Source organism: Mycoplasmopsis glycophila, assembly GCF_900660605.1.
In the GTDB taxonomy this organism is placed as follows: domain Bacteria; phylum Bacillota_I; class Bacilli_A; order Mycoplasmatales; family Metamycoplasmataceae; genus Mycoplasmopsis; species Mycoplasmopsis glycophila.
In genome coordinates this window covers 576,714-692,056 of the sequence record NZ_LR215024.1, presented here as the reverse complement: position 1 = coordinate 692,056, position 115,343 = coordinate 576,714, and the positions used below count along the sequence as shown (strand labels likewise).

Annotated in this window: 79 protein-coding genes, 2 tRNA genes, 2 pseudogenes and 1 riboswitch (2 of these 84 cut by a window edge); of the genes and pseudogenes, 67 read left to right on the top strand and 16 right to left on the bottom strand. The window is 27.7% G+C overall.

What is annotated here, in order from left to right; translation table 4 throughout:
- From EXC46_RS02710 to pgsA, 9 genes are all read left to right on the top strand, one after another.
- A protein-coding gene (locus tag EXC46_RS02710) for a coiled-coil domain-containing protein (RefSeq protein ID WP_027333583.1) crosses the window boundary here: on the top strand, positions 1-2,100 show its 3' end. Its footprint begins 4,578 nt before the window's first position; only the last 2,100 of its 6,678 coding nucleotides appear in the window; its start codon lies off the left edge, out of view; it ends in the stop codon at positions 2,098-2,100.
- A 308-nt stretch (positions 2,101-2,408) separates the two neighbouring features.
- Entirely contained in the window at positions 2,409-3,548 is a 1,140-nt protein-coding gene (gene metK, locus EXC46_RS02705; protein ID WP_027333582.1) for a methionine adenosyltransferase, read from the top strand.
- Positions 3,549-3,553: 5 nt separating this feature from the next.
- Positions 3,554-3,979 carry an NUDIX domain-containing protein gene (locus EXC46_RS02700; RefSeq protein ID WP_027333581.1) on the top strand — a complete coding sequence of 142 codons (426 nt, stop codon included), beginning with the start codon at positions 3,554-3,556 and terminating at the stop codon, positions 3,977-3,979.
- Between the two features lie 108 nt (positions 3,980-4,087).
- Positions 4,088-4,318: a hypothetical protein gene (locus EXC46_RS02695; RefSeq protein WP_052353011.1), complete on the top strand. Its 231-nt coding sequence runs from the start codon at positions 4,088-4,090 to the stop codon at positions 4,316-4,318.
- A 13-nt stretch (positions 4,319-4,331) separates the two neighbouring features.
- A complete protein-coding gene (locus EXC46_RS02690) occupies positions 4,332-4,928 on the top strand; it encodes a diadenylate cyclase (protein WP_027333580.1) in 597 nt (198 codons plus the stop codon).
- A 6-nt stretch (positions 4,929-4,934) separates the two neighbouring features.
- Positions 4,935-6,416 (top strand): magnesium transporter, encoded by a 1,482-nt coding sequence (gene mgtE / locus EXC46_RS02685; protein WP_223211554.1) that lies wholly within the window; start codon positions 4,935-4,937, stop codon positions 6,414-6,416.
- Between the two features lie 27 nt (positions 6,417-6,443).
- A complete protein-coding gene (locus EXC46_RS02680; RefSeq protein ID WP_027333579.1) occupies positions 6,444-6,782 on the top strand; it encodes a hypothetical protein in 339 nt (112 codons plus the stop codon).
- A gap of 7 nt (positions 6,783-6,789) precedes the next feature.
- Positions 6,790-7,407, top strand: coding sequence for an MHJ_0274 family protein (locus EXC46_RS02675; RefSeq protein WP_027333578.1), 618 nt, complete (start codon positions 6,790-6,792; stop codon positions 7,405-7,407).
- Positions 7,394-8,035: a CDP-diacylglycerol--glycerol-3-phosphate 3-phosphatidyltransferase gene (gene pgsA / locus EXC46_RS02670; protein WP_044888881.1), complete on the top strand. Its 642-nt coding sequence runs from the start codon at positions 7,394-7,396 to the stop codon at positions 8,033-8,035. Before EXC46_RS02675 ends, pgsA begins: the two co-directional genes overlap by 14 nt.
- Positions 8,036-8,112: 77 nt before the next feature.
- Here pgsA and EXC46_RS02665 read toward each other — a convergent pair whose 3' ends face one another.
- Complete coding sequence (locus tag EXC46_RS02665) at positions 8,113-8,511, bottom strand: DUF4143 domain-containing protein (protein ID WP_084262944.1); 399 nt, start codon at positions 8,509-8,511, stop codon at positions 8,113-8,115.
- A gap of 95 nt (positions 8,512-8,606) precedes the next feature.
- On the opposite strand from EXC46_RS02665, the gene EXC46_RS02660 reads away from it, so the two are divergent.
- The 19 genes from EXC46_RS02660 to EXC46_RS02570 all read left to right on the top strand — a co-directional run bounded on the left by EXC46_RS02660 (position 8,607) and on the right by EXC46_RS02570 (position 28,713).
- A complete protein-coding gene (locus EXC46_RS02660; RefSeq protein ID WP_129622175.1) occupies positions 8,607-9,470 on the top strand; it encodes a hypothetical protein in 864 nt (287 codons plus the stop codon).
- A 174-nt stretch (positions 9,471-9,644) separates the two neighbouring features.
- Complete coding sequence (locus EXC46_RS02655) at positions 9,645-11,432, top strand: hypothetical protein (RefSeq protein ID WP_129622174.1); 1,788 nt, start codon at positions 9,645-9,647, stop codon at positions 11,430-11,432.
- A complete protein-coding gene (locus EXC46_RS02650; protein ID WP_129622173.1) occupies positions 11,410-13,518 on the top strand; it encodes a type IV secretory system conjugative DNA transfer family protein in 2,109 nt (702 codons plus the stop codon). Before EXC46_RS02655 ends, EXC46_RS02650 begins: the two co-directional genes overlap by 23 nt.
- Complete coding sequence (locus EXC46_RS02645) at positions 13,505-14,527, top strand: hypothetical protein (RefSeq protein ID WP_129622172.1); 1,023 nt, start codon at positions 13,505-13,507, stop codon at positions 14,525-14,527. The genes EXC46_RS02650 and EXC46_RS02645 overlap by 14 nt, the downstream gene beginning before the upstream one ends.
- Before the next feature lie 15 nt (positions 14,528-14,542).
- On the top strand, positions 14,543-15,184 hold the full coding sequence (locus tag EXC46_RS02640) for a hypothetical protein (protein WP_129622171.1): 642 nt from the start codon (positions 14,543-14,545) through the stop codon (positions 15,182-15,184).
- Positions 15,185-15,234: 50 nt separating this feature from the next.
- Positions 15,235-15,498 carry a hypothetical protein gene (locus EXC46_RS02635; protein WP_129622125.1) on the top strand — a complete coding sequence of 88 codons (264 nt, stop codon included), beginning with the start codon at positions 15,235-15,237 and terminating at the stop codon, positions 15,496-15,498.
- Between the two features lie 9 nt (positions 15,499-15,507).
- Positions 15,508-16,236 (top strand): class I SAM-dependent methyltransferase, encoded by a 729-nt coding sequence (locus EXC46_RS02630; RefSeq protein WP_129622170.1) that lies wholly within the window; start codon positions 15,508-15,510, stop codon positions 16,234-16,236.
- Between the two features lie 37 nt (positions 16,237-16,273).
- Positions 16,274-16,762, top strand: a complete 489-nt coding sequence (locus EXC46_RS02625; protein ID WP_027333924.1) for a hypothetical protein — start codon at positions 16,274-16,276, stop codon at positions 16,760-16,762.
- Positions 16,763-16,789: 27 nt separating this feature from the next.
- Entirely contained in the window at positions 16,790-17,311 is a 522-nt protein-coding gene (locus EXC46_RS02620; protein ID WP_129622169.1) for a hypothetical protein, read from the top strand.
- A gap of 24 nt (positions 17,312-17,335) precedes the next feature.
- Positions 17,336-17,821 (top strand): hypothetical protein, encoded by a 486-nt coding sequence (locus EXC46_RS02615; RefSeq protein ID WP_129622168.1) that lies wholly within the window; start codon positions 17,336-17,338, stop codon positions 17,819-17,821.
- A gap of 24 nt (positions 17,822-17,845) precedes the next feature.
- Positions 17,846-18,391 carry a hypothetical protein gene (locus tag EXC46_RS02610; RefSeq protein ID WP_129622167.1) on the top strand — a complete coding sequence of 182 codons (546 nt, stop codon included), beginning with the start codon at positions 17,846-17,848 and terminating at the stop codon, positions 18,389-18,391.
- Between the two features lie 10 nt (positions 18,392-18,401).
- Positions 18,402-18,899, top strand: coding sequence for a hypothetical protein (locus tag EXC46_RS02605; RefSeq protein WP_129622166.1), 498 nt, complete (start codon positions 18,402-18,404; stop codon positions 18,897-18,899).
- A 28-nt stretch (positions 18,900-18,927) separates the two neighbouring features.
- Positions 18,928-20,334, top strand: coding sequence for a coiled-coil domain-containing protein (locus EXC46_RS02600; protein WP_129622165.1), 1,407 nt, complete (start codon positions 18,928-18,930; stop codon positions 20,332-20,334).
- Between the two features lie 50 nt (positions 20,335-20,384).
- The gene (locus EXC46_RS02595; RefSeq protein WP_129622164.1) at positions 20,385-23,492 is read left to right on the top strand and encodes a coiled-coil domain-containing protein; all 3,108 of its coding nucleotides are present in this window, start codon (positions 20,385-20,387) and stop codon (positions 23,490-23,492) included.
- 80 nt (positions 23,493-23,572) lie between these two features.
- Complete coding sequence (locus tag EXC46_RS02590) at positions 23,573-25,072, top strand: hypothetical protein (RefSeq protein ID WP_129622163.1); 1,500 nt, start codon at positions 23,573-23,575, stop codon at positions 25,070-25,072.
- A gap of 611 nt (positions 25,073-25,683) precedes the next feature.
- The gene (locus EXC46_RS02585) at positions 25,684-27,051 is read left to right on the top strand and encodes a hypothetical protein (protein WP_129622162.1); all 1,368 of its coding nucleotides are present in this window, start codon (positions 25,684-25,686) and stop codon (positions 27,049-27,051) included.
- Between the two features lie 2 nt (positions 27,052-27,053).
- Positions 27,054-27,356 (top strand): hypothetical protein, encoded by a 303-nt coding sequence (locus EXC46_RS02580; RefSeq protein WP_129622137.1) that lies wholly within the window; start codon positions 27,054-27,056, stop codon positions 27,354-27,356.
- A gap of 8 nt (positions 27,357-27,364) precedes the next feature.
- Positions 27,365-27,973: an Mbov_0396 family ICE element transmembrane protein gene (locus EXC46_RS02575; protein ID WP_129622161.1), complete on the top strand. Its 609-nt coding sequence runs from the start codon at positions 27,365-27,367 to the stop codon at positions 27,971-27,973.
- 20 nt (positions 27,974-27,993) lie between these two features.
- Positions 27,994-28,713, top strand: a complete 720-nt coding sequence (locus EXC46_RS02570; RefSeq protein ID WP_129622160.1) for an Mbov_0396 family ICE element transmembrane protein — start codon at positions 27,994-27,996, stop codon at positions 28,711-28,713.
- On the opposite strand, the gene EXC46_RS03750 is transcribed toward EXC46_RS02570, so the two are convergent.
- Positions 28,710-28,919 carry a hypothetical protein gene (locus EXC46_RS03750; protein WP_129622139.1) on the bottom strand — a complete coding sequence of 70 codons (210 nt, stop codon included), beginning with the start codon at positions 28,917-28,919 and terminating at the stop codon, positions 28,710-28,712. The genes EXC46_RS02570 and EXC46_RS03750 overlap by 4 nt on opposite strands.
- Positions 28,920-28,950: 31 nt before the next feature.
- Between EXC46_RS03750 and EXC46_RS02565 the strand changes: the two genes are divergently transcribed.
- From EXC46_RS02565 to EXC46_RS02520, 10 genes are all read left to right on the top strand, one after another.
- Positions 28,951-31,674 carry a VirB4 family type IV secretion system protein gene (locus EXC46_RS02565; RefSeq protein WP_165005595.1) on the top strand — a complete coding sequence of 908 codons (2,724 nt, stop codon included), beginning with the start codon at positions 28,951-28,953 and terminating at the stop codon, positions 31,672-31,674.
- A 1-nt stretch (position 31,675) separates the two neighbouring features.
- Positions 31,676-32,239: an Mbov_0398 family ICE element protein gene (locus tag EXC46_RS02560; protein ID WP_129622144.1), complete on the top strand. Its 564-nt coding sequence runs from the start codon at positions 31,676-31,678 to the stop codon at positions 32,237-32,239.
- Between the two features lie 4 nt (positions 32,240-32,243).
- Positions 32,244-35,885: an Mbov_0399 family ICE element protein gene (locus EXC46_RS02555; RefSeq protein ID WP_129622158.1), complete on the top strand. Its 3,642-nt coding sequence runs from the start codon at positions 32,244-32,246 to the stop codon at positions 35,883-35,885.
- Positions 35,886-36,360: 475 nt separating this feature from the next.
- Complete coding sequence (locus tag EXC46_RS02550) at positions 36,361-37,224, top strand: Mbov_0401 family ICE element transposase-like protein (protein ID WP_129622157.1); 864 nt, start codon at positions 36,361-36,363, stop codon at positions 37,222-37,224.
- Positions 37,225-37,776: 552 nt separating this feature from the next.
- Positions 37,777-39,219, top strand: coding sequence for a proline--tRNA ligase (proS, locus tag EXC46_RS02545; protein WP_044888916.1), 1,443 nt, complete (start codon positions 37,777-37,779; stop codon positions 39,217-39,219).
- A gap of 133 nt (positions 39,220-39,352) precedes the next feature.
- Positions 39,353-39,760 carry an MG284/MPN403 family protein gene (locus tag EXC46_RS02540; protein ID WP_027333730.1) on the top strand — a complete coding sequence of 136 codons (408 nt, stop codon included), beginning with the start codon at positions 39,353-39,355 and terminating at the stop codon, positions 39,758-39,760.
- Positions 39,747-40,886 (top strand): hypothetical protein, encoded by a 1,140-nt coding sequence (locus EXC46_RS02535; protein ID WP_129622156.1) that lies wholly within the window; start codon positions 39,747-39,749, stop codon positions 40,884-40,886. The genes EXC46_RS02540 and EXC46_RS02535 overlap by 14 nt, the downstream gene beginning before the upstream one ends.
- A complete protein-coding gene (locus EXC46_RS02530; protein WP_027333732.1) occupies positions 40,877-41,308 on the top strand; it encodes an MHO_1590 family protein in 432 nt (143 codons plus the stop codon). The genes EXC46_RS02535 and EXC46_RS02530 overlap by 10 nt, the downstream gene beginning before the upstream one ends.
- 34 nt (positions 41,309-41,342) lie before the next feature.
- Positions 41,343-41,561, top strand: coding sequence for a phosphopantetheine-binding protein (locus tag EXC46_RS02525; protein ID WP_027333733.1), 219 nt, complete (start codon positions 41,343-41,345; stop codon positions 41,559-41,561).
- 20 nt (positions 41,562-41,581) lie between these two features.
- Positions 41,582-41,656, top strand: a tRNA-Trp gene (locus EXC46_RS02520).
- A 44-nt stretch (positions 41,657-41,700) separates the two neighbouring features.
- Here the strand turns inward: EXC46_RS02520 and EXC46_RS02515 are convergent.
- Entirely contained in the window at positions 41,701-43,308 is a 1,608-nt protein-coding gene (locus EXC46_RS02515) for a hypothetical protein (RefSeq protein ID WP_027333734.1), read from the bottom strand.
- A 241-nt stretch (positions 43,309-43,549) separates the two neighbouring features.
- Here EXC46_RS02515 and EXC46_RS02510 point away from each other — a divergent pair, with 241 nt between their 5' ends.
- The 12 genes and pseudogenes from EXC46_RS02510 to EXC46_RS02455 all read left to right on the top strand — a co-directional run bounded on the left by EXC46_RS02510 (position 43,550) and on the right by EXC46_RS02455 (position 57,930).
- Entirely contained in the window at positions 43,550-43,981 is a 432-nt protein-coding gene (locus EXC46_RS02510) for a ribosome assembly cofactor RimP (RefSeq protein ID WP_027333735.1), read from the top strand.
- Positions 43,982-44,000: 19 nt separating this feature from the next.
- A complete protein-coding gene (locus tag EXC46_RS02505) occupies positions 44,001-45,653 on the top strand; it encodes a NusA N-terminal domain-containing protein (RefSeq protein ID WP_027333736.1) in 1,653 nt (550 codons plus the stop codon).
- The gene (locus EXC46_RS02500) at positions 45,637-45,933 is read left to right on the top strand and encodes a YlxR family protein (protein ID WP_027333737.1); all 297 of its coding nucleotides are present in this window, start codon (positions 45,637-45,639) and stop codon (positions 45,931-45,933) included. Before EXC46_RS02505 ends, EXC46_RS02500 begins: the two co-directional genes overlap by 17 nt.
- Positions 45,914-47,719, top strand: a complete 1,806-nt coding sequence (gene infB, locus EXC46_RS02495) for a translation initiation factor IF-2 (RefSeq protein ID WP_027333738.1) — start codon at positions 45,914-45,916, stop codon at positions 47,717-47,719. Before EXC46_RS02500 ends, infB begins: the two co-directional genes overlap by 20 nt.
- Before the next feature lie 22 nt (positions 47,720-47,741).
- Positions 47,742-48,251 (top strand): adenine phosphoribosyltransferase, encoded by a 510-nt coding sequence (locus EXC46_RS02490; RefSeq protein ID WP_027333739.1) that lies wholly within the window; start codon positions 47,742-47,744, stop codon positions 48,249-48,251.
- A 66-nt stretch (positions 48,252-48,317) separates the two neighbouring features.
- Positions 48,318-49,679: an APC family permease gene (locus EXC46_RS02485; RefSeq protein WP_044888917.1), complete on the top strand. Its 1,362-nt coding sequence runs from the start codon at positions 48,318-48,320 to the stop codon at positions 49,677-49,679.
- Positions 49,680-49,721: 42 nt separating this feature from the next.
- A tRNA-Ser gene (locus EXC46_RS02480) sits at positions 49,722-49,812 on the top strand.
- A 227-nt stretch (positions 49,813-50,039) separates the two neighbouring features.
- A complete protein-coding gene (upp, locus tag EXC46_RS02475; protein ID WP_027333741.1) occupies positions 50,040-50,666 on the top strand; it encodes a uracil phosphoribosyltransferase in 627 nt (208 codons plus the stop codon).
- A complete protein-coding gene (locus EXC46_RS02470; protein WP_027333742.1) occupies positions 50,653-51,381 on the top strand; it encodes an MPN527 family putative ECF transporter permease subunit in 729 nt (242 codons plus the stop codon). The genes upp and EXC46_RS02470 overlap by 14 nt, the downstream gene beginning before the upstream one ends.
- A gap of 51 nt (positions 51,382-51,432) precedes the next feature.
- Positions 51,433-53,781, top strand: a complete 2,349-nt coding sequence (locus EXC46_RS02465) for a class I tRNA ligase family protein (protein WP_027333743.1) — start codon at positions 51,433-51,435, stop codon at positions 53,779-53,781.
- 808 nt (positions 53,782-54,589) lie between these two features.
- Positions 54,590-56,470 (top strand): annotated as a pseudogene (lon, locus tag EXC46_RS02460) (endopeptidase La); the annotation flags it as partial.
- Between the two features lie 2 nt (positions 56,471-56,472).
- Positions 56,473-57,930 (top strand): amino acid permease, encoded by a 1,458-nt coding sequence (locus EXC46_RS02455; RefSeq protein WP_044888919.1) that lies wholly within the window; start codon positions 56,473-56,475, stop codon positions 57,928-57,930.
- 46 nt (positions 57,931-57,976) lie between these two features.
- Here the strand turns inward: EXC46_RS02455 and EXC46_RS02450 are convergent, their stop codons facing one another.
- The 3 genes from EXC46_RS02450 to EXC46_RS02440 form a co-directional block, all read right to left on the bottom strand.
- Complete coding sequence (locus EXC46_RS02450) at positions 57,977-58,366, bottom strand: hypothetical protein (RefSeq protein WP_027333746.1); 390 nt, start codon at positions 58,364-58,366, stop codon at positions 57,977-57,979.
- 100 nt (positions 58,367-58,466) lie between these two features.
- A complete protein-coding gene (locus tag EXC46_RS02445) occupies positions 58,467-59,048 on the bottom strand; it encodes a dihydrofolate reductase (RefSeq protein WP_052353020.1) in 582 nt (193 codons plus the stop codon).
- 32 nt (positions 59,049-59,080) lie between these two features.
- On the bottom strand, positions 59,081-59,989 hold the full coding sequence (locus EXC46_RS02440) for an SPFH domain-containing protein (protein ID WP_044888920.1): 909 nt from the start codon (positions 59,987-59,989) through the stop codon (positions 59,081-59,083).
- Positions 59,990-60,345: 356 nt separating this feature from the next.
- Positions 60,346-60,512: riboswitch (Lysine riboswitch) on the top strand.
- 305 nt (positions 60,513-60,817) lie between these two features.
- Between EXC46_RS02440 and EXC46_RS02435 the strand changes: the two genes are divergently transcribed.
- The 6 genes from EXC46_RS02435 to EXC46_RS02410 all read left to right on the top strand — a co-directional run bounded on the left by EXC46_RS02435 (position 60,818) and on the right by EXC46_RS02410 (position 70,766).
- A complete protein-coding gene (locus EXC46_RS02435) occupies positions 60,818-63,655 on the top strand; it encodes an OppA family ABC transporter substrate-binding lipoprotein (protein WP_027333748.1) in 2,838 nt (945 codons plus the stop codon).
- A 70-nt stretch (positions 63,656-63,725) separates the two neighbouring features.
- On the top strand, positions 63,726-64,883 hold the full coding sequence (locus EXC46_RS02430) for an ABC transporter permease (protein ID WP_027333749.1): 1,158 nt from the start codon (positions 63,726-63,728) through the stop codon (positions 64,881-64,883).
- Entirely contained in the window at positions 64,883-66,307 is a 1,425-nt protein-coding gene (locus tag EXC46_RS02425) for an ABC transporter permease (protein WP_027333750.1), read from the top strand. The genes EXC46_RS02430 and EXC46_RS02425 overlap by 1 nt, the downstream gene beginning before the upstream one ends.
- Entirely contained in the window at positions 66,270-67,373 is a 1,104-nt protein-coding gene (locus tag EXC46_RS02420) for an ABC transporter ATP-binding protein (RefSeq protein WP_044888921.1), read from the top strand. The genes EXC46_RS02425 and EXC46_RS02420 overlap by 38 nt, the downstream gene beginning before the upstream one ends.
- Entirely contained in the window at positions 67,360-69,801 is a 2,442-nt protein-coding gene (locus EXC46_RS02415) for an ATP-binding cassette domain-containing protein (protein WP_027333752.1), read from the top strand. Before EXC46_RS02420 ends, EXC46_RS02415 begins: the two co-directional genes overlap by 14 nt.
- A 380-nt stretch (positions 69,802-70,181) precedes the next feature.
- Positions 70,182-70,766 (top strand): type III toxin-antitoxin system ToxN/AbiQ family toxin, encoded by a 585-nt coding sequence (locus tag EXC46_RS02410; RefSeq protein WP_129622155.1) that lies wholly within the window; start codon positions 70,182-70,184, stop codon positions 70,764-70,766.
- Between the two features lie 50 nt (positions 70,767-70,816).
- Here EXC46_RS02410 and EXC46_RS02405 read toward each other — a convergent pair whose 3' ends face one another.
- On the bottom strand, positions 70,817-72,190 hold the full coding sequence (locus EXC46_RS02405) for a dihydrolipoyl dehydrogenase family protein (RefSeq protein WP_129622154.1): 1,374 nt from the start codon (positions 72,188-72,190) through the stop codon (positions 70,817-70,819).
- 405 nt (positions 72,191-72,595) lie between these two features.
- Between EXC46_RS02405 and EXC46_RS02400 the strand changes: the two genes are divergently transcribed.
- The gene (locus EXC46_RS02400; RefSeq protein WP_027333762.1) at positions 72,596-77,680 is read left to right on the top strand and encodes a GA module-containing protein; all 5,085 of its coding nucleotides are present in this window, start codon (positions 72,596-72,598) and stop codon (positions 77,678-77,680) included.
- Positions 77,681-78,089: 409 nt separating this feature from the next.
- Here the strand turns inward: EXC46_RS02400 and EXC46_RS02395 are convergent, their stop codons facing one another.
- The 4 genes from EXC46_RS02395 to trpS all read right to left on the bottom strand — a co-directional run bounded on the left by EXC46_RS02395 (position 78,090) and on the right by trpS (position 81,786).
- Positions 78,090-78,467 carry a hypothetical protein gene (locus EXC46_RS02395; protein ID WP_027333761.1) on the bottom strand — a complete coding sequence of 126 codons (378 nt, stop codon included), beginning with the start codon at positions 78,465-78,467 and terminating at the stop codon, positions 78,090-78,092.
- Between the two features lie 91 nt (positions 78,468-78,558).
- A complete protein-coding gene (locus EXC46_RS02390) occupies positions 78,559-79,032 on the bottom strand; it encodes a hypothetical protein (protein WP_027333760.1) in 474 nt (157 codons plus the stop codon).
- Positions 79,025-80,770, bottom strand: coding sequence for a threonine--tRNA ligase (gene thrS / locus EXC46_RS02385; protein ID WP_165005593.1), 1,746 nt, complete (start codon positions 80,768-80,770; stop codon positions 79,025-79,027). The genes EXC46_RS02390 and thrS overlap by 8 nt, the downstream gene beginning before the upstream one ends.
- Before the next feature lie 20 nt (positions 80,771-80,790).
- Positions 80,791-81,786 carry a tryptophan--tRNA ligase gene (gene trpS / locus EXC46_RS02380; RefSeq protein WP_027333758.1) on the bottom strand — a complete coding sequence of 332 codons (996 nt, stop codon included), beginning with the start codon at positions 81,784-81,786 and terminating at the stop codon, positions 80,791-80,793.
- 156 nt (positions 81,787-81,942) lie between these two features.
- Here trpS and secA point away from each other — a divergent pair, with 156 nt between their 5' ends.
- From secA to EXC46_RS02335, 9 genes are all read left to right on the top strand, one after another.
- The gene (gene secA, locus EXC46_RS02375) at positions 81,943-85,119 is read left to right on the top strand and encodes a preprotein translocase subunit SecA (protein ID WP_084262961.1); all 3,177 of its coding nucleotides are present in this window, start codon (positions 81,943-81,945) and stop codon (positions 85,117-85,119) included.
- Positions 85,112-85,582 carry a hypothetical protein gene (locus EXC46_RS02370; RefSeq protein ID WP_027333757.1) on the top strand — a complete coding sequence of 157 codons (471 nt, stop codon included), beginning with the start codon at positions 85,112-85,114 and terminating at the stop codon, positions 85,580-85,582. The genes secA and EXC46_RS02370 overlap by 8 nt, the downstream gene beginning before the upstream one ends.
- 9 nt (positions 85,583-85,591) lie before the next feature.
- On the top strand, positions 85,592-86,053 hold the full coding sequence (locus EXC46_RS02365; RefSeq protein WP_027333756.1) for a YhcH/YjgK/YiaL family protein: 462 nt from the start codon (positions 85,592-85,594) through the stop codon (positions 86,051-86,053).
- 25 nt (positions 86,054-86,078) lie between these two features.
- Positions 86,079-87,434 (top strand): asparagine--tRNA ligase, encoded by a 1,356-nt coding sequence (gene asnS / locus EXC46_RS02360; protein WP_027333755.1) that lies wholly within the window; start codon positions 86,079-86,081, stop codon positions 87,432-87,434.
- Between the two features lie 181 nt (positions 87,435-87,615).
- Positions 87,616-90,198, top strand: a complete 2,583-nt coding sequence (locus tag EXC46_RS02355; RefSeq protein ID WP_052353021.1) for an MnuA family membrane nuclease — start codon at positions 87,616-87,618, stop codon at positions 90,196-90,198.
- A gap of 193 nt (positions 90,199-90,391) precedes the next feature.
- Positions 90,392-92,302, top strand: a complete 1,911-nt coding sequence (locus EXC46_RS02350) for a ribonuclease J (protein WP_027333754.1) — start codon at positions 90,392-90,394, stop codon at positions 92,300-92,302.
- A 195-nt stretch (positions 92,303-92,497) separates the two neighbouring features.
- Positions 92,498-92,683, top strand: coding sequence for a hypothetical protein (locus EXC46_RS02345; RefSeq protein WP_027333753.1), 186 nt, complete (start codon positions 92,498-92,500; stop codon positions 92,681-92,683).
- 401 nt (positions 92,684-93,084) lie between these two features.
- Positions 93,085-101,952 carry a lipoprotein 17-related variable surface protein gene (locus EXC46_RS02340; RefSeq protein WP_129622153.1) on the top strand — a complete coding sequence of 2,956 codons (8,868 nt, stop codon included), beginning with the start codon at positions 93,085-93,087 and terminating at the stop codon, positions 101,950-101,952.
- Positions 101,953-102,363: 411 nt separating this feature from the next.
- Positions 102,364-109,644 carry a lipoprotein 17-related variable surface protein gene (locus EXC46_RS02335; protein WP_129622152.1) on the top strand — a complete coding sequence of 2,427 codons (7,281 nt, stop codon included), beginning with the start codon at positions 102,364-102,366 and terminating at the stop codon, positions 109,642-109,644.
- A 1,176-nt stretch (positions 109,645-110,820) separates the two neighbouring features.
- Here EXC46_RS02335 and EXC46_RS02330 read toward each other — a convergent pair.
- Together EXC46_RS02330 and EXC46_RS02325 are read right to left on the bottom strand one after the other, a co-directional pair.
- Positions 110,821-112,306, bottom strand: a pseudogene (locus EXC46_RS02330) (C1 family peptidase); the annotation flags it as partial.
- Between the two features lie 198 nt (positions 112,307-112,504).
- Positions 112,505-113,353 (bottom strand): hypothetical protein, encoded by an 849-nt coding sequence (locus EXC46_RS02325; RefSeq protein WP_027333403.1) that lies wholly within the window; start codon positions 113,351-113,353, stop codon positions 112,505-112,507.
- 159 nt (positions 113,354-113,512) lie between these two features.
- Here EXC46_RS02325 and EXC46_RS02320 point away from each other — a divergent pair, with 159 nt between their 5' ends.
- Positions 113,513-113,719, top strand: coding sequence for a hypothetical protein (locus tag EXC46_RS02320; RefSeq protein ID WP_027333402.1), 207 nt, complete (start codon positions 113,513-113,515; stop codon positions 113,717-113,719).
- A 135-nt stretch (positions 113,720-113,854) separates the two neighbouring features.
- Here EXC46_RS02320 and EXC46_RS02315 read toward each other — a convergent pair whose 3' ends face one another.
- From EXC46_RS02315 to EXC46_RS02310, 3 genes are all read right to left on the bottom strand, one after another.
- Positions 113,855-114,580: an IS1634 family transposase gene (locus EXC46_RS02315; protein WP_027333401.1), complete on the bottom strand. Its 726-nt coding sequence runs from the start codon at positions 114,578-114,580 to the stop codon at positions 113,855-113,857.
- Positions 114,581-114,632: 52 nt separating this feature from the next.
- The gene (locus EXC46_RS03745) at positions 114,633-114,809 is read right to left on the bottom strand and encodes a hypothetical protein (protein ID WP_156932086.1); all 177 of its coding nucleotides are present in this window, start codon (positions 114,807-114,809) and stop codon (positions 114,633-114,635) included.
- A gap of 147 nt (positions 114,810-114,956) precedes the next feature.
- Positions 114,957-115,343, bottom strand: partial view of a MurR/RpiR family transcriptional regulator gene (locus tag EXC46_RS02310; RefSeq protein ID WP_044888836.1) — the 3' portion only. Its footprint extends 456 nt past the window's final position; 387 of the gene's 843 nt are visible here — the last part of the coding sequence; its start codon lies off the right edge, out of view; it ends in the stop codon at positions 114,957-114,959.

Below are 115,343 nucleotides of genomic sequence, written 5' to 3'. Positions count from 1 at the left end.
GTAGAAACATCTAAATTAACAGATGATACAGAAGCAGAAAAAGCTAAATTCGAAATCGGTTTATTATTAGACCAAAAAGTTGCTGTTCAAAACCTTATTCAACAAACTAAAGATCAATTAGATGCTTATAGAGAAGCTGCATTAGCTGCTGCTGATCAAAGAACAGCTGAAGAAGCATACAACAATGCTAAAGTTAAAGAATTAACATTTGCATTAGCTCAAAAGAAATATGAATTCTATGTAAAAAGATTCAATTCAATGAACAAACTTCTTGCTTCATTCACTAAAGCTAAAGAAGATGGAACTGGAAACGAATCATTTGAAACTATTTTTGCAAACGCTTTAAAACCAATTAATGAAGCATTAGCCGCAAAAATGAACAAAAATGCAGATGATACATATGCACAATCTGTAGATGAAAGAATTTCTGCTAATGAAACTGCAGCTAAAGGTTACTACGATGCATACATTAAAGTATCTAATGATATTATGACTTCTGTAAATCAATACATCAAAAATAACAATCTTGATGTTGAAAGATTTGCAAAAGACATTGAAAAATACTCAAATGGAAATCCTAACCAAGAAAAATTTGTTACAACAAGTGGAAAAACATTAACATTCACAAGTATTGATGAGTTCTTAAATGCTCTTAGAGATGCTAACTTATCTGTTTATGACAATACACTTCCAATGTTATTTATTTCAAATAATGTTGCAGTTGAAGATAATGCTGCAAAAGCTGATTACAATGACAAACCAGAAGTTAAAAAATTAATTGAAAAATACTCAAGTTTATACACAAAATCTATTGGTAAACCTGCTCAAGGTGAACAACACACTTGAACAATTGTTCAAAACAGAGATAGAAGACTTCAATTATTAAGTATTATCGAAGCAATTGAAAACTACTACATTAAAAATGATGCAACAAAAATAACAGATGAAGTAGAGGTTCAAAAACTTCAATCAGAACTTGATGAACTTAGAACAATGTTATTTACAGCTCAATATGATATGAATATGGTAAACTTCTCATACCCAGGCTCAAATGGTGAAATGAAAAATACCATGATTCCTAATGTTACAAGAAATGACGTTAAAGTTGTTAGAGAAAGACTTGAAAGACTTGCTGATATTCTTGAAAGAAAAGAAGATTACAATGCTGCCTTTTCTGCTCTTAAAGCTCAAGAACCATGAAGTCAAGAAACAAAAGATGAAGTTGAACAAATTAAAGCTAAAGTCGCTGCAGCTGATGAAAATCCAAATGTAGCAGAAGCTATTAAAGTTTACAACGAACAAATTAAAGCTCTTCAAGTTCTTGCTGCAAAAGAAGAAAATGCTAGAGCTAAAGAAGCTGCAAAACAAACAATTGGATTAATTAATGTTCTTACTTCAAGTAAGGTCGCAGTTGACAATGCTGATTCAGAAGTAGTAGAAGGTATTTATGCTGCGTATACTCCAACTGATAAGTCAGCAACTAACTTCTTAGCAAGATGAAATGCTTCAGAATCACAAAATGGTGCTAATAAACATGACATTGACTCTAGTCATCCAAAATATAATTCATCAACATCTAATAGAGCAGATAAAAACAAATTATCTAATGCTGAGGAAGTTGCTGCACTTCAAGAACTTGTAAATACAACTGCTACAACTAAAGAAGCTATTGCAAAACAAACTGCTCAAATTAAAAGTATTAATAAAACAGTTCAAGATGCAATGAAAGAATACAATGATTCAATTAAAACTCAAGTAGAAGCTCAAATCGAATCTGATAAACAACAAATCAAATCTTCAAAAGCTAAATTACAAGATCCAGCTGCACAATTACCAGAAAAAACTACTGCTGCAAAAACAATTGAAACAAATACAAAACACGTTGCTAAATTATCATTAGTTCTTGGATTTGTTTCTGAAGCAGAACAAAATAAAGTTAAAGAAGAAATTAATAAATTACCAGAAGCTAACCGTGGAGCTATGTTAGAAAAATACAATGAAGTTCTTACTACTCAATCAGACACAGCCAACGCAATGCTTAATAATTTAAAAGACTTTTTAACAGAACTTGACGCTGCTGTTAAAGCTGCACAAGCTTAATAATAAATAATTAAAAACATTTAAATAAATAGATCACCAGCTATTTATTTATCAAACAAAAAGACAATAAAATGAAAAACTAAAAATACCTAGTTCACCAGCTAGGTATTTTCTTTTTTTTGTTTTTTAAATTAAGTTTTTTGAATATAATAATAAAGCTTAATTGCATCAAGAGTATGGTAGCCCAACAGCGATGACCATTGCCAACCTGCGTTTGTAAGGTGGAAGTTAAGGATTAGTTTGTTTAAATTAATTAACATGCATTTTTATCCTAAAACTCTCCGATGTATAAGTAGAGAGGAATTATTATGAGAAAATTATTTACTAGTGAATCTGTAGGTAGAGGTCACCCCGATAAATTATGTGACCAATTATCAGATGCTATTTTAGATGAATATATGCGTTTAGATCCGCACGCGAAAGTTGCGATTGAAGCAATGGCAAGTGGACATAACATTTTCATTGGTGGAGAAGTTAGTTCCATTGTTGAAGTTGATGTTATTGAAATTGCCAAAAATATCTTAAAAGAGCTTGGTTATTATTCTACTCGCACAAGCTTTCAAACTGATATTAAAATTCAAAGTCCTGATATTGCGATGGGAGTAGATCGCGGTGAAGAAATTGGAGCAGGTGATCAAGGTTTAATGTTTGGTTATGCTACAAATGAAACACCAGAATATATGCCTCTTGCTATTACATTAGCTCATGAGCTTGTTAAATTAGCTGAGGAACTTCGTATTTCAAATCAATTTAAATGAGCAAAACCTGATATGAAAAGTCAAGTGACTTTAGACTATACAGATCCAAATAATGTTAGTGTCGATACAGTATTATTAAGTATTCAACATTCAGAGCAATTTGATGAAGCAATCTTTAAAAACTTTATTAAAGAACAGATTGTTAAACCTGTTTTGGAAAAATATAATTTAGCTATGCCAAATCGTATTTTGATTAACCCAACAGGAAAATTTGTTATAGGTGGACCAACAAGTGATACAGGTCTTACTGGTAGAAAAATTATTGTAGATACTTACGGTGGAGCAGCACGTCATGGTGGTGGTGCATTTAGCGGTAAAGATGCTACTAAAGTAGATCGTTCTGCTGCTTATGCTGCTAGATGAATTGCTAAAAACATAGTAGCCGCAAAGCTTGCTGATCGTTGTGAAATACAAATCGCTTACTCTATTGGTATTGCTGAGCCTGTTTCTGTCATGGTCGAAACTTTTGGAACAGAAAAAGTAGATAAAGAGCTTATCGAAAAAGCTGTAATGGATGTGTTTTGTTTAACCCCTAAAGGAATTATTGAATCACTTGATTTAAGAAAACCAATTTATTTTAATACCTCATACTATGGACATTTTGGAAGAAATGATCTTAAATTATCATGAGAAAAATTAGATAAAGTAGACGCTTTACAAAACGAAATTAAAAAGTACCTTGGAAATTAATTGTCATGGCACATGAAATTTCTTGTGGTGTAATTGTTTTTCGGCAATTTAAAAAACAACTCAAAGTTCTTTTGATTCATCAACTGAATAATCTTTGATCATTCCCAAAAGGACATTTAGAAAAAGGTGAAACATACAAAGAAGCTGCACTACGTGAAGTAAAAGAGGAAACAAATTTAAGTATGATAACACTTTTAGATTATCCTGCTTTTCAAGATAGTTATATTTTGCCTAACAAAAATACGAAAGATGTTTACTTTTATATTGGAATTTCTAAAGATAACAAATTACCAAAATATTTAGCTTCGGAACTTCATAGTGCAAAATTTTACCCAATTCAAAGAGCTATGAATATTTTGACATTTGAAAAACATAAGAAAATGCTCAAAGAAGCACATAAGGAATATTTGTTAAATCAGAAAAGAAAATAGAGAAAGCCAAAAATGGCTTTTTTCTTTATATTTATGATGTTTTTGCTTATTTTTTTTGAATAAAAAATTAAAATATTAATATATAAAAAAGCATAAAAAGGAGGGGTTATGAGTGAAATTAGTCAAAATAAAATTGATTTAATAGAATTGCGTAAACAAGAAATTAAACATGCTATTTTATTAGCTCAAAACGATCAAGAAAAGCAAGTTTACGAAGCTAAACAAAAAGAGTTAGTCTGATATAAAAAGGAGCTTTTTCTAAATATTTTAGGAGCATTAGGTGCTATTTTTTTAATTGTGATTTTATTTGTAGTATCTTTTGTTATTTCAAAAATATAGAAGAAAGATAAATATGCAACTAAACACAATTATTATAATCTTGCTTTTATCACTCAGTTTAATTCTTTTACTTTTATTTTTAGTTTTAGGAATTTTAATTTGACCTTACTTAAATAATTTTTTTAGTAATAAGTTTCGCAAAAGTAAATACGATCAATTGGGCAAAAGTAGTCAAGTAAGACTTATTAACCAACTTAGAGAAAGTGTTGAATATTTTTCAAAACACAGAATAGGTGCTTTAATCACAATTGAAAATAGTGAAAATCTTGATAATTTACGAACAGATGGGGTTATTTTAAATGCAAATATTTCGAGCGCATTACTTATAGCTATCTTTAATAAAAACTCTCCGTTACATGATGGGGCTGTGGTTATTCGTGATAACAAGATCTATTACGCTGCAACATTTTACAAAATTACAAAGAGAAGTATTGAAAACAACTACGGTTCACGTCACCGTGCTGCATTGGGTATTTCTGAACAATCAGATGCTACTACTATTGTTGTATCAGAGGAAAATGGATCAGTTAAAATCATCAAAGGTTCAAACATTCATAACGTTCGTATCGAAGAGTTCCAAGAACAATTAATTAAGTATTTGAAAGAGTAATATTATATGGAATTCATGGAAACAAAAATTGATTCTTTAGTTACTTTACTTAAAGAATCAGTTGAGAAAAAACAGGTTAAACCTGTTCGTGAACTTGAAGAAGATAATACTCATGCGGATTTCGCAGAAGCAATGGAACAACTTGATATTTCGGAACAACTTTATGTTTTAAGAGTGCTTAAAACAGCTGAAGCTGCAGAAATTTTTGCTTATTTGGATGATGAAACTAAAACAAGCTTGGCTCTATCTTTTAAAGAAGACTGAGGAATTAAGATTTTAAACGAGCTGCAAACGGATGAGCTTGCAGACGTTTTAGAAGAATTACCTGTTAATTTAATGCGTAAAATACTTTTAACAACTGACGAAGAAACTCGCAACAAGATTAATGCTATTTTACAATATAATGAAAATCAAATCGGAAGCATTATGACTGTTGATATTTCGATTATCAAATCCGAATGAACAGTTAAAAAAGCCTTAAGACAAATTAAAAAAGATTATAAAGATAATAAAAATGAATTTGGTCACAATTTTTACGTCACAAACGAACAAGGACAATTACTTGGTGATATCACACTTGAAGAGCTTGTCTTTTCTAATGATGATGAACTTGTAGAAGATTTATATAGCGTTGTAGCTTCTGTTAAACCTGAAGATGACAAAGAAGATGCTGCTATTGTTTTCTCGGAACAAGACCGTTCAACCTTACCTGTTGTCTCGAAAGAAAATTATTTAATCGGTATGATTACATCAGATGATGTAATTGATGTTCTTCAGGAACAAGCAACAGAAGATATGTATAAACTTGCCGGAATTAACCCAGAAGCAGCTGAAGAGTCATATTTAAAAACTAGTGTTATGCAAATTGTTAAATCAAGGGTTTTTTGACTTTTGATTTTAATGATTTCATCTACCTTAAGTCAATTTATTATTCAACAATTTACTTCTATTTCTGAAACTGTTATAAATAGCTTTTCAATTACTGTGTCATCAGCAATTATAGTTGGATTAATTCCAATTATCTCTGGTTCGGCAGGAAATGCAGGAAGCCAAAGTTCAACTACAATTACTAGAGCCTCTGCTTTAGGAGAGATTGACAACAATGATTTACGCAAAGTTATTGCTAAAGAACTTAAAGTAGGAAGTGTAATCGGTATAATAATGTTTGTAGCCAATGTCTTGCGGCTTTATCTTTATTTTTTAATTCCTGGCTTTAGAGAAGAAGCGGGATGACTTGAACTTTCGTTTATTATAATAGCAAGCTCAATGTCGCTCTTTTTGGTGGTTGTTTTTGCAAAGCTTTTAGGAACAATTATTCCGCTTGTAGCAATTAGATTTAAAAAAGATCCAGCAGTTATGTCTGCACCAATTTTAGCTACTTTAAGTGATGCTCTTTCTACTTTAATTTTCTTTGCGTTAAATTTACTTGTTTTATTTATTGCTTGAAAATGTGGAATTATCGGGAATCACGCAGTTATTGCGTCATAAAATTTACCAAAATTAAGGAGTTTAAACATGGATAAAAAAGAACTTACAGTAGCTGATCTTGAAAAACTAAAATTGCTTGCAGAAGAGCTTTTACGTTTAAAACAAGATGTTAAAGAATTGAATGCAATGATTAAAGATATAATTAAAGATACAGAAGTAGCTTTTAATGAACCGCTAGCTGAAGGTGGGAGAATTACTTATGAACTAATTGCTCCAAAACCAAGAATAGATTACCCTTCATATAGTCAATATTTGTTCACTTTACTTAATCGTGGTGAACAACTTACAAAAGAGGAAATGGAACTAGTGATTGAACAATTTGTAGTTCACAAAGATCCTAAATGAAAACTTACAATTAAGAAATAGGAGAATTATGATATTTAAAAATACTTTACTTTTAGATGATAACACAACTAGCTCTGCTAGTGGTCTTATGAGTCCAATTATTCTTTATGCAACACTTGGTGTACTTGTTTTAATCATTGTAATTTTCTTTCTTTATAGTTGAATTAAAGAAAAAAGAACCAAAAGTCAAATTCGTAAAGCAACATATGAATTGCAAAAAGAAACAGCTATTTATTTATTCGAACTTAGCCACAAGATGCTTGCTTTATTAGATGAAAATACTAAAGCACAAGACGAGTTTATTCCAAGTGTTGGAAAATATAAAATGCCACAACTCAACCAAGCAGCAAAAGAAATTATTGAAGAAGAAATTAAAAGTCCACGTTTTCAAGCGTGTTTTAAAGAAACCGAAAAACATAATTCTTATGTCCAAACAATTTTTGAAATTAAAGATACAAATAGTAACCTTTGAGATAAACATTTACCTCATTTAAGAGATTATTTTGCAAAAACAATTGAAGATGCAAATAACGAAATTAAATTTCTTGATGAGAAATCGCCATTAGAAACTAAAAATCCAGATCGAATTAAAGAAGATTTAATTATTGAATATAAGGAAAGATTAGAGCAAAATGCAAAAAACTAAATTGAATTTGCCAAATAAATTAACTCTTTTAAGATTAATTCTTGTCTTACCACTTTTGGTTTTAGTAACATTTAGTATTAATTTCTACCATTTGAATGGTTGAAGAGGTTATAATTCTACAATTATTGGAATCTTAAACTTGTTTATTTTAATTATTTTTATTGGAGCAATGATCACTGATTATTTTGATGGTAAAATAGCACGCGAACGCAACTTGGTAACTGATTTTGGCAAACTTTGAGATCCTATTGCTGACAAAGTTATTACCAACATCGTGTTAATTTATTTAGCTATTATTCACTTTGTACCGGTTCCTATTTTATTTATTTTCATTTTAAGAGATTTAATTGTTGCTGGTTTTAGAAACATTATGTCTAAACATAACGTAGGTGTTGAAGCTGATTTTACAGGAAAACTCAAAACTTTACTATTAAGTATCGGGATTGTAGTTACCCTTTTTTTAGGAACAATTTTAAAAATGACAATCAAAGCTTTTTCTGTTAATCTTTTTTATGATTATATAATTTCAATTTTAGTTTCATTCCCTATTACTATAGCTGCTTTTTTAAGTATTTATTCAGGTTATATTTACTACAAAAAAGCAAAACCGTTTATTCTTACAAAATAATTCGCCAAAATACAAAATTAATTTTAAAAATACGACATGCAAGGTTAATTGATTAATTAATCTCCATGCCGTATTTTTTATAATTCATCATTTAAAAGAAATTCAAAAAGACCCATGTATATTATTCCGTTTTGATCTATTCTGGTTTTTGAATAGTTTTTTACAATTACTATTTTTTTGAAAAAATCATTTAAAGCAAGTAAAGATTTAGTTTCTTGTTGTAATTTTGCTGGATCATCTAAATTTAAAGCGGATTGAATGTAGATTTTTTGATTATGTTTTTCAGCAACAAAATCAATTTCAAGTTGTTTATATTCTTGTTCAGTTCTATGTATTACTACACCTACATCAACATTGTAGCCTCTAATTCTTAATTCATTAAAAATTATATTTTCCATTAAGTGATTTTCTTCATTTTGTCTAAAATTTATTCTGACATTTCTAAGCCCAGCATCAACGAAATAATATTTTGATAAATTTCTAAGTGAGCGAACAGTTTAAGCCAACAAGACAAAAGCAAGTCCTAAAAGGGGCTTGCTTTTCATTTTCTACGAAAGGAGAATAATTCAAATTGAAATACTCCACAAGAGAGCTTTTGGAGTTTGGTTATTCGCAAGAAGAAACTTTTGAAACACAATCAAAAATTGATACTGCTCAAAAAATCAAAGAAAGCATAAAAAGTAAATTTACTTCTGTTGAAATTGAGCAATTATTAAAAGAATTCAAAGAAAGTCCAAACTTTTTAATAAATGAAGAAGCTTTGGTTAATTTAAAAAATAAACAATTGCTTATCGCTCTTTTGATTTTTCACCAGATTTCAAAAAACGGAAGCATTAATTGTTATGACTTTTACAAGAAATTCAATTTTACAAAAGACGAATTTTATAAAACTCTAAAAAAGATTGAAGCTCATTCGAAGCAAATCAAAATTATTAGAGAAAGAATTACAAACAAAAACAAAAAAGGAACTTTTAGAATTTCATTCAAAAAGACAAAAAGCAAATATACACCTACCACAAGAAAATTTATTAAATTTAATGAATTTAACCAAATTGCTTTATGTCTGCTTTTGAATGGTAAGAATTTTGTTTCTTTTTTGAGAATAATGAAAACAAAATACTGAAATAATAAAGATTTTGTTTTCAAGTGTGATAGAAATTTCTTAAACGAAGCTAAATTGAAAAAAGCTCATTCTAAACAAAGCTTTTTATCACGTGTAAGGAGTTTTACAAAAATTACAAATTCATTTATCAAAATGAAGCAATTTAGAGCTTGAAAGTTTTTTAAATTTATCAATTCATTAGTGCGTGATGCTGTTGATTTTTGAAAAATAGAGTACGACAAACTTTGTAAAACTCCAAAGACAACCAGATATGTAAATTTAAATTCATTGTTCTTCATTTATAAAAACAATTTTATTAAGCAATTTCTTTAAAGTGTGGGACTTATAGAATGTGTATTTTAAAAAATTGAGAAAAATTGTTTTCAAAAAACACCTAAAAACATACTTTTCTTCAATCATTTTTTATAAGTATAAAAATTCAAACACAAAGAATGTGTAAGGGACTATTAAGAATGTATATATTACTAAATATATATAAAGCAAGATATGAATAAAGCAATTAAGAGAGATAGTTTAGACGTCATAGCAATGTTTCACTCAATTGGTAAAAATGAAAAGATAACAATTAAGAAGCACGGTCTTGAAACCAAAGTTGGTTATCATTGATTTCGTTCTGGTCAAGCAATAGATTACATTGCTCGTGCAGATGCTGTATTGGTTCAACCTAACAACTTTAACCAAGACAAGCTCAATCACATTTTCCTTAAAAGCGGAAAGGAAGAAATTGAATTTATGAATACCTTTTTAAAGAAATATTCCAAAGACGAAAAACTTACTGGTATTTATGAATTCACAAAAGACGCTAATGATGTGAGCATTGAAGAAGCTAAACGAACACTACAAAGTTTAGACGATAAACAAAGAATATACAGTATGGTATTCTCACCTAAATCTTCTCTTGTAATTGAGAACAGATTATTTAGCAAAAAAGAGTGAGTGCGTATTTTACAAAAAGAGATAAAAACACTCTGTGCTAAAAATGGACTTGACCAAAACAAGATTAAAGGTTATATGGGAATTCACGTCAATACTAAAACACCACACGCTCATTTAATCTTTTTTGAGACTGAACCAGCATTTTCAAAAAAGAATAGCAAGGAAAAGATGTGGTTCGATAGAAACTATTTTCCATACAAAACAATTTTTGAATTTAAGGAAAACACACAAAGAGAAATTGACCATAAGCTTTATAAAGAATATCAAACAATGCTTGTTAAAAGTAAAGGTTCATTATATGACTTTAAAAGAAACTTTAAGCAGAATATTAATAAACTTAATTTAAACTTGGAACATTTAAAGCTTCAAAGCGAAATTGAAAAGGTTGCTCTTCACTGTTATAGCAACAAAATCAAAACCTTTAATCGTATTACTGACGACGATGTTAAAAAAAGCATTGTGAAGATACATAATGCTATTAAGAAAGATCATTCTTCATATCGTGATTTTGATTGAAGATATGAACAATTTTTAAATTCAATTTCAAATATTCAAGCTTACGATAAAAGAGCTTTGAAAGAGCTTGGTGATATCTTTGAAAAGGAAACAAAAGATAAGCAAACTAAACTTTATAACTTTGTTATTCAAACTTGCTTAAATCTTGATAGGAAATACAAAATGGAAAAATCACCTTACCAAAGATATCTTAGCAACTTTTATACAGAAAATAGAATTGATTGGACAAAAGAATTAGATTTACCAAAACTGAAAGATTTAAATAGCTTTCTTCAATACAAGAAAGTTGAGATAGTTGAGAAGCTTGAAATTTCATTTAAGAGTGAAATTGACGATTTTGTTCAACATAATCAAATTGACCTTGAAGATTTAAAAAGCTTTAAAGTTTCGTGAGCTAAATTAAAAAACAAAATCAAAACTGAAAAATGTTCATTAAATCAAATTGTTAAAACAAATGAAATGAATGAAATATTAAGCTACCTTTCAAAATACAACACTGAATTTCAAATTTTTGAAACCAAATATGACGAAATGCTAAATGCTTTTAATGAAAAGATTTCTAAATTAACTGATTATAAAGCTAAATCAAATGGTTATCAAATTCAAAGCGAGTTTGTTGAAGATATACAAAAAGCAAAAGCTCTTGTTGTTTTATCTAAAATGAACTCGAAAGGGGGTAAATATAGCTCAACAAATGAATACAATATGAATTTCTTATGAAAAGAAAAATATAAACAAACCAAAGCTATTCGAGAATTCTATAAACAATTCGATATTGATATGGAAGATGTAATTGATTATGTTATCGAAAACTCTTGATAAGATTTTTGATTTTAAAAATGATTTTAAGAAAGCATTAATCAAAACAATCTTAATTTTCTTTATTAGCTTACCAGTTTTATATTTTATGTTCTTTACATTGTTAAACATTAATAAACTGATTATTCAAAAAGAACCATTTTTTACTGCTTTCAAAACCTTTTTAGTAAGCAAGTGAAAACTATCATTAACTTTTGTTGCTTTATATCTTTTAGGTTATTCAATGCTTATCTTTGTTGCGAATATTGGCGACTTTGAAAAGAAATATACCAAAGATAAAAATGAGAATGATGTTTTCCTTTGAAACTCACGAACAGGAAAAGGGAATTGAAAAAGAGTTCAAGAAAAGTTTATTAAACCAAAACCGAAAGCAAACTGAGTTTTAGGTTATTACGAAAACAAAAAGAAAGAAAAAGTTTGATTGGTGAATAATCAAGACACTCACGCAAAAATCATTGGTGGAACTGGAAGCGGTAAAAGTCAATTTTTAGTTTTACCTAACATTACTTATAACGCTTCATTACCATTTGAAGAAAAACCTTGTATGTTCATTACTGACCCTAAAAAGGAACTATATGAAACAATGAGTAATTTCTTTAATGATAATGGTTATGAAATTAAGTTAATTGACTTAATTGATAGCACTGGTGAGACTTGAAACCCGCTCGTTTATTCTTTTGAGATTTTAAATAGCAAAACATTTGAAAGTGTTTTACCAAGCGACTATGAAAAAGCTATCTCTTCAATTAATGAAATTGTTGAAGATTTAGGGTGACCAGACGGTAAAAGTGATATTTGGTTAAGAGCAAGTAAAAACATTCTAACTGCTATTTACATTTATTTACTTTTAAAAACTCAAAATAACCCTTTATTTAAGGAACTTGGAATTCAAAGATTAAACGTTAAAGACTTTCATATTTTAAAAGCTGCTGATTATCTTAACCCGAAAACTTTCAAAAATGGAGCTTGAAGAACGGAGATTGAAAAAATGTCTCAAAACAATATTTATTGGGAAAGACTTTATAACATCTTCGCTACCTTACCAGATCAAGCTCAAAACACACTTGAAGGTTTTTTAAGTAATGCGCAAGATGTGATTAATGGTTATTCAAGAAACTATAAGCTTGCTGAAATTATCTCTTCTTGTTCATTAAGTCTTCAAAATCTTTTTGATAACATCAGCGAAAAACCATTTGTGATTTTTATTTGTTATCCTGACGAAGAAGAAAGTGTTAATAAATTTAACTCTTTATTTGTAAAGCAACTTTACAACTATGCTACCAAAGAAGCAAATAAAAATCCAAACAAACATTTAGCACGTAAATTTCAATTCTACCTTGAAGAGTTTGCTAATTTAGTAAGAATTGATAACTTTGATAAAGCAATCAGTATTGCGCGTTCAAGGTGAATATTCTTTCTCATTATCATTCAATCATATGCTCAGCTCAAAAAATATGATACAGGTAAAGGGGAAAGCACAACAATTATTGATAACACTGCGCTTACATACTTTATTTCAAGCTCGTCAGTTGAAACTATGGAAAGCGTTATTAAATCAATTGGTAAAAAGGAAATCATTAATCGTTCATATCAAGAAAAAGATAAAAATGGTGGTTTCTCTTCTTCAATACAAGAAAAATCAATTTTAGATATTAACAATCTTAAAGAAAAACCAAAAGAAGATGTTTTAATTGATATTCCAAATGAGAAACCTTTTATTTGAACTATGATACCTTTTTACAAAGGTTTTACTGAAATTATTAATGACCAAAGAAGCTTTGAGTATCAAGTGAGCGAAAGTTTGAAAAAAATTCACAAAGACAAAGAGAAATTGATTATTCAAGAAAGAAAGAAAACTAAAAAGCTTGTAAAAAACGAAAACTATCTAACAGATATTGAAGAAGCAATTATGTCGAATGAATTTTCAAACTCACAAGAATACAAAGAGCTTTTTGGAATTCATAATTTAAATTTATTTGAAAACGCTAATATCTACAAAAATCTTTCAAATGAAATCAATTTAAAAATTATCGAAAAGACAATTAAAGATTTCAAGAGAAAAAGAAAGAGTAAAAATGATGCTGAGTAAATTTAATGAACTATTAGACGAAAAATTAAAAAGTCTTAACGAAAAAGAAAATTCAGCTCAAATTATGTGAAGAGTTGAAAAGCTACCAGAAACATATGAAGATTTTGAAACATATTTTGAGAAGCTAATTAACATTTCACCTAATAGTCAAACCATTTTAAATAACTTAAATAGTGAATTAAATTTAACCTTTTCCAAACTTTGTGAAAGAACTATTCATTTTAGCACCAAAAACTTTTTAAACAGTTTATTTAATCAAATTAATGTTCCTGTTATTTTTGTTAAAGAAAATAGCGAAACAGCAAAAACCAAAAGAGAATATTTTTGCTATGAAATACCAAATTTATTCGAAGATTATAAATCCGTTTTAAAACAAAACATTTTAAAACAAAAAGAAGCAATATCTAATCTTAATAACAAATTCAGTTTCCTTACTTTTTTTAGAAACTCAATTCAAAAATTAGGCGATAAACAATTTTTGCTTGCTGCCGCTAATCTTGGTGATAAAAAGAGAGAACAAATCTTGATCGAAATTGATAAAACTAAATTTTGTCTCATAAACAATATTAATGAAACGTTGAAATTTAACTATGAAAGAGTATTTAAAAACATCTTTTATGAATGAGTAAGAAACTTATTTAGCGAACTTGAAATCGAAATTGATAATGTTAAAAAGCTAACTTTATTTTTGAGCTGGTGAGTAATCAATAAATACCTTAATTCTTACCTTTATCATTCAATGAATAAACAAAATGACATCAAGATCACAAAAGCAATGACTAATTTTAATAATTTAGACATTAACTTAAAAGTGAAAGTAATAACAAGAATTAATTTTATATTTCTTTCACTAATTAAATTTAATGAAAAACAATTTATTAATTCATTAATACAAGAAAACAAAGAAAAACCGTTAGAAGAATTTAAAGAACGTCAAAAACAACAGAAAAGTAGAGATATCAAGAACGTAAGAATAAGTCTTATAGAAGATATCAAGAATATTAAATAATTAAAGGAGTAATTTATGACTTACGAAAGAAAAAATCAAAACAAACAATTCCAAAATGAAATGTATGGAACATTTACATCTAATGTTGAGAAATATACATCTCAAAAAGACCCTAACCAAATTTACTACATCTTAACTCTTAAAATTCAAAAGGGAGAACAAGTTAAATACTACCCTTTTTGATATTTCCAACCAAAAGATTACCAAAAAGTCACTGGTCAATCAATGGACGCAACAATTCAATCATTAATTCATAATTTTTGTGCAGTTTCTTTTGAACAAGAACCAAGTTCAAGCGGAACAGTAATTAATGTTATTAAGAAAGTTTCTGCTTGAATGGTTAATGAAAATACAAATAAAAAAGAATATGTTCCTGTAATTGATAATTATGCTTATTATCAAGCAGCTAAACAATCTCAAATTCAAGCAAAAAGAGAAGATTTCTTATCAAATACAACTACTAAACCACAAAAACAAAACGAAGAAACAAAAGTAAAAGAATTTACAGAAGAAGATTACGTGATTAATTTTCCAAACATAGAACCACAAGATTTTAAAAGAACTTTTGTTTTAGAAGAAGATGTTAATCGCGGGTTAAAACCTAATAGCACAGATATTTCTAATGAAATAGAAAAAGATTTTTCATTTGAAAAATAATAGCAATCAAAAAAACTTAAACTTACCACAAACAAGCAAAGGAGCATTTTATGGAAGATAAATTATTAAAACTTAATCAATTACAACAAGACTTTATGGTTCTTTCGAATGAGATTTATTTTTTAAATAATTTAATTAAACTCAAACAGCAACAACTGAATTTAATTAAAAACTCCACACTTATTTCGAAAGACACAAAAGATAGTTTGGAAAATATAATTAAAGACTACTTTCAAAAAATTGAACAAATCTCTCAAAATTCAAAAAGTGCGTCAAAAGAACTATCAAAGCAAATTGTAAAATTAACCAAATAATTAAAAACAATGAAAAAGCTAGTTATATGGGGTCTTTTTGACGATGCGAACAGATGTTATTATCACAGTTTAAAAGATAAATATGAAATTCATAGCATTGGAATAAACAAAAAAAATGAAGAGAATTATCACCAACTTAATTTATCTATTTTAAATGACGATTTATTTAATGAACTTGATAAATTACCAAAACCAGACATCATTTTAGCTTCACCACCTTGTAATAGTTGGAGTAAAGCAGATACAAACACAATGTTTGTTGAAAAAATTGATGTTAGTGGTGATAAAGCAAATATTCAGTTAAAGACTTTTGAATTTTATGATAAACACAACATAGCAGCACCAAAAACCAAAATTAGAAACCCCGTTTCAAAAGCAAAGTTATTTTTAAATGGTTTTAGCACAGCACTTTCAACGATTGAAATTATTAAGCATTATAAACCAAAATATTTTGCTATTGAAAACCCTTACCAAAGTAATATTTGAAAAATATTAGAGATTTTCAATTTTAGTCCAAAACATATTCTTAATCGTACAATGTATAGTCATTATGACGAAGAATTTACAAATAAACCAACTATCTTTTTATCAAACATTAATTTAAATTTGAAATGAGATAAACCTGAAAAGAACGGAAAAAATCTCAATAGATTTTCAAGAAAAGATAGAAGTAATATACCTAAAAGTCTTATTCAAGAAATAATTATGAAATTTGAAAATGATAGCAAATTAAACTAACTATTTAAAAAAACTTAAACTTACCACAGGGGAATATATGAATTTTAATAAACAACAAGCATTAAATTTACTTGGAAAATGATACGAAGAAGATAAACCAGAAACTTTAAAATCAAGGACTTTTTACAATTCTTATATACCTGATTTAGATAGTGTTGCTTTTCAGGAAGCAATGTATGAGTATTTTGAGAATTTAGAAACATTAATAAAAGACAGGGGAACAAGTTCAATAAATGAAATTTTTGAAAAAATAGATAATGAACTTACAACCATAGCGAATAACAACGCTAATCTTTATGATTGTAGTTGAAACTGATATAACGATTTGGTTCGTAAAATTGACTATATGTTAGAAAATTATAAATATGTGATTACAAAAGATAATAACATTACAAATTCAAGGGACATACTTGGTATAGCAGATAATTATATTCTTACTGATTTTTTAAGAGAGTTCAGTAATGAATGTAAAAGTGAATTTGAAAAAGAACTTGAATTAGAAAACGATAAAGAAATGACTTTATAACCTAAACTTACCACAGGAGAAAATATAATGAATAAAGAAAACATTTTAAAATTGATAGAAACTTTTGATTTTGATGTAAAGGACATTAATGTTTATGAAACAGATTTAAGAACCAGCGAAACATTAAGAAACTCAGTTAATTTATTAGAAGCAATTCAAGATTTTCACAGTCAAATTGAAAATGCATCTTTTAAGCAAATAAGTAATTTAAAAGATTTAGACGAGTTCTTAACAAATGATATTATTCACGAAGTTGCACAGTGAAATATCAATATTTATGATTTTGAGTTAGGAAATAATGCGTTTTTCAAACTTGAATATTTAGAAGAAAATGGTTATTTTGACGATGCGCTTGAAACGGTTAATAATGATAAACAATTCCAAGAGCAAAAAACAATTGGTTTATTAAAAATTGCTGAATTCGAAATTCTTAAAGAGTGTTTATATAGCTATAAAGAAGAAATGCTGAAACATTTATTCGAAAATATCACACAAAATCAATTTGAAAAAGAGTATGAATTAGAAAACAATAAAGAAATGACTTTATAACCTAAACTTACCATAGGAGAATATATGAATTTTGATAAAGAAAAAATCTTAAATTGATTTAAAAATCAAGACAAAGATAGTTTAGCTCAGCACATATATGAAAAGGTGATGTTGTATGAAGATTGACCTTATATAAATGATGTTTTTTATGATTGTCCTTTATATGATTACATCGATGCTTTTGAAAAAACTATTCAAAAAGAAAATTTCAATTCGTTAGGTGAGTGTATTGACTATATTGAATGTGAAAAGCTACCAAGCATAGCGGAAACACACATAAACACAAAAGAAAATCAATTAGCAGAAAAAACAACAGAAAAAATCAAATTTTTAATTGATAAAGACCCTTGATATTTTGAATACATTAAAGAAAAAACAAGTATTTATGATGTTTTAAAAGCTGCTGAAAAAACCTTGATTAATTATTTTTTATATCACTCTAACAACACATTTGAAAATATTTTAGAAAATGAACTTGAATTAGAAGAAGATAATGAAATGACATTGTAATCTAAACTTACCACAGGAGAATATATGAATTTTGATAAAGAATGAGATTTTAAAGCGTGAGATTTAATTAAAAAATGAAGCAATGAATATAAAATTTATCAATTAGCAAAAAAAATTTCAACCAAAAATAATAAATTTGATTGATTAAATTTAAATAATCTAGACTTTACAGGGTGTAGAGATTACGAAATTGATTTAGTTGTTGAAGATTATTTTGAAAGATTTAGTGAAAAAGTTGAATATGATAAAGCAAATTCTTTAAATGATTTATTAGAACAAATGGAAAAACAAATACCATATATCGCTTATGATAACGCTAATATTTATGACGAAGATTTAGAATTTCAATCATTTGAAAAAATAAAATATTTAATCGATAATCACATAGAATATTTTGAAACGTTTGAACCAGAAAAAACATCAACTCATAATGTTTTAAGAGCAGCAGAGCGATATATTATTGAAGATTTCTTATATGAGTTTCACAATGAATTTAAAAAAGAATTCACAAAGGAACTTGAAAAAGAATTAAGTGTCGAAGAAGAAAAAGATTTAGGTATTGAAATGTAAAGCAGGGAAAATGATTTTAAATAAAAAAGAATTCAAAGAATTAATTGATAAATTCAAAGAAACAAATACCATAAATAAGCTGACTAATCAAATTCTTAATAACAATAAAGAAATTGCTGACTTTGAAAGTCTTTCATTTACAAACACAGCAAATGAATATCTTGATAGAGCAATAGAAAACTTGAAAGATAAACAAGTTTATACCTTTGAAGAAATTATGTTTCTAGCAAATCAAAATCTCAAAGAAATAGCAGAAAATAATGTTAATAGATATGAAGACGATTTAAGAAATGAACTTTCTAAAAAGTTTGAATATTTCATTGAAAATGAAAATGATTATTTCAATACCTTTGGGTGAAATAATAAAAACAAAATAAATATTAATGATATGCTCACAAAAGCAGAAACATTTGTTCTTTACAAATTTTTAATTAATTTTCATTCAAAGCTCGAAACAAAATTAAAGAAAGAGCTTGATAAAGAAAGTTATAACGAAATGACTTTCTAAACTTAAACTTACCACAGGAGATATAAAAATGGAAAAGAATAAAAAGAAAAATAGAAAGAAGCTAATTTTAGCTTCAATATTAGGTATGGGAGTAGCTGGTGCTATTATCATACCACCGCTCCTTATGAAACATTGTTCTCAAATTAAGCAAATTGAAAGTGATAAAAAGTATTTTGAGCTTAATAATAAAGCAGTTAATTTAGAAAATGCTATTTATAGACTTGAAGAAAAGCAAACAAATAAGGAAGAAGAAATCGCTTCTTTAAGAAATGAATTAGAAGCAGAAAAAAGCAAACTTAATAAAGCAAGAGCTAAATTGCGTATTTTAGTTGGAAGCGAAGACGAGAATTTTGACTTTGGTGAAAAAGGTATAAATTCATTACAGGGTTCGCTTGTTAAGGAATTAAGAAGAGACGTTGCTGAAAAAGAAGAAACTATTCGCCTATTAGAAATAGATTTGGAAGAATTAAAAGATGCTTATAGTGAATTAGAAAGAGAAATAGAAGAAAAAGAAAGCAAAGTTGCTTCAATTATTAAAATAAATATAGATAAAAACATTGCTATTGCTTCTTTATTAGAATACCGGAAAGCAATCAAGGAATTTGCTCTTTTAACAAACTCTATGAAAGAGAAAAATAGTGCTTTTGTTGATAATTTATTTCCTACTTTCACAAATGTAATGGGAATATATGAAAGTAATTCAAGTTTATATGTAGAACATCAAAACGATATAATAAAAGACATTTTGTGAATATCTCTTGACAGCGAACAATACACAAGACTTTTAAATGGTGAAACAATTGAGCGAGAAAAAGATTATTGAAGTAGCGGCGATTATTTTGTTGATATTGATTTTTTTTCAACAATTTCTTTACCTTATGCTTATGATAATTTTGATGGTGTTGTACCTAAATACAACATCTCTTATAATGAAATTTTGAATTTAAGCGACGAAGAATATATAGAATTTTTCTTTAATAATGAAAACTTAATTGACGAAAACTATAATGAACAAATTAAGCTTCTTAATTACATAAAAGATAAAGTAAATTTAAATGTAAAGTTACTTAATGATAGTTTAAAACTAGTTTTAGAAATATACAAAAAAAGAAATGAAGCATATGTTAAATATCTTTACTTGCTAATGAATTCATTATCATTTCTTACAGGTGCTTGATATCAAAATCCACCTATAATGAGAGAAGATATGGACAATGAAGCATATGAAAACAAAATTTCTGCTATCGAAAATGGGCCTTTATATAAACTTAAAAATCAAATTGCTAACTTGGAAGAAAGATTTAATAAAGCGAAAGAAAAAATCAATGAATTAACCGGAAGCGAAGACGAGAATTTTGAAACAGGTGAAAATGGTGAAAATGCTAAACCTGGTTCATTAATTTATAGATTAAGAAACAAAAATCAAGACAACTAGTTAATTTAAAAAAATATTCATAACTTAAACTTACCACAGGAGATATAAAAATGGAAAAAAATAAAAAGAAAAATAGAAAGAAGCTAATTTTAGCTTCAATATTAGGTATGGGAGTAGCTGGTGCTATTATCATACCACCGCTCCTTATGAAACATTGTTCTCAAATTAAGCAAATTGAAAGTGATAAAAAACAAATTCTAAATCTTAATATTGAAATAACTAATTTAGAAAATGCCGTTGATAATTTAAAAGCAAAGTTAAGAGATAAAGAAGAACAAATTGCTTCTTTAAAAGAGCAGTTAGAAGCTGAAAGAAACAAACTTATCAAAGCAAGAGCTAAATTACTTATTTTAGTTGGAAGCGAAGACGAAAACTTTGACTTTGGATCTAATGGTGAAAACGCATTAAACGGTTCGCTTGTTAATGAATTACGAAGAGATATTGCCGAAAAAGAAGAAACTATTCGCCTATTAGAAATAGATTTAGCAGAATTACGTGATGCTTATAGTGAATTAGAAAGAGAATTAGAAGAAAAGGAGAAGCAAAACCTTATGCTTCTTAATAAAATTGAAGACCTTATAGCAGAAAATAATCACAAGATTGCTATGCTAAATATGGAAATTTCATTTTTACAAGGTGAAAATGATAAAAAAGATCAAATTATTGCCGAAAAAGAGCAAGAGATTACTAATTTAAATAATCACATTGTTGATTTAAACAATACTATTACTGAAAGAGAAAATACAATCAAAGAAAACGAAAAGCAAATAAGTACTCTTACAGAACAAAGAGATATTGATAAAAAAGCTTTACTTAATTCTTTATTAGAATATCGAAAAGCAATCAAAGAGCTTGTTGCTTTAACAAATTCTATTAAAGAGAAAAATACAAACTTTGTCGATAATTTATTTACTGACTATAATGATTTATTAGAAGAAGAAAACAGTGATTTAGCAAAAATTATTAGTCTTAAAGTTAATCAAGGTGATTATACAAGACTTTTAAATGGTGAAACTCTTACTATTAATGATAATAAGCAAATTTCATTAAACTCTACTTATGATAACCTTGATACTCTTGAACCTAAATATGAAATTCCTTATGATAAGTTCTTAAATTTAAGCGACGAAGATTACAAAGAATTTTTCTTTAATGACGATAATCTAATTAAAGAAAACTATGACGACCAAATTAGATTGCTTAATCTTTTAAAAGATAAAGCAAATGCTAATGCTACTGTTCTTAATGATAGCTTATTCAAAATGTTAGAGCTCAACAAAGAAAGAAATGCTGAGCTTGTTAAATATCTTAACCAGCTAATTGACCAAATTGAAAAACTAACAGGTGAAAGAATTAGTCCATTAAAAGATTTTGGAACTAATGGTGAAAATGCTACTGGTGGAGTAATTCAAACACTTAAAAATAAAATTGCTAATTTAAAAGATAGATTTAACAAAGCAAAACAAAAACTTAATGAATATGTTGGAAGCGAAGACGAGAATTTTGAAGCAGGCGAAAATGGTGAAAACGCATTAGCTAACTCATTGGTTGAAAGATTAAGAAGAGAAATAAATGATAAACAAACTATCATTTCACAAAAAGAAACTGAAATTAGAGAAAAAGATGCTACTCTAAAACAAAAAGAGCAAGAAATTTCTAATTTACAAACTCAAAATCAAGGACTTAACCGTGATTTAGAAAACAAGAAACAAGAAATTTCAAGACTTGAAACAACTAAAACGCAAAATGAAGCAAGAATTAGCGAATTAGAAACTCAAAAAGCTAATTTAGAGCGTGAAAATGCTGAAAAAGACGAGAGCATAGCGACTTTAACAAGAGAAAAACAGGAAGCTCTTGCGTTAGCGGAAGAATATAAACAAAAATATGAACGTGAAAGGGGGAATTCTGCTTCTAGTTCAAGTGAATTAACTAACTATGAAGATAAGCTTTATGAATTAACAGGAAGCAGAAATTGGCGATTTGATGTTGGAACAAATGGCGAAAACGCTCTTGCTGGTTCGTTAATTTATAGACTAAATCAAGACATTAAAGAAAAAGATAAACAGATAAAAGACAAACGAGGTGATGTTGTGGTTACCGAAAATACCAACGACGAATATAAATTGAAATATGAAGCGTTGAATGTTAAGAGTGTTGGACAAATAACTAATACTTTTAACACAGATACTGTTTTCTTTAAAGCTGGTCACGAATGAGATACTGTTAAGTCACAATTCCAAAAATTTAATAGAACTAATGAAGAAAGTTATAAAAACAACGCGCTTGCTTTTGATATGTATTTTGAAAATGAACGTCATTTTAACTTTCAAGATATTTATGAAGCATATAGAAAAGAAAACAGAAAACAAGAAAAAGACACATACTTTCAATATTTTGTTTTAAACCCTAGGGACTTAGGTGGTTATTTAGGAGCAACAATAGGTATTGACCAGTGAGAAGCTTCAAGGTCTTACGCTTTGGACAATATTGATTATTCTTATGAAAGCTATCCAGGTGAAGCGAGAAGAAACATAGAAGATTATCACGACGAAAAAATCAACTCTATTATGTCTAAATCTCTTTTATTTAAATCAAGAATAAGTTTTAATCAAAGTTGAGAAAGTAGAAATTCAAATTTCTTATGTAATTTCAATAACGAAAAGAAAACACTAACTTATTCAAGTCTTCAATCAAAGGTTTATGATTACAATAGAACTGCTAATGAAATCACTAAAAAATATACAATAAGACAACTTATTAGAATTCCAAAATCAAACGATGACCACGCTTTTACTTTTAGAGAAAGCGTTATCGAAATTCAATGAAAACCTAAAATTGAAATTTCTCGAAGCGGTAATGATATTGTGTTTGAATTTTATGTTGTTCCATTAAGTATGACCACAAAATCAGGTGACGATAATTTAGTTAAGTTTGGTTTTTATCTTGCTGGTCAAAACGGTATTAGGAATTACCCTGTATATTCTTATACCGAAAGTTGAATGAGAGCAACAAATAAAAATATTGGAACAATTTCTTCTGCTGACGATGTTAGTTCATATTTAGGTAGTGTTTTCTTACACGATAAAATAGCCGTTCCAAATGAATTTATAGATTACGGAGAAGCAATTCCTAGTTCAATGACTTTACAACTTAATTAAAACTCACTATAAAACTTGACTTGTTATGTATAAATTGTTATAATTTTAATATATTAAAATTATAAAATAAGGAATGTATTATGAAAAAGTGAAAATGAATTTTACCCTTAACATCGTTAGTTTTAGTATCTTCTTTATCTACTGGAATATATTTTGCAGTAAAAAAACATCAAGAGCAAAAACAAAAAGAAGAAAAAGTAAGACAAGAAACTATTAAAGAGCGTGAAAAAATATTTTTGGCCGCTTTTAATAAATATCAAGAAATAAAAAATAAAGACATTATGAGCGAAATTAAAGCAAAAATCATAATTCCTTTTAATAGTAAAATTCAAGAAAAAGTTGAAAGCTTTTGAGAAGAAAATTATGCTAAACTCCAAAATAAAGATTTGAGAAATTTTTATTTAAAATGAAAGAATAAACTTTTAGAAGAATTTACTTTAAGAACAAATTATGAAAAAGAAACTTTATCATTTTCTTGAAATAACTATAACTTAAAGATGTTACAAAGTCTTTTTGAAAAGATAGATAACAGTTCTACAACTTTAAAAGAAAAATTAATACGTGAGAACGCAGAAAAATCTCTTATAAACCCTTACTTGATTAACTCTGCTATTCCTTTATTTATGGAAATAAATTTTAATTCTTATTTTTATAAACCTGGTCAAAATCATTTTATAGATTATTCAAATGATTTAAACTTAAAAAAACGCAATATATCTATTGAGACAAATAATCGAAGCGAATGAATTAGTCCTAAAAAACAAGAATTAACTATTTTATATCAAGAATTCAACAGTGCTTTTGAAGAGTTTAAGAAAGATGCTTGAATTGTTGCTAATCAAGAAGATTTAGTTGATACAAGTAATTGAACCTTGGAGCAAATTCCTGATTTTTGAGAACACGAATACTATTCTCGTTTAGATTATGCTTTCAAGAAATTAAGAGAATTGTCCTTAATAGAAATGAACAAAGAAATCATAATCGAAGATAATCAACTAACAGAAGAAGAAAGAAATATTCTTTATGCTAAAATAAACGCAAAGAAACAAAAATATTTATCTTTACTTAAAAACATTTTAGGAAGCATCGTTTCTAAAAAGTGAGATTTAGAAAAAACTGTTAAAGCAATTGCTAAATATTTAGTAATTAAAACCGACTATGTAAAAGGTAATAATAACATTTTTAATATGACCTTTTTAAGCTTAGAAAACGAAATAGCACATTTCAATTGCCAAGCTTATAGTGAATTTACTTATATGAGTTTAAATTTACTTGGTTATAGAAATCTTGGTTTTGAAAGTCGCTATTACGATAAAAAAACAAAAGAGTGAGTTCCGCACGTTAATGATACTTATTTAATTGACGGAAAAACTTTTATTATAGATGTTACATTCGCTGATAAATATTACACTAATGAACTAAATGAAGCTGTTTCATTAAGTACAATAGTATCAATTAATAACAAAATTAACGAAGAAATCAATAAAGCTGTTTTGGTTCCTGTTAATGACTATTTAAATAGATATTCAATATATATTGGTAAAGATACAAGTGATAACACTGAAATTCACATTTCATAACATATTTAACATTAAACATTTGTTTGAAGAAACATTAAAAACTTAAAATACCACAGCATAAGCATTTTGTTCAAAATATACCTTATTTTTGATAAGGTCTTTTGAACATATTAACTCTTATATATTAAGCTTAAAAATTAATACAAGCAAAGGAGTAAATATGGAAAAGAAAAAAGCAAGAGCATCACCCTTGCTTTAATGGTATGTTTGAAAATTAAAACTTAAACTTACCACAGCATAAGCATTTTGTTCAAAATATACCTTATTTATTATATAAGGTTTTTGAACACATTCCAAACAAAAACAACATTTATATCGTTCTTAATTTAGTAGAAAATGAAAAGAAAACCCTTAACTTATTTATAGCAAGTAAATAAGTTTTATTCTTTTGGTTTTCTATAATAATTCTTAACAAATTTTAATAACAATTAATAAAAGAAATTTTAGGGGGTAATCATTATTAAAAGAAAAAATAATAAGGTAATAATTACTTTTTCAACAAGTCCTAAAATTAGAGACGAAATATCTAAATATATCTTTGATAAAGCAGATATTTACTCTCGTTCTGAAATCATTAATCAAGCAATTATTAAATTCATTTCGAAAAAATAATGAAATGAAAATACTTAAAGTCAATTGCTTTCTTACCAGTTATTTTGCTTTCAAGCTCTTGTTCAACTAATTATCTTGTGAAAGATAATAATAAAGCCGTTAAAAACACACAAAAAATCAATTTTTATACAAATAACATAGACGATAAAGTAGCAACCTTTCATAATATTCAGTATCTTGATAACACTAACTTTATAAATGCTTTTGAAAAAGAAGAAACTAATAATGATTACTACTTTTATAATCAAAAGACATTAGACGATTTTAATCAGCAAAAACTTATCAGTCCTTTCAAACTTACAAAGAGCATTCGTGATTATTTTGATTTTGATAAGACGAACATTGACTTTGAGCTTTGAAAAGATAAGCTATGAGAATTTAAAGTTAAAACAACTGAATTTTTAAGTGTATGAAGAAACGAAGAGATTGATAGAAATTTACCGTTTGATAAAATAGGAAGATTATTTGGTCAAATGTTCTTCTGTATTGGTCCAGCAAAGTTAAAGTCTTTCAATTTTATTCTACTTGAACAAATCACTCATAATTACATTCAAAATTTAAACTCCTTTTATAAAACTAATTTTGTCTCATTAAATGATTTTCCTAAAAATACTCCTTATTTTCAAAGTGTCCTTTTTTATCTCTCCTTATTAAACGACCAACTTTTATATTTAGAAGAAGATAACCATACTTTCTTATTTTTATCAAATGAAACAGAAATTGATAGTTTTGAGTATATTAGCTACAATCAAATCGTTTTATACCTTAAAAGAATTTATTTTGAAATTGTCTATACATTTGATTATTTACACATCATAAACAAGCTTTTAACTAACTTTTATAGTCCAAACCTTGATACAGAACAAGATGTTATTAAAGCAAAAGAAATGTCGAGAGATTTAGGTATCTTTTTCCTAGTTCATAAACAACAAAAACAACTTGCTAATTTCTATGAAAATTGAAGAGAAAAACTTTATAAAGTGATTGACCCGAATTACTTTTTTGGTTATGTTTTCAATTTAGATAGTAAGGAAAAACTAATTAGCATTGATATTGATAAAAATGCTATCGGTATTGAAGATACTTACAATTCACTTGATTTTATCAATTGAATATACAAGCTTGAAAACAGCAATTTAACAAAAATCTTTGAAATGATTTTAGAACAAACAGATTATCAAAAAACGACTTTTTGAGAAAAGATTATTACTAATCACAATCGAAAATACGAGTTATTAAAACTATATTTAGAAATGAATTTTGAAGAAAATACTAACAATAATTCATTTTGAAAATTTAAACAAAAATTTATTGAAAGTCTTCAATTAGACTATCACTGACGACTTGAAGACGGAAAGGAATTATAAAAATGAATAATTCAGCCGCAGGGAGCAACACACTAACAAAAGCAGCGGAAATAATAAGTGGTCAAAGCAGCGACCTTAAAGGTGCGCTTAATATCTTATTTACATCTGTTGGTTTAATTGTGCTTGTTGGACTTGGTATATTCTTTATCATTATGTATTTTGTAAAGCAAGTAGGTTTAAAAGGTGATAATGCGGACCAACACAAAGTTGAAGCAGCGAAAAAGAACTTAAAAAATGGTTTATTATGTTTATTTTTAGCAATTTGTTGGGTTTCACTATTACAAATAATATTTAATTTAGCATAAGGAACAAAATGATTTTTGACGGTATATTTTATTTTATTTTTCAAGCATTTTGAACTCCGGTTCGCTTATGTCTTTTGTTTTTCCATTGAATACAAGAAATATTTATTGGTGTTTCTAATGAACTACCTTTTTATGTATTGTTTGGTGTTAAAAGCGAAAATTTATTAAGTGGTGGAGTTTCTGTTCCACCGCTTTTTCTTCGCTTTATCTTCACAAGCTTTATCTTGCTTTTTATCTTTTTAATATTTCAAGCAATTAAGGGTTATAAAAAAGAAAACCCTGAACCTTTTGTTAATATGTGAAAGAATGCTTTCAAACATTACTTATTCTTTCTTTTCTTTGTTTGAATATTAGCATTATTTATGTTTGGTCTAAAATGACTTATTTTAGTAATGTATGACGGTGATACGCTCGCAATTGACCAAGAGATATTTAAAGCAATCAAACCAGAAGAAATAGACGATAGCTACTGGGAAAATGTAATTGAAAATGGTTATTCGATCGATTTTGATACATATACATTAATTAAAAGTGGAACATCACTTTTCTGGTTTCTTATATTGGTGTTATTGTTCCAACTATTCTTTTTGCTTTTACTTTGCTTTCAGTTATCATAAAATGTTTTGAAATTCTTTATATGTTCATATTAAGTCCTTGAATTCACGCTTATTCTATTATTGATAATGGTAAAGTAATGAAAAAATGGTGAGCAATGTTCTTCTCGAAATTTATGACCATTATCTTATACCCTGTTGTAATACAAATTTATGTCTTTTTCATTAATAGGACTTTGTCTTATTGAGATACAAATGACGGCGGAACAATTTCACATACATTTATGAAAATCATAATTTTAATTGCTGCTACTTTATCAATCAATGGTGCTGGAATTATAACAACTGCTTTCTTTGGTGATAATCTTTCAGCACGCGAAGGAATTCAACAAATTTCTCAAATTAGACAATTAGGAGCAGCAACAATGGGAGCTGGAGCTCTTGCTTACGGAATAGCTAAAAAAACTGGTGTTGGTGTATTGAAAGCTAAAAGCGGAGTTGGAATGGCCGCGCGTGGTGGAGCAAATTTAGTGCGAAACTTTGGTTCTGTCTCGCAAGGAGTTAAAGGAGCATTTAGTAAATTTAGTGAAGCAAGTAAAAATATTCAATCATTAGATATGAATAAAAATATGGGAATGGCCGCAAGATTACATAAAGAAAGTGGAAGAAGATTATTTAAAGATTTAAAACAAACTTTCTCAACTCCATTTAAAGACGCTAACCAAAAATTCGCAAAAAGACAAGAAACATCAAGCAAACTACTCGACAAACTTAACCAAATGAAAGACAACTTAAAAAATTAAGGAGCATAAATGAAACATACAAATAAAGATTTAACAAAGATATCTACCGAAGTTAAGTTCGGTTTATCATTTAAAGAATTTTTCTGTTTTCTATTAGTTAGTTGCTTTATTTTCTTTTTTTGAAGCTTAACCTTAAAAAGTTTTTCACCTAAAATTAAGTTTGCTTTCATTTTTGGTTCAATAATTATTTCAACTTTCTTTTTCATACCATTTAATGGTATAAGAAGCTATAAATGATTGTATAAAGCGCTTGTCTTTCTCTTTTCGAAAAGAAAATACAAAAAGCAAGAGCTTAATCAATTAATTCCCTACAAGAATATCATTAATGATAATGTTTTAATTTTATACGAAAGCAATCTTAATAAATATATAAAGATTGTTAAGTTTCAAGGTTTTGATATTTGAACACAAAATGAAATTGATATTACCAAAAAGCTTGAAGAACTTAATTTTGCTTTCGAGAATATCAATACTGATTTTGAAATCATTAAAACAAATGAGAAAAACGATTTAAGTATTAACTTACAACATTTAGAAGAAACAATTGACGCAAAAAATGATTGAAACAAAACACAAATTGATTATTTTGAAAATTTAGTAAAAGATATTAATTATGAAAACGAAAATATTCAAAAAGAAAATTACTATGTTGTTTTAAAAGCAATGGACTTACAAAATTTAGAAACTGAAACAACAAACCTTACCAGAAACTTATATAACATCGGTATCAATAATAATGTTCTAAATAAGTTAGAAATTATTGATTTGCTTGGCGTTTTAAATAACTATGAAATCAACTTTGAGATTTTAGAAAAATTTCTTAAACAAGAAAGTGAAAACCTTGCTATTAACCAAAAGGTTAAACAAAAAACACAAACACAATTTACCTTTTGAGAAAGCATTAAGTGTCTTTGAATTAATCTCTTCCAAAGAAAAAGACTTAAAGCTTTAAACTTAAACGCAATAACAAAATACGAAGATTTAATCTTATACCAAGAAGCTAACATTAAGCTTTCATTTTGAAAAATTCTTAAAAACAAATTTAATAAAACAAAACTAAAAGAATTACAAATTGAAATTGATGTGATAAGAAAAGCAGCAAAAAACAAAGCTTTATCACAAACAAAAGAAACTAAAAAGGTAATTACACTTAATGAAATTTATTATCAAGAAGAGTTTGAAATCAAAAACAAATATATCAAATATAAAGACGGTGATTATCAAACATTCTTATCTTTAAAAAGCTTACCATTTAATTTGAATTATGGGTATTTAAATGCTTTTCTAACAAATTACGGAAACACCTTTTTTAAATTCGAAAAAATGAATGATAAAAAGACTGACGATGTAATTAATTATGCTCTCAAAAAGACAATGGAAATTGAAATTAATAAAAAAGCAACCATTAATCGTATGAATGATACATACGTTAATACACTCCAAGAAATTTTAGATAATGTTGTTGAAAAAGGTAAAAACTTATATACATTCAATTGTTATGTTGAAATCAAAGCAAAAAGCTTACAAGAGCTAAAAAGCAAAGTAAGAGAAATCAAAGTTTTTGCTCGCAACAACAAAATCAAATTAGATGTTCCTACCTTTAACATCAACGAAGCATTTTTATCAAACAAATTATGTAAAAACTTTTTCAAAGACAACAATAAAACTGTTTTTGTTGAAAATATCATTCAAGGGTGAGCATTTTTACAAAACTCATTTAATGATTACAACAATTTATTTGTGGGTAAAGGTATTAATGGTGAATATATTTTCTTTGATAGATTTAAGAAAACACAAGACAGAACAAATGCTAATATGTTTATCACTGGAACAAGTGGAGCGGGTAAAAGTACTTTTGCTGAAAAAATGATATTAAATGATATCGCTAATAATAGAGATGTAATTGTATTAGATTTACAACAAGAGTATAAGCAAAATGGACTAATGCTTGGAGCAACAATTTTAGATTTTACAAGCAAAAAACAACCACTTTCAATTAACGTTTTACAAGTAAGAGATGTTTTTGAAGCTGAAAAATCACACAACTATTCAAATAATCTTACAAAGATTAATCGACATATTGACTATTTAGAGAAATTTTTCCGTTTAGTTTTTAAAGAAGAGATTTCTCAAAGTTTAATAAGCTACCTTAAAAAAGCACTTGGTCAGTTATATAAAGAAAATGGTTATTTTGACGATAATGTTGATTTAAGCAAAATTCCTAACGATAAATGAATAACAATTAGTGATTTAATTAAGAAACTTGAAAATTATACTTTTGAGACAAAGTGAGAAAAAGCAAATTTTGAAGAACAAATCAAATTACTCTCACATCAATTAAAACTTTATTTTGAAACTCAAAATGTATTATCAACATTATTTAATAACCACACAAACTTTGATATTAATAGTCAATATACAATCTTTGACTTACACAACATAATCAACACAAGCGAAAGTGGTGAAAGTTATAACGACCAAATTATTCTTTTTGTTTTACTTAACTTTTTACAAGACAAAATTGCTAAAAACAGAGAAAACAAAAAGCAAATGAGCTTATTTATTGGTGAAGCACACTTTTTCGTAAAAAGCAAAAATCAAATTCTTTTTGATTTCTTATTCTTCACAATTAAGACAGCAAGAAAGTATGGACTTTCTGTTGTAATGGACACACAAAATTTAAGTGATTTTTACCGTGAGAAAGACAATGCGAATGCTTTACTTTCTAACTGTGATTACTCGCTCTTTTTAAGACAAAAAAGTAGTGAGATTGAAGATATTAACGAAAAGCTATTTAGCACAAATAAAGTTTTAACTCAAACAGAACAAGACTTTTTAGAAAGAGCAAGTGTTGGTCAAGGTATTTTAAATATTGGAGCTAATTTAAGATATATTGTAAAGCTTCATTACAATGACTATGAACAAGAATTATTATTCAAAAGTAAAGGAGATTATATTTAATATGAGCAAAAAAGACGAAAGTATTAAAAGTCTTTCGGTTAAGTTATCGAACTTAACTGAAACAGAACAAGTTTTATTAACAAAGTGAATTGAAAATTTAAAAGCTCAAAAAAAGAGCGTGAATGGTGAATTACAGAAGATTTTATTTCAATATTTAACCGAGAACAATTCACAAGAACTTTTTAAAGAGTTTCAAACAAGTATTTTCTATGCTTTTAGAAAGAGCATTTTCGCAAGTTTAAGTCCTTATCATTCAAATATAAAGTATTGAATAAATCTTCAAAACATTGAACTTGAAGCTATCAATAAGAAGCTTGATATTATACTCAATTTACTTGCTTTAAGTGGTAATTTAAACTTAAATAGTCCAAAAGAAGAATACACCAGAGAGCTTGATTATTTCATTCGATTAAGAAATGAGAAAATAACAAAGCTTATGACTGATAAACAAGAAGAAGACGATAGTAATAAGCAAGTATTAAAAACGTTTGAAAACTTTCAAAAAGTCGCATTTGATACAGACAAAGATATAGCAGAACGTATTAAAAAAGCAAAGGAGAAATAATTAAATGAAACTTAAAGATACCATTTTTATTTCTCTTGCTCCATTAATAACAATACCAACTAGCGTAGCAATATCTTCTGCTATCAATAATTCAAATGAAACAAACACTCGCATTTTGACCTTTCATAACTTACCAAATGAATTTTATGATTTAATTAAAAACACTCAAATCAAGCGAAATATTGCGCTTGATAGAGACGAATTGCTTTTAGCTAAATACGAAACCAAAGCTATTCCACTTGATATAAAAAGCATTAGTATTTACTATGATGCTGGTTTCGAAAACACTGTAAGGTTTTTAGATAATATTGCTGATAGAGACAGTCGTAGAATTGAAATTACATATGACGAAAATATAGATTTTAATAGCGAAGAAGCTAATAAAATTAAAAACACGAATATGTTCTATAAGAAATTAGACATTAAAAGAACTGCTTTTTCATATGCTTTAATTGGGAAAAAAACTAATCCTGAAAAGTATATGAATACGGTGCTTCAAGACTATAAATATATAGTGAGACAACTTGCTTTTGAGAATGTTAAAATAAATAAAAAACAAGCAGAAGCGTTATTATCAAGTGAAGCAATCATTTCGCCGAAAATTAATCACGATAGCTATTATGGTTGAGAAAATGGAGTAGCAAAACATATTAACCATTTAGGACTGTATGATAGTGTTATTCCACTTCATTTTGAAAATAGAAAATATAGTAAAAGTTCGTTGAATAGCGGTGGAATTCAAAACATTTTATTAGAAAAAGCAAAGTCTAAAATTGCTGATAATGAAGATATTTTGATAAATGAAACCAAAATAGAAAAAGATTATCAAGTAGTCGTAAAAGCTTTCATTTTAAGTGATAATGAAAACAAAAACCAAAGAGATTGATTACCATATGCTCCTAATATGATAATTAATAATAACAGACAATTAAGAGATAATTTTATCTTATGAGAAGACAACTTAAAATTGAATGTTGAAATTTATGCTCCACAAACAAATTACGTTGTTATCAATAATGATAATGCTAAAATTTCTCAAATTGTTTCTAACTATGAGAAAGCTTTCTTAAAATCACAAAATGAACTGAAAAACACACAAACATTAAACATTGTAAGTGAAAGAATTGGTGATAGAACTTTATATTCATTAGAAAACCAAAGCTTACTTAATCAAAAAATCAATGAGATTAATAAGAAGCTAATGGAATACAATTTTTTCGTTGAATATAAAGTGATTGACGAAGATAAAATTGACCTTTATCTTTCTAATAAAACCAACTCTTTAATTAATAAGTCTTATAAAATTGCTTCTAATTACCCTGTGAAAATTTCACCAAGCGTAAGAGCAATTGATAAGGAAATCAAAAATAGACTAATTATCAAAGCTAATAAATGAGTTGATTTTAAAACAAATACAACTGAATTAGTCGATGATGTTCCTGTGCTTTTAGAACCGCAAGCTAAAAAAGGTGAAAAAAGCTTTTATGGTGGTAAATGACTTTACCACTCACCAGCAAGTGTTGATTTTACAACAATTGACGAAAGCGAAATTCTTTTAATTAACGACAAAAGAATTGAGGTGCTGGATAGACATTTTAGCGAAATCTTATCAAATGAAAGCTTGATTATTGATAATTCTTCCAAAGAAGAAGAAAACAAAATCAAGAGCTATGAAATCAAAATTCTCAAATACGAAAAGAATTCAGGTAATGTTGATAGTAAGCTCGAATACGAATATAAAATAGACCTTTTAATCAACTCCAACGCTTTAAGTATTGATTATAAATTTTATGCTTGAAACCCAGAAGAAAACCCTGACCAAAAGAAACTTATTGAAGAATATAAGAAAGATCCTAATGGTAATTTACTAAAAGACGAGCAAGGCAGAAAAATCAAAAATGAATTTTATGACCCTGAAATCGATAAAAATACTGGAACTAAAAAGCAGCTTGTATGAGTTGATGTTTCTTCAAATACAGAACTTTTAGCTAATGACGAATATACACAAAAAAGTCATTTACCTTATGGAACTAAAACCCTTTTACTAAAAAATGGTAATCAAATCATTCAAGGATTTTTAGCGGAAGCTTCTGTATTAGGAAGCGGAGCATTACAAATTCTTAATGGTGAGACTAAAAATGGTCAATATCGTGTTTTTAAACTTAATCAAAACAACTTATCATATAACGACGAAATTTCATATGAACGCTTTGAAAATGGTCAAAAATACAAAGATTTACCATTGAACACAAGCGAAAATAGTTATTTTAGTGATAGTGGTCTCTACCTTTTTACAGCACACGCTTCTTCAAGTATTGATAACTATAAATTAGTTTTAATTGATAAAAATCTTAATGCTCAAAAAACTAAATTTATTGAAACTATTAATGGTTTAACAAGAGTTCAAAGCTTTTGAGAAACTCCTGTTGGTAATGAATTTTTAAATTATTTAGAGCTTAAACATAATATAGGAAGCGAAAGAGCTAAAAAAATGAGCTATGAAATGGTTTTACAATATTTTGTTTTATTTACTAACTACATTTACAAAATTCAACACTACACACAAAAGAACGTTAAATATATTTCACCATTTTTCAAAAATGTTCCAAGGGTGTATTCTTATGAAACATTCAAGAATAAATATATTATTGCTGAAAATGGTTTTAATAAGTTCTTTAATGAATATAGCGGCGATTTTAAGTATAAAGAGCTAATCAATATTAGCGATATGAGAATTTCACAAGATAGAAGAAATTTGATTATTAATGTAAGCTTAAAATACAACCCGAATACTAATATTTTTGGTTATGAACTTACGCAAAGTGAAATTACAATTCCTGTTTCATTTATTGATAATGATGTTCCTGAAATTTTTGCTAAACAAGTTAGCTTTGAGCTAAATCAATCCAAAATTGAAGACATTTTATTAAATTCTAACCCTGAAAATTGAAACAGTTTAATTGTAAATTATGACTGATTAAAAGATGTTAGTTTAGAAGATTACCAAAAAGCTTCTTGATTTTTAGAATGAGAAAAAGTTGGAAATAAAGATTTTAAAATTAAGATTTTAGGTGCTGCTAAAAGTGAATTTGAAAGCGAAATCCAAATTGTTCCTAAAATTAAAGTGTTTGACTTAAATTTAGAAAAAAGAGCAATTAATCTTGAAGAAGACCAGTGAGAGATGCGTTTAAAAAACACCAAAATCAATCTTGCTGGTCTTACCGAAAATGACCAAATCACAAAGTTTATTAAAAAGGAAATCCAAGAAACTTTAAGCGATTTAGCTTCTGCTTATGATTATGAGCTTACAAATTTAAATGATATTTTACCTTATCTTTCTAACATTAATTTAGCAAGTGATGTTCCACTCTTTTACAAAGTTTTAAACATCAAAAGGAAAGCGGATAGCAAAGTATTTAAAATAGCTATTTATAATTATGTTTCTCATAAATACAATAAGCAATTTGATTTAAGTGAAATTAAAACAGATTTATTATTACTTAATACAAATGATAAGGAGCTAATTTCAAAGACAATTTGAGATAAAGTTCAAGAAATTAGCAACCAAAGAAACATCACTATAAGCGATTTAAGACTAATAAACTTGGAAGATGTTTTAAGACACTTAATCGCAAAAAAACAATAAAGTAAGCTTAATAATTGGTTCAAATCACTATCAATTGATTAAACAATTTTAAGCCTTGGAAATTCAAAATACATTACAAATTTGATTTAAAAATCAATGAAACAAAATTAAAATGAAAAAGAACAGCAATTGAATTAGCTAAAATATCAATTCCTGCTTTAAATTTTTGAATAATAAACCGAGAATTTAAAGAATTCAAAACGAAAATGTCGGTGTTTTGAAACTATGACCTTGGAAAAAAAAAGGCTTGAATGATTTAAGGATTAAGTTTGAAAAGAAATGGTGAAACAAATTTTACTTATTTAAATAAAAAAGAATATAAAAGCTCAATTTATGAATTTTAGCATAAAATTCTTCTTAAGAAAAAAACAATTTTTAAAATCTTTTGATTGCATAATATGAAATTTAAAAAATTAGAGTTGAAAAAAATAAAATTTAATTTTTACCTAAATCAACATTCTTATATTGAAGCTGAATGACTAAAAAGAATATTGAACTTAAAACAGATTTAGACGAGAAAATCAAACAAAGTTTAAAATCGTCATTCAATAAATTGAAAAAATTTGAGATTAAACCTGAACATAATAACATTCTTTTTGTTGAAATTGACGACACATATAAGAGAATTCAATACAAGAAAATGAACAAAAAATTTATGTGTAGAATGATGACCTTTAATCTTTTTAATAGCAAAACAGGAAAATATGAAGCATTAAATAATGTTCAAATTTACTTTGAACAAGACAAAAGATTAACCAAATATGACGAAAAGAACAAACTTATCGAGCTTACAAATTACATCAAAAATACATATTATGATAGCAAAATGAAAGTTTGTGCGAAAGGAGACGGAGCATATAATATCAAGAATTTAGCAAAGAATTTTGACTATTATATACTTGATAAATTTCACGTTTTGAAATATGTAAAAGACACATTTACTCTCAAAAAATACATTCAAAACAAAGATTTAAAAGAGCTAAACGCTCAATTTTATCAAATCAAAAGTCCAACATTTTGAAAGAATGCGATTAATGATTACAGCATAAATGACTGAGATAATTTGTATTTAAAGCTCAAAAAATGATTTGATAATTTTGAATTTAAGACAAATTTTAAGAAGCAATTTGAGAAATTTTTGAATTATTTGAACAATAATAAACGAGCAATTTTTGGAATTTTAGACGGTATAGAGAGAACATCACATACAGAAAGTTACATTCGTAATTTCTTTAAAATTTACCTTGATAAACGTAACGCTTCTTATGGTTTTGAGACTATGACTGAACTTGTAAAAAATAACTTTAATTATGAAAATGGACTGCTTCAAATTTTTTAAATCAAAATTGTCGTTGGAAGATTTTTGGAAAATTAACCTTTTTCTTATATACGTAGTATATATTTTTGATTTTTGAACAAGTTTTGGAAAAATTTTGGAAAAAATGACCACTTTTTAAAGAGCGTTGGAAAAACCACTTTTCAAAAAATAAAAAAATAGTATTTATTACATAAATACTAAATTGCTAATTTTGGGTATCGTTAGATGCTTTTTCCAAAATGTTATCTTGTGCTTAAAAGCATGTGCGGGTGAGCACGTGCGCGCTTAACACAGTTTCCACAAATTCAAAGAAAATTTTTTAGGAATGGAAAGATTTTGCGAGAAATTCGTAAAGTCATTTTTGTCGTGAAAAAAATGATTTATTTTTGAAAATTTGTCTGGCGATGTGTTAGAATTTAAGTGAAAGGCAAGTTAAATTCTTGCTAATACCTTAATGGACTTGACGCCAGTTGGCCTAAATTGTCCGCTCACTTTTTTGATTAAGTTAATTTTGTTTTAAAAAAGCACGAATTAACTTATTTTTTTTATAAATATATGTAAAATTAATTTATTATGAAAAAAGAACTAGATAAGATTACACCTTTAGAAAAAGATTTTGCAAAATGATACACAGATGTTGTCAAAAACGGGAACTTAATTGCATATGGACCAACTAAAGGAACCTTAATTTTTAAACCAAATTCATATGGAATTTGAGAATTAATTCAAGAAAACTTAAACAAAATTTTTAAGTCAAAAGGAGTTCAAAACGTTTATTTACCTTTATTAATTCCTGAAAGTTTATTTGCACTTGAAAAAGAACACGTAGAAGGTTTTAATCCTGAATTAGCAACTGTTACACATGTTGGTGATCGTGAGTTACATGAAAAACTTTATATTCGTCCAACTTCAGAAGTTCTTTTTGCTGATTTTTTCAAAAATTCTATTAATTCATATAACGACTTACCTTTACTTTATAATCAATGAGCGAACGTTTTACGTTGAGAAAAAACTACTAACCCCTTTTTAAGATCAAGAGAATTTCTTTGACAAGAAGGACATACAGCTCACTCTGATCCGCTGGAAGCACGTAAGTTTACTCGAACAATGATTAACACTTATGCTAAATTTCTTAAAAATTATTTAGCTATACCAACTATTGTAGGTAAGAAAACTCCGCACGAAAAATTCGCTGGAGCTTGCTCAACATACACAATTGAAGCAATGATGAAAGATGGTAAAGCCTTACAATCAGGTACTAGCCATTATTTTGCACAAAACTTCTCAAAAGCTTACAATATTACATTTAAAAATAAAAACAATGAAGAAGAATTTGTTTATCAAACCTCTTGAGGTGTTACTACAAGATTAATTGGTGCTCTAATCATGACACACGGAGATAATAGAGGAATTATCATTCCACCTAAAGTTGCTCCTGTGCAAATTGATATTTTAGAATTATTTGCTAAAAAATCACCAATTGTTTCTGAAGTTGCACAACAACTCAAACTAGAACTATCGAGAAAATTCCGTGTTAGATTAGATAACACTGATAAAAATCCAGGCTATAAAGCTGCAAACAGCGAAATTCAAGGTGTGCCATTAAGAATTGAAGTTGGGCCTAGAGATCTTGAACAAGGAATGGTTACTTTAGTACGTAGAGACGATGTTGAAAACAAAATTTTAGTTAAAGTAGAAGAAGTTAAAAATATTGTAGCTAAAACTTTAGATGATATTCACAATAGTCTATATAATGCTGCAGAAAAAAGATTAGAAGAAAGAACTGTTTTTGTTTATAACTACGAAGACTTCAAAAAAGAAATCGCAGAGCAAAAATTTGTTATCGCTCCTTTCTGTTGTTCAGATTTTGCTGAAGAAAAAATTAAAGAAGAAACAGGTGCTACAGCTAGATGTATACCAAAGACACTTGATAAGCCACTTAAAAACATTGATTGTTTAATTCCTACTTGTCAAAATAAGACAAATAGATACGTTGTTTTTGCTAAAGCATATTAAGATACCACAGTCATGTGGTATTTTTTCTTGCAAATTTTTTCCTGCAAGAAAATTAAAATAAAAAAGTACATTTGACTAGTCTAGCCAAAAAACAGGAAACTGATTTTTTTAAGATTATTATAAGGAGTAAAATATGCAAAACACAATTCAAGATGTTAAATTCCAAAACGAATTTTATGCACAACAATGCAAAATGGTTAAAGAAATCTTTGTTACAAATGACTGATATAAGGAAATCCTAAAATATAGACTCTTTCAATTAAAATTCACTAATAATTTTGAAATTGATAACGAAGAAAATCAACTCGAAATTGAACGTGTTGAAAAGCAAATCCAAGGAGAAGGAACATTAATTAAATTAATACTTTCATTAATGAGTCCAGAAAATGCGTGATTGATTGAAAAATGCTATTTAGATCCAGAAACCAAAAATGGTAAAGGTTGATATTTAGATTATTTTTCAAAAACTACATTTTATAAGAGAAAAAAGCAAGCAATTACGGAGTTTTTAAACTTTTACTTTACACATGTTCATGAATAGTGACTATCTAATTCATACTATTAATTTTGAAAATAGTAGAAGAATTCAAAACCAAACTTATACTACTAAAATAGCAATTAATGATCGTCCAAAAATTCGAGAAGAATACGAAAAATCGCAAATAACTTTCAAATTATTAATTAGTAAAATACTAGGTGAATCTAAAAATGTCAATTTGTATTTAGATCTTACAAGTAAAGTAAACAAATATACTAAAGGACAGCTTTTTATTAATGGTAAAGCATTAATTGAAAGCGCTTCTTTAAAACAATATATTTCAGTTGATCATACTAAAGCAGATATTCCGTTTGATAAAATCAAGCGAATTGATTTTTATCTTTATTCTGATGTAGAGCGTAATGCGATAATGGCAAAATACACCATTTTATTTTCTGATTTTGAAAAAATTAAACTTAAAACAAGTAACCAATACAGAGAAAACTTTCTAGAAATTCCTTACTTAACTTTTTTTGAGTTTAAGGATAAAGGTTGCAAAATCGATGAAGCGAGCAGCATGGTAAGGGTGCTATGAAATGATTTGCCAATTGATAATCCTACTAACAAGATAGCTTGTATTGAACTTTATAACATAAAATTAGCATATTCGTTAGGGCTTAAAAATTATGAAAAAGCTGGTTTTATGAATTTGAAAGATTCTAGCTTTATTTTTAAACCTTTTCTTAAAAACTTTTTAAACGCCCAGCTTCGAAAAAATTCACAATCAACTAGCGAAAATAAAATGGTATACGACGTTTATTTAAATGATAATTTTACAGTGAATACAAATTTAACTAATTTATCAATTGATTTAGACAACACAATCTTAAAAGGACTATTAGTTCCTAAAAAATATGATAAAGAAATGCAATGAACGTTAAAATTAGAAAATGACTTTTTTAATTGAGAATTAACTTATTTATTTGAAAATGAACTTCCAAAAATTGATACTGCTAACTTAATAAGAAAACCAATTTTACAAATAACTGAACTTGAAATTTCACAAAGAGATTTTGTTAACTTTGAATTTGAATTCCCAATGGCAAGATATGAATTCTTTATCAAACAAGAAAATTGAGATTTTAGTTGGTTTATTAAAAGAGACGCATACAGGGTAGAATGAAATTAAAAAAAAGATGAAAAATTATGCTAGCAGTTTTTCTTTTTGCAACTTCAACAGGAATTCTTTTGTATAAAGTTATTCAGACAAGAGTTAGAAAAAATAAAGAAAATCAAGATCCAAAAAACAAATCAAGTCAACCAGATGAAAAACACAAACGTTTAAGTTTATTTCCAAAACTTGATCAAGAATTCTTCAAGACATATATTAAACAAGATGAGGAAGGGACCTATTACATTGATGAAACAATAATTTTAGCTATTATGAAAGATATAACATCCCGTTTTGGTACTAGTGAAGGAAAAATAGAATTTCATTATGAAAAAATTAAAGGAACAAGTAAGGAAAACGATCATTTCATTTTATATTTACAATACAAAAATCAAAAATACACTGAAAGAAAGAAATACAAAATTTTTCTTACTAATTAAAGCAAAAATTAAATATTAAATATATAATAATTTTATGAACATAAAAGAAACAATTCTAGATGCTCTTAAAAGAGTATCAAAAAAACAAGTTAAAGAAGATGATCATATTGTTGATTTAGGAATCGATTCTTTAGACTTAGCTATGTTGGTCGTTCATTTGGAAGAGAAATTTTCTATCCAAATTTCAGATGAAGAAATTATGAATATCAAAACGGTTAAAGACATAATTTTACTTGTTGAAAACCAAAAATAGTGTACAATATAAAAAGTGATAGGAGTATAGTTCAACGGTAGAACAACGGGCTTCAACCCCGTGTGTTGTGGGTTCGAATCCTGCTACTCCTGCCATTTTTTTTATTCCTTTTTTTCATCAAATAATAATCTGTAAATTATTAAACGAATTGTCACTCTTGTTTACTTCTTTTGAATATAATTATATTGAATTCTGTTGAATTCAACACAAGCAGTTTTGTGTAACTTATTTTATAAAGTTTTAACAAAATGTCTTCACTTCTTTCAAGTATTTTGATTATCTTTTGTGCATTTTCATTTTTGAGAATTTCGTCGGGAAAATGTCTTAATTGTGACTGTGCTAAAGTAAATTTTCTAGAATTTACAATTGCCTTTGCAATCACATGTACTTGTGGGATAGAAATATCTCACCCTTTAGCTAAAGCATAAATTTCGGTTTCATTCAATTCAGATTCTTCAACAACTTTTGCAATATATTTCTTATTATTGATTTCGAAATATAAGTTTTGGTTTACATCTAAACATAAATTAATATCTTTTCCGCTTTGTGAAAAAAACATTAATCTTTTATTATGTTCGTCGTAAGGGGCGAGCATTTTATTTTTATACATAACGACTCCATTATTTACTCTTCTTCTAATTCTTAAAGAAAAATCGTAAATATTTGAACTAGGATCATTTTTGATAAATTTGCTTTCCTTATTGCCTTCTGTTTTCCAAAAATGTCTATTATATTCATCAATAATTTCTTCGCTTCTTTTATTTAATTCATCAATAGAATCAATACCTTTATTTTTAAATAAATAAGGGTAATAATTTTGAGCACTAGCAAAAGATCTTTCCACATTTGGCTTATCTTTAGGGTTAGATGACACAAATAAAGTAATTCCTCTATCGATTAAAGCCTCTTCAAACATTGTGTATGTTTTTTCTGAACCTCAAAAAGTTCTTCTGCGATCTGTTGTTATTATTGAGGGAAATCCGTGTTTTTTAAAGAGTTTGTCAATTAGTTTTTGGTAACCTAAATTTGTTTCTTGTTCTTCACATTGAAGTTCAAGTAATTTACCTGTAGCTGAATCAATTGCGTGATAAATGAAGACTTTTTTATTACCGAAAAACACTTCTTGACAAGCATCTAATTCAACATTTTCACCAAATTTTAAATATCTATTTTTAGCTTGATAAACGCTTTTTCTTTTCTTCTCACGCTCACCAATTTCTAAAGAACCAATTCTGGTGAAAAGTGAAGTTTTTTCACCAATTTCTTGTTCAAGCAATCTTCTAATTTTTCTAGATTCTCTTTTACCTTTTCTTGTCATTTGGATGTTAATGAAACCTTGCTTTTTAACTCTTTTAAAAGCTTGTGAATAACTAATGTTAAAACTTTGTTTTACCTTTTCATGATAATAAAGCGAAAAAAGAGCAGTGTTAATAGTTGCATTTTTAGGAAAAAACTCTTCCGTAAAATCATAATAATCACACATAATTTTATTTATAGTCTCATCTTTATATTTGAGGGCATTTTCATTTTTTCTACCTTTGTGAGCAACAGTAAATGAACCACTTTCGACAAGCGGTTTTATTTCTTTTTTATATCTAATTATTGTTCTGACACTGACGCGATAAAGGTTTGCAAGTTCTTTGTTTGTCCTTTTATTTCAAAGTCTTAAAACACCCGCCATTATGTGGGCTTTTCTCTCTTCGTAATCACTCATTTTTTCATGTGTTGTAATTTTAAACGGGCTCATGGTCACTCCTTATTAATTAAAATTTTATCTAAGATCTAGATTTCATTTTTAAAACTCTAGGGTGTGACATTTTGTTTAATATTTAATAATATTTAATAATTCCTTTTTTTCATCAAATAATAATCGAACTATGTGGTATAATATAGGTGCTTCAAAAAACAATTAAAAAAGAATTAAATTACAGAAAGGAGTTGCGAGAGCAACTCTTTACTATTTAAATACGACAAGTAGGAGTTAAAAAATGGATTATAAAAATTTGTTAAAGGAACAATTTCCTAATGACATTATTCTAGAAGCTAAATTAATAAACTCTAATGATCCTATTTTAGAAGTTGTTTTAAACACAAGAGATTTATCTGTAGTTGAAGAGTATTCAAGAAAAATTTTTACATTTTTAGAAACTCAAACCTGATATAAAGATAATTATTCATTGGAAGTATTATCTCGTGGTGATGATCTCAATTTAGACAAAAATGATCTTGGTAATAATCTAGGACAAATGGTTAAAATCACAACCCACAAAAGTTTTGAAGGATTAAATATTTTTATTGCTGAATTGCTTTCAGAATCAGATGACAAAATTTTAGTAAAATGAAACAAAAAAGGGCAATTTAGAAAAATTGAATTTAACAAAGATAATATTATAAAAATAGAAAGTTACATTAAATTTTAATTTAAAGGAGAAAATAAAGATGGCAAAAAAAGTCATTTCAGAAAAATTATTAACTTATGAAACTTCAATCTACGAAATGATTGATGGATATGCTAAAAATAATAAGTTGTCTTTCGAAACTGTTTTAGAACTTTTCAATGAACAAACTTCTAAAGCAATCAATAAAGATATTGATGCTGAAGCGGATATTATTTTTATTCCAAACCATGAAACTAAACGTGTTTCTATTTTCAATAAAAACGTTGAAGTAGTAGCAAATGATTTTGAGTTCGAAGATAAAGATGAAGAAAAACATACAGACGTACAAAGAATTACTTTCATTACAATTGACGATGCAAAACAACAAACAGGAGAAGATCACCAAGAAGGTGATGTAATTTCTGCTTGATTAGATTTCGAAATTTTAGGCGAAAAAACAAAAACAGCAATTAGACATGGTTTTATCCAATCTTTAAAATTATTAGAAAAACAAAGAATTTTTGATCTTTACTCACAAAAAATTGGAGAAAAGCTTAAAGCACAAGTCTTATCAAAAACAAGAAAAGGTGCTTATAACTTAAAGTTTGAAGATTCTGTTTCTGCTTTTTTACCTGCAAGTAAAGCTAATGAAAAATTAGATTTATCACCAGGAAAATTCATCGACGTTTATTTAGAAAGTGTTAATATCGATAGCAAATTAAGTATTTGTGAAGTTAGTTTAGATTCACCAAAAGAAGTGGAAGATGCTTTAAAAACTGAAATTCCAGAAATAGCAAACCAAGATGTTTTAATTCACAAAATTCAAAGAATTCCAGGTCTTAAAACAAAAGTTGCTGTTAAACCAAATCCTGAACGTAGCATAGATTTTGATATTGTGGGTTCTATTTTTGGAGAAGGTGCAAAAAGAATTTTAGCTGTTGCTAATAAATTAAATGGTGAAAAAATCGACATTATTAGATATAGTGATGACATTTTAGAATACATTAAAAATTCATTAAGTCCAGCTAGAGTTATTGATGTGGTAGCTAACAATAAAAAATATTACGCAATTGTTAAAGATGAAGATGTTATGACAGCAATTGGTAAAAAAGGTATTAACATCGAACTTGCTGCTAAATTAACTGGTGAAAAAATTGAAGTTTTAACAGCAGAACAAGCAAAAGCAAAAGGAATTCAATTTAACGAAAGACAAGATCTTGAAAGACTTTTAGTTCGTTCAAAAGCGAATAAACACTCAAAAACTAACACTTACTTTAAGTCAATTGATATTGATTTAACAGACTTTAAAGAAGATTTAGCAAAAATTATGAACCAAGAAGCTGAAATAGCTGAAGTTGAAAAATTAGAAAAACAAAAAACCCAAAAAAGAGTTGCTCCAAAAACAATTAACGCAACTGAAATTGATAACTTATTTGATAAAGAGAACTTACTTATTGAATTAGAAGATGAAAATGACTATGATTTTGTTGAAGAAATCAATGATATTTTCGATGAAGATTTTTCACTTGAAGAACAAGAATCTAAAGCTGATGATGCAAATGCAAAAGATGAAGATAAAAGCAAAAAGATTGCAAAAGGATATCAAAAATCAAAAATTGAACTCACAGACTTTAAAGTTGATAGTGATCTAGCTAACTATGGATTAGATACTAATATTGATTTAGGTGAATTTGAAGATGACTGAGAAGATTAATGCTAATTTTTCGAGAAAATGCATAGTTACAAATGAAATTTTAGACATTAGCAAATTAGTTAGATTTGACTATGATAAAAAGAATCAAATTATTTCTTTAGACTTAAAAAGAGAAAAAAAAGGACGTGGTGCTTATATTCATTTAACTCCTGAAAATTGAGAAAAAGCAATGCGAAATAAAGCTTTAAATCGTACTTTTAGAACTAATGTTTCAAAAGAAGTTTATGAAGAAATCAATAAACAAATAATGGAGGTGCTTTATGAGCAAAAAACTAAATAGAATTAGTAATGTGGATGATATTAAACAACAACTATCTACAACAAAAACAGAATTAAAAGATGGTGTGTTTATTTTCACAGGAAAAATGTCAGTTGGGGAATTTGCGCAAAAGGCAAACCTTAACCCTAATGATATTATCAAGAAGTTCTTTATGGCAGGAAAGTTATACAACTTAAACCATGTTTTAGATGAAGAAGAAATTGCTGAACTTTGTGTTGAAAATGGTTTTGATTTTCAAAAAGAAACAAATATTGATGCACGTAACTTTTTAGATGAAGTTAACTTTAAGGATAAAGAAGAAGATTTAGTAAGAAGAACTCCTGTTATTACAGTTATGGGTCACGTTGACCATGGTAAAACTACATTAATTGACAAAATTCGTAATTCAAATATTGTAGCTACAGAAAGTAGTGGTATTACACAACATACTGGTGCTTATCAAATTAAACATAAAGATTTTAGAATTACCTTCTTAGATACTCCTGGTCATGAAGCCTTTACAAAAATGCGTGCTAGAGGTGCTAAAGTTACAGATATTGTTATTTTAGTTGTTGCAGCTGATGATGGAGTTATGCCTCAAACTAAAGAAGCTATTTCTCATGCACAAGCTGCTGGTGTTCCTATTATTGTTTTTGTTAACAAAATGGATAAACCAAATAAAGATTTAGATCGTCTTAAAGGTGAACTTGCAGAAGCGAATGTAGTTATCGAAGAATATGGTGGAGATACACAAATTGTTTACGGTTCAGCTCTTAAAGGTGAAGGGCTTGAAGAATTATTTGAACAAATTAAATTGCTATCAGAATTACTTGGTTTAAAAGCTAACCCAAAACGTTATCCAATTGGTACTGTTATTGAATCTAGAGTTGACAAAGGTGTTGGTGTTGTTTCAACAGTTATTGTTGAAAACGGAACTCTTTATAAAGGAGATTTCATTGTTGCTGGAAGCAAGTTCGGAAGAATTAGAATGCTTAAAGATGCTCAAGGCAATGAAATGGAATTTGTAAAACCAGGATGACCAGCAATTATTTCTGGTCTTAACTATACACCATCTGCAGGTGATAAATTTGTTGGAATTAATGATGAAAAATTTGCTAAAAAGTTAGCAACTGAAAAATACTCTCAAGACAAAATGCAAAATTTAAATGATATTCAGCAATCAGCTACTAACCAAGAAGGTAAAAAAGCAATTAATATTATTATTAAAAGTGACGTGGCAGGAACAGCTGAAGCTATCAAAGGACAAATTGATGGTTTAGAAAATGATGAAGCTTACATTAAAGTTATTAATGCATCAGCAGGTAATGTAACTGATTCAGACTTACTTTTAGCAAAAGCTTCAAATGCATCAATTTTTGCTTTTAACTTAAAAATTAATTCAGGAACAAAACAAAATGCAGCTAATGAAAATGTTTCATTAGTTTCACATAGTGTTATTTATAAAATTTTAGAAGATTGTCAAAAATTAATCGACGGTGAAAGAGCACCAATTTACGAAGAGCAAAAAATTGGTGAAGCACATATTATTAAAGTTTTCTTCTATTCAAAAGTTGGAAAAATTGCTGGATGTATGATGGACACTGGTGCGGTTAGAGAAAAAGCTAAAGTTAAAGTTTACCGTAGAGGAAAAATGATTCACGAAGGAAGAATTGATTCTTTAAAACGTGAATTAAATGATGCTAAAGAAGTTGTTAAGGGTAAAGACTTCGGAACTCATATCAAAGACTTTAACGACATTGAAGAAGATGATGTATTAGAATTTTACGAAGATGTTAGAATTAATTAATTTTTATTAAAAGAAGGTTTTTATGAATATTAAAGATTTAATTAGAGATGTCCCTAATTTCCCTAAAGAAGGAATTTTATTTAAGGATATTTCTCCACTTTTAGCAAATGGTGAAGCTCTTAATTATACAATCAAAGAAATCGCAAAGCATTGTGAAGATGCTGATATTATTGTTGGGCCAGATGCTCGTGGGTTTCTTTTCGGAACTCCTGCTGCCGCTTTTTTAAAGAAACCCTTTATTATGGTTCGTAAACCACATAAATTACCAGGTAAAGTAATTTCATTAAATTATGATTTAGAATACGGATCAAATACACTCGAAATTCAAGAAGGATTTGTTCAAAAAGGACAAAAAGCAGTTATTGTTGATGATGTACTTGCAACAGGTGGAACAACACAAGCTATTATTCGTCTTTTACAATCTCAAGGAGTTATTGTTACTAAAGTAATTGTGCTTCTTGAGTTAGTTGAACTTAAAGGACGTAATTTATTTGATTCTAAAATTGAAACAGTGTCTTTAATTAAAGTTTAATAAAAAAAGTGCTAAAAAGCACCTTTTTTATTTATTTTTTTAACTTTTTGAATTAAAATTATATCTATGAACACACAAGCAAATAAAAAAGCTTTCAACCAAAAAAGCTTCATTTTTTTCACAATCAACTTTATTGTAGGATTTGGTTTTGTTAGCACGATCCTAACTATAACTAACTTAAAAGCTCTTGGACTTGTTACTATTTTACTAACATCTTTTATTACATTAGGAATTGTGCTTGTCTTTTCAAAATTAGCATCAATTTATAGCGAGGAATATGGTGGTTCATATTATTATGCTAAAAAAATAGGTGATTCTAAATCTAGTAAATTATTTGCTTTTTGAGCTGGTTGAAGTCAATTTATGCAAGGTCCGATTTTATCTGCTGCAGGGCCACTCTTTTTAGCTACTGCAATTTCGGTTATTACAGATAATCAAACTGTAATTTCAATAGTTAGAGCTATTTCGTTTCTGTTTTATATTTTACTGATGTTTATTTCAACATTAGGTTTAAGATTAAGTACGAAGATTATTTGAATTTCTGCAATTATCAAATGAAGTACAATCTTTTTAGCACTTATTCTTTCGCTTTATTTAGCTTTTAAAAATCCAAGTTATAATACAAATTTTACAGGTGACATAGGTAAGCCAAAAAGTGAATATGCTTATTTAATAGCTAGTTCAGTTATTTCTTTCATGTACGCTTTTGGCGGCTTTGAAAGCATTGCAGCAATGACAAAAGATGTTGAGACGACAAAAATTAAAAAGATCCTCTTTCTTGCGTTTGGATTTATTGTAGGTTTCTATCTTCTTTTTTACCTAGTAATTTTAGGTGTTGATTCAAAACTTTTAAATCAACAATTTAGTAATATTTTCTTAAAAACTTGATCAATTACAGGTCTTGTTATCTTTGTGGTTGGAACTATTTTTAATCAAATTTCATCAAAGATTTCAACTGTTTTAGTGAATTCAAGACAACTTATTCCACTTGCTGAAGATGGATATTTACCAAAGTTTTTACTCAAAACCAATTCAAGAGGCGAATATCGTAATGCAATTTACTTTTCGCTAGGTCTTACTATTTTTTCTCTAATTGTGTTTTGAGCTTTACCCGAGTTTTTACACCTTAAAAACTTCTTTTTATCTGTAATTGAGATTGGAACGGTTTCGTTTTTAGTTCAATACATTCTAACTTTTTTAACGGCGATTATTTTAAAACGCAAAAAGAAAATTTTATTTATACCTTGATATGAACAAATTATTTATTATTTAGTGATGTTTCTTTTAGTTTTACTTGTTGTGATTTATCTTTTCCCAATTTTTGTTGGACATGCATGAACAATTGAAAACACTATTGTTTTAACTTCGTATTTAATCTCATTAATTATTGGTCTCATTCTTTTTGTTGCTGCTCGATTTCACAAATAGGCAATAATTTAAAAGCAAATAAGTTATAATTATTTTGCTTATGGTCAATTACCCAAGAGGCTGAAGGGACCGCTCTCGAAAAGCGGCAGGGGAGGCAACTCCCGCGAGGGTTCAAATCCCTCATTGACCGCCATATGTTATATAAATTAGTTTCTAAACAAGTGCAATTCTTGTTATATAACAAAAACCTTCATATCACCAAAAATGTATGTTTTAAATGACTGTTAAAACAACTCTTTTGGTGATTTTGTTTTTTCTTTTTTTAATTTACTATATTACTAATTTTTTTGGTATATATAGGTATAATAATATAAAATATTATTATTTTTGAGTTTATTTTGCTAATTTAAAGGAGTCCAAATGTTAAAAATCATTCAGCATGCGTTAATTGATATCAAATTAACAACTATGCGTGATAAAAATTCAGATCACCTTGTTTTTAGAAATAACTTAAACGAAATTGCTTCGTTGATGGTTTATGAAATTTTAAGAAATTATGAAACTAAATCAAAGAAAATTACAACCCCACTAGGCGAAGAATTTGTTGGTTCAACTTTTGACAAAGAAATTGTTTTAGTTCCAATTCTTCGTGCTGGTTTAGGTATGGTGGAAGGAATTTTAAATTTAGTGCCACAAGCAAGAGTTGGTCATATCGGAATGTATCGAAATGAAGAAACTTTACAACCTGTTCCTTATTTTTACAAAATGCCAGATGTTCCTAAAGATTCTTTAATAATTGTGCTAGACCCAATGCTGGCCACAGGTAATTCAGCTGCTGATGCTATTCGCACATTACAAAAAGATGGATTTACTAACATTCAACTTGTTTGTCTTGTTGGTGTTGAAAACGGAATTTCAAAAATTGAAAATGAATTTGGTAAAGATTTCAAAATTTATTTAGCATCAAAAGATCAAATGCTAAATGATGTAGGTTATATCGAACCAGGTCTTGGAGATGCGGGAGACCGTATCTTTGGAACAAAATAAAATGCCACATAATCAAAAAAGACCTGTTATTTTAAGTATTTCACTAACAGCTTTTCTTTTGGCAATTGCGATAATTTTAGAGTTTATTGGAAAAACAATCACAATATTTTCTTTTTTAAGCATCAATATATCTTTGTTTGTTGCTTTTGTTTGTTTTTTTGTTTTGTCTTTTAAATATTTAAATATTTTTTTGCTAGCCAAACTTTTAGTTCTAACTTTTACAATTAGCTGGAGCGGGTTTCTTATTAACTTTTTAGGAGTGTTAATCTCTACTTTGGCGCAATTTTTTATAATTTATTTTTATTATCTGTTTTACCTTTTCTTTCAGAAAATTTTAAAGAGACTAAAAATATTTCAAAAACTATGCAGTTATTATTCATTAACATTTATTTTTAATTATTTTTGTGCAATGATTTGCGCTACTTTAATTATGGTGTTTTTAAATACATTTGTTTTTAACACCCTTTACTTTTATGCGGCTAATGTGATAACTAAACCATCACTACATGAAATTCTAAAAAACTATCAAGCTTCCTTCTCTGTTTTCTTTTTCGGTATTAAAAACTATTATTTAGGCTCTTTTGTTCTTTATTTAACTTTTAATTTGATGAACTACGCAATTAATGGTGCGCTCGTTGAATTTATTTTAATATTAGAAAAACAAACTCAATTTTTAACAAAATACATTTCTGTTTATACAAATAATAAATATTAAATTTGTAAATTTACTAACAATTAATTTTTAACAACAATAAAAGGATTTTTTATGTCAAACTATAACTTTAAAGAAATTGATCAAAAATGACAAAAATATTGAGAAGAAAATAATTCTTTTGAACCAAAAGAAGATTTTACTTTACCTAAAAAATATATTTTAAGTATGTTCCCGTATCCAAGTGGTAAATTACACATGGGACACGTGCGTAATTATTCAATTGGTGACGCAATTGCTAGATATTATCGTAGAAAAGGATTTAATGTTTTACATCCTTTTGGTTGAGATGCTTTTGGATTACCAGCAGAAAATGCAGCTATCAAAAATCAAATTCATCCAAGAACATGAACTTATGAGAACATTGCATCAATGGATCAAGAAATTAAAAATCTTGGAATTTCATATGCATGAGATTATGAATGCATTACAAGTGATGAAAATTACACTAAATGAGAACAATTTATTTTCATTAAATTATGAGAACAAGGTTTAATTTACAAAAAGAAATCACAATTAAATTGGTGTGAATTTGATAATACTGTTTTAGCTAATGAACAAGTTATTAATAACACATGCTGAAGATGTGATAACCCTGTAACCATTAAAGAAATGGATACATATTATCTTAAAATCACTAAATATGCAGATGAACTTTTAGATGATTTAAAAACACTTGAAAACCACTGACCAAATCAAGTTTTAACAATGCAAGAAAACTGAATTGGACGTTCAGAAGAATACAAACTAGAGCTTAATTTAACCGATCAAAACGGCAAATTGATCGAGCAAATAATTGCTTATGAAAAAGATTTAGCAAACCTAGTTAATTCACAATATCTAGCAATTTCAAATAAACATTCTTTAGTTGAATTGCTTAAAAAACAAAATTATTTTAGTGAATCAGATTTAATGTTGCTAGATGATATTAACAAACACTTTAATAACAAAGACTTTTCACATAAAATTTGTGTTAAAACTCCATACTTTGTAAGTGATCCAATTACTCAAAAACAACTTTCTGTAATTGTTACGGACTTTGCTTCTAACAACCCAAATAAAGAAGTTGTTGTAGTTACTTCTAACAACTCAACACACGTTGCTTTCATGGAAGCAAATCAACTTGCTTTTTCTGAAGCACAAGAACAAGAAGCTACCGATTTAGCAAATTTAAAGATTAATCTTACTAAAGAAATTAAATACAACTTAAGAGATTGAGGTATTTCACGTCAAAGATATTGAGGAACACCAATTCCACTTGTTCATTGTGATGAGTGTGGTACTTTACCTGTTAAAATTGCTCATTTACCAGTTACTTTACCTTTTAATGTGCAATTTACTGGTCAAGGAAATCCGCTTCAAACAAATCCAGAATGAATTAAAACAAAATGTCCAAAATGTAATAAAGATGCAACAAGAGAAACTGACACATTAGATACTTTCTTTGAATCTTCATGATATTTCTTAAGATTCACTACACCTAGTTACCTTCGTGACGAAATGATTTTCGAAGAAAAACATTTAGACTACTGAAATAGTGTTGATGAGTATATTGGTGGAATTGAACATGCAATTTTACACTTGCTTTATGCAAGATTTTTCACAAAAGCATTAGCTGATCTTAATCTTGTAAAATTTAGAGAACCTTTTAAAAATTTAATTACACAAGGAATGGTGCTCAAAGACGGAGCTAAAATGTCTAAATCAAAAGGTAATACCGTTGAACCTGGCGAAATGATTGCAAAATTTGGAGCAGATACAACCAGACTATTTATTCTTTTTGCTGCACCTCCACAAAAAGAACTTGAGTGAAATGATGCTGGTGTTAATGGTTGCTTTAAATTTATTAACCGTTTATTTGAAAAATCTGAATTAATTGATGCGGCTTTAGATTTTAAAAATATTAAAAACGATGAACTTTCAGCAGATGAAAAATTAGCTCGTTTTAAATTACATACAGGACTTATTAAGCAAAAAGAAATTTTCGAAAATCGCGAAAACAACTATTCATTTAATACATTAATTTCTTGAACAATGGAAACTCTAAATGCCTATGATAAAATAGAAAAACCAATTTTAATTACAGAAATGTTTTATATTTTAATGAATATTTTAGAGCCATTCATTCCTCACTTTGCGTGAGAACTTTCATCAAAATATTTTGATCTTAAAAACTTAACAGATTTTGCAATTGATCAAAATGCACTTATTCAAGATGAAATAACTTATCCAATTTCAGTTAATGGTAAATTTAGAATTGAAATTAAAGTTTCAAAGAAATTACCAAAAGATGAAGTTTTAGCACAAGCAAAAGTTGCAGCACAAAAATGAATCGATGGTAAACAAATTGTTAAAGAAATTTTTGTACCTGAAAAAATCATTAATTTAGTAGTAAAAGACTAACCAAAGGAGAAAAATGTCTACAAAAGATAATAAAAATATTGGTTTTAACACATTAGATAAATATGTTATTCCTTTTAAAGATATCAGAGCTTTTTTTACAGGCGGATATGCGAGTGTTGCTATTTCTGAAAAGAAATACATTAAGTTTCTTAAAGATTATGTTTCAACATTAAGTTTTACAGAAAACACAAGATTTGCCTTAATGCACAAAAATGCAAAAACTAAATGAGAATTATTAGTTGATTATCCTGTATATTATGTTAAACCTGTTGCTTTTGAAAAAGTTGGAGATCACTACGCTTTAACTTTTAAAGTTCTTAGTACCGGATTTTTAATTGATGTATTTTCAAAAGAAACTTACAAAAATACAGAAGAAGACGAAAGAGAAAAAAGGTTTATTGACTGACAACTTAAAGACAATAATATTATTCCAAGTCGGATTAATGTTTTTAATGTTGCTGAAAATAATTCTCTTGAAAATCGAGCTGATATTATCTCATTCATGGAAATTTTCAAACAGGCCATCGGAGCTGTTGAAAGAGATCTTGTTGCTAATAGTGAAGATATGTTAATTTTTGAAAGATATCTTAATTCAGATCTTTCAATTACTTTCAAAGAATTAGAAAGTTTGATTCATAGATTTCAACCAGCAATTCCTGGTGAGAATAAAGAAATTCTTTATAATCACACTTTAATGTGCACGATCTTAAATATGCTTAAACAGCCACTTTACGAGCTTTTATTGCAAGGTGAAGAATACTATGTTCCTAGTCCAATTTTATTTGAAAAGTTATCAGCTGAATTACTTAACTTTATTACTTCAATAATGGAAACTGAAACTCAAATTAAAGATGAAATTTCGAAAAAAATGAACGAACAACAAAAAGAGTTTATTTTAAGAGAAAAGATTAAAACCATTCAAAACTCACTTGAAAAAATGAATGTTCCAGTGAAAGAGGATGATTACGCTAAACAAATTAAAAATAAAACTCTTGTAAATATTTATCCTGATTCAATTCGTCAATTAATTAAGGATGAAAGTAAACGTATTTCTGAAATGATGCAAAGCTCGCCAGAAGCTACTTTAGCTAAAAATTATATTGACATTCTTAAGAAATTACCTTGAAGAATTGTCGAATCTGAAGAAGTAAGCATTCAAAAAGTTAAAGAAACACTTGATGAAAACCACTACGGACTTGATAAAGTAAAAGAAAGAATTTTTGAATATTTAGCAGTTATTATCAACCAAAAAAATAATGCTAAAAAAGATGAAGATGATAATTTAATTCCACTTGATGAAGATAAATTCATCGACATGAATTTATTTAAAGAAAACGATCGAGCACGAGCTAAAAAATTTAATAATGTCCCAATTTTAACTCTTGTAGGTCCTCCTGGAACTGGAAAAACATCGCTATCAAAATCAATTGCTGAAGCATTAGGACGTAGCTTTGTTAAAGTTTCGCTTGGTGGAGTTCATGATGAAAGTGAAATTCGTGGTCACAGAAGAACTTATGTTGGTGCTATGCCTGGAAAAATTATTAAAGGTATTATGCAAGCCAAAGTTTCAAACCCAATTATTTTATTAGATGAAATTGATAAAATGAAGTCAGATATGAAAGGTGACCCAGCAAGTGCTATGCTTGAAGTTTTAGATCCAGAGCAAAATAGCCACTTCCAAGATCATTACCTTGAACATGAATACGACTTATCAAAAGCAATTTTCATTGCAACAGCTAACTATTATGAAGCTATTCCTGAAGCACTTTTAGACCGTGTTGAAGTTATTGAGCTTTCTTCATACACTTTAAGTGAAAAATTAAATATTGCTAGAGAACACTTGATTCCTAAAGTTATCGAGCAAACAGGGTTAGCTAAATCATTTTTCAAAATTGATGACGAAACTTTAAAATATATTATTCACCATTACACTAAAGAAGCTGGTGTGCGTGGTCTTAAACGTCTTTTAGATAAAATAGCTAGAAAAATAGTTGTTAAAAAACTTGAAAACAAAAATATGAAAAGTTTTACAATCAAAAAAGAAGAAATTACAGATCTACTTGGTGTAATTTTATTTAAAGAAGAAGAAAAAGAAGATATTCAAATTCCAGGAATTGTGAACGGACTTGCATATACTTCATATGGTGGTTCATCACTACAAATTGAAGTTAATGCTTTCCCAGGTAAACCTGAAATTAAATTAACAGGTTCACTTAAAGAAGTTATGCAAGAGTCTGCGCAAATAGCTCTTTCATATGTTCGTTCAAATGCTGAAAAATTTGGTATTCAAGATTTTGATTTTGAAGAAAACACAATTCATATTCACGTACCAGAAGGTGCTGTGCCAAAAGATGGACCAAGTGCTGGTGTTACATTTACAACGGCTTTAATTTCTGCTTTAAGTAAAAAAGTTGTGCCAAGTAACATTGGTATGACTGGTGAAATTACACTCCGTGGAAAAGTTCTTGAAATTGGTGGATTGAAAGAAAAATCTTTTGCAGCTAGCCAAAAAGGATTAAAATACATTTTTATTCCGGCTGCTAATGTTAAAAATCTTCAAGATATTCCTAATGAGATCAAATCTGAATTAAACTATATTCCTGTTGTTGAATATACAGAGATTTATGATTTTATTTTTAAAGGCAAGCAGCCAAAGGAAATAATTTCTTTTAAAGAAGAAAATAAATAGTTTTGAAGGGCAAACATTTTACACAAAAAAGCTTTACTCTTTTTACAATTAATTATGTAATTGGGGTTGGTTTTTTAACTACAATTGCATCCTTTTTAAACTTTAATTATTGAGGATATTTAGTTATCCTTATTGCTGCATTAGTTATTTTCGGAATTTCATTAGTTTTTTCAAGGCTATCAAATAGTTTTAAAGAACACTATGGTGGGTCATATACTTTTGCCAAGCACATTGACGAACACTACCATGAAGAACACAAACATAAAACAAAGGTCAAAAATAAATTAATTTCTTATTTTTCTTTCTTTGTGGGATGAAATCAATTTATTCAAACACCTATTCTATCATCCATTTCTCCGCTCTTTTTAGCTTCAACAATTATTCATTTTTTACCAAGTGATCTTGCTTATTACAATGTTTGAGTATGAGTAATTAGAACACTAGCGCTTTCGTTTTTCATCTTATTAATCTTCATTTCAACGATTGGATTAAAAAGCAGTAAAAAATTTATTTATTATGCTAGTTTTGTGAAGTGATTTATTTTGTTTATTGGTTTAGAAGTTTTAATTATTACAGTAATTGTTAATAATCAATATCAAATTAATTTCGATAATTTTCAGTTACAAGAAGCAAAAAAACTAACTCCTCATTTAATTTTTGCAAATGCTTTATTATTCGTTTATGCATTTGCGGGAACAGAAGATGTATCGGCGATGGTTAAAGATGTTAAATTTAAAAATTTTAGAAAAATTTTAATTATCTCATTTGCTTCTGTTTTATCATTCTATTTTCTTATTTATACATTACTTTTAGGTTTTGACTTAATTCAAAGTAAAAAAGGATTAGTTGGTGTTTATAGTGTTTTTGGAATTTTTGGAATCATTTTGTTTATTATTGGATATTTATCTAATGATGTTAGTTCAAAAATCACAATTAGCGTTGCTACTGCCCGTAAGATTGTGCCACTTTCAGAAGATGGCCACTTATTTTATTTTCTAACAAAGAAAAACAAAAAAGGTGAATTTCAAAATGCAATTTGATTCACAACAATTATTACTTTAGTTTCAATGGTTGTTTTTTGACTTCTTAGTATTTTTCTTACAAAAAATAACAATGAATCAAGAGATAATTTCTTCGAAACTGCTATTTTAGGTAGTGGAATAGCGCTACTTGTTGAAGATTTATGTACTTTTATTACAGCGTTTATTTTAGATCGTAAAAAATTGATTCCTAAAATCCCGCTCTGAGAAAAAATCTATTATGTTTTTGATATTTGTTTAATTGTTTTCTTACTAATTAGTTATTTTGTGCCACAAATTTACGGATTACCGTTTCAAACTAATTCTTTAGTAGTTATTGGAGTTTATTTCTCATTTATTTTGCTTGGTATTTTATTCAAGTTATTTTCGGTTTTTTACAAACAGAAAAAGAGCAAACAGAATAAACAAATTATCAGTTAAAGCACAAAAAGACACAGCAATTAAGCTGTGTCTATTTTTTCTCTAACTAGCGACTTTTGATAAAGGTAGCTTTGAGACTTTTATCTAAAAAGTCACTTAAACTAACAAAAATAATTGGTAGAAGAATCATAATTGTAAGACCTTGGGCTATCATTAATAAAATGTGATGGTTTTGAATTTTTGTCACAATTACCAAAACTAAAGTTGCTAATAAAATTATATTTGTAATTGGAACTAAAATAATTTTAGCTTTATTATTAGATTTAAATAATTCTGCATTTCGTTCTGAATTTTTTGAAAATAAATAAATAAAACTTGTTAGCATATATAAACCAGAAAGTACATAAAATAATATTAAAATAATTTCTCTATTATTTGCGCCAGCTGTTTTTTTATGAAATAAAGCACTTGTTTGACTAAGTGTTAAAAAAGTCACAAAAATAACTAAAGCAGCAATAAATCATGTTAAAAAAGCGCTTGCTTGAAAAACTTTTTTTTGTTTTTTGCATCTTCCTCCTCCTTTTAAGTGTTATCTTTTATATTTTAAAAGATTTCTTTTTAATTAAAAAGAAATGCTCTTTTAATTCACGAGATGAAATTCTTTGGTTTTGAAATCAAATTCAAATTGGATCAGTTTTGAGATTCCGAAGGTAAACTATAAACTCGTTATCTTCAAATAACTTATAATTAGGATCAATTAAACTTGAATGCAAAGAGTTAAATATAACATTTCCTTTGTATTCTTTCTTTATTAATGAAAAGGAAATTTCATCTGCTAAAAATCAATACTTTTCAAAAATTTCTTTTCCACCAATAATGCAAAGGGTTTCCTTACTATTTTGAAATTTTTCGAACATTGCAACAAGATCTTTTTCGTCTTTTAAGTAAAAATCAATCAGCAAGTCATATTCTTTATTGTTCGTGGCAAAAGAATAAATTTGACGGTTTTCTTTTTGGAAAGTTTTAGGTAACGATAACAAAGTCTTACTTCCCATGAATAAACTGGCATCTTTTGTGTAGTTTTTAAAATAGTTAAGCTCATTTTTAATTTTTCAAGGTAGACTTTGATCTAAACCAATTACGCCGCTCTTTGTTGCTGCGAAAATCATTTTAATCATATTTTAATGATATAGAAAAAAATAGCTTTTGGCTATTTTTCTTTGTCTTTTATTACAGCTTGAGCCACAGCCATTGAAGCGGCAACATCTTTTAAGTTTGGAGGCAGAATGATTTTGGTTGCATTACCATGTGCTAATTCTCCAAGTTGCTCCAAGGCTTTATAGTTTAAAATTTGTTCTGTTATTTTTGCTTGACTGAGTAATTCGATTGCTTCTTTTTTACCTTGTGCTTCTAAGATGCTTTTTTCACGAGCAGCTTCTGCTTCTAAAATCATACTTGTTCGATTTGCTTCAGCATTTAAAATTTTGCTTTCTTTATATCCTTGTGCTTTTAAAATTTCACTTTGGCGAATTCCTTCTGATTCTAAAATACGAGCTCTTTTATCTCTTTCAGCTTGCATTTGGCGAATCATTGCTTCTTGAACTTCTGCAGGTGGAATTATATTTTGAATTTCAACACGGTTTACTTTAATACCTCAAGAATCACTTGCTGTATCTAAAATTTTAGTAAGCTTAGTATTAATAATTTCTCTTGAAGTGAGAGATTGATCAAGCTCTAGTTCACCAATTAAGTTTCTTAATGTTGTTGAAACTAAATTTTCAATTGCACGAATAGGTTTTTCTGCTCCGTAAGCAAAAAGTTTTGGATCATCTATTCTAAGGTATACTACTGTATCAATTTTAATTGTCGCATTATCTTTGGTAATCACACTCTGTGCAGGGAAATCTAACACTTTTTCTTTTGTGTTATCATGAACAGCAACACGGTCAATGAACGGAATTATAAAGTTAATTCCTTTGCTTAACACTCTATGATATTTCCCAAGTCTTTCAATAACATAAAAATGTGTTTCAGCCACAATTTTAATTGATAATATTAACAATGCAAGAACAATAATAGCTAAAGAAAGACATATAGTTAAAGTAATTTCTCAACGCATTTTTTCTCCTTTTCTTTAACATTAATAATTTTAAACATTTTTAAATTTTCTTTTATAAAACCAATTTGATAAGTTATTTTAATGGAATTATTTTCATACTCTTTAAACAGAGTGATTTTACTTTTATCCTAATAATTTGCTTAAAAAAGAATTAAAAACAAAAAAACTTTTTAAATTATTTTTTTCTTGACTTTATTTTTTTTTAAGTTATCATAATTACATGAATCAAAGAAACACAATGACAGTAAATGTTATGAATATTATTCGTTTTAATATTTTTATTATTAAAACCATTTTTTAACATTACTGTCTGTGAATAACATAAGCAGATAGTGAAATCTGTTTATGTTGATTTAAAAACCTATAGAGGAGCTTTTAGTAAGAGTAAATAAGTGAGCAGGCATGCGATGACCTTATTGAAAGGATATAAAAGCCGAAACTTTTATAATGGCAATTATAAGAGTTGGTAGAAAAACATAAAAGATTTCTACTCTTTGGTAAAACCATTGGTGCTATAGAATTACAAAAGATTATTCATTTATTTATTATTTTTAATAATGATATTTGAAAAGGGCTTTGTAGTTTTATAGGCTACAAAGCCCTTTTCATTTTGTCTTGGGTTTTAGAGCTATTCATTTAAAGGTTATTCGATTTGATTCAACCTTAAAACTATTTAAGGGAATAAGATTTAATCAAACATATAAAATAAAATTTTAAATTAGCGACAAATTAACTTTTAATAAAACAGGTGGAGGACATATAAAATACTTTCACAACTGTTTTACTATTTATTTAAGACAAACATAATAAAACCTAAGGAGCAATATTATGAAAAGAAAATGATTATTATTATCAAGCGTTCTTACAACTACACTTCCTTTAACAGCAGTTGCTGCAGCTTGTTCACAAGAGACAACAAAACAGAAAAAAAGAGAAAATGTTAGTGCTGATGTTCTTGTGACAAAAGTGGAATATTTAAGCGGAAATGATGCAAATTTATCTAACTTCGCAAGACAAGGCGTTTATAAATGAATTACTAACGCTACATACAACTTAAAAGACTTTAGATGAGATCGTTCATGACTTTATGGTGGAAAAGAACAATATTTAGAAGACGGAACAACAGCTACACTTATTTCATTTAAAGCTATTGGTAAAGCTATGTATGATGAAGTTGTCGATGTTAATGATGAGGGTGTTGAAACTAAATCAATTAAAATTTTAAATCCTTCAGGTGAAGCAATGGTTCTTGAACAAGCTGATGCCATTGTTATTACAACAAACGATGGTGTTGAACATGTTTATGATTCTGATGAAGCAGAATTATTACCAGCACCCGATGTAGATGGTAAATATTACAGTGAAACAGTTGTAACACTTCTTTCTAACAATCCAAAATCAGTTAACTCACTTCAATTCCAAGATGATTTAAAAAATGCTAAAAAAGTTAGTTTTAGAGTTAGAAAAGGTGCTAAATGAGTTGATAAAAATGGAAATGAAACAGAATACAACGTTTCAGCTTATGACTACTGAGCAGGTCTTGTAAGAACTTTATTATTTACAGGTCAATATCGTTTAGCTCATGGTGGAAAAGAAGAAATTGATGAGGCAATGAAAGGTCTTTTATATGAACCTGGAAAATTACTTGATAGCAAAACAAGCTATGGAAACTCATATCTTTTCGATTTATATAATGTAAATTTCGCTAACTTATTAGAAAAAGATAGTGCTGTATCAACAGATTCAGAAGGTAACACATATTTCAATATCGAAAAGAAAAATCTTAGTGAAACTGCTTTATTTGATGAAATTCTTAAAAACATCTATGCTAATTACGAATTTACACCAATGCCTTATGAATATGTAAGTCAAAATCAAGATACTCCAGTTATTGAAACTTTAAAACCATTAAGTGGAGACAATGCTTTTGATAAAGAAGCTTATAAAGCACAAATCGTAAATGCCGAAGGACTTGCAAAAGAACTTGGATTTTACTGATATGGAACAACAATTGATAACACATTATTCTCAGGTAAATACTATGGAACTCCATATAATGGTAACACTTTAATTGAAGAAATTAGACTTAACACACACTATTCAAATAAAGAATTCTTAAAAGACAAACAAAATGTTCTTGTTTTTCAAGAACAATATCAATCAAGTGGAGTTGATCAAGATGCATTTATTCAAACAGCATATAACACATATCTTTCTGGTGATAATGCAACTATAGGTTACTCTTCATTGCCAAAAAACCTTAAAGATAATGTAGATCAAAACAAAGAAAAATTCGGAATATCTTACGTTAAGGCTTTAAACACAGACGTTTATTCAAAACTTAAAATTAATACAATGGTACCTACAGTTCCAGGTGGAAACAATGCCGGGAAATATACTTTTGATGATTTAGCATCTCAATTATTATACGGGCACACAATTAATGATGTTTATGGTGCTACAGATGTTGTTGAAAAATACTCAACTGGTATTTCAATTGAATTTAGAACTATATTACAAGCAGCAATTAACTGAGAACCTGTTGCTAATGATTTAACACCAAATAGACCAAGTTCACCATGACTTTCGCCTTTAGCACAAGATGCTAGAATTAAAGATGATTATAATGATGATTCACTTGCTGAAAATAATTTAAGAGCTAACGCTGAAGCAGTTAATACTTTATTCGTTGTAGATTCAGAAACAGGTGCAAAAGTTAATTTAGGTTCAAAAATCGGAACAGAAATTTCTCAATCAGAAAACTCAAGTCTTGATAAAAATGAAGATGACAAATATAAATCATCAGCATTTGATTTATTATCAAAAAGAATGACTGCATTATTAGATAGATTATATGCACAAACAAGCACTCCAGAAACAACAAAAGTAAATATCCCTTACTTTTTCAGATACATCAACCCTACTCCACCAATTTTAATGACATTTGAAAAATTAGCTAAAACAATGAATACTCTTGACCAAAAAGGAAGATTAAATATTAGCTTTACATATTCACAAAACGCAGATGGTTGAAGAGCTCACTGAGGATCAGGTGGATTTGAAGATCTTACAGCTTGAGGATATGACTATAAAACTATTGGTTCAGGTCTTGATGGAATTACTACACAATCAAAATTAGTAAACCTTTTTGCTCAACTTTCTACAGACTCTAATTTAGCATCAAGATTTGGAAAAGCTTTCCCACGTTTAGTTGAGGCTGCTAAAGCATTCAAAGCATATGTTGAAAAAATCGAATCTGAAGGTGCTTTAATAAGTATTCCTTTTGCTGATTGAGCTGCATTAAACCCAACATTACTTGCCGATTTCTCACACGCTTTAGGATCATATAAATTAAATGATGCAAAAGATGATTATGTAGAATTAACAGAAGAAGAACAAGCAAGAGGAAGACATTTAACAATTTCTGATATAACATCAAAATTCTGATTAAATTACAATAACTCATCTGCTGTAACTAAAAAATCATTATTAGAATTAGCGAACGAATTAGTTGTTTACTTTGGATTCACTTTCGACCATGCAATGACAATTGGTAAAACTAATTTCAGTCCAACTATTTCAAACCCAAGTTACATTAGACCTCAAACAAACCAAAACTTCTTAGACTTTGGTTGAATTAAATTAGGAGAAGAAAAATTATCTTAATATAACTAATCGCACATAAACAAACAGGCTACTGTTTGTTTATTGTTTCATTTATAAAAGAAAGGAAATTATGTTTAAATATCTTTCCCAGAGAATTTTACTTGCAATTTTAACATTAATTATTATTGTTTTAGTTGTATATCTTTCTGTGGCTATATTTGCTGAAAACCCTTTTGCTAGACAACTTACTGTATCAGCAGGAGATAAGAAAGCTTTGACAGAAAGTCAAATTAGAGATTTATTTGAAAAATCAAAAGCTTTCCGTTTAACCCCAGCAAATCTTAATTTCGCAGAACACAAAAAAGACTGAATTTATTTTAAGGTAAGTCCATTTATTCGTTTAGGATATTGATTTAAAGACATTTTTAACAAAGACTACCCTTTTGGTAATGTTTTTAATCAAAATGTTTTTTCAGGAGCAGATGCAAAAAATATACCTGAACTTTTCTTTAAATACATTAAGTTTTCAATTATCATTACACTACCTTCATTTATTATTAGTGCTATTTTAGGTATAACACTTGGAATTGTAGCCGGTTATAAAAGAGGTACAACATTTGATATCTTTGTTAATTTCTTCTCTCTTGTTTTTATTGCGTTGCCTTCATTTATTGTTGCACCTATCTTTATCTCAATTTTGATGAATTTTAACATCCCGCCTATTTTCCAAAACCCAGCCAATCCACAAGTAATTAAAGCGTTAGGTTGAGGAAAAATCATTTTATCATGATTGCCACCAATCTTCATTATTGTACTTGGTTCGCTTTCAGGATATATTTCATATGCACGTAACCAAGTTGTTACTGTTCTAACATCTAATTATGTTTTAATAGCAAAATCAAAAGGTTTAAGTAGAAGTGAAATTTTCTTTAAATATGTTTTAAGAAATATTTCAATTCCACTTGCTGCCTTAATTATTCCTTCATATATTGGTCTTTTATCAGGAGGGATTATTATTGAAACATACTGACAAGTCCCAGGAACATCAAAAGTTTTATCACAGGCTTTTCCCACAGGAGAAATTAACTTGATTATGTTCTCGACTTTCTTCTTTACAACATTAGGTTTATTTACAACAATTCTTGTTGATGTGGTTTATACAATTTTAGACCCAAGAATTAAATACGGAACAACTTCAAAATACAATTTAAGAGCTTGATTTACAGCAGCTTTAGAAAGAAACAAACAATTTAAAGAATTTCAAAAATCAACTGAAGGAGGTAATTAATGAGCACTAAAGAATTTAACCGTAAGTATGGTCTTAACATTAATGCCAACTCTAGTGATTTGTTTAAAAGAGTTACTAATAATGCTAACAACTTTGTTAACGTTGCTGGTAAACCTAAAAAAATCTTCATTGAAATTTTAAAAAGATTTTTTACCAATTGAGCTGCAGTGGCTTGTACAATTGTTTTCTTAATTATTTTAATTTTATCTATCGTTTCTACTTTATCAAGAACTCACGATTCTACTAAAAGTATAAGTGATACTATGTTTTTCAATGTGCCACAATGAGACGAAACTACCAATTCTTTAAAAGTGGATGAAAACGGAAAACTTGTTTTTATTTCAATGAAAGGTTCTCCGTATGTCAAAAACTTACCACCATCATATAATTATTGAGCACCAAAGACTTTATTCATTTCTGAAGAAGCTTATCAAAAATATATTAATGCATTCAAAGAAGATTACTACGGTGTTCTTTATAATGATTACATTAAATCGATCAAAGAACCGGGTTCAGCTGTTCGTATTATTACAAAAACAGTTATTCAATCAAATGGAGAAGCAGCGGAGTCAAAACAAGTTGAAATTAATACATATCAATTCTATAAAGCAATTAATCTTTACATCTTCCTTGGTTCAATTTTCAAAGGTGTAGATTTAAATGCTGCTGGTGTTGGTGAAGAACAAATTAGAGAAATTATTACTCAAATTGAAAAATTAAATCCAAGTAATCCTAATTTATATCCAAATTCACTTTTAGGTACAAATGAATTAGGAATTGATATTTGAACTTCTTCATGAGTTGGTACTTGAAATGCAATTAAATTAGCTTTAATTATTGCTACTATTCAAACAATTATTGGTGTTGCGGTAGGTTGTTATTTAGGTTTCCATGTTGGTTCATGAATTGATACAATTATCATGAGATTAATTGAAATCTTTGTGGCTCCACCTGCACTTATTTGATTACTTTTATTTGCTTCAACATTTGGAACAAGTGATTGAACACTTATTTTTGCTTTAGTATTTACAGGATGAACAGGAGCAGTTGGTGGAACTAGATTATTTATAATCACTGTTAAAGATTCTGAATTTATTACAGCAAGTAAATCAGTTGGAGCTTCAAAATCAAGATTAATTTATAAACATGCTCTACCAGCTATTATTGGTAAAATAGCAAATAGCTATGTTTCACGTATCCCTGGAATTATTATGTCTATTTCTTCACTTGCTTTCCTTGGGTTTTTTAAAGGAGATAACACCAACTTAGGAGCATTACTTGTTAGTGCTGCTACACAAGCTGGAACAAACTTCTGAATTTTACTTTTACCATCAGTTATTTTATTATCAATATCAGTATCACTTCACTTTATGGCAATTGGACTTCATGACGCACTTGATCCAAGAGTTATTAAGGTTAAATAAGAGGAGAATTATGTCAGAAACATTATTAAGAGTCAAGAACTTAAAAGTAAACTTTAAAACTGGTAAGAAAAAGTTTGTGACAATAGTTCGTGGAGTAGATTTACACATCAAAAAAGGTCAAATTGTTGGTCTTGTTGGTGAATCTGGAAGTGGTAAAACTGTTACATCCAAATCTCTTTTAAAAATTAACGAAAATGCACTTGTTTCAGCTGATTTGATGACAATTGATGGAATTGATCTTACACAATCAACTAAAGAAAAGTTTTGACAAACAATTAGAGGTCACAAAATTGGTTATATCCCACAAGATCCATTGACTTCGTTAAATCCAACTAGAAAAATTGGAAAACAATTACTAGATGCTTTAAATAAAAATGAAGATTGAAAAGATGAAAAATTATCTGAAAAACGTAAATATTTAGTAGGTTTACTTGAACAATTTGGAATTAGAAATGCAGATCGAATTTTTGATATGTATCCTCATACTTTAAGTGGTGGAATGAAACAACGGGTTGTAATTACAATGGTTGTTGCTTTAAAACCGCAATTAATTATCGCTGATGAACCTACAACTGCACTTGATCCTACTGTGCAAGCTTCAGTTTTAGCATTGTTCGAACAAATTCGTCAAGATATGAATATTTCAATTATTTTAATTAGTCACAACATTTCTGTTGTTGCTAAATTATGTGATTATATTTATGTTATGTACGCTGGAAAAATTGTTGAAAAAGGAACTAAAAAAGACATTTTCGCACATCCAGCACACCCTTATACATGAGCTTTGATTTCTGCTATTCCCGAAAATAAAGAAGATCGTTTATACTCAATTAAAGGAACTCCACCAGATATGTCTAACTTACCTCTTGGAGATGCTTTTGCACCTAGAAATGAATATGCACTTGAAATTGACTTTGTTAAAGAGCCTCCGCTTTTTGAAATAAGTGAAACACATGCTGCAGCAACATGACTTTTACACCCTGAAGCTCCAAAAGTAGAGCTTCCAACAGAATTAACTAATAGATTAACAAACTTTAGAAAGGTATTTAGCGATGAACAAAAATAAAGATGAATATATTTTAGAAATATCTAATCTTAAAAAATACTTTGTTAACGGAAGTTTAGTTAATAAAGCAGTTGATAATGTTAGTTTTAATGTTAAAAAAGGTGAAATAGTAGGTTTAATAGGTGAATCTGGAAGTGGTAAGACTACCGTTGGTAGATCACTTCTTAGACTTTATGATGATTTTAGCGGTTTTGTTACTTTACATAACCAAATTATTTCAGGAAAAAGAATTTCGCGCAAAAGAAGCAAATTCATGCATAAAAACATTCAAATGATCTTCCAAGATCCAATGGCTTCTTTAAATGGTCAAAATAATATTTATAGCATTTTAAAAGAACCTCTTGTTGTAAATGGAATTATTAAAAACAAAATTAAGGACATTAGTAAAGATTGAATTAAAATTGCTGATAACTTCCACTATACTTTCCTAGAAGAAAGTCTTAAATTAGAATTGGAAAATATTAGAGTAGCTAATCGTCTTCTTAAACCATTTGTCGCAAAATGACAAAGTGTTAAATTAGCAGAATTCTCTGCTTCAGAAAGCACAGATGATCAATTTAATGCTTATTTTGGTTTTCTTGAAGAAAGAGGGAAAATTAACTCTTTAATTGTTAATAGTTTTTATAAAAATATTGAACAATTAATTGCGCTTTATGATAATAAACAAAGTGACTTTAGAAACAACAACATTGATTTTGATGAGGTTGAATTAGAGCAAGCAAGAAATGAATATCATAGACAAAAACAACTTAGATTTAAAACTGCTTTATACTATGAAAACAAAGATCTTTTTGTTCAAAGATTTAAAGAGTTTAATAATTTAAGATCGCAAAACAAAGATTTTACTAACATTGCCAAAAATGCTTTACGTAATTTTGTGCAAGAATTTAAAAATGAAGCTAATATTCATAAAAATGAAGCTTATAGCACATCTTCACTTTCTTATTTTTTCCATAAATATAAGCTTTATAAGTTGAATTTATTTGCTAAAAAAGAAATTAAACACAATTTACATAAATTACAATTTTTAAATTTAGAAGAATTAAAATCTCTTGTTGCAAGTTTACAAGACTATCTTAGTGATTTCTATAAAAATAAATTAGTAGTTGATGAAACTAAAAAAGCAAGTATCAAAAAAATTAAGGAAATTATTAAAAATGATTTCAAATTTGATTGAAATTGATACATTTCAAAATCAGAAGAAACTAGAAAAGCTAATAAACAAGTTTACAGTCAAAATAAACAAAAAACACTAGAGAGTTTTTCAAAAGTTTTTGCCGAATTTTTCAAATTACCTAAACAAAACAAGCAAGCTTTACAAGAAGCACGTAAGAATCTTGAAGCGACACAAAAAACTTTTGATTTAGAACTTGAAAAATATATTGGTGAATATATCAAAAGAATTGAAATGTATAAAAAAGAAATTGAAGAAGAAAAGAAAATTCAAAAAGAATACTTAAAAGCAGAAAAAGAAGAAATGTATAAGTTTTTAAATATTCATAATGAATTTAATGTCTTCTATAAAACTAATATAATTGCGCCAATTAAAGTTAAATATAAAGAAATTCTGAATAAACGTGGTTTATTTGCGGATAAAAACGAATACATTAAAGCTAAAAATAAACTTAAAGAAGATTTAAAACAAAAAGAGATTGAACTCAAAGTTTACAATACTACAGTTGCTGATAAAATTGAAAACAACAAAGCTTTTGACATAGAGCTACACTACCTTAATAAAGATATTGATAATATTATGCTTCTTCTTGGTATTTCTTTTGTAGACTTAAAATTCTATCAAACTAAATTTAAATCTCTAGTTAGATTTTTAATGAATAAATATCGTAAATATAAATTAGCTCAATTATTTACAAAAAACGCTATTTATAAAGCTTTAGAGGATGTTGGTTTACTTAAACAATTTGCTTACCGTTACCCACATGAATTTAGTGGTGGACAACGTCAAAGAATTGTTATTGCTAGAGCATTAATTACTGAACCAAGTGTTATTGTAGCTGACGAACCAATTGCCTCACTTGATATTTCAATTCAAGCACAGGTTGTAAACCTTCTTAAAGACTTGTGTAAAGAAAAAAATATTGGTATGATCTTTATCGCACACGACCTTTCAATGATTGAATATGTTGCCGATAGAGTACAAATTATGCACCTTGGAAAAATTGTTGAATCTGGTGACACTAAAAAAATCTATTCAAATCCAGTTCACCCTTACACAAACAATTTATTCAAAGCTATTCCTAAAATTTCAAATGCAAATGAGAAATTTAAAGATGTGACTTTTGAAACTTCATACCTTGATGAGCAACGTTATCCTAATGTTCCTTCAGTTGCTAAAGTTGAAGAAGATCATTATGTCTACGGAACTCCAAAACAAGTTGAAAAATGAACCAAAGATTCTGTTTCAAGGTAAAATAAGTAACAATTTGAAAGTACCCTATATACAGGGTGCTTTTTTTGTACTTTTAATTAATAAAATACTATGAAAATCTCAAAAATGATATATAATTATATTAATGAGCCGAAATCGAGAGCGTAAGCTTTGGTGTTAATAGCCTTCAATAAGAAGGTTTTTTTATTTCATATTTTTAATATTATTAAAGTACTTTTAATAAAAACCATTTCGAAGGTGTTATAATAAAAGTGTAAATTAGGGTGTCCCGCTGCCTGCATTATAAGAGTGGAGCTTTAAATTAGGGTGTCCCGCTGCCTGCATTATAAGAGTGGAGCTTTAAATTAGGGTGTCCCGCTGCCTGCATTATAAGAGTGGAGCTTTAAATTATATAGCAGGCTTTGCTTGCTATTTTTTATTTTGGAGGGATAATGGAAAACAAGTTTTCATTTTATGAGATTGACCCTTTATATTTGGAATTTCTTTATCAATATGATAGTCAAGTTTACTGAAATCCAGAATATATTAAAAACAAAAAACCTTTTCTAGGTGTAATCTTTATAGAAGGTGGTAAAAAATACTTCATTCCATTAACTTCTGCTAAAGAAAAACATAAAAAGCTAAAGAATATATCTAGAGAACACTTTGTCATTTATGAAATTCTAGATATAGATAAAGCTGAATCTCGAATGATTTATAAACCGCATGATAAAAATAGTGTTATTCACCTTTTAGCTATATTAGATTTTAAAAAGATGATACCTGTTTATGAGGGTTTATACAAAAAGATTGACTTTGATTCAATTGAGGATAAAAATTACAAAAATTTGCTAGATAAAGAATATAACTTTTGTTTAAATTTAAAAGACAAAATATTTGATAATGCAAGGAAATTGTATAATTGGCAAGTGCAAAACAAAATTATAAGACCAAAACATTGCAATTTTCTACTTCTAGAAGAAAATATGCATAAATTTAAGCGATAAAAAAAGTAACTATTGAAGGTAATTTGAATCCTTTTATAGTTACTTTTTTATTAACTTAAAAGATCATTAAGAGCTTCAGTAAAGTTAGGGTGAACGTAAATGAAATCGCGTAATTGACTCGCTTTAATTTTAAACTTAATTGCAAGAGACAAGAGATTAATTATTTCGTGAGCTTCGTAGTTGAAAACGATTGCACCAATTATGTTATCTTCTTTGTCCACTAATACTTTGTAATAACCTTCTGTTTCTCTAATTACGTGTGCTTTAGGTATTTTAAGTGATGGTAAAAATTTAACTTTATATTCAATACCAAGCATTTTAGCTTCTTTTTCATTTAAACCAGCGCGTGCATAAACTGGATCAATAAACGATGAAAAAGGCACATATTTACGTTTATCTTTTGTGTAATCACTTGCTTGGTTTGTTAGTTGTGGAAAAATAATGCGAGAATCATCGAGCGAAATGTAAGTAAATTGATAGCCGCCTTTAACATCTCCTGCAACATAAACATTAGGATTAGTTGTTTGTAATAAATTATTACTAATAATTATTCCTTTTTCATTAAGTTGGATTTTTGCTTTTTCCAAATCTAACCCATCAATATTTGGTCTTCTACCGATTGAAACCAGAATTTTGTCAAAAATAGCTTCTTTTTCAATGTTATTTTGTTTGTAATAAACTTTTGTCTTTCCGTTTTGTAAATCTTCAAATTTGATTAAATCAATATCAAAATCCATTTGAATTCCACGTTTAATTAAATTTTCTTTAACTGCATTTGCATCATCGTTATCTTCAGTAGGTAAAAATGCTTCACCTTTTTGGAAAATTGTCACACGAGAACCAAAATGATTAAAAATTGAGGCAAATTCTAGCCCGATAAAACCTGCTCCAACAATTAAAATATCTTTTGGAAGTTCATGAATTTCTAATAATTCTTCACTTGTTAATACATTTTTAGAATCTGCACCTTCGATGCTTAATTTGTTAGCTTTTGCTCCTGTGTTTATTAAAATTTTGTGAGCTTTTAAGATGATTTTGTCCCCATCTTTTGTAGTTACTTGAACACTGTTTTCGCTTTCAATTGCAGCATCTCCTAAAAATAGGGTTACATTTTGATTTTTTTCTAGAATTTCAAAATTCACCTTATTTAGTTTTTCAACTAATTTCTTTTTATGTTCCATTGCTTTTTTGAAAAAAGCATTATTATTTTCGTAATCATCAACTGTGCCTAATTGACGCATTTGAGAAACTAGTTTAGCATCATGAACTAATGATTTAGTTGGCAAACAACCGACATTAATACATGTTCCGCCGTACATTTTTGGATCTTTTTCAATTAGCGCAATCTTTTGTTCTAGGTTACCTAATTTATTAGCTAAAGTTTTACCTGCTTTACCTCATCCGATAATAATTAAATCATACATATTTTTTAACTCCTTTTTAGCAATAATTACAATTTTACCCCAAAAAAAGACAAAAAAATAACTTTTTCGTTTTTTATCCTTTTTTTGCTTGTTTTTTATGAAATCATAAGCAGTTCATCATAAAAACTCTTTTAGAAAATCAAATTTTTACAAAATTTTGCAAAAATTAAAATATAACAAAAACCGATGTTAAATTTAAAAAAACAAAAAAGTTAAGAAAAAGCAACAAAAAACCGAAAAAAACAAACTTTTTGGCCTTAAATGCAATGACCATTCTTTTTTTTTTTTTTTTTGGAAAATATATAATTTTAGTGTTATATTATTGCTTTCTATTTTTAGTAAAAATAGAAACAAACTTTATTAAAAAAATTAAACAATTTGTAAAACAAAAAGGATACTTAATATATGAATAAGAAGAAAATTTTATTAGTTGGTTCTGGATTAGTTGCTCCAGTAGCACTTCCACTTGCTTTACTTTCAGCAAGTACAACAGAAGCAGGAACAAACGATCAAGTTCTTGCTAATACTCCGAACCTTATTTCTTACAATTCAAAAGCAAAATTTACTTTTTACAACCCAACTCACTACCAATACAACTTTAAAGATGGTACTTTAAAATGAAACTACTATTTTAATGAAGGAATGCCTGGAATTTACGCGAATAAAGACTATTCAAAAGCTACAATCAAAATGAAGGGTGAAGGTTCAAATAAATTCGAAAATCAAGAAGGTTGATACGAAGAAGAACAAGAATGAGAAGCAACTTTTAATAGAATACCAGATCTTTTAAAAGCTGAAGGATGAGGTGCAAATATGTGAACCAACTCGCCTCGTTTTGGTTTAGTTATTTCTAAAAGTTTAGAAATTGTACCAAATAGTATGGAGATTACAGTTTACAAAACAACTAAAAGTGAAGAAGTTTTAACTGTTGTTCATCCTGATTATGTCACAAACGACAAATCAAATTTATATTTTAGTCACAATGATATTGTAAAAGATATGCCAATCCCTAATAGCCAAGGTCATGATTGAAAAGGTGATTTAACAAGTTTTAACAGATGAACTACATGATTTTGAAATGGTGAAATAAACTACAAGAAAGAAGTTCGTGAATTTTTTAAAGACAAAGTTGCAAACTATAACCGTGGAGTTAGAGCGGATATGCAGCCTATTAGAGCCTCCTTTTTAAAAAACTGAAGAAGTGAATTAGAAAGAAAACTTGAAAAAATAGGAAACCGTCATTTATATCCGCCAAAAAGCATTGTATTTAACGAAAATAACTTCTATAACACACCAATATTTAATAACATTGGAACTATTTTTGGTTTTGGTTACAATACAGGAGCAAAACCAACTGGTACACACTATGATGACCAAAACTGATTTAAAGTAACTTTCAAAACAAGAAAAAATCAAGCTATTTTTGATGCTAATAATGCTGGTGATTTAGCTTATGTTATGGCTGGTTATACAACATATGACTTTAACACAGATGTTTACAGCTTTAACTGAAAAGCGGCAAACATTAATCCAGATGCTGTAGATTACTCTATCGATGTCAAAGAAACAAAACAAGATCCAAATGTTACTCACAAATTACCGAGTTCAGTTTCTTTTGCTCTTAAAGGTTTTGATATTGAACACAACCAAAAAATTACAATTCCAGATTCTGCAATTATTGTTAAAGATCAAAATCAAACACACCAAAATGTTGATTCATGATACTCAAGAACATTTAATGCATTAAATAAAAATTCAACTGTTAACCAATATTTACTTGATACATTTAGAAATTGAAAATTAGAAGGAACAATTGCTAATTTTGATGAAGATTTTTGAGATTTATCTTACACTTCAAAATTAGATCCAAATGAATCACGTAGATTAATTTTTAATGTTTCATATACTTTTAATGAATTTAAATATGAAAGAATTCAAGCTAAAAACAAAATTGCTGAATTTACTAATTTAAGTCCAGCTCAAAAAGCTTTATATGAAGAAAAAATCAAACACACAAATAATTTAGACGAATTCAGAGCTTTAATCAACTTAAATGATGATAATAACGGTGAAATCAAAGATTTAGACACAACAATGGGCTTATTAAAAGATAAGGTTGCTGAAGCTCATACATTTATGGAATCTGATATTTTTACAAATAGTCAAGATAACAAACAAAAACAAGCATTTGTGGACTTAACAAACAACGCTAATGATTTAACAAAGTCAAATAGTAATGCTTTATCAAAAGCTGAAGCTGAAGCTCTTATGGAAAATATCGATGCTCAAATCAAAAAATTCAAAGTTAAAAATGATATTGATTCATTAAAAAACTTGAACGATAAACAAAAAGAAGCTTTAAAAAATGAAGTTGACTTAATTTCTGAATTAGATCCAAACCAAGTTGCGAAATATGATGAAATTAGAGACAAAGCAAGAAATTTAGATGAAGCAATGAAGAGCTTAAAAGAAGCTCTAACAGAAGCAGAAGAAGCTAAAAATTCAACTAATTATGAAAACTCAAGTGCAGATACCAAAAAAGCATTTGATAACGCATTAGAAGCACTTAATAATAAAAAAGATGAAAATATTTCACTAGAAAAAGCAATTGAACTTACAGAAAAATTAAATGCTGCAAAAGATGCGCTTAATGGTGATGAATTATTAGCAGCTGAAAAAGAAAAAGCTAAAAATGAAATTGATCAATTAATAAATCTTAATGCAGCTCAAAAAGAAGATCTTAAAAACAAAGTTGATGAAAAAACATCAATCAATGAGATTAAAGACATTATTCTTGTTAATGGCGATGTTAAAACCGGTGAAGCTGCTGAATTAGATCGAGACATGGAAAATCTTAAAAAAGCTCTTGAAAAAGCTAAAGAAATTAAAGAAGATGACCAATATAATAATTCAACAGAAGAAAGTAAAGCAAAACTTGATAGTGCTATAAATGAAGTTGAAGGTGCTTTAAATAATAACTTAAGTTCTGAAGAGATTAAAGAAAACATCAACAAGTTAATAGAAGCTATTAACCAGTTAGATGGTAATGAAGATGATTTAAATCCAAATCAAAACGAGGAAATTAAAGCAAAAAGAGAAGAAGCTTCAAATCTAATTGATGAATTAGAAAATCTTAATGATAAACAAAAAGAAGCATTAAAAAACGAAATTAAAACTGCTAAAGATCAAGATGCTATCGATTCTATTATCAAAAAAGATTCAACTGATAATAGTTTATCTGGAAGTGCTAAAGATTTAGATGATGCTATGAAAAAGCTTGAGGAAACTCTTAAAAAAGCAAAAGAAAAACAAACATCTACAAATTCAAACTATGATAAAGCTTCAAATGATAAAAAAACAGCTTTTGATGACGCAATTAAGCAAGCTGATTCTTTAATTAAAAGTAATACAACAGCAAAAGAAATTATTGAAAAAGCTAAAGAAGCTCTTTTAGAAAAAGAAGCGGCTCTTCATGGCGATAGATTACTAGAAGAAGCTAAACAAAAAGCAAAAAAACAAATTGATAAATTAGAAAACCTTTCACAAGAACAAAAAGACAATTTTAAAAACGAAATTGACACTCCTACAGATGTTGATCAAATCAACAAAAAAGTTGAGGAAGCAAAAGAACTTGACGAAGCTCTTGGAAAACTTAAAGATAAACTTGAAAACATTGAAAAAATTATCGATGATCAAGACCCTGTCTTTACAGAAAGTTCAAAAGAACAACAAGATGAACTTAAAAAGAAAATAGATGAAATTAAGGAAAAATTAGCAAAAGAAGATCTGACAAAAGAAGAGGTTGAAGAATTAACAAAACATTTAGATGAATTAGTAATTAACCTTGATGGTATTAAAAAACTAGAGACTGCAAAAAATGATTCAATCAATTTAATCAATAACCTTGAAAACCTTAATATATTACAAAAACAAAGCTTGAAAGAAGAAATTAAAAACGCAACAAGTAAAGCACAAATTGAAGCTATTATTAAACAAGATGAAACTAACAATACTTTAACCGGTAGCGCAAAAGAGCTTGATGATGAAATGGCTAAACTTAAAGAGTTGATTAAGGAAGCTGAAGATACTAAAACAACTCCTAATTATTCGAACTCTCAAAATAAAGCAACCTTTGATCAAGCTTTAGAAAATGCTCATAAAAATGAATATAAAAATTTAACAAAAGAGCAAGTTCAAAACTTAAATAACAAATTAAGAGAAGGAATTGACTCACTCAATGGTAAGAAAAGATTAGATGAAATCTTTGAGGAGTTAACTAACTTTGTAAATTCTCACCGTGATGTTTACGAAACAAATCTTTACAATAACTCAGTTGAAAAAGTTAAGAGACAATTTGCACAATACTTTGATAAAGCCAAAGACGTTGTAGACTCAAATAATAACGAAGGTTTATCGTATGACGAAATGAAAGCTTTATATGATAATTTAGTTGCTACATACAAAAAATTAGGTAAATCTGAACAACAACTTGATCGCGAGGAAATTCTTAACTTACCAAACTTAAATAAAGATGAAAAAGATGAATTAATTGACGAATATAACAAAAATTCAGACTATAAAGAAGAAATTATTAATAAAGCAATTGAAGCAAATAAAACAAAACAAGAACCAATTGATAAAATTAACAATTCACCATATTTATCAGAAGAAGATAAGAAGAAATTAATTGATAAAGTTGTTAATATTAATGTTTTAAACCGTCCAGAAGATCTTGATGCATTTAAAGAAGAACTTAATAAAATTATTGAAAAAGCAGCTCAAATTGTTAACGATTTAGTAGCTCTAGCTGAAAATTATGATGCTAATTTAGCTGATAGAATCGCAAGAGAAATTCTAGAAGCAATGGATCTTGGTCTTACTTCTCCACTTTATCAAGCAACTTTATTAAATATTCAGGCTAAAAATGATTTATTAAATGCGCTTGCAAGATTTGAAAGCTCAACTGTTTTAACAGCGGAATATAGATTAGCTAAAGCAGAACTTGTTGACTTAATTAATAGACAATATGTAAGTATTTTTTCAGATTCATTACCTGCATTAAATACAATCATTAACAAGCAATTAAGTGCTATAAATAAAGGTAAAGAAATTGGTAATTTAGAAATGGATTTAGTTAATGCACTAATCCAAAGAGATCAAGCTAAATTCAGTGAAATTTATAATGAGCTTAAATCACAAAACTATGAAGATTTAACAGATTTAAATTCTATTTTAAATGATCTTGATTACTTTAATGTGGACAAAATTCATGATAAATTTGCTTTACCAGAAGCTAATAAAGATAAGCTTTTAGGCAGAGATTTATATAACGGAAAACAAGTGTTTAGAAGTGCTGTTTTAATCAATTTCCAGCTCAATAAAGACAGATTACATCCAGCAATTCCTATTTCAGCTGCATTAATTTTACTAACTATAGTTACATTAGGTATTTACTTCTTTGTTTACAAAAAGAAAAAACAAAACAAATAATTAAAATAAAATAAAATAGCGTAAAGGACTCAAAATAAGCCTTGCGCTATTTTTTTTATAATAAAAAAGAAGCTAATGGATAGCTTCTAGTTTACTTTTTGAAATTCTAAAATTGTTGAAGAATGTAATTGTAACCGTTTTTTAATCTTGTAATTGGATTATTACCACCTTCAACTGATGTGTCTTCATTTTCGCCATTTAAAATAGCTTCATAATTGTTTAGTATTTCTGCTATTTTGGCTTCGCTAACTTTATTTGCTTTTAAAAGATTTTTAACTTCTTCGATGAATTTATTTTTAATGTAATTTGCACTAAAGTTTTGAGTATTGTAATTTTTGTTAAATCAAGTTTTGTTATATAAATCTAAGATTTCTTTTTGTTTGTTATGAATTTCTTGTTCTAATTCAGTTTAATTTTTACGATTAAGATCTAACTTTGCAAGCATATTTGCCTTGAGGGTGTTTATTTCTTGTTCTGATTTAGCTACTCTTACTGGGGTATTATTAAATTCATCTATTTCTACATTTCCGTTTTCATCTACTTTTTGAATTGAAAGATCAGGGTGCATGAATGAAATAGAAACTGCAAAATATCTATCTACAAGTTGCTTTAAGTATTCTTTAGAATTATTTTGATTGTTATTAGTTTCTTTTTCTTTTTCCGCAGTTTTGTTTTCTTCAGCTGGTTTTGTTGCAGTTTTTGTTGATGCACAACAACTTCCGGAACTTAATAAAGGAGTTGATGCTAAAAGAGCGAAGCTTATTCATTTGTAAAATTTGTTCTTCATAATAACTATTCTCCATTAATATTTTACCTTTTTTAAAAATCGAAAAATAGTTAATTGCAAGAAAAAACACCTTTTGCAAGATGTTTTTTCATTAGATTAGTGAATCACTTTGTCTTCTTAGTTTATTTGATAAAGGTATTGAAACAAAATAGAAAATAGCATAAAAGGCAAAAACAATAGCAACATCACCTTTATATCAAAGCCAGTTTCAGCTTGATGTTATTTGTTTGCTCGTTTCTGGATCTTTTTCTATGATTGTAACTGGTATTCAAGCAAAAGTGATAAAAATACCTAAAATAAAAATTAAATTTTGAAAGAAAAACGACGACAACTTATTTTTATAAACTAAAAAACTACCACAAGCAAAGATAATTAAAGTATAAATAAAACATGAAATTATACGAGCATAATAAGGAAGCACAAAACCTATTTTAGCATCTAAAACAGGCAAATTAAATAAATTTATTCTAATAATATTTGAGCTTATTAAGATGTTAAAAAGCCCTAAAATAATTAAAAGCAACAAGATTGTTGCTTTGTATATTTTTTGATTATTTTTAATCACGAGAAGCTCTTAATTTGTGTAAGTAAAGAACAAATTCATCAAGTGGTAATGTTTGAGTTTCTTGTTCACCATATTTTCTAAATGAAACTTCTCTTTTGTCTTTTTCGTTTTGACCAAGGATTACTTGGATTTTCGATTTAGACATTTGTGCTTCACGAATTTTCTTGTTTAATCTTTCATCACGTGCATCTAGTTTTGAACGGAATCCTTGATCAAAAAGATATTCATTAACTTCATTTGCATATTCAAGATCAGATTCATTATTAACTGGAATAACTGTAATTTGTTTAGGTGCTAATCAAAATGGTAAAACACCTTTTGTTTGTTCAATTAAAATAGCAACAAACCTTTCATATGTTCCAACTAAACCACGGTGAATCATAACCGGTCTTTCTTCTTCTCCGTCTTTGTTAATAAAACTAATTTCAAATCTTTGTGGAAGTAAGAAGTCTAATTGCAAGGTTGAAACAGTAATTTCGTGCCCAAGTGCTGTGAAAATTTGGATGTCCATTTTTGGACCATAGAATGCAGCTTCACCAATTTTTTCTTCGTATTCTACACCAAGTTCATCTAAAACTTTTCTCAATTCATTTTCAGCATCATTTCACATTTGATCATCTTCATAATACTTTTCTTTATCTTCAGGATCTCTTAAACTTAAAGAAACATAACTAATTTTAATTTTAAATGCTTCAAGTGTTTCTTTAACTTGGTTGTACATGTGTTTAAATTCTTGCGCAATTTGATCTTTACGCACAAATAAGTGTCCTTCTGTTAGGAGCATTCCTCTAACTCTTTCAAGACCTGTTAATGCACCTGATTTTTCATAACGATAAAGTTGTGATTGTTCGCTATATCTAATTGGTAAATCACGATATGAACGTTTTTCTGTATTGTAACAAATAATGTGGTGTGGACATGTCATTGGACGTGGAATTAATCTTTCGTTTTCGATAACAATTGGCTTAAACATATCCTCTTTATAGTGTGCTAGGTGACCTGAAATTTTGTATAGTGTTTCTTCTCCAAAGTGTGGAGTTAAAACTTCGGTAAATCCATATTTACGATCCATTTTAAGTACTAAATTTCGAATTTCGTTGTGAATGTACATTCCATCTTCTAATCAAAAAGGAAATCCTTGACCACCTAATTTATTAAAGGTAAAAAGTTTCATTTCTTTACCAATTTTTCTGTGATCACGTTCTTTACGATCTTTTAGTATTTCTAAATATTGATCTAATTCTTCTTTTGTATTTCATGAAGTACCATAAATACGAGTTAATTGAATATTATCAGAGTTTCCTCTTCAATAAGCACCTGCTAAATTAAGTAATTTAAGATTTTTAATATGTTTAGTATCTTCAACGTGTCCACCAGCACATAAATCAACAAAAATTGTTTCGTTGCTTAATGGATCAACAAGAGCATAAAAAGTAATTTCTGCCCCTTTTGCAACAAGCTCATCATAAAGTTCTTTTTTGTAAGGTTTATTTGTAAAATCATACTCATCAATTGAGACTTTTTTCATTACTAAATTACGTGATGCTAAACGTTTCATTTCACGTTCTATTTTTGGAAGTTCATTTTCACTAAGAGGTGTAGCAAATTCAAAATCGTAATAAAATCCTTCATCAGTTGCAGGACCGAATCCTAATTTAACATCAGGGTACATTCTTGAAACAGCTGCACCTAATAAGTGACTTGTTGTGTGGTTAAGTTTTTTATCAGCTTTAATCATTTTATTTTCACCTTTCTAGATTATTTAAAACCCATTTTTTCTTTAAGGTTTGATACTATTGGACTACAAATTGCTTTAGCTTTAATCGCACCTTCATTGACGGTTTTTTCAACCAATTCTTTCGCTTCTTGATATTTAGCTTGAATTTTAATCAATTCAGCTTTAACGACTTCAGCAACAGCTGTTTTAAATTCGGCGTAATTTGCGTCTTTGAATTTTTCAGCAGCTTGCTCTAAACTAATTTCTGTTAATGAAGCATAAATATGTAATAAATTTAAAATTCCTGGCTTATCTTCAGAAATATAAACTTTGTTTTCTGAATCTGTTACAGCCTTTAAAATCTTTTTGTAAGCAACTTCAGGATCATCATGTAAATAAATCGTCGCTTTTTGACTTTTTTCACTTTTTGACATTTTCACAAGCGGGTTAGTTAGCGACTTAATTCTTGCTCCAACAGGAGGAACAATACCTTTTGGAATTTGAAATCCTGCTTGATAATTTTTATTAAATCTTTCTGCAATGGTTCTTGTTAACTCTAAATGTTGCTGCTGGTCTTCTCCAACCGGAACTACATCAGCATTATAAATTAAAATGTCTGCCGCCATTAAAATTGGGTACATAAGCAAACCAACAGGAATTTTTTCTGTACCATTATCTTGCTTGATGACTTTTTGACTTTTGTCTTTAAATTGTGTCATTCGGTATAATTCACCAATTGAAACTTCGGTTGTGAGTAATCATTGAGCTTCGGAATGTTCTGCTAAATCACTTTGAAAGAAAATTGTTGCTTTACGTGGATCTAAACCACAAGCTAAATACATAGCAACAGTTTCATATCTTGCTTTTTTAAGTTCAGCAGGATCAATTGTACCTGTTGTTAATGCGTGTAAATCAGCCACAAACAAATAAGCGTCATATTCATCTTGTAATTTAACAAAGTTTTTAAGGGCGCCAATGTAGTTTCCTAACGTTAAATCTCCAGTTGGTTTTATTCCGCTTATCAATCTTTTTTTCATATCTTGCTCCTTAATTATATTTAATTACATTTTGCTTCTCTTTTTAATCGTTTTTAAATTATAATACTTTTTTATTTCTTTACTCCCTAAAATAGATAACAAAGTTTTAATATCAATATTGCTTAAATCTACAGCTTTGGTTTATAATATTAAAATATGAAAAAATTAAAAGAATTTTTTGACTTTAAAACTACAGAAATGAGAATAGCTGAACAAGCACTCAAAAAAATTAATAAACTTGAGCCAATTGTTGCCAAAATGAGTGATGAAGAGTTAAAATCTCAAACTGATTTTTTTAAAGAATTGATTAAAAAAGGACACACATTAGAAGAAATTCGTAATGATGTTTTTGCTGTTTCTCGTGAAGCAACAAAGCGTGTTTTAGGTAAAAGACCTTACGATGTTCAAATGCTAGGTGGCCTTTTGTTAGATCTTGGTTCTGTAGCAGAAATGAAAACAGGAGAAGGTAAAACTATTACTTCGATTGCTCCTGTTTATTTAAACGCCTTACTCGGTAAAGGTGCTATTGTTTCAACTGTTAATGAATACCTTAGTGAACGTGATGCTGAAGAGATGGGACAAGTTTTTAAATTTCTAGGGCTTACCGTTGGTGTTAATAAGGCACAAATGGATCCTTATAATAAAAGAAATGCTTACGCTTGTGATATTACTTATTCAGTTCACTCTGAACTTGGTTTTGACTACCTTAGGGATAATATGGTGTCAAACCTTTCTGAAAAGGTTCAAAGAGGATTACAATTTTGTTTAATTGATGAGGTTGATTCAATTTTAATTGATGAAGCTAAAACACCGCTTATTATTTCAGGTGGAGAACAAGAAGATATTAGTAGTTACTTTGCTGCCGATCAATTTGTAAGAACTTTAGGGCCTGATGACTATGTTATTGACGATGAATCTAAATCGATTACTCTTACGCATTCAGGTATTGCAAAAGCTAATAAGTTTTATAAAGTAAATAATCTTTACGATATTGAAAATTCAGAAACTGTTCATCTTATCTCAAATGCTTTAAGAGCTCACAAAATTATGAAAATTGATGTTGAGTATATCGTTCGTGAAGGGAAAATTGAACTAGTTGATGCCTTTACAGGTCGTATTATGGACGGAAGAAGTTATTCAGAAGGACTTCAACAAGCACTCCAAGCTAAAGAAATGGTTGAAATCGAACCAGAAACTAAAACATTAGCAACTATTACTTACCAAAACTTTTTCAGAATGTTTAAAAAACTTTGTGGAATGACAGGAACTGGTAAAACAGAAGAACAAGAATTTATTGATATTTATAATATGCGTGTTAACGTTGTTCCTACAAATAAACCAATTGCAAGAGTTGATGAACCAGACTCAATTTTTGTTACAAGCATGGACAAATGAAATGCTGCAGCAGATAAAATTGCTGAATTATATGCTAAAGGACAACCTGTTTTAGTTGGAACTGCGCAAATTGAGGATTCAGAAGCATTACATAAGATTTTATTAAATCGTGGTATTCCACATACAGTTTTAAATGCAAAACAAAATTCTTCAGAGGCCGAAATTATCTCGCGTGCCGGACAAGTAAAATCAGTTACAATAGCTACAAATATGGCCGGTCGTGGAACCGATATCAAACCATCACCTGAAGCAATTAAACTTGGTGGTCTTTATGTATTAGGCACAGATCGTGCAGAATCAAGAAGAATTGATAATCAATTACGCGGAAGAAGCGGTCGTCAAGGTGATGTTGGAACAAGTAAGTTTTTTGTTTCGCTTGAAGATCAATTAATGCAAAGATTTGCAGATCATGATTCATTTAAAGATGCTTATCGTGACGAACAAGGGAAAGAAATTACAAGCAAACAGCTTGCTTTTGGTTTCAAACATGCTCAAAAGAAAATTGAAGGATTTAATTACGACTCACGTAAATCTGTCTTAAATTATGATGATGTTATTAGACAACAAAGAGATTTAATTTATTCACAAAGAGATTTAATTTTAAGTAGTTCAAAAGTTGATTTTATAATTCAAAGAATGATTGCTTCATCAGCACGTTCAATTATTAGAAGTGCTGAATATTACTTACACAATAGAACTTATAATTATGAAGCGCTTGTGCAATTTTTAAACGAAAATATTGGTAAATTAGTTAAATTTAATTTTGATCTTCATGAAATCCAAAAAATTCATGAAAACGACTTACCTGATTATGTTGCACAAATTATTTTAACTGTTTACGAGCATTGAAAAGAAAATGCCTTACTTAATGTTTCATATGAAGAATTAAACCAAATCGAAAAAGAAATTATTTTAACAACGCTTGATAACAAATGACAAAATCACATCAATAAGATGGATAAATTAAGATCTAATGTTAATTTAGTTCAATATTCTCAAAAGAATCCTTATCAAGTTTATACTGAAGAAGGAACCAAAACATTTGAATTTATGCTTGAGGACATAGCTTATGATGTTATGCTTAAACTATTTTCAAATAGAATTGGTCAAAAATCAATTATTACCAAAGAAGTGCGTCAAGATCCGCTTTTCCAACAATTAGCAAGCACTTATTATTTTGACCCTAATTTACCATTTGAAGATCAAGAAAAACAATTGTTAGAAATTTTCACTTCAATTAAAAATCGTTTAGCTGAAATCGAAGAACAAGCTAAAGCTGAAGCTGAATGTAAAAAACAAGCAGAATTAGAAGAAAAACGTAAATTTGAAGAAGCTGAACAGGCTCGTATTAAAGCTGAAGAAGAAGCTAAAGCTGCTAGATTAGCAGCAGAAGAAGCAGCTCGAATCGCTTATGAAAATGACCCTGTTCGTATTTTAAAAAGAGAAATCGAAGAATGGAAACAAGAGTCAATACTTCGTGAAAATAGACACAAACAAACTAATGCTGAAATCGAGAAAATTAATAAACAACTTGATGAAAATCCATATGATACAATTCTCCTCCTTAAATATTCTGATTTAAACAACCAATTTCTTTCGACTTTAAGAGAATGAGAATGATCTAAAAAAGAGTTACAAAGACTAGAAAATGAACTCTTAGAACAGGAAAAGTTTGTAGATAATAGTTTTATTGAACAACGTGAAGAAACAAAGCAAAAAGAAATAAAAGTAAAAAAAGTGGCTAAAAAAGAGAATAAAGCTAAATCAATTGAAATAAAAGATCAAAAAGAAAATACAAAATCTAATCCAAAACTAGCAAAAACAAGCTCAAAAAATAAAAAGAATCAATCAGCAAAAAATGATAAAAAAGAAATAAAAACAACAAACGCTACCAAAAAGAGAGGACGTCCTAAAAAGGTAGTTCCAACAAATGAATAGAAAAATTATTCTTTATTTAAAAAATCGTTTCAAAGAAAAAAGAACATATTTAATTTTTATTGGATTCTTTATCTTATGAATTTCTCTTTTCGGAATTTTTGTTCTCGGTCAAACAAGAAGAGAAATTAAATTAAATTTTCTTGATCTTTTTTCGGTAGCTACATTTATAACTTGTTTAAGTAGCCTTTTTGTATTGGTGTTCAAGTGAGGATTTTTAAGAGGAACAATTGAACGAATTCGTTCGAATCTTGAAACAAACCATCAAATTCGAAATGAACGTCGTATGCAAAAAATGAGTCATCAAGAAAAAGAAGTTTTTCATCGTTTAGAAAAAGAAAGACTTGCAAAAAAAGAAAGTAAGAAAAATCGTAGTAATTTTGGATTTTATTTAGTTTTTGTAACTTATTTATTAGCATCGATTCCGCTTATTTTATTATCTATGCATTCATTTGGATTTTTTTAAAGGAGAATTATGATTTTTGATTCAGTAAAAAATGCTAAAAAATATAAAACTGAATATGAGCAACTCAATAAAGCTTTAATGTTATTAGAAACAATTGATTTTAGTAGCCTTGAAAAAGGAGCTAATATCGTTGATGAAAATATCAAAATCATTAAACGTGATTTTGAAGATTTTTATCCAGGAATTACTTTTGGTGAAATTCACAATCATTTTGTTGATATTCACCTTTATGGTGGTGATTCAGAAGAACTTATTTACTACGAAAATGAGTTTAAATATGAAAAAGAGGACATTCTTTTAGCAGACGAAAAGAATGATGTTATTTTCGCTAAAACTAAAAGTTTAAATGATTTTGTAACTTTAAAGCCAGGAACTTTTGCTTTATTTTTACCGAATGAATTTCATGCCCCTAAAATTAAAGAGTATAATATAAAAAACATTAACAAATATATTGTTAAAATTAAACTTTAAATTTAAAAAGAGAAAAGAGAAAACTATGGAAACAGTGAAAAAAATACTTTTAAAACCTGCATTTTATGATGGATGAACAAATGTTAAAATTGCTGGGTGAGTTTCATCAAATAGAGGAAACAAAAAAATTCGTTTTATTGAATTAAATGATGGAACCACTGTTATAAACTTACAATTAGTTTTTAAAGGTGAATTTGATTTTGATTTACTAGATAGTCTCAAACCAGGAAGTGCACTTAAAGTTGCTGGTTCACTAAAAGCAACACCTGATGCACCGCAACCTATTGAAATGAACGTCACAGAAATTATCAGTGCCAAAAAAGTTGATGAGGATTATCCAATTCAAAACCAAGAAATTAAATTAGAAACTTTAAGGGAATTACCACATCTTAGACATAGAACTAATGTATTTAGATCAATTATGTTAATTAGATCAACTTTAGCGCAAGAAATTCACAAATACTTCGCACATCGTGACTTTTTCTACATGAATAGCCCAATCATTACTTCTAACGATGGAGAGGGAGCTGGAGAAACTTTTTCAGTTTCTGATGGAAACATTAACGACCCATTCTTTGGCAAAAACAACAAAGCCACACTTGGTGTAACAGGACAATTACATGGTGAATCATATGCAATTGGTATGAATAAAATTTATACATTCGGCCCAACATTTAGAGCTGAACGTTCAAACACAAAAAGACATTTAGCTGAATTCTGAATGATTGAACCTGAAGTTGCTTTCTATGATTTAAAAGATATTATTCAACTAGCTGATGATATGCTTAAAGTTGTTATAGCAAATACAGTTGCAAAACATCAAGCTGAAATGGAATTTTTAGACCAATATACAAACAACGGTTTATTAGAAAGAATTAATAAATTTATTCATACTCCACTCCAAATTGTTGATTATAAAGATGCAATTGAAGAATTAGCAAAAGTAAGAAATATTTTTGAAAATAAAGATATTAAATTTGGTCTTGATTTAGGTAGTGAGCATGAAAAATATTTAACAGAAAAAGTGTACAACGCTCCTATTGCTGTTATTAACTTCCCGAAAGATTTTAAAGCTTTCTATATGCATCAAAACGATGATGGTAAAACAGTTGCTGCTTTTGACTTATTAGTTCCTGGTGTTGGAGAATTAATTGGTGGTAGCCAACGTGAATCAGATTATGAAAAATTAACCCAAAGAGTAAAAGAGTTAAACATCGACCAAGAAGACTTACAATGATATTTAGATTTAAGAAGATTTGGACATCTTTTAAGTTCTGGTTTTGGTGTGGGTTTTGAAAGATTAGTTATGTATGTAACGGGAATTGAAAACATTAGAGACACAATTCCTTACCCAAGAACTAACGGAAACATTCGTATGTAATTATCAAAAAATGAGAATAAGCAAATTTAGTTTTAGTTGCTTATTCTTTTTTTGTCGCTTTTATTGATAAACTTTCCATTTTCAAGTACAAGAAAATTTAAAAATTTTTATTTTTTGAAAATTCATATTTATAATGGTAATGTAATTTTTATAAAGCTATTAATGAAAGTAGGTAATGAAGATGAAAAAATATAAAAAATTCAAGAAAAGCATAAACACTTTAATCACCGCTTCCTTAATCGCTTCCTTAACATTTTCAAGTGCTGGTTGCAAAGTTCGTGTTGAAAAGAAAGAAAATGGAAATGTTAATTCTAGTTCTGATAGTTCAACGAATAATAATACTAGTTCAAGTAATAATCAAAATAAAGAAAATCTAAATACTAAAGAAGCAGAAACAAATAAAGAAGCACAAAACCAAGGTGCTAGTTCTAACCAAAATGCTGCTGACAATAATTCTGAAAATAATAGTGTTGATACAAATAACGAGCCAAATGAAGCTAGTACCGAAAATAATGTTGAAACTTCAGTTGAAAAACATCTGCTTTTGGAATATAACACACAAATGGACGTAAATAAATTTTTCGAAGCTCTAGATCTTGCTAAAGCACGTGGAATTCAAAAAAGTGACAGAATCTATCTTGTTAAATTACATAAATATCAAAATCAAGAGTTTGTTGGTTTTTACGGTTATGGATCTGATTCGACTATTAACGGTTTTTTTGATTTAACAACAACCGCAAAACAAGATTATGTCTTTGAATTAGGTAGATTTTTCAGTTTTGAAGCTGTTTATGACAGCCAGGCAAACACTTTAACAATTGATAACTTAAAAACAAACAGAAATACTTATTACCAAGTTATTGATTTAAATCAAATTGATTGTTCTAGTGTTAATTCAAATAACCAAAATACTGATAATTCAAACACACAAGCAAATCCTAATGAATCAAGTGCAGGCAATGCAACTAATAATGAAACTTCTCCAAATAATTCAACAGACACATTTGCACCAACAACAAATGAAACTGGAGAAGCAACAAAACCAACTGAAAATTCAGATACAAATTCAAATCAAAATAGCAATCCTGTGCAAAATCAACCTAATAATAGTTCTAATACTTCAAATAATTCCACTTCAAATCCAGAAAACAACGAAACTAGAGCTGACAACGAACATTCAAACACAATACAAGAAAAAGCTCTTTTAGTTTACAACACAACAAAAAGCGGAGATAAATTTAAAGCAGCATTAGAAAAACATATCAACAAGTGAGCTGAAAAAATCTCTGATAACAAATACAAAATAAGATTACATAAATACAAAAACCAAGAATTTATTGGATTTTATGGTGGTGGAGCTAGTGAAGAACAAAATGGTTTCTTCAATTTTACAGAACTTGGAAAAGAGGATCCTGATTTTGCTAAATCAAAATATCTTTCTATTTATTCAATTTATGATTCGCAAAAAAACATTATAACAATTGAAAATTTTACAACGAGTGCAAATACATATAATCAAGTAATTGATTTAAATCCAATTTTAGTTAACGAATCTAGTTTGGAAACTTCAAATGAACCAGCTTCAAGCAAAGAAAATGAGCCCTCAAGAGAAGTTACACCAAACGAGCCAAAAGTAGACGCAACCACCGAAAGTGAAACGATTTATGTAAGACCACCTTTTGGAGCTAGATTTGAATTTGTAAACCAAAGCTTAAATTTACCTGGAATTATTACTATATTTGATCATTTAGATTCACCAGGTAAGAGAAAAGAAGAACCTAGTCCTAACATTAGCGTTAGATCACAAGGAGCACAAGAAGTTAGTGAGTTTTTAAGTTTACCGAAAGTGATGAAATATTATCTAGAAGCAGGTAATGAAAACGATTTTGTTATTTTTGGTGGAGATACAAATATTAAAAGCGAGAATTTTGATCTACAAAATCACTCAAATTTTAGTGGTGTGGACGCAACCTTAACAGGTTTATGAACAAATTCTCTTTCGCCTGAAAATAATTACGTTACATCTCTTGGTAATAATTCAAATTATTCAGAACCATATGATAAAATGTTTTTTGTTAATAACACACCAGGTTTAATTGGTGTTAAACAAATTGTTGATTCAAATTTTGAAGCAACAAGATTTAAAGTTGATATTATTAACGGTTTTTATAATGGAATTTGAAATAAAAAACAATTAGTTGATTCAATAGAAGATAATGGAAGATTTAAGCATTATAAATCAGATGACAAAACTGACTTTCAAATCATTAAATATGTAATTAGTGACCACGCTCCAGTTTATACAGATCTTAAAATTCTAAATAATGAGTTAGAAACTAATCCATCGACACTAGAAATTAATCCAAAAGAAAAAAATGTTTTAAGAATCGCACATTGAAATATTTTAAATTTTGCACATCATAATGCTAAATCACTAGCAATTGCTGGACTTATTTGAAAATCAGGGATTGATATTATTGGTCTTACAGAAATTAACAAAAATAGAGGTGAACAAGTTTATGAAATAGTAAGTAGATTAAATAAGTTATCAGGAAGAAATTTCCAATGTATTATCCAGAACGTTGAAGATGTCGAAGTTCCTGAAGCTTATCTAAACAAATATTCATGAATCGGAAGAGGGCAAGAAGAACAAATTGCTATTATTTATGACGCAGACCTCGTGAGACCTTCTGGCTTTCCAGATAACAACAATGTTGAAAGTTTTTCATACAGAAAGACAATACCATTTTTAGGGGACATCTAATGAAAATTAAATCAAGCCCAAAAGCTTGGTTTTTTTATGATGTATATTTTTACAAAAATATACATATATTGTTTATAATATAAAAAATATTTTCATTTAAGATTTGAAATATTAAAAATCTCTTATGTTATTACATTATTAAAAAATAAAATCAAAATAAATAATATTCATTGAAATATTGAAATGGAGAACTATGAATCCAACACGTATTATACCGTTAGGTGGGGTTGAAGAAATTGGTAAATCAACTCTTTTAATTGAGCACGAAAATAGAATTTTCATTATCGATTCTGGTATTAAATTCGCAGATACATTTAATACAGGTGTTAAAGGTATCATTCCTAGCTATGAATATCTTAATCAACCTGGTAAAACAATTGAAGGTTTATTTATAACACATGGACACGAGGATCATATCGGTGGTGTTATTTATTTAGTTCAACAAACCAAATTAAAAAAGATTTTCGCACCAAGAATTGCTATTCAATATCTTAAAGCTAAATTTGAAGAAAATAAAATTAATAAAAACATTGAGTTTATCGAAATTGAGAAAGAAGATGTTCATCACTTTGAAAATGATTGTAAAGTAGATTTTTGAACAGCACAACACTCTATTCCTGATGCATTTGGTGTGAGGGTAACGACTCCAAATGGAAGTTTATTATTTACAGGTGATTTCCGTTTTGATTACACTCCAATTGGTAATTATTGTGACTTTAGAAGATTAGATGAAATTGGTAAAGAAGGTTTAACTGCACTTTTCAGTGACTCAACAAACGCAATGAGACCAGAACACTCACCAAGTGAAAGTGACATTTTAACAGATATTGAAAAACATATGCGTAATGCTAAACGCAAAATTATCGTAACTGCTTTTGCTTCTAACTTAACCAGAGTAAAGGTTATTATTGAATTAGCTGCGAAAATGAATAAAAAAGTTATCACTTTTGGACGTTCAATGATCCAAGGAATTAAAATTGGTCATAAATTAGGTTATATTAATGTTGATAATGATGTTTTAATTGATAAAAAACAACTCCCTAACGTCAAAGAAAGTGATTTAGTAATCATTACAACCGGGTCACAGGGAGAGCAATTAGCTGCTCTTTCACGTATGAGTTATGGTAAACATGCTACTGTTAAAATTGCTAAAGGGGATGTTGTGATCTTTTCTTCTAGCCCGATTCCTGGTAATAGAATGGTAGTAGAACTTCTTATTAACCGTCTTTATAAATTAGGTGCAATTATCAAAGAAAATGGCCCAGACGGTTACTTACATACATCAGGTCATGCTTACAAGTGAGAGCACGATAAGATTTTCCAACTTACTAAACCAAAATATTTCTTACCTTATCATGGTGAATATCGTATGAGCATGGTTCATGGACAAACAGCTATTGAAAATGGAGTTGACCCTAAAAATGTTTTAATTATTAAAAAAGGTCAAGTTTACAATATGCTTAATCGAGAAATTTTTGAAACTAATGAAAAAGTTGATTTTGGACCAATTTATATTGATGGAAATTCTATTTTAAGTTTATCTAATGAAATCTTAAAAGAAAGAGCAAGACTAAAAGATAGCGGTTTTGTCAATATTGTTTTTGTAATCGATAAAGAAAAAAACACAATTGTCGGACGTCCAACAATTGTCACACGTGGTAGTTTTTTTGTTAAAACTTCTAAAAAACTTATTGAAGAAACCAAAAGAGTTGCTCACGGAGCAGTTTTATACCACATTAAAAATTTCGAAAACTGAAGCAAAGACGAACTGGAGAAAATTATTGTGGATCGTCTTTATGCATTATTTTACAAAGAAAAAAGAAGAGAACCAGTTATTGTTCCAACAATTATCTACTTAAATGAACCTAAAGATGAAATTTTAGGTGATCTTAAAATTAATTTCACTAATAATAAAATTGATTTAAATCCAAATGGAGATTCAAGTAAAGATAAAAATACGCAAACAACAAATAAAACTTCTCAAAATAATAAAAAACTTAATATTAAAAATTCACAAAAGAAAACGCTTGAACTTGTTCGCCAATCAATCTTTGGTGATGTTGAAAACGACGAATTCGATATCGATGAAGAAGATGAAATTTAATATAAAACGGGAGCAATCTCGTTTTTTGTTTAAAAAATAGCGCACAAGCACTATTTGACCGACAATAATAAACTTACTTTTTTTATTAACTCATTCTTTGATTATCTTTTTAGAATCCTGAGTTTCCAAGTTGTAATGAAGAAAAAAATGAATATCCTTATTTATAGATGTATTCGTTTTTTATAGTGTCTCAACTTGGAAACTAAGGATAAAATTAAAGAAGCCGCTTTAAAAATTGAAAATGCTTATAAAAAACTTGCGCCAGTTAAATTTGATCGAAAATCACTTTGATACATTTGATTAATTTTAGGTCTTGTACTAGCACCGTTCTTTGTTTTAATCTTTATTACTTGAAAAAGATCAAGAAATAAACACTCTTAATAACCAATCATCTATAACTAGGAGATGGTTTTTGTGTAATTAAGGGTTAATAATTTTAAGCAAAGTATGGTAAATTGTGAAAAAATTAGAAAAATTATGCATTCAAAATTTGTGCGAAATTTTTCTAATTTATAACATTAATTTTCCTATAATTTAAGCACTAAAAAAGAATTGTTTTTTTTTTTTTTTTTTTTTGGATTTTAGTTTGCTCGCTCACTTTTCCAATTTTTATTTTTAATTTATATAAAAAAGTTGTAATATATTAAAACATATAAATACAAAGAACGATTTCGTATATATTTCAAAATCATTAATATTAACTTGCATTGGTTAAATTATTATTACGTTTATCCTATGTGTTTATATTTTATTTACTTGAAAATTATTAGGAGAATTCATTTATGAATAAAAAAAATATATTTAAGCTTTTAGGTGCTACTCTTTCTTCAACTGTATTTTTAATTACTTCTTCTGGGTTAGTTCCTATCTATATGGGTAAAGATACTACTGATACTAAATATGACAGTTTCTTTTATGAAGATACTGATATTTATTCTCATTCAAGATATAGTCCATATGGTTCATGAGATGGTAGTTCAGATTATAGATTTGAAGGTTATAATGGAACTCAAAATTTTGTCACTGTTGGTGATACAACCATCACAAACAATAGAGATCCTCGTTTTTTAGACACAAATTATATTGATAGATTTAGCAAAGAATCTAATTGAGTTGATCCTAAATCATTGGATGGCAAAAAGAGAAAATGAAAATTAATTTATCATAAACAGCAACCAGCTAGTTTTAGGGACAATAGATATTTAGGTGGTTTCTATTTTTCTGAAGATATGATTTTAGCAGATAATTCAGTCATTAAATTTTCATTTTATCCAGCTGATATTAATGAAATTGATTATGCAAATGTTTCTACAAGAGAAATTCCTGTTTCTTGAACCAATTTACCTACAAATAAGGATTACACTTTTATTAACCCTCTTTATTCTCAAAATCCTTATTTTGAAGATAGATGACAAAATATTGTTAACTGAGTAAATCCTGAAAACACAAGCACTGCTGGAGCGGCTGGTTATAACAATAATAGTGAAATCAGATTAAGGGGATTATGAAGTAATTCAGCTTATCCTTGAACAGCAGAAGAATTAGCAGTTGCCGAAAAAAATGGCTTAACTCGTGACAATCGTTCTGTAATAGCTAATAGATTAATTAACGATCCAGTTACATCACTTGGAAGGGGAAATCCAGGTTTTTATCACAAATCTACTAAAAAAATTAATAACTTTGATAATGGAAAAGTTGCAGCCAGATTAAAACAAGATGGTTTATATGATGAAGAGTTATTAAAAAATGATGGAGATGGTTTTTGAAATTTATTAAACCAAAATGCTGGATATATGTTTACTTTCTTCATTGATGCACCAAATGCTAGAAACAAAGGATGATTAAATAACGTTGTAGTTGTTGAGTTTGAAACAGTTGAAAATCCAAATTTTCAATGAAATGGAAAAAATTCAGTTCCAACCTTTTTAGGTGGTGCTTATACTCTTTTTGATGTTGGATTTAACTCTGGTTTTGAAGGTGAATCTGGATTTATCATAAGAAGTAAAAGAGCTAAATCAACTCAATACAAATTTAGAATTAAAGAAAGAGTTGAATCTTCTGATTCTAACTTCTATTTACCTAAATCATTTAAAAGAAGAGAAGATAATGAAATTGATAATAAATTGTATGAAGTAGGTGTTTATTACACTAATCAAAGTGGTACAGAAATTAAATTATTTGATTTAGATAGAAATCAATACAATAAAATAAACAATGCAAGAGAATACTACAGTGAATACAATTTAAATTCAGTTCTTGATAATATTAATCCAAATTCATTAAAAATTAAAGCAACAATTAAAGATCCTAATTTTAGAAATCAATGACAAATTGCAGAGGCGCAACTTTCTTCTACAAATAAGGATCCTCAAGGTTTCTATGTTTTTAATGATTTAGTATATACACCACTTGTTACTGATAGATTAAAAATTGAGCAAATGTTACAAACAGAATTTCCTAATTTATCAGGATGAGTTAGTGACTTGGTTCAAAAATTTATTAGTAATGAATTTAAATCAAGAGGAGAAAATAAAAGCGAAAGTGATGTTTGATTTAATGATCATGAAAACGCAAGCATCCCAGATGATAAAAAATATGTAAACACTTTCATGAAATTATTAAGAAGAATGATTCCTATGATTCAATTTGCCGCAGAAGTTGATGAAACTTATTATTCTGATACAAATAAGGAATTATCAAGTGATGAAAACAAATTAATTTCTCAGTTAAATTTTGCTTATTCTTCTACTCAAAATTTAAAAGATATGATTGTAAAACTTCATGAATTTTTATCTAACGGAAAAAATGCTTTGAAAAATAATCAACCTCTACCTGAAGGACAAAAAGCTGCTACTGAATGAGGCTTTAAATTGACTGACATTTTAGGTATAGATCATCAAACATATGATCAGGAAGTAGCTAAATTAGATGGATATAAAGTTATTGACAATACAGCAAGTGGAAATATTTATAACATTGCCACTAGTGAATTTAAAAATACTTATTCAGAGTTATATGAAACTTTAAGTGAAGATGAAAAAAATAATCTTTACAAATTATTTAAAGATAAAGCGATTCAAATAATTAATAATCAATTTACTTCAACCGCAAGCAACGGGGGAATAGACAATTTAATTGAAACAGATTCAACTCAAAACTTAAATAAATTAAGAGAATTTCAAGCAACAGTAGCAGATGCGATTCAAAAACGTAAATATTTAAATAATTATATTGACTGAATTAAAAAGAATTTAAAAACAAGTGCTGGTGAATGAAAAGAAACTGCTTCAAAAAACACCTTATCAACTCGCCAAGGTGAAGAGGGGCAAGAAGAATATAATAAATTTATTGATGCATTTGATAACGCTGAATATCAACAAATTTTCTTAAATGATCCAACAAAAGAATTTTTATCAAACTATGATAAATTTAATAAATTCAAAACTAAATTAGAAAGTGGATTAACTACCTTAACTGAAGCTTTAAAAACTTTAGATGGTAACAAAAATCAAGCTAAAAAAGCAGTTAACTCATTTGTTTTTGTTGAGAGTAATGAAACTGAAAGACAGGGATTTGATACTTTTGTAAATGAATTGCCAAGTAACTATGAAGTTAATAATGGTGTTATAACAAATACAAATTGAACTTCTAATAATGAAAAATTAGCTAATCAAATTAATACTCTTTTTGCCAAAGCTAAAAGTAATTTAACTACTAAATTAAATCAATTAACCGATTTAACAGAGCAAGAAAGAAATAAATATATTCAATTAGTTACTGATGCTCAAATTAACCCAATTAGTGAAGAATTTAGCAAATTTGGTAATGACGCTAATTTAAAATTAATTCATGATAAAGCCGTTTTAACTAATCACATTCGTTCATTAACTAATTTAACTGACAAACAAAAACAAGCTTTAATTGATCAAATAAATATTACTGATACCAATGATAGTAATTATTTAAGTCCTGAAAATTATGAAACCTTTAAAACTAATGCAACTAATTTAGATAAGCAAATGAAAGCATTAAAAGAGTATTATGATGGATTACCTAATTCACTTAAACCAAATGAAAATCGCGAAATTACTGATGAACTTTATGTTTATGAAAGAACTAAAAGTGAAAAAGACAATTACAAAAACCTTATTGAGAAAACCAAAACAGTAATTGATGATTCTGCTAAAACTCCAATTACTAATAGTAAAGAAATTGAAACTTTATTAAGTGATCTTGAAAAAGCTAAATCTAAATTAGATGGTTCTAGTTCATATTTACCAAGACAAAATGAATTACAACACATGACAGTTGAATTAAAACAACAATTGTTAAAAGAAATTGATAAGACAATTACCGATGATAGTGAAAAAGAAAAACGATTTACTTTTATTAAAGCCTTAGATCAAGCAATTGGTTTAGAATTAAAGAAAATTAAGGAATGACAAACTAATTATGTTGTTGATACTAATGTTGGTTATAAAAACGCTATCGATTCACTCAAAACTGCCGCTGATAATTTAACTACTGAGTTAATTGCTGGGTTTAATTTAAAATTAGCAGATGGTAATGAAAATAAAGATAAATTTAATCAAGTAGAGCAAGAAGATCCAAACAATTACAGCGGACTTTTTGATAAAGCTTTCGCTAACTTTAAAGCTTTAAAAGCTAAATTAGAAACACTTAAATCTAAACTTGATGAAAGTACTCGTTTATATAACTTAACTATCAATCATACTAATAAGAAACCAGAATTATTTGCTACTAATGTGGCTAAAAATTATACTAACGATAAAACTCCTTTTACTGTTGCAATTATTGGTGATCAACCAGAAGCTGTTATCAAAAACATTGAAATAGTTTCTGCTAATGATGTTGAAGGTAAACTTGAAATTACTTATGAGATAGTTTCAACTAAAACTAAGTTAACCGATGTTAAAACTAAAGTGCAAACTTACGTTTTTAAAGCAGAAACTAATGATAATTATCAAACTGAAAAACAAAGATTAAACACTATTGCTAATAGCATTAATAAAGATCAAAGTAAAATTAATCACAGTTTTACAGTTGCAAACGAATTAGCTAATTCAGAAACTGCTAAAAATAAAGATAATTATTCATATCCAAGTGCAACAAGCGAAAAATTAACTTTTGATATTACAAGTATTAATCCAGAAGCTGATTATGAAAGAAGCACTTTAAACTTCACTTTAACTTCAACTAAATCTAAAGGAGATTTATTCTGAAGAAGTGATAATAATTTAGAAAATATTACTTATACTGCTCCACAGTCTGATGCTAATAGCGTGATGATTACTGGATTTAAAAATGTGGAAAAAGATAGATTAGATGGCTTAAGTGGTTATTTAATTGACAGAATTAAGAAATCTGAAATTTTAGCTTCTAAAGTTAATTTAGATGATTTAAATACTGATAAATGAACTTGAAGTCCTGAAGTGGATGGTGAATACACCTTTGCTGACAAAAGAATCGTTTCTTATGATGATATTACTGGAGAAATTGAATTAGGATTTAAATTAGAATCAACTAAAGACAATCTTCAAGTCATTAAATCAGATGAAAAAATTGTAACTATTTCTGGTTTTAGAACCAAGGCTGAGCAAGATAAAATTGATCGTGAAGCAGAAAAAAAACGTTTAAATAATTTAAATGTTACATTAGATTATAAAAACAAAACTACAACTTTACCTTCAGAAGCGGTTATTGAAAAAGTAACTGCAGCTATCAAAGAAACTGATCCAGAAGCTAGAGTTGTAATTGATAGTATTGATGCAAGACATGAAATTGACGGTTATATTGGAATTAAATACCATTTAGTTTCTGAAAAAAGTGATGAAATTTATAAAAATGTAACTTCAGATAATAAATATGTTCAAATTAAAGGCTTTAAAACTGAACAAATGCGTCTTGATGAAATTATTAAAAACTTAGAAATTGAAGCTGGAATTAAAAATGTCGCAAGCGACCAATATAATAAATGAACTGCATCAAAATCATTAAAAGACTTAATTTTAAATAAATTAGCATCTAATCAAGATGCAAGTTATAACTTAAAAGTAGTGGATAAATCAGCTAATGATAACACAGGAGAAATTAGTTATACTTGACAAATTGTTTCTAATAGAGGTGTGGTTAATTCGCAAAACTTAAACACTGTAACTTCAAGTAGCAAACATAACAAATCAGGTACTTTAAATGGTTTTAAAAATTTAGCTCAAATTGAGAAAGAAAGATTAGATGCTCTTGATTTTACTGACAAAGTTGAAAACGGTGTTCTTTATAATATTGATTATCCAAATAAAGCAAATGAACAAGCTTCAAGTTTAACAGATGCAACTACTAATTGAACTTGAGATACCTTTAATAAAGATAATTACAAGTTTATTAATCAACAAATTATTGGTTACAATGATTTAACTGGTGAAATTCATTTAAGTTTCCAAATTAAATCAACTAAACCAGAGTTTTCTTCTGTAGTTTCTAATACTAAAGAAATTATTCTTAGTGGCTTTGAAACAGAATTACAAAGATTAAATAAATTAGTTGATACTAATCCATATAATATTTCATTAAATAGCACTGTTAATACAAAAAATCAAAAAGCTTCAACTTTAAATAAAGATAGTTTTAGCGCTTCAGTTAAAGAAAATGGTGATAGCACAAGCAATCACATTTCTGATTTACTTTTGACAGATGCTAATGATAATACAGGTCAAGTTGGAGTTAAATACAAATTAATTTCAAATAGACAAGTAAATACTGATCAAAATGATTTGAAAAAATTAGTAAGTAATTGAAAAGAAACCTTTAATGAACAAAAGGTAATTTCTAAAGAATCAAATCCTGTTAATTTTGAAGGATTTTTAACTAATACTAAAGAAGAAGAAATAAGAATCGAAGGTTTATTACCACAAATTGTGCTTGATTTTGAAAATCGAAATAAATACTTGCCACTTTATAACCAAAGTGATGTAATTGCTTCAAAAGTAATTGTTAAATTAAATAACAATGAAACTTTAGAACAAAATCACATGAAAATTAAAGAAAATTCATTAACTATTATTGATACTGAGCGTGATGACCGTGAAGGATATATTAAAGTAACTTATACCTTGCAATCAACTAAAGAAGGTTTAGAAAATGCAGAAATTGTTGTTAATGAAACAAGAAGTGCTAACACTAATAAATTAAGTGGCTTTAAAACCGAATTACAAAGATTAACAGATCTTGCTTTTGATTTTGCTAATAGTATTAGTGATAAAAATCAAAAACAAGCTTCAGATACTACAATTGCTATTAGTAATTTAAGTCAAAATGATGCTAAAACTGCTAATATTACAATTAATAACAAAACCCGTGATGATAGAAATGGCACTTTAAGCGGTACTTATAGCGTTTATTCAACAAGAGAAGGTTTAAATGATATTCATGTTGATGATAAAGCATTCACTATCGATGGATTTTTAACTGAGCAAGCAAGAATTGATGCTTTATTAACAAATGATGCAATCCAAGCGCATGTTGAATATAAATTAGATAATCAAGCTGAAATTTTACCTTCAGAATTATTAGCTAATAAAGAAGATGTGCTAAATAATCTAAGTACATATTTTGAAACAAACTTAGATAATGAAGCAATTAATCAAGCTAATTTAAAAATTATTGACTTAACTGCTAACGATATTGATGGTTCAATTAGCTTTAAATATAAAATTGCTTCAACTAAGGAAAACTTAACTGATATTGAATCAGCAAGCTCTGAAACTATTACTTTAAGTGGATTCTTAAATCAATTAGACAAATACAAAAAAGAAGCTAAAAAAATAGTTGATGCACTTGATAACTTAAGTGAAAACGAAAAGGCTCAATTTAAAGATAATATTGATAAAAGTGCTACTAAAGAAGAAGTTGATAATATCATTGATAAAGCTAAAATCACTGATTTAATCAATCAAATTGATAAAACCTATCCATATTTAAATCCAAAACAAAAAGCTGATTTAAAAGATAGTTTAATTAATGAATCAGATTACAATCAAGTTCTTAAAAACTTTGAAAAATATAGTTCAATTAATGACAAAATGAAGAAATTGAACGATTTAATTAATCACTATGATCAATTAATTGCTGATCAATCTAATGTTAAATATCATAGAGCAGATGATAAAACTGAATTTGATCGAATATTAAATAAAGCCAAAGAATTAAGTCAATCTACAACTGATAATGGACTAGATAATAATCAATTTAATTTAGATAATTTAATTGATAATCACACTAATAAGGATTCTTTAGACGGTGCTTACCAAAGATTAAATGGTAAAGAAGTTGATTTAATTGAAAAAATTAAAGCAAATGATTATTTAACAAATAATGAGAAAACTCAATTAATTGCACAAGTTAATAAAGTTGCTGAAAATAATAAAACTAATAATATTGAGCAAGAACAAAAAGCTTTAGATAAAATTCAAAACCAAATGGATGACATTCAAAAACAAAAACAAGCTTTAATTGATTATGTTAATCAAGATGTAATTAATAATCAAAGTAATTTAATTAATCAAAGTCAAAAAGATCATTTAATTAACCAAATTAAAAATAGTGACTTAAATGAAGCAAAAACTAATAAAGATATTGCTGATCAGTTAAATAATTTACTCAATCAAATTAAAGAATTAACAGATAAATATCCTGATGTGGTTAATAGTTATAAATATCAACGTGCAGATCAAGATAAAAAAGATGCTTATGATAAAGCAATTGATAATGGTAAAAAATTAATTAATAACGAAACCCCAAATGGTTATAATAGTCCAAATACTTCAGTTGCTGAAACCCAAGAAATTTTGGATAAAATTAAACAAACTTTCAAAGCAATTGATGATGAAGCTAAGAAAATTAATGATTTATATGAGAAGTTAAATGCCAAAATTATTGAGTATCAAAAGGATGTTGATAATAAAGAATTGCCAAAAGAAATTCAAGACATTTTAGATGAATTGGTTAACTATGGCGAAGATATTAATGGCATTAATAAATTGATTGAATTAATTGAGCAAGGTAAATTGCTTAAATCATTACACGAACAATGAAATAATTCAGATGTTAAAAATCCTGATACTGAAAAAGCAATTCAAGACTTGAATGCTAAAATTAATTCAATTACTGAATTAATTAATTTAGTTAAATCAAGCAATTTAAATAGCAAATTAGATACAAGCAAAGATTTTGTTTTAAATCACAATCAATATAATCTAAACTTTGCAGAAGCTGAAATAAGTTATTTTGACGCTCTTAAAAATATTGACAAAACTAAATTTATTGAAGCAACTAATAAATTAGAACAATTAAATCAAACTAAGTTTGTTGAATTTGCTAATAGCATCTTAAATACTTCATATTTTGATACTTATAAACCAGAAAGTAATTTAAATAAAAAATTAATTAAAGAATTATTAAAACTTAATTATGATCCATTAAATACAATAGAAAAATCATTATTTGAAACACTATTAAAAGAAAAAGCAGGTGTTGAAGAAAAATTAAGTTGACTTTGATATTTAGCTTTAGGTTTAAGCACAACTCTTGCAGCTATAATGATTGGTGTTTTAGTTAAAAAAAGTAAAAAATAATTCTTAATTCTAAATTAAAAAAATATGGAATTTTTGTTCCATATTTTTATTTATTTTAAGAATGTTTAAAATTAATTGACATTACAAAATAACTTTTAATGAATTAAAATTATTCATTAATGATTTTTCGCTTGATACAACAACGAAAGAATTCAATTAATGCAAAATTAAAAACAACTAAAGTGTATTGAAAAACCTTAGTAAATTAAACTTTTTACCAACTTTTGATGTCCCAGCTTACTGTTTTGCTGGGATTTTATTTTTATATTTTTAAAATAAAATTCTAGAATAAAAAAGAAAAAGTATTTTAAAAATTAATAACTGTATATTATATATGAAAATTTCACATTTATATAAAAGAGTTATAATATATATATATATATATATATATATAGGGGGATTTGTATTAAAATGAAGAAAAGCAGAAAAATTTTTCTTTCTTTTGGTGGGATAATAGCACCATCATTAGTTTTAGTTTCAGTTATTAATGTTACTAATCAAAATAATTGAAATGATTCTCAAAGAACGGCAGCTGAAGAATTGAAAACTTTTATCGAATCACAAAAAAAGGTTCGTTCTTCTAGTTCCACAAGAAACAATTTGTATGTTCCAGATGGTTACAAAAAACCAAGAGGAGAGTATAAGGAGAAAATACTAGATTTTGCAATTGATGAAAATCAATTGCAATCAGTTTATGATTTTTTTATTCAATTACCAAGTTTTAACCAAATTAATGATGAGGGCTCTAAAAATGAGTGAATTCAAGGAATTAAAAAGTGATTTTTAAAAAGGCCTGATTTATATTTCGCTACTTTCAAAAGACACAAAACTGGTTCAATTGAATGAAGATTTATGCCTAACACTGCCATTACTGATGAAGATCGTGCAGCTGAAAATGCAATTGAGGTATTTGATCCAAAAATAAAAGATTTAATAACTTTTAAAACACTTAGTGAATATCGTGGAAGATTTAATACTTTTGAAGAATTTGAAAGTTATGTTTTAAATGAGCTTCAAGAGGAATTCAAAAAAGAAGTTTACAATGCTCCACGAGCATATTATGATAATTTTGTAACTATTTTAAAAAATGCAACTGTAGATTCAAATGTTCCAAATGATTTAAATAGAAATATTCCACAAGATTTAAGCAACACATTATTGAATTGATTAAAATATAGTCAAGACTTAAATAATGATGAAAAAGCAAGAGGTGGAAATTATGACGCAGCTTTCTTATTATTAGGAGATGATGGGTTGATTGGTATAAACAAGAAAATTGCTCAAATTAGAGAAAAATTGGCTACTTATCAAACAAAAAAATCTTCTTTTGATTATAAATTTGAACCTGAAGAACCTGAAAAAATAGATTTTGATAGTGAAAAAGAAAAATTAACAAATCAATTACAAGAATTACAAGAAAAGTTAAATGGATTAAACACAGCTATTGAGGGAAAAATTGAAAAAGCAGGTTGAAATTCTAAAAGACAAGAAATATTAAATTTAACAACTACTAATCAAGATTTAGCAACAGGTTTAAGCACTTATATTGCTGCTGAAGAAAAATTAGAAGGTTTATTAAAATATAGAGAAAAAGTTACAGAATTACAAAAAGCACTTTCAGATTCTTCTTTATCTGAAGAACAGAAAAAACACTATAATGACAGAATCAATAGTTTGGGTAAAGATGCAAAAAATTATTCTGAATTACAAAATCTTGGAAATGAGATCAAAAATTCAATTGAAGCTGATTCAAAGCCAGAAAAAATCATAAATAAATTTAGTTTATGAACTAACGAACAACAAAAAGATCCTTATCGCGAACAAATTAAAAATGTCTATAAAGATTCAACTTTGGACGAACAAGCTAAAAGTGCCAAAATTAAAGAAATTGAACAACAAATTTTTAGCAAAATGAAAGAAAATGCTAATAATTTAATCGATCAAACTTCTTTAGGAAATACAGAAAAAGACACATATAAAAATTTAATTAATTCTGAAAATATGGATGAAAATAATAATCCATACGATTTGCCTTTGTTTAAAACAATCACAAAGGCTAAAATAGATAATTTAGATAGTTTAAATCCAGCTCAAAAAGAATCATTAAAAAATAGAATTGATGAACAAAATACTGATAATGCTACAAAAATAAATTCAATTTTCACTGAAGCAGAAACAGTAAATCAAAAAATGAATGATTATAAAAATACATTCAAAGATGACACTAATAGTGACGAAAATAATGTAGCAACAATTAAGAAAAGCACTGATTATAATGAAGCAGATAGTGATAAAAAAACTGCTTTTGATAATGCTTTAAATCAAAGAAGCACAGATTTATCAAGTCAAACTGATAATTTAACAATTGACCAAATTAATCAAAAAATTGCAGCTTTAAACCAAGCAAAAGAAGAATTAAATGGTGATGAAAATCTAGCAGAAGCTAAAAAACAAGCAAAAAATAAATTAAACACTACTTATACATATTTAAATGATGCACAAAAAACAGATGCAATTAACAAAATTGAAGCATTAAGAACTGTAAATGATGTTAATAATCAAGATGCTGAAAATAAAAAACTAGACGATGCTATGAAAATTTATAGCGAAAGTCCAGCTAATATTGAAACAATTAGAACAAGCATCGATTATACTCAAGCAGATAATCAAGAAACTTTAGAAAATTTAATTACTGCTAAAGAAAATGACATTAATAAAACAAGTGGACCTAATTTAACTTTAGAGCAAGTAAATGGAAAAACTGCAGCACTTAATAATGCAGTTACTGCTTTAAATGGTGAAGAGAGGTTAAAAGCTGCTAAGGATGAAGCAATTAGAAAAATTAATTCCGATTATTCATATTTAACACCAAAACAAAAAGAAAAAGCAATTAAATTAATTAATAGTCAAAATACTATTGAAGATGTTAATAACCAAGATAAAAGCAATAAAGCATTAGATTCTTCAATGAAGACTTTAAAAGACTATATTTCTAATCAAGCAAAAGTTGCTGAAGGTGATAATTATACTTATACTACTAACGCCTTAAGAGCTGCTTATGACGGAAACCCTACTAAAAATAACAATGTAAAAGGTGGGGCAATTAAAGAAGCAGAAGATTTAGTAACTGCTTTAAATAATGAAAATAATCCTGATTTAATGAATAAATCAACAGTTGATTCTTTAAATGAAAAAATTAAAAGTGCAATTGATGCTTTAAATGGACAAGAACGTTATAATACTGAAGTTGCAAGATTAAACGGATTAAGTGTGGCAACTGCTAAAGTTAAAGATAATCCAAAAGCCACCGATACAGCTAGTGAAATTTCAGTTGATGAAATTGAATTTAATAACGATACTATTCCGGAAGATACTAAACCTGTTGATTTAAACATTACTAATAGAAATGAAGCAACTGGTAAATTAGATTTAAATTACAAATATCAATCAACTAAAGAAAATCTTGAAACTGTCCAATCAAGCAAAACTTACACTTTAAATAACGACAATGCCTTAAGCACTTTAACTGAACAGGAAAGATTAGATCAATTAGTTCAAGATCAAGCTGTTACTAAAACCGTTGAGTTTAATGGTGCAGATAAAAAATCTGTTGCTGTTAGTGATTTAAATAAAGATAATTTTACAACTGCTATTAATCCAGCTAATAATGCTAAAGTAATTATTGACAGAATTACACCTGATCCAGATGATCCAAGAGGAGCAATTGTAACTTATAAATTAGAATCAACCAAAGATAATTTAGGTGATCAAAAAGTTGTTTCAAGTAAAAACTTAACTACTAAAATAACTGGCTTTATGACTAGTGAAGAAAAAGAAGAAAAAAGCAATGCTGCAAGCAATTTTGTAGGTACTGCTAATTCTCTTAAACAAGCATCAGAATTTGTAAATAATTTATCAGATGTAAATATTGGTTTTGATCCTAATGACAATATTGATCACTCAAATGAAACTATTGTCGTTAAGTCAATCGAATCTTGAGATGATAGAACCGGAACATTAGTAGCTAATTTTGTTGTGGAAACCAATAAAAATGGAGAGGTTGTTACATCAGAACTTAAAACTATAACTATTAATGGTTATATGACTGAAGAACAAAGATTAAATAATTTATTAGAGAAACCCAAAAATTTTGAATTTAATGGTGATAAACCACAAAATAAAACTACTGTAGATGAAGTTAAATTATCAGAATTATCAGGTTATTTACCAGGATGAAATCATGAAACAGGTGAATTCGTTGATCTTATTACAGAAGAAAAAGCCAAAATAATAATTGATGAAATTACTAATAGAGATGGTCAATATGGGTCAATTTCTTTCAAATATCATCTCTTATCTACTCGAACAGATATTCCAAATAATGAAATTGTTTCTCAATCGAGAAATTATAGTTTAAGTCTTTTTCAAACTGATGGCGAAAGAAAAAAAGAAGAATCAAATGCTAAAAACATTAATGATTTAGATATAAATGTAACTAAAAATAAATTAGCTTCTGAATATGATGCTAATGAAATTACTTTAAATGCTAAAGATCCTAATTTTAGTGTAATTGATAAAGAAATTATAGGTTACAATGACATTACTGGTGAAATTAAAATTTCATATAAATTGAAAAATAATCAAACCAATGATGAATCTGAAACTAAAGAAATTATTCTTGGTGGTTTTAAAACTGAAAGTCAAAGATTAAATGAACTTTTAGATTCTTTAAGTAAAGAAGATATTAATTTTAATGGAACTAAAAAAGACCAGTTACCTTCAGTTGCGCCGGCTAATAATAAAAATAATTATTCTTATGATGAAACTAAAAAAACTGCCAACAAAGCTAATATAAGAATTAATTCAATTACTCCAGATAATCAAGCTGGAGAAAATACTTTAAATTTTAAATTAATTTCAAATAAAACACAAAGTGAATTAGTTTCAAATTGACAAATTAACAATTTTTTTACTCCTGAAATTAATAATCAAAACTTAGTGATTGATGGCTTTAGAACTCAAGTTGAGCAAGATAAAATTGATCAAGACATCGAAAAACAAAGATTAAATGATCTAAATGCAACTTTAGATTATGCAAGTAAAGATAAAACTATTGCTTCAGCTGCGCTTAAAGAAAAATTCACTTCTAACCCAGATACTTTTGATAATGCTAAATTAGTTATTGATTCAATAACAGAAATAAACAATGAAGCTGGTACATTAAAAGTTAATTATCACTTTGTATCTACAAAAGATGGAATGGATGATGTTGTTTCTAAAGCTCATTCTCAAGAATTTAGTGGATTCAAAATCCCTTCAAAAGAATTAAGTAATATTAATAATTTAGATGCATCATTTAATGGTGATAATTCAAAATTACCTTCATATTTTGATAATTCAACAGCAGAGAAAACACTTTCTGGAACAGCAGAACAAGATCCTGATGGAATTTACAATAGAGTTGTAAAAATTACTGAAGTTGTTAATGCAAATGATAAAGATGGTAATTTAACTATTAAATATGTTATTGTTTCAACAAATAAAAATGATCCTAGCGATACATACACTTCAAATGAAAAAGAAGTAGAAGTACCAGGATTTAAAACCGAAGAAGAAAGACTTAATGAACTTAGCTCTCAAGTAAGTTATCCAGGTAAAGAAAAAACTTCTCCTTCTGAAATTGATTTAAATAGCATTAGCTTTACCAATAATTTAGAAGATGCTAATGTTGAGCTTATTCCTGAGTCAATTACTAAAGACGATTTAACTAATTCAGTTACAGGTAAATACAAAATTACTTCAACTAAAGAAGGTGCTGAAGATGTATTTGTAGAAAAAGAATTCACTATTAGCAATTTCCAAAGTGAAGTGGAACGTTTAAATAAATTAGTTGACAGCAAAGAGGCAACTAAAACAGTTATTTACAATGATCCTTCACAAGAACAAAGAAGCATTAAAGCTTCAGAATTTGCTGCTAAAGAAAATCTTTTTGAACTTATTAGCACAAATATTTCAACTCCAGAATCAGTAGTTAATAAATCAAAAATTGAAATTAACCCAAATGATATTGTAATTGATGATGAAGATGGAACTATTACATTTAAATACCACTTAGTTTCTACAAAAGATGAATTTGCAAATGCTGATAAAGCTGTTAAAACTTCTACAACTGAAGGAACTCTTGTTTTAAGTGGGTTTTCAGTGAATTTAGAGCCTAGAAAAAATGAATTAATTAACAAAATTAATGAACTTGTTGATAGCAATAAGGAAGGTAATTCAGGACTTACTAGAGAGCAAGCTGATGAACTTATTAACTTAATTAATAGCGATGATACTAATAGCGTTGCTAAATTTAATGAACTTAAAAAACAAGTTGATATTACTGTAATCAAAAATGATTTAGCAAAACTTACTCACCTTAATCCAAAACAAAAAGCAGATTTAAAAGATAGTTTAATTAATGAACCAGATTACAATCAAGTTCTTAAAAACTTCGAAACATATAGTTCAATTAATGACAAAATGAAGAAATTGAATGATTTAATTAATCACTATGATCAATTAATTGCTGATCGATCTAATGTTAAATATCATAAAGCAGATAATAAAAATGAATTTGATCGAATATTAAATAATGCCAAAGAATTAGGTCAATCTACAACTGATGACGGATTAGATAGTAATAATCAATTTAATTTAGATAATTTAATTGATAATCACACTAATAAGGATTCTTTAGACGGTGCTTACCAAAGATTAAATGGTAAAGAAGTTGATTTAATTGAAAAAATTAAAGCAAACGATTATTTAACAAATAATGAGAAAACTCAATTAATTGCACAAGTTAATAAAGTTGCTGAAAATAATAAAACTAATAATATCGAGCAAGAACAAAAAGCTTTAGATAAAATTAAACAAGCTTTCAAAGCAATTAATGATGAAGCTAAGAAAATTAATGATTTATATGAGAAGTTAAATGCCAAAATTATTGAGTATCAAAAAGATCTTGATAATAAAGAATTGCCAAAAGAAATTCAAGACATTTTAGATGAATTGGTTAACTATGGCGAAGATATTAATGGCATTAATAAATTGATTGAATTAATTGAGCAAGGCAAATTGCTTAAATCATTACACGAACAATGAAATAATTCAGATGTTAAAAATCCTGATACTAAAAAAGCAATTCAAGACTTAAATGCTAAAATTAATTCAATTACTGAATTAATTAATTTAGTTAAATCAAGCGATTTAAATAGTAAATTAGATACAAGCAAAGATTTTGTTCTAAATCACAATCAATATAATCTAAACTTTGCAGAAGCTGAAATAAGTTATTTTGACGCTCTTAAAAATGTTGATAAAACTAAATTTATTGAAGCAACTAATAAGTTAGAACAATTAAATCAAACTAAGTTTGCCGAATTTGCTAATAGTATCTTAAATACTTCATATTTTGATATTTATAAACCAGAAAGTAATTTAAATAAAAAATTAATTAAAGAATTATTAAAACTTAATTATGATCCATTAAATAAAATTGAAAAATCATTATTTGAAACACTATTAAAAGAAAAAGCAGGTGTTGAAGAAAAACTAAGTTGACTTTGATATTTAGCTTTAGGTTTAAGCACAACTCTTGCTGCTATAATGATTCGTGCTTTAGTTAAAAAAGTAAAAAATAATTCTTAATTTTACATTAAAAAAATATGGAATTTTTGTTCCATATTTTTATTTATTTTGCCACGTTTCCCGCTTAAGGCTATTTTTACTTGTTTCAAAAATCCTTTCTATTTACTTTTATGCCTTAAAAAAGCAACAAAAAAGTCAGCTTTTTCAACCTAACCACCAAATTTTTGACACACCCAACTTTTATACCCAAATTTTATTTTTTCTTTGTAAAAAACATGTTAAATAAGCAATTTTTTAACCCAATTCAACATATTTTTATCATAAAAATGGTTTTGTTATGCTTGATTTTTCAATTTTATACTAGCAAGTGGGAAACGCAGGGATATTAATTGTTTTTTGCTATACAATATATGACACAGTAGATGTGCTATGCACTACAATTGATTAAAAAGAAACAAAATATAGACATAACCATATTTTGTTTCCTAGTTTATAAATTATTTTTAACTCTTTTTTTCATTAATTTAACAATAAAGAAAGTTGCTATACCAAAAGTTACAATTCCTGCTAAAGCGCCTAAAATACTTCATAAAATAACATTTGTTTTTTTCGTTTTAGGTTTTTCAGAATCTGTTGAAATATCTTCTAATTCTTTTTCATTATTAGAATTATTGTTTTCTGTAACTGAACTTTCATCAGTTGTTGGATTTGAATTCGTTTGATCTCCTGTTTCGACTGGATTATTTGGTTGTGATTCAGATGTTGAAGAATCATTAATTTGATCCGTTTCGGCTTCAGTGCTTGAATCGTTGTGATCGCTTGTTGGATTTTCATTTATTGCATCTTTACTTTCAGTTGTAGAATCTTCTGTTGTATGTTCATTATTATCTTGAGATACTAAATCTGTTTCTGTTTTAGGGCTTGAATTAGTTTCATCTTTTGATGAACTTTCATCAGTTATATCTTTATTTTTAGTAGTATCTTCAGCTACTGGCGAACTATTGTCTTCAACATTAGATGCATCGGATTCTTTTGAAATCGGATTATTTTCTTCTGAACTTGAATCTGTTCCAGATTCATGAGTTTTTGGAGAACTTTTTTCTTCTTCTCTTGAAATCTCACTATCTGATGGCTCTTCAATATTAGTTACTGTATCTGTTTCTGCTTCACCTTCAGAGCTTTCTGATTCACTTTCACCGTCATCACTTCTAAGGGGATTATTTTCCGTATCTGATTCACTAGGATTATTATTTGTATTAGTTTCAGAACTTTCTTCTAATTCTTTATTTTCTTCATCAGCCGTTGTGCCTTTATTTAATTCATTAATTGGTACTTCAAGAGTATGAGCTTTAATTCCGAATACAACAAAATTTTTTTTGCTATTTACTCATTGATTATTATGTTTATAAAAACTCGAAATTTCTCTAATTTCATCACTCGCCACCAAATCGACGTTTTTTTCACCTTTATTAGTGACGTCAACTATGATTGAAAAATATTGACCTTGGTTTAAAATAATTTCTTCTTTTAAATCAATTGTATAAAATCCTTTATCACCAGAATTTGGAATTTGCACTTCTTGAGTTAATTTCAGTTCGCCGTCTTCAGGATTAGACATTGAAGAATTTTTAACATAAATTTTGATTTTAGCAGTAATATTTGAGCCTCTAAGTGCAAAATTAATTGACTTTAATTTTTCTATAATTTCGTCATTTGCTTTTTTAACAGGAAAAATATTTGCCATTGTTCTTTCATTAGTACCAGGGAGTTCAAATAAAGAAAATGAATTTTTTGTATCATAATAGTAAGTATTTTGATATGCATTATTATCTTCTACTTCCACTGCCATTACTTCATGAAGCAAATCTAATGAATCGTATGAAAGCATAAAGTAGCCCTGACCATGCATTCTAGTTCCTCAACTATTTTTAATAATAAAGCCGCCTGTTTGTTTCGGTGTTTCAGGTCCAAAATTAGATTTATAATAAGCATCGTCTCAACCTACAATAACTGAAGCATGATTTTTGATACGTCTTTCTTCAGGCGATTTAGTTACAATAATTGAATTTGGTTCATTGTATCAAATGGTTTTAGGACCGAAATTCATTTCGTTAAAAGCATAAGCAACTCCCACAGAACCATATTTGGCAATCGCTAATTTAATATCATTAACAGTAGGATTAACTTTTATAGCGTTTTTAATTTTGGCAATTGTAGGATTATCAAAATTAGGAAACTCAGTTTGTTTAGTTTGAGCAATTGGGGATGTATTTCTCATTAAACCATTAAATGCGTGAGATAAATAATTTCCTTCACCTAAAATTCCTTTTCATTCTTTAGCATCGGGATTTAAATTTAACTTATCTGCATTGTGATTTCAACTATTACTTATGTAATCAATTGCATGTTCATCAATATCTAAAGAATTTTTAGTGTAATTGCCTATATTATTTTTTAAAATACTAGTTTCTAAAATTGAAGCAATTGTATATGCTCAACAAAGACCTTCATGTCCTTGATTTTTAACATTAGTAACTAAATTGTAATCTCTTGCATCAAAAATTTTCATTTTTGCAATTTCTTCTGCACTTTTAGTTTTAAAAAGTTCTAATTTTGGTGCGTCAGAATTAGCTGATGTGGTTGTGCTTATCGCACTAAAAGGTATCAATAAACTTGGGCTAACTAATAAAATAGTTAATATTTTTTTATTTTTCAATCTCATATATTTATTTTATATAAATATTTGCCTTTTTATTCATAAAATCAATAAAAACCGGAAAATGACACACTTAAAAATTTAACTATTCATTATCTATGAAATTTAATCTAAATTAAAATAAAAAATATATTCCACTTTTTTCAAATATTGAGATTACAAAAAACAAATACACCTCGTTTATAGGTATATTTGTTTTTACAACTAATTATTATTTCGTATTGATGTTTCAAATTCAGCTTTTACTGTATTTAAATTGTTTTTAGTTGATTGTAAAGTGCTTAAACTTACATAATTATTAGCATAATTTTTTTGTGCAACAGATAAAATTTTTTTCAATTTAGCTAATTTTTCATTAGCTTCTCTATTGTTTGTAGTATCTGGATTTGAATTGATTATTTGTTGAACTTCAGCAATGATTTGGTTTAAATTAGTTTTCTCGGCTTGAATTTTTTGTTTATTATTATTTAAAATTTTTAATTGCTCTTGATAAACATGATCTAAATTTACTAGTACATCTTTAAGCCCCGATAAATCTTGTGAATTATATTTTTCTTTGGCTTCTTCATTAGCGTTATTTAAATCGGCTAAAGAATTTGCAACAATTAAATCTTTATCTTCAATTTCTTCAGGAATTGAATATTGGTTGACTAAATCAGTTACTGCTAAAATTTTGTCCTTTAAATTAATTAATGAATTATATTGCTCTTCATAAGTTGAAAAATGGGTTTCAATTTTAGTAATTAATTCTTTTAAATCTAGATCACTAATATTTTTAGTATTATTTAAAATCTTTTTTTCACTATTTAATCAATTCAAAAGACTTTGATTTAAAGCTTTAATGCGGCTATCGCTTAAATCTTTATTTGCTGTTGATTTAGTTTTAATTTTTTCAATCAATTGATTTGCATTGACTAAGTTTTCATTTTGTTTTGTATTATCAATTTTATTTTTATTATTAACAAGTAAATAGGTTAAAGTTCCAATTGTACTAATTCCTGCAATAGCAGTAATTGCTCCTAAAGAAATTCATATTTTTTTGTTTTTAGTCATTCCTACTCCTTATTTAATATACTAAAGTAATTAAATTTTATACGATTATTTTAAAAAAACTATAATACAAATTCTAGCAAAAGTGGGAACTCAGGATATTTTAGGAGTATTCTTTATATCTTGGTAAAATTTAAAATGTAAAAAATATGGAGTTATTTTATGAATAAAAACAAAGTTATTGAAAAAAATAGAAATATTGAAGGTTCAAAAGCTGGTGTTATTGAAGCCCTTATTCAAAATTTTGCTTTCACTAAAAACCAAGCAACAGCTATTGCTGAATTAAGATTTTATGGTCTTAGCAAAACAGATAAGCAAGCTTGTTTGAACGAAAGAGAAGAACTTTTAAGTGCTATTTCTAGAATCTAGCTTCTTTTAGATAATGAAAAAGAATTTAACAAATTCATCATTGCTCAGCTAAAAGAAATTAAGGATCAATTTGCAACTGAAAAAAACAGTGATTCCTGAGTTTCCAAGTTGAGACACCATAAAAAACGAATACATCTATAAATAAGGTGTATTCGTTTTTTTACATTTAAAATTACATACATAGAATTGACTCATACATGCGATAAAATCTTTATAAATTTTTATATTTTCTTTGTGGTTTTCATCCAAATCATTAATTATTTCTTTTGCCATTTTTCCATTTACTTCTTTTTTTGTTATAGTCATCATTCTTAATGAATCCACAAATAAATCTAACGTCACTTTTTGTATTTCTCCATTGATTTCATAATATTTCTTTAATTTATAAAGACAGTATTTTAAAACAACAAGAGGAATGAAACACAATAAAAGATGTGCAAGTATATGCTGTTCATTATCAATAAAAACAGGTCTAACTTGTAAAGAAGATTTTAATGTTCTGAAATTTTCTTCTACTTTTCATTGTTTTCTATAAATTTTATTAGCTTTTTCTGGTGTTAAATCTAGAATATTGGTTTCAATAATGTAAAAACCATCTTTAGATTCTTTTTTCTTAATTTTCTCTCAATTTAATTTACCCACTGTTTTGCCATCAATGTCCATGTATTTCTTTTTATATTCTGGAACATAGTTTCTACTTTGTGGTTTTATACGTTTAATAATTCAATTGAACTCATTTTTAAATATTCATTTTTTTCAATTTTTACTCGTTTCAAAAAATCCTTTATATTTACTTTTATGCCTTAAAAAAGCAACAAAAAAGTCAGCTTTTTCAAGCTGACCACCAAATTTTTGACACACCCTAATAATTTAAAAAATTCTTCTTTTGCAACAGCTTTATCTAAAGATGTATCTACTTTTTTGCTATTTCTTTCATATCTTCAATTGAAGATAATCTATACTTTTCTTTGATATCTTCTCAGTATCCTAGACCAATCTGATTTTCATAACCTTTTTTAAAACCTTTAGAAATAGCTAAAACTAAATAATATTTTCCATTTTGTTTTTTCTTGCATAAACTGTAACTCATGCTCCTGTTATATCATTTTATGTGTGTAATGTAAGTGAAAAACATTTTTTTCTTTAGGTCATATATCTTTGATATATGTATAAAAAAATGAGCCTAAAAAAATAGGCTCAACTTGAAAACTCAAGTATTTGACCGACAATAACTAACTTACTTTTTTTTATTAACTCATTCTTTGATTATCTTTTTAGAATTTTTGAGATTTAATCTTAAATTTTCGTTATTTAGCAAGATTGCTTCAAACAATAAATCCGTAATTAATAATTGTGAAAGTTTTGAAGATAATGGTACATCAATATAACTTGGATTTATTTTGTTATATTGAATAACTACATCAAATTTTTCAGAAATATATCTTCCATCATTTGATGTGATAACAATAATTTTTAATTTATTTTCATAAGCTTTTTTAATCGAAAATAATTGTTCGGGTGTATTTAAATTATCAGAGAACAAGATCAAAACATCTCCTGCTCCTGCGTTTGCGAGTGAAGGGAAGAAAACATGAAAATCAGGATGGCTAACAGGTGTTTTTCC